Genomic DNA, 115,343 nt, shown 5'->3' with positions numbered 1-115,343 from the left:
TCTCGGAAAACAAGGACTTTGACCCATTCGAGATCGAGAAGGAGGACATCCTGCGCCTCTACCTGGTCAAGGGCGGCATTTCAAAAAATACACTCTAAACATCACCTTATGAAGAAACTCCTCCTCCTTTTCACCTTGATCCTTGCGGTTTCCTGCTCGGAGAACAAATTCGAACAGATCGAATATTTCAAGAGTTCCGACAGATTCCGCGTGTTTGTCTATGTCGCCCCGACTGCGACCATCGAAGAGATCAAAGCACACGCCAGTTCGCAGATGTGGACGGAGCGCAAAATAACCGAGGTGCTGTACTACCGTTCTAATCCTTTCGGACCAAGAACAACCGGAAGCGTGACCATGGCAAAGTCCTTCCAGGAAGCATACCAAAAAGCGGTTGTAGAAGGTTGCATCCTCCGATGCCAGATCGACAACTTCGGGAACAAATATTTCAGCGAAACACCATATGAGGACAAGCTGAAAGCTATTGAAGAATCTAACAAATAAATCCACAAATATGGACTTCAAAGATCAAATCAAGCAGTTGAGCGACCGCGTTGTCAAGCTCAAAGAAAATATTCTGACCGAAGAGGCTACCAAAACAGCGTTCATCATGCCGATGATTCAGACACTCGGCTATGATGTATTCGACCCTACCGAAGTCGTTCCCGAGTTCACCTGCGACCTCGGAATCAAAAAAGGCGAAAAGATAGACTATGCCATCCACAAGGACGGACAGCCCATTATCCTGATTGAATGCAAGCACTGGAAAGAGGATCTGAATTCCCACAACGGCCAACTGTTCCGCTATTTCCATGTATCGAACGCACGTTTTGGCATCCTGACAAATGGAATCGTCTATCGGTTCTACACCGATTTGGTAGAGAAGAACAAGATGGACGAGAAGCCCTTCTTCGAATTCAATCTGGAAAAATACAGGGAATCACAGGTCGAAAAGTTGCGCGAATTCCACAAGAGTTATTTCGATGTCGACACGATTCTCAATACGGCCAGCGAGCTGAAATATACGAACGAGATCCGGAACGCCATCGTCCAGGAGGTGAACAACCCCAGCGATGAATTTGTGAAGTATTTCGCACGTCCGGTTTATCCGGGACGTTTCAACGATGTAACATTGGAACAGTTCCGCGCTATTGTCAAGCAGGCATTCGCACAGTATGCGAACGACTATATGAACGAGCGCCTGAAATCCGCAATTGGATCAGATGCGGTCGTGGAGAATCGGGCCGAAGCAAAGGCAGAATCTCCGGTTCAGAGTCCGCGCGCGGAAGAGGTTCAGACCGATGAGCCCGAAAACAAGATAACAACAACAGACGAAGAGCTGCAAGGTTTCTACATTGTTCGAGCTATTCTATACCCCGAGATCGATGACATAACTCGGGTCGTTCAACGAGACACGCAATCATATTTCGGCATTCTGCTTGACGACAACAACCGCAAACCGATCTGCCGTCTGCACTTCAACAGTTCGAACAAATACATTGAAACCTTCGATGCTGATAAGAAGGGGACCAAGCACCTGCTCGAATCACTGAACGACATCTACAAATATCGGGACGAGATAATATCAGCCTATAAAATGTACTAATAACATGTCATGGCCTAACGATCATATATTTCCGGGAGCAGAGGAACATATCCGGAAACAAAAACAAGACCGATGCACGGAATTGACAATTGAGGACATCGAAGCAAACAGAAGATATCGAGCCTTCAGTCGAAAAATAACCACACGGTCATACTACATAGCAATTGCCACATTTATTGTGTCGGTGATATCGTTGGTCATATCCATTTGTAAATAAGCCATTGCGCTTGCAAAACACTTGCAAAAAAGAATATATAAATTATAAACATCTGATTACAATACACTTGGCTTTAATTCATAATCATGAGGTCGAGAGTTCAAGTCTCTCTCCCGCTACCAATTAAAAGCCAAGCACTTACAGCAATGTGAGTGCTTTTATTTTATCCTTTTGCCGCCCGACACGGATCAAACCTCGATATCTCGGTGCATCCCAGTCAGGTCTTTATTCGAAGTGGCGCTGCTTCTGATTCCGCCACCCGGCTGCGCGCTATCAGACACGCCCCGAGAACCGCGGCATCCGCTCCGCTCGGATGGGTGATGATCGATACATTCTGGCTCATCAGTTTGAGCGAATATTTCCGGACGGCAAGTTCGATCGGTTGCAGAAAATAGCACGGCTCGGCCTGCGCAAGATTGCCGCCGATGACTATAACCTCGGGATTGAAAATGTTGATCAGTCCCGCAATATGATGGCCCAGTTCACTCCCCGCCTGCATCACAAGCTCGATGCAGAGCGGATCCTCCCGCTCCACGGCATCGATGATATCGGCCGTGGTCACAACCTCCCCGCGGCAAACCTTCGACGCAAGAAGCGACGCCTCTCCCGACCGGATCCGTTCGAGAAGCTTGCGCTGGATCGCCCGACCCGAAACCTCCGTCTCGATACAGCCCGTCTTGCCGCAATGACACAGAATATTGTTGTTGTACATGTGGATGTGGCCGAATTCCCCCGAGTAGCCGTCCTTCCCGTGGCAAAGCTTCCCGTCGATAATGATGCCCAGCCCAAGACCCCAGCCGATATTGATGTAAAGCAGATCGTCGTACTGCTTGTTGAACCCCGACATGTAGGCTCCGTAGGCCATGGCCTTGGTATCGTTTTCGATGAAAACCCGCATCCCGAGCCGCTCGCTCAAAATATCGGTCAGAGGAGTGTCGACCGTCTCCTCGAAATTGAACGTCGTGGCACTCGTCCCCGTCCGGCTGTTCACCCGACCCGGAACATTGATATTGATCCCGGCAATACGCTCCGGAGCCATGCCGTCGAGGCCGGAGATGAATTGCTGGATACGATGGCACACCTCGTCGAGCGTCCCGCGCGTGTTTTCGAGCCGAAAGTCCGTATAGCGTTCGATACGCACGGGCTGGCCCACGAAATCCACCAGCCCGATGTTGAGCTCGAAGGCTCGCATGTCGACCCCCATGAAGCAGGGACAGGCCTCGGGCTGCACGCCGTAACGCACCGTACGGCGACCCTTCGCATGCAGGCAGATACGATCCATCTCGATGATCTGCCCCGCGGCAAGCATCTCCGAAACATACTTGGCAATGGTCGTCAGGCTGAATCCCGTCGCCGTGGCTATCTCGGGAACCATGAAGGTGCCGTTCTGCATGATGTGCTGCATGATGCTGCTGCGGACCGCTCCGCGGACGGTACGTTCCGATACTCCGGTGGTATATTCTCTTGCCATGTCTCCTTCCTTCTTTATTACAAATTTACGATTTATTCCGCAGAAATAAACCGGATATTTAAAATTTCGGCTCTTATACGGTAAATACGGTCACGGAAAGTACGGTTCCATCGCCATCCGGCAAAAACAGGGTCCTGCCGACAGACGGCAGGACCCTGTTCCCGGACGAAACCCGGAACGGATGTCACTCCATGTTGTCGGTCGTCGGTTTGAGCACGCAGAGCTGGATGAGCAGCGCCACGGCAATCACACCGCCCAGCAGTGCGAAACCCAGCCCGAGGTTGCCCCCGTCCGCCCAGCGGCCCAGGACCTCGGTACAGGCCGCACCGGCAAATACGCCGGTCATGTTCATGATTCCATATGCTGTCGCGCGCTGGCGGACCGGAACGAACTGGCACAGGATCGGCATGTTGTTCGTATCGAACATGCCGTAGCCCACGCCGAAGCAAAGGCCCGCACCCACCGCGGCAAACGTGCCGTGTCCGAGACCCAGCAGCACCAGTGCCGGAACCATCAGTCCGAGGCCGATGGCGCTCGTGTAGATGCGTCCCCGCAGGTTGCGTTTGACCCACCGGTCGGAAAGCGGCCCGCCGATCATCACGCCCAGGAACGACGAAAAGGCGATCGTGAACGTGGAGATCGGTCCGGCCGAGGACATCGGAACCCCGAGGCTCTCGGCAAAGAGCGTCGGAAGCCAGTTCTTGGTGGCCCAGCCGGGCAGCGACGACGAGGCGAAATAGAAAAGAACGACCCAGAAGGCGATGTTCGAAAGCAACAGCCCGAAACTGCGCCAAACCGAAAGATCGCTCTTCGGACGCTCGGCGGCAGGAACAGCCACAGGTCGGGATTCGCGGTTCTCATGCAGGAAGAAGATCAGCACGACGGCATAGGCGATGCCGATGATGCCGAACCAGTGGAAGGTCGCCTGCCAGGAGAACATCGAAGCAACCGTCGCTCCGAAACCGCCGACTGCCTGGCCGACGTAGAGTCCGGTCATGTGGATGCCGATGGCAAAACTCCGCGCCTTGCCCGTGTGGTAATCGGCAATCAGCGAAAGGCTCGCCGGAATATAGAGCGCTTCGCTGATGCCCATCAGGGCCCGCAGCCAGTAGATCTGCGAGAAGGTCGTCGAGTAGCCCATCAGCAGCGTCACCGCGGACCAGACGCCGAGCGATCCGACAATCAGCCATTTGCGGCTGATCCGGTCGGCAACGGCGCCGGCAACGGGACTCACAAGTCCGTAGATCCAGAGGAAAATGGCCATCAGACGCCCGAAATTGACGGCCGATTCCAGTTCGGAGATGTCGACCTGCATCGACTCGCGCATCGTCGAGAGCATCTGCCGATCCATGTAATTCAGCAGCGCCACAACCCACAGCAGGCAGACGACGATCCAGGGATAGTATTTCTGCAATTTTGCGTTTTTCATGATTCTCACTTTCGGTTATCGGTTCAAAGGTCGATCCGCCACACCCGGGACGTGCGGATCCCGGGACGGGTCTCGCCGCCCAACATCACTGCTCCGTCACACGTCGCGACAAGAGCCGCCCCGGCCCGTGCCGCACGACCCGAAATTCCCGCCTGGCTCCACGCTCCGGTCGTCGGGTCGAAGAGCCAGAGTACGTTCCGGAAACGGGTCGCCGCAGGCGGCTGCGACAGGTAGTCGCGCATCTGATCCGCTGGCAGGCCCAGCGCCGCCGAGAAGATCGCCCGGTCGACACCGCCCGCCACCAGCAGCCGGCCGTCGGCAAGCTTCACGCCGGCCGAGCCGGTCATCGTCCCGCCGTCGGGAAGCCCTGCAATACGTTCCCAGCGGCCCGTCGCCGGATCGCAGCAATAGCCATGATCGGCCACGCGGCGTTCCGCAGGATCGAAGCCGCCCCAGACATAGAGCCGACCCGCCGAGGCGAACGCCACCGGCTGAACGAACGGTTCGGGAAGCGGCGGAAGCGATTGCCAGGTCCGGGCGCCGGAGCCCATGTCGCAGGCGAGGACCTCGCACGAGGGTTTCCCGTCGACCAGCCCCCCGACCAGATAGAGCACGCCGCCATCGGAGGCCGCCGCACCCTGCTCGACGGCAAAAGGCAGGTCCGGAAGGCTCCGCACCACGACCTTGCCGCCCCGCGGACGGAGCGACAGCACCCGACGCAACGGTCCCGAGGCATTGGCCCCGCCGGCAACAATCAGCTCGTCGGGGAGCTGCCAGGTCATGCCGTAGGCCATCGGCTCGGGCAGATGCCCGGCCGACCGCCACACCGGTTTTCCTTCCCGCAAGCCGCGCAGCGTCCAGATACCGTCATAAAAACATTTGGCACCCCCTTCGGCAGCCGGCGTCTCCGCAAAATTGGCCCCGCCGGCGGCAATCAGCGTCCCGGAGACCTCACCGGCGCACAGCGCAGAAACACCCTGCGCAAAACCGGCATCGCACGGCCCGATCTCGGGCAGCGGCTCGAAAACGGCCCCCGATTCCGGGAGTTCGCGGATGATGTCGCGCAGCTTGACGGCCTGGAACAGCAGCTGCGCCGCACTCGACTCATAGAGAATGCCGACCGTCTCGGGGTCGATCATCGAAAGGCACGAGTATCCCCAGTTCTCCTCCTCGTCGAGCAGCAGCGCATGCTCCGCGAGCCAGGTGTCTCCGCCATCGAGGCTCGCCTTGATGGTCAGATGGTTGCGACCCTTTGTCGTATCCGGATTCGAGAAAAGGAGCAGGTCCCGCCCCAATGCGTTCTCCCAAGCCGGAACATGCAGCAGCGACGCCATGCAGACCGGCTCGCGCAGACAGCCCGACGAGGGGTGCTCGACCCACGTGCGGCCCATGTCGCGGGTCGTGCAGACGGCACGCCCCGTCCGGCGGTTGTCCCGCATGTTGAGCATCAGGACCCCGGGGGCCACCTCGGCTACCTGCGATTCGGTCGTGTTGCTCCGCGCATGGCCGTGCGTGTGCCACGTCTTGCCGTGGTCGCGGCTGTACATCACGCCCGCATTCGGGACCCGCGTCGAGTCGATATACTGGATCGGAAAGACCAGCGTACCGTCGCGCATCGTGATGCCGCGCCCCGGCCCCTGCAACGTGAAATACCAATGCGGCTGCTTGATCTGCCGCGTGAGATTCCGCGGTGCGGACCAGCTCCGCCCGTCGTCACGGCTGCTGGCAAGCATCAGCTGCGCCGTCTCGATCGGATCATATCCCTGACCTACGGACGTCCACGCCCGGTTGTTGCCCAGACCGTGGGTCCATGCCGCCACGACGAAAACCGCACCCGTGCGGTCATCCACCAGTATCGAGGGATCGCCGATGCCGTTCTGCGACTCCGGAAGACCGCCCCACTCCCCCATGTCCATGATGATCCGCATGGGTTCCCACGTGCGGCCGCCGTCCGTACTGCGGCTCAATCCGATGTCGATGTGCTCCTGCAAGTCGAGACTCGTGCGGTGCCGCACGTCGTAGACCCCCAGCAGCGTACCCGACGGGGTCGTGACCAGTCCCGGAATGCGGTAGGCATAGATCCCGTCGTCGCCGTGCTGGCGGACCGAAACGCCCCACCGGTGGGTCGTGCTGCCCGACGAGGCGAAAGCCACGGATTCGCCGTTCACCCGGATCCCCGTAACCTCCAACGTAAAGGGGCGGGAGAGATCCCCGAGCCGCTCGATGTCGGTTTCAACGCTCACATAGAAATAGTTGCGTCCCTTGACCAGCTGTCGGCCCGAAGTCAGCGACAGACGATCGCCGGTGCCCGGAGTCACGACATCCTGCTCGATCGCGTAGCCCGGATCCGCATAGAGACGCTGCCCGCCGCCCAGGCGTCGGAACGCGTCCCGCATGGCGTAGGAGGTCGAGCGCGACAGCAGGGCCGACATCGTCCCCGTGTAGAGCAGCCGAACGCTCCGGACCTCGCCCGACGACAGCCCCCCGAGGCGCACCTCGATCCCGTCGAGCCGCGCCGGAGAAACACCGTCGTGTTCGATACAGAACTCCGCCACAACGTTATGCGTGCGGTCCAGAACCACCGGGACGCAGGCATTGTACACCTCCGCACGCTTCACGTGAGCCCCTGCCGACAGGATGCCGAAGCACCCCGTCAGCAGCAGCATCACGCTTCGGATATGCTTGAACCCAACTTTCATTCCGTCACATATCCTTCATTCTGTTTGACCTTGTTGTCCTTCGACAGCACACCCGCGTCGATCGGCCAGACCAGCTTCAACTCGTTGCCGCCGACCAGTTCCAGGGCATATTTGCCGTCCAGCATGCGGCGGGCATCGTACCAACGCTTGCCTTCGGCCACGAATTCGGCATTCCGCTCGGCCAGAATCGCCTCCTCGGCCGCCTCCGCAGTCGTATAGGTGAACGCCGGAGCCTCGGAGCCGTAGGCCCGCGTACGAACCCGGCCAATCCACCGCTCAACCTCCGTGGGGTCGTTGAGCGCGTTCGCAATCTCGGCCAGCATCAGCGCCACGTCCATATAGCGGTAGACCGGAACATCGTTCGTATACTGCACGCGCCCGTTGCTCGTCTCGCCCAGGAACTTGCGCAGCACAAGGCCCGCCAGTTGCAGTTCACTCTCGCTATTCATCTCGTAGAACGGCAGGAACGTGGCGTCCCGGCGCGTGTCCGTCGCAGCCAGTTCGCCGTAGAAGTCCAGCTTGTACTCGTAACGCATCGCTCCGCTGCCGATGTCCAGCACGTTGCCCATCTTGTTGCCTTCGGCATCGTACCACTTCGTGAAGGTCGCCACGTTATAGGTGAAGTTCGAATAGTAGTTGGTCTTCTCTCCCAGCTTGAAGCGAAGGGCAAAGATCGTCTCGCGGTTCGCATCCTTGTTCGTCGGCGAAAAGGCGTCGATGAACTTCGCGTTATAGGAGTAGAGCGGCTCCACCGTCTGCAAGGCCGTGCGGGCGGCTTCCAGATCCGCTTCGGGCGTCGCCGAGAAAACCGTCGAACCCTTCAACGGACGGACCTTCGCACCCCACAGGTAAACCTCGGCTTTCAGGCAGTACGACGCCGCCTTGTTCCAATAGCAGTTGCGGCTCTTGAAGTTCCCGAAGTCCAGCTTGTCGTAGATCTCACACGAACGATCCACATCGTCGCGGATGAACTGCCACGTCGCCTGTTCCGTCGCCCGCTCCTTGCTCAACTGGGCTATGTCGCTGGTCATCAGCACGTCCGGCTTGTCGCAGAGCGGAACCCCGCCCCACGTGCGAAGCATGTGGAAATAGTAGAACGCACGCAGCCCGTAGAGCTGGCCCAGGTAGGTGTTGCGGGTCTCGTCGTCCAGAAACTCGCAGGCCGTCGTGAGCTTGTCGATCGCATGGTTGATCTGGTAGATGTCCATATAGAAGTTGCCCCAGTTGGTCAGCACCGGGTTCGCCTCCGAGAGGTTGTTGGTCACCGCCTCGATATTGTAGGCGCCTTCCCCCGTCGAGGTCACCGACGCCGTGTTGAGCAGTCCGCCGCGGCTCTCGCCCATCAGCCAGAACGTCTCGGCACGCTCCCGAACGCGGTAATGCAACCCGATCATGAAGCGCTCGCACTGTTCCTCGGAATTCCAATAGTTGTTGATCGAATAGAAGTCCTCCGGACCCAGTTCCAGCGCATTGCACGAAACTGTCAGCGCGCCGACCAGCAGGAGAATATGTAATTTGATCCGTTTCATCGTTCTTGTTTTTTTGTCTGATTAGAATGTCGCCTTCACACCGAAAAGAACCGTGCGCGGAATCGCATATCCGCCGTTCCCGTTCACTCCGTATTCCGGATTGTAAAGCGAGGAGCCCGTCCAGTAGAAGAGGTTCTGACCCGTCACCGAAACCGACAGGTTCTTCATCCGAACGACGCGGGCCCACTTCTCGGGCAGCGTGTAGGTCAGCGATATCTCTCGGGCGCAGAGATAGCTCGAATCATCGTAGAAAATGTTGCTCATGCGGTAGTTGTTCCGGAACTTCGTATCCGCATACATCAGAATCGGGTACGTGGCGTTCGGATTCGACTCCGACCACGTGTCCTTGCTCTCCTTCAACGTGTTGAACGTACCCTGCGACAGCGCCATGTAGTACTGTTTGCGGCTGTTCTGGGCCACGTAGCCCGTCGCGAAATCAAACCGCGCATAGAGCGAAAGACCCTTCCAGTCGACCGAAAGATTCATACCGCCGACCCATCGCGGAACCGTATTGCCCATCTTCACCTGGTCGTACTGGTCGATCTTGTTGTCGCCGTTGACATCGTAGAAGACCGCATCGCCGGGTTGGAGCAGCTGGCCCTTCGCCTGCTCGTCAGCCGTCAGCGTCGCCCATACGCCCGGACCGTAGATCGTGCCCGAAGCCGGCGTCGTATCCACATACCATGCATAATTCAACAGGTCGGCATCGCTGCGGACAATATCCACCATCCGGTAGGCATACGCCACGCCGTACTCCTGTCCCTCCTGCTTGCCGCCGACCCAAACCAGATCACCGGCCGCATTGTAGACCTGCTGGCCGCCCTGGCGGTTGTTCAGATTGCCGTTGTCCGGCAGCTGGATGATCTTCGACCGCATGTAGGTCGCATTACCGCCGAACTGTACCTTCCAGTCCTTGTTCTGGAAGAGCGTCGACTCGAACTCGAACTCCAAACCGCGGTTGCGGACGCTGCCGTTGTTCGTGTACTGGTTGCCCACACCCGCCGAGCTGGGGAAGGGAACCTCGGCCAACAGATCCGACGTGAGCTTGTTGTAAGCGCCGACAGAGACTCGCAGGCGGTTCCAGAAGCTCGCCTCAACGGCCACATCAACCGACGTGGTCTTCTCCCACAACAGGTCCGGATAGGGAAGTTTGTTGATCAGAATGCCGTACTCATCCTCGTAGTTGCCCGTCTTGCCGTAGTTGCCCTGCAAGTCATAGGGACCGGCCAGGATGTTCACATTACCGTTCTGTCCGTAACCGGCTCGCAGTTTCAGGCTCGACAGCCACCGCGACGTCCCCTCCATGAATTTCTCCTTGTGGAGGTTCCATGCGGCGCTCACGCCCGGGAAGAAGCCCCACTTGTTGTTCACCAGTTTCGAATAGCCGTCGTAGCGCGCCGAGAACGAGAAGAGGTATTTGCCCTTCCAGTCGTAGCTGGCGTTGCCGAAGAACGACATGCTGCGCTCGCGCGTATGCGTCGAGTTCATGCTGATCTTGGAGATGTTCTTATCCTCGGTCTTGTCGATATAGCCCAGGCTCGGGAAATCCTCGAAATCGGAGCCCTGGCCGCCGGCCGACAGCCCGAAGTTGTACTTGTCGTAGAACTCGTAACCGACGATCACGCTCAAATTGTGGTCGTTCCACGAATTCTCATATCCGGCAATCGCATTGTAGGTCTGCGACAACATCCGGGAGTAGCTGGCCGAAGCGGCATGGTCGCTGTTGTAGGTGCCGGGATTGACCAGATAGGTGCGGTTGAACTTCTCCTTCTCATACATGTTGAAGTACCACATACCGTTCAGTTTCAGCGTGATGTGATCCGTCAGCTTGAAGTTCAGCCCCTGATTCATCGTAAAGCGGTAGTTCGTGTTCCGACGGTAGAAGCTGTCCTGTGCGGCATCCCAGTTGCCGTTCTCCCAGTTGGTCGTCGGGATGATCTCGTCGCCGTCGGGGTTGTAGCGGCGCATCGTCGGGGGCGCCGAGAACATGATACCGAAAAAGTTGGCCTCGCCGCCGCCGATGTAGTCGCTCACCTGGCGGCTGTCCGAACGCGAGAAGTTCAGCGAACTGGTCGATTCGAGCCACGGCGTGATCTTGTAGGAGCCGTTGGTCACGAACGACAGACGGTTGTAGTACGAAATCACCGGGAAACCCGACTCGTCGTAGTAGCCCAGACTGGTGTAATAACGTCCCCGCTCGTTGCCGCCCGAGGCCGAGATGTTGTAGTCCTGGGTGAGCGCCAGATCCCGAACCGATGCGTCGCTCGCGGTAAATTCGCTGTAAATGATCGTCTTGCCCGTGATCGGGTCGACCATGCTCTTGTAGCCCTGTTTCAGCAGGTAGGCATTCTCATCGGACAGAAACATCGGACTGTATACGCCGGCGGCCGACTGGTTTCCATCAGCCGCCAGATCGTTGCCCGTTCCGAACGGACCCGCCGCCGAAAGAGCCGCGATATTCCCCGAACGATAGGAGGCCAGACGCAGGTAGTAGAGATAGTCGTCGGCTTCGAGGAATTCGTTCGTCTTGCGCAGGTAGTTCAGACCGACGTTCGCCTTGAACGAGATCTCGGAACGACCGACCCGGCCGCGCTTGGTGGTCACCAGAACCACACCCGCGTTGGCCCGGGCGCCGTAAAGCGCCGTGGCGGCGGCATCCTTCAGGATCTCGATCGACTCGATGTCGTTGGCGTTGATGTCGTTCATGTCATCCTTCTGAACGCCGTCGATCACGTAAAGCGGAGATCCCGTACCGTCGAGCGCAGCTCCTCCGCGGATGACGATCGACGGCGCCGCTCCGGGCTGGCCGGTCGTCGTAGCGACCCGGACACCGGTCACCGTTCCGGCCAGTGCCGTCAGGGCATTCGCCCGGACGCCCTTTTCAAGAACCTCGCCCGAGACTTTCGAGATGGCGGCCGTCAGTTTGTCCTTCGTCACCGTCCGTCCGTAACCCGTGACCACCACCTCACTCATGCTGATCGCATCCTCCTCCATAGAGACGTTGATCTCATTCTTGGCTCCCACGGCAATCGTCTGCGACGTATAGCCCAACGAGCTGAAAATAAGAGCACTCCTGCTGTCCTTGACGGTCAGCGAATAGGTCCCGTCCACGTTCGTGGTCGTGCCGTTGGTGGTTCCCTGTTCGATGATCGTCACGCCGGCCATCGGGGCGCCGGAAGCGTCGGAAACCTTACCTGTTACCGTAAACCGGGACTGCGCGCCCGCTACGGCGATCGAGAACAACGCCAGCAGCGCCAGCATCATTCGGATTGTATTGCGTCGGAATAGTTTTTCCATGATTTCTTGTTGTTTCAGGTTATTCAAACCAATAGCCGTAATCGGTCACCTCCTTGGGAAGTACCAGCACGTCGAGACGCATCCACCCCGCCGGACGATTCCCGCCCTGACGCGTGAATCCCTTCTCGGGCCCCGCCTCGAAGACGATCGCCACGCGACCGTCCGGAAGCTGCGTCATGTCCGAATAGCCGGCCGCCAGTTCATAAAGCAACTGACTGCGGGTCCAACCCTCGGCACTCGTCGCACTGCGGTAGAGCATCAGTTCGGAGCGGTTGTCGTTCGAGGAGGTCTGGGTGCCGCCCTTCGGACCGCAATAGAGGACCATGTTGCCGCCCACCCCGAGCACGCTGGCATGGCACCCGCTCGTGAAAGAGGGAAGGCCCGCATCCTTGAGGGCCGAAGACCAGGACTGCCCGCCGTCCTTCGACGTCGCGGAGTAACGGTCCGCACCCTTGCGGATGTTGATCGTCAGCCGGTTCTCGCCCGATTCGGCGATCTGGCACTCGCCGCCCAGCACCTCCGATCCGATCTTCCACGTAACACCGTGGTCGTCCGAATAAACGGCCACGCCCGTGCTCGACGAGCCGTCATACTGACGCGACGCGAAAACCAGACGACCCGCATACTTGCCCTGCGAGATCCGGATCCCCGAGCCCGGACCGAAACCCGAGCTGAAATAGCCCGTGCGGATCACCTGCTCGGTGACATCCTCGGGGGCGCCCCAGTTCTTGCCGTTGTCCGTCGACACGATCCGGAACGCCCGGTTCTTCGTCGCGTCGGCATCGGACTTCACCCACCGGCAGCAGAAAAGGAAGATCTTGCCCGTCCCGGAATCGACGACCGGCGTCGGGTCCATGAAGGCATAGCCGCCCCCATTGGCCGAAGCGGTCAGGTTCACGGCCTCCGACCAGGTCTGGCCGTTGTCCGTACTGCGGCGGACCACAATATCCGTATGGCTCTTGTCCATCCACGACTCGTGGCGGGCCTCACAGAAGACCAGCAGCGAACCGTCGCCGGCCGTCACGATCGAAGGAATACGATAGGAATTGGCTCCCGTACCCGCCGTAAAGGGGGTCGAGGTCTCGATCTGCGAGAGACTGATCGTTCCTTCGGTGGCCTCCGGACCCAGGTCGGGCATCAGCGGGGCCGTCACCGCGGGACGTTGGATCTCGTCGTCGCCACAGGCCGAAAGCGCGCAGGGAAGCATCAGCAAAAGGCCGGCCACCAGCGTCGCCCGGTACATACACTTGTTTTCAGTTTTCATCGTTCAGGTTGATTTTGGTATTTACTTGTTCAGAATTTCGTCGCACAGCCGCGTGGCGTTGATCATCATGCGCGGAATGTGGAACGGACCCTTGAAAAGATTGCCCTTGGCCGGCTGCGCTACCGTACCGTCCCGGTGCAGGTAACCATACCACTCGCCATATTCGGCATCGGGGAAGACCCGGAAGGCGTAATCATGCGCCTTGCGGTGCATGGCCAGATATTTCTCGTCACCCGTGGCTATGTAGGCGTAAAGTCCTGCCAGGATCGTCTCGCACTGCGGCCACCAGAACTTCATGTCCTGCGAATAGTCCTGCGGCGGGAAATTCCGGCAGTCCCGGAAGTTGATCATGCCTTCGAAGGTCTCGTCCCAGCCCCATTTCCAGGCCCAGTCGATGATCGTCGTGGCCATATCGACCAGCTGCCGGTCCCAGCCCCGCTGGCGGGCCACATCGAGCAGGAACCAGCCCGTCTCCATGCAGTGGCCCGGATTGATCGTCCGGCCGGCGCAGGTGTCGATGAAGCCGCCGTCGGGCGAAACCGTTTCCAGCACCGTCCCGAACTCCGGGTGCATGAAGCAGCGCCGCAGCAGGTCGACCGAGCGGTCGATCTGTTCGTCGAGCACCGCATCGTCAGAAACCTGCTTGACGACCAGCGCCACGTTGATCAGGATCATCGTGATCGAGTGTCCGATCGCTTCGGTGTAGGTCTTCGCAGGCAGGAAGCCCGGCGTGGAGAGCATGCGCAGGATATTGCGGAACATCGCCACGGCCTTCTCTCCCCAGCGCGAATCGCCCGAAGCCACGGCGTACTCGGCCATGGCGATGGCCGCGAAGCACTCCGAAAAGACATAGCGCCGCTTCTGAACCGGTGCCCCTTCGGCCGTTACCGAGAAGAACATGTGTCCGTCGGTATCGATGCAGTGGCGTTCGATGAACTCCAAGGCGCTCTTCGAGGCCGCCAGCCACTCGGGATTGGCTCCCGCATGGCGATAGGCCGAGGCGCATACATAGCCGAAACGGCCCTGGAACCACACCGATTTGGTCGTATCCATCAGCGTGCCGTCGCGATCGACGCAGGTATAGACCCCGCCGTGCTCGCGGTCGAGACCGTGCCGCATCCAGAAGGGCATGATATTGTCCGTAAGATCTGCCGCATAGCGAGCGCGGCAATCCTTCAAGTATTGTTCTTGTTGAATAGTCATTTTGTCGGGTTTTACGGAAGCAGTTTCCGTCCGACCCGGCGTGCCGCTGTCTCCGGGCACGCCGGGCGGAGGAACAGGTATCGGTTACTGGATCTTCATGCAACGGACGCTGCCGCCGATGTAACGGGCATTGCTGTCTCCGGGTTTAATATTTCCATAATCGAAATAGAACCGGTAGGATTTTGTCGTACCGGAAGTCGGCATGCTCACCTGATAATGGCCCACGTACTGTCCGGTCCGGAACGGGACGATCGATCCCGAATTCAGGAACAACATGCCGGCAAGCGGGAAGGAGCTCTGTCCGTTTCCGAACGAGAAGATATTGCCTCCGGCGGCTTTGATATCATCCGCAACCGTGTACTGCGCATTCCACTTATTCGAAGCGCTCGAACCTGCCGCCTGTCCATCCGTTGTAAACGGAGTTCCGAAATAGCGGTGCGGGACGCGGTAGCCCGGCGGGCACGGGTCGTAGATCGACTTTTGGCCGACATCTCCGACATCCGTACTGTACGGATTGCCCCACAGATCGTCATGCGCCTCGTCGAGCCAATTGTTGTTTGCACAGGTGAAGTTCATCGGATAGCGGGCAATCTGATCCACGGAGAGGGTCTTGCCGTTGATGTAGCGCCACGAGGCCGCCGAAAGGTCCGTCGACGTATTGTCGGGCGAGAGCACGTTCCCGGCCGCATCGTACGTCTTGCGCAGGCGCGTGATGGCCAAAGCTCCCCCACCGCCTATATTCTCATCGTCGATATTCGGGAACGGGTCCTTGCGGCCCCACTGGTACAGCAGACCGAGCGCCAGGTTGTCCTCGTTCATGCTCCACATGCCCGTTTTCAGTGCACCCAGGTTACGGTCCATCAGGATCGTCGTACCGGCAGCTGCAAAGGCCGGCAGCAGCTCATAGGTCTGAACCGAAGCGTCGAGATCGGCCGACGTGACCCAGATATGCCAGCTCCAAATGATATTGCCGGAGGCATCGAGCGCCGCAATCACCGCATTACCCTCCGTGAGGCTCTCCCCGGCGGCGCCATTGGTCGTGAAGTAGATCTCCGTGCCGCGCAGCTTGACATCCACCAGCAGGTTCGGTGCCGTCTGCCACAGCAGTTTGGCCGAGGCCGGCGTGAGCGGTGTCGGCGTGATGCCGTTGGCAAGGCCTGCACCTCCGTAATCCGACGTGGCGGGGATCGTCGCGCCGTTGCCCATGACATCGGCCGGGAAGCGGTAGGTCTGCCCCGCAACGCCCGCAATGTAGCAGTTGGCCGTCTCGTGCTGGCCGTCGCCGTCGGGATCGCTCAAATCCACCGAGTTGTCCTCAACCTCCTCCTCCTCGAACGTGTCGATCGGAAGCGTCAGCGCCGTCAGCGCCCCGGATACGATCCCGTCGGGCAGCGACAGCTCGCCCGTCAGGGTCATGCCCGATTCATCGGCCCGCGCCACCGTAACAACAACCTTCAAACGCTGCGAGGTGCCGGTCGTCGGAGCAACAATGGCATAGGCATGGAACGGTGTCGACGACAAAGCGGCCTCGGAAAGCCGAAGCAGCGCCGTCGCGGACGCATCCGCATCGAATGCGAGTTGTCCGGTCGTCAGATCGAACGTGTAGGAGCCGGCCATCGCCGTCCCGGAGAGGTTCTCCAACTGGATCGACTCCACGTTCCAGCCGGCCCACTTCGTCGTCTCGACCGACATGTCGAGGTAACCGAAGACGGACTTCATCGTCACCGGAAGCGGATCCTCCGACGGTGCGGATACCTCCAAATCGGCATAGGTCAGACCGAGTTGGGAGATGTGGGTCATGGTCGCACCGCTCTGCATCTGCGAGGCACTCAACGATCCCGTCAGGCGGGTCGTCGTGCTCGACTCGTTGTAGGGCGAATAGAGGTAGAAGCGATAGCTCCTGTCCTCCCACGGCTTCTGCGTATAGAACAGACCGGCCGTCTCGCCGGCCGATATGGCAGCCACACCGATCGGTTCGTTGACCGACCCCGTCTGCTCACAGAAGAGTCCGATCCGGCTCTCTTCCGTCCAAAGCGTAGCGTTGTCGCCGGCCCATACCGACGTACAACGGAAGGCAATGGTGTTCTCGGCCGGTTTCGAATAGTCGGGCGTCCCGAGACCGTCATCGCCGCACGACACGCCCCAGCATATCATGCCGAAAACACCGATCGCACAAAGGAGTTGTTTTTTCATAATATCAGTTTTAGGGTTTCGCAGTTTTCACATGTTCAGAACCGGTTGCAGCGCTCGAAGAAACCGATCTCCGTCAGTTCGCGTTTCATCGATGCCTCCTCCGCATCGGTCATGTTGCGGAACGGAACCCGGTTTTCACCCAGATCCAGTCCGATGAGTTTCATGATCCGCTTGCCGCCGACGATGTTGCCCCGGTAGTTGCAGATGACGTTGATGACCGCCTGCGAGAAATTCTGCTTCTCACGGGCCGTCTCCAAATCGCCGCGCTCCCAGGCCTCGATGATCCCCACCAGCTCACGTCCGTTGTAGTTCGTCGTGCCGCCGATGCCGCCCTGCGCGCCGCCCTGCGCCAGGCTCGGAAGAATCGTCTCGTCCTGACCGTGCAGCATGTCATACTTGCCATTGCCGTAAAGGCGGCACTGGTTATACTCGTAGAGGCTCTCGAACGTATATTTGATGCCGGCGAAATTGTCGATCCGGCCGTCCACGGCTTTCAGCAGCTCGACCATCGGAAGGTAGGCCCCGTTGAAGGCCGGAATATGGTAGTAGTAGAAAGGAAGCGCCGGCGCCGCATGGCAGATCGCCTCGCAATACTTGACCAACTCCTCGATCCGCCCGATCTTCGGGAACGGAGGTGCCATCGCACCGATCCCCCAGGCGCCGATCTCGGCGGCATGGACCGCCAGCTTCACACTCTCGCGCAGGCAGCAGCTGCCCACATGCACGATCACCTTGAACCCCTCGGGAACCGAAGCGACCCACTTCTCGGCCAGAGCCATCCGCTCTTCGGTCGTCAGCATGTAGCCCTCGCCCGAGGATCCGTTGATGAAGACGCCTTTCAGACCGTTCTTGTGCAGCATCGCGGCATAGGCCGGAATGGGATCGAAGTTTACATCCCCGTTCCGGTCGAACGGCGTGAACGGGGCATCGATCAGTCCTTTGATTTTTTCCATAATCGAATCAGGTTATTTGAATGTCATTTGGATGTCGTTCTATACAAAACTATGTAACGTTTTATATAACACAAAATATTTTTTAATTAAAGTGTAATAAAAATTTAAGTTTTTTAATTCAAAACCGAAAACGCACCCCGTACAATCAACACATTATACTGTTTTATTGCAGATTAGGATAAAAAAACAAATATCCGGACACATGCGATGTGTCCGGATATTTATCAAATAAAACAGCAATAAAGCCGCCTATATTATCAAATATTCCGCATAAATAGCGGGCAAAACATCAAGATACGAGATACAAAACCGATCCGCCGGATCAAAGAGACATCCCGAAAAGCTGAAACTTGATCCCGACCGAAAAGTATACGATGTCCGTGAAGGACAGCGTCCGGTTCCCGAACTTCGCCACAAGATCCAGATCGTTGGCCGAAAATTCGTAGTAGAGCGTGATGTGGCGAAGCAGCGACTCTCGCTTCGTCCGGAACGTGACGCGCTGACCCGCATAGAGGTGAAACCGGATCCGGGAGGTGAAATCGTAATATCGATCCCCCGGATAGCGGTCCGGCTCCCGGATCCAGAAATCCTCCCCCGAAATCAGATTCAGGTAAGCCCCGCACGAGAACGGCTCGACGGACAGCCAGTCCCGACAGCGGATGCTCCACGGGATGTAGTTCTGTTTGAGCGTGAAGGTCAGGTGCGTCCTGTCGGAGCACGACTTCGGAAGAACCCCGAACATCAGGTCCGTCTCCCAACGGCATTTGCGACCGTAATCCCATCCGTAACCGACGGAGAGAAAGCCCATGCCTCCGGCGTACTGCGCCTTGACGTGCGTCGGGAGCAACCGTTTCCACGAGGTATAACCCCGGTGTTCGCGGCTGTCGAGCGGCCGGCGCTCCGGAACGGAGGATAGCCGAACAGCGGTCGCCGGAGCGAAGAAATCCGAAACGGAAGACTCCTGAACCGAAGACGACGGGACGGAAGACTCCTGAACCGAAGACGACGGAACGACCGGATCCGGCAGGACACGGCTCTCCTGTGCCGCGGAGACTGCTGCGGAGAACATCCCGGCACAAAGCAGCGGCAAACGCCTAAAACGGAATACGTTCGCACTCATAACCCGTTTCATCGATCGTGAACAACAGATAACTCCGTTTGGCGATGTTGTCGCACTCGTAATACAACACGCCGTCGCCGAAAACATCCTCGACCTTGAAATTGTGGCCGTGGCCGTTGATGCAGCACTGCAAACCCGGGAATTGGGTGATCGCCAGCTGGAAAACCTTCGCAACGTTCGTCCCGAACTGCTCCGTACACGGCTTTGCGTGCATGGCCACGACGGTCTTCGGAATCCCGGCCGGACGCGTCGTCAGCTCGGATTCGATAAACCCGAAATCAGGAACCGGTTCCCGGAGATCGAATTCCAGCGCATTGGTGTTCAGGCACACGATCCGGACACATCCGGCCGTGAAAGCAAAGTTGAAGTCGCCGAAAATCCGATGGAAAATCTCCTCGCCCGTGGCCAGGCAATCGTGGTTCCCGAGCAGGACCACATAGGGAACCCGCAGGCGGTTCAGAATGTCGCGCTGCCGTTCGAATTCGGCCTTCATCCCGAAATCAGCCATATCCCCCGCATGGAGCACGAAATCGAGGTCCCCCCGGCCGTTGAGCACCGAAACCGCTGCCGCCGTCTCGTCGTACCAGCGCTGCGTGTCGGAAATCACCGCAAAACGGACGGACGTCCGACCCGCCGTCGCGGCCTCGATCCGCGCCATGTTCTTCGCATTGATCCCGCACTCGCCCCTGACCCGCGTATCGTAGGGATGATAGTCCACCTGGCACGAGGAGACGGCCAGCAGCGTCAGTAAAAATAATACAGGTCTTTTCATAGCTACAAGTTTCGCAACGTCGGGAGGAATCGTCCCCGGAAGAGGGTGCCGTCAACCGCACAAGGCCGATTTCACGCCCCGTTCCTGCCGCCGGCTCCCGCTCGGGAGGGGCCGCTCCGCGCAACATCCGACGACAGACACTCCGTCATCCTGCAAGCAAACAGGCGGAGCGTTCTGCAACCGGCAGATCGGATTACTCCGTACAAAATTGGACTTTTCGGACGATTCCGCAGTCATCCTTTTCAGCAGCAAATTGTCCGATTTCTCCGTTCCGCCCTTTTCAAACAATTTATCGTAAGAATCGAACAGCCGCACGGTTCCGAAAAGGCGGCAGCCCGGCCGGGGTCCGTCGTGGAGCATCGGAAAGGTGCAGAGCGGAGCGTCGGAGAAGCGCCGGAGAAGCGCCGGGCGTGTTGCAGGGAGGAATGCAGGGAGGAATGCAGGGAAAAGAGAAGTGCCGGGAGGAACGTCGGGAGGAGCGTCGGGAGGGATCGAGCGACTGGATCGAGCGGCTGGATCGGACGGCGAGATCGGACGGCGGGATCAGACGGCCGGATCAGACGGCCGGATCAGACGGCCGGATCGAGCGGCGGGATCGGACGGCGGGATCGGACGGCGGGATCGGACGGCGGGATCGGACGGCGGGATCGGACGGCGGGATCGGACGGCGGGATCGGACGGCGGGATCGGACGGCATCATGAAACCGGGGAAGAGGTCATCCGTGAGGAACCTTCCGACATGAAAAAACCGCCTGCAACATGCGTTGCAGGCGGTTTTCATAAAGGAGCAAAGAGAAGGCTCTTCGGACGTCCCGGAGTGCGACCCCGGCCCCGTCCGGGACGGAGCATCAGCCGATGTCGACCAGCGGAGCCTCCGTAGCGACATTCTGACCCTCCGTCACGAAGATCTGCTTCACCTCGCCGGCAAAATCCGTCGTGATGGAGTTCTCCATCTTCATCGCTTCCAGAACCATCACTTCGTCGCCGGCCTTCACCCGGTCGCCAACCTTCACCTTCACCTCGATTACGCGTCCCGGAAGCGGTGCCATGACGGCTTGGCCCGTAATGGTGATCGGCTTCTCCTCGGCAACGGACTCCGTCTCGGCGGCTGCGGCCGGTTTCGAAGCCTCGTATGCCTTCACCTTCTCGTTCGTCAGGAACGTCTTCGCTACCAGCGGGAAGAGTTCCAGCAGCAGCACCTCCTTCTCGTCGGCCGCCAGCTTCACGCCCCCGGCTTCGGGAAGTTCCGGATTCGGCTGCATCTTGTATTTCGACGTGTCGTACGGAGTCTCCTCGCGCACACCGCAGATCTTGAACCGGAACTCCGGATCGATCTTCACCGGCGTCTTGCCGTACTCGCCCTTCACCAGTCCCACGAACTGCGACGACTTGTTCGAGTACATCGGGCGTCCGGCCTTCTCGTCCAGCGCACAGTTCACGGCCTGCGCACCCACGATCTGCGACGTCGGAGTCACCAGCGGCGGAAGTCCCGCGGCCAGACGGACCGTCGGGATCAACTCCATGGCCCGCGGAAGAATCTCCTCGGCTTTCAGCTGTTTGAGCTGCGCCACCATGTTCGAGTACATGCCGCCCGGGATCTCTGCCTTCTGAACCAGTTCGTTCGGAGCCGGGAAGCCGAAATAGGCCTCGATCTTCCGGCAGGCGTCGAGCGTCCCGGCCTCGTCGTCGCGCTGCGCGGCGGCGATGGCTCGGTCGAACAGCGCATCGATCTCGGCCGGAAGCTGGTCCGTCAGCGGATTGAACGCCTTCGGCTCGGGTTTCTCCGTCCCGAAGACCGACTGGTTCAGCTCCTTGCGGATCTCACGCAGCTGCGTATTGATCCGCGCCACGGCCTCCATGTTGACGCCCGTGTCGATGCCCATCTTCTTGCAGAAAACGTGGATCAGCTCGATGGCCGGTGCACCCGTGCCCTCGGCGAAATACCAGCAGTTCGTGTCCACGATGTCCACCCCGGCCACGATCGCCGACAACACCGAAGCCAGTCCGTAGCCCGGCGTGCAGTGCGTGTGGAAATCGACCGGAATCGACAGGTGCTGCTTGAAGAGCTTGACCAGCGTGGCCACGCGCCGCGGCGGAATCAGTCCCGACATGTCCTTGATCGTGATCATGTCGGCACCCAGCGCCGCCATCTGCTTCGCCTTGTCCAGGAAGTAGGCGTCCGTGAAGACCGGAGCCGGATTCTTCTTCCCTTTGAGTTTGTCCCAGAAGCTCAACTCCGGGTATTTCGGATCCACCGTATAGCAGACCGCACAGTCGGCGATACCGCCGTACTGCTTGACATACTTCACCGTGGACTTCACGTTGTCGACATCGTTCAGCGCATCGAAAATCCGCATGATGCCCAGACCGCTCTCGATCGAATTCCGGCAGAATCCGTCGATGATCTCGTCCGTGTAGGGCGAATAGCCGAAAAGGTTCCGGCCCCGCGACAGCGCCGTGAGTTTCGATACCGACCCGACAGCCTTGTAGATCGTTTCCAGACGCGTCCACGGATTCTCGTTCAGATAGCGCATCACCGAGTCGGGAACGGCACCGCCCCAGACCTCCATCGCATAGAAATTCGCATCCTTGTAGAACGGCAGGCAGCGGTCGATCTGCTCCTGGTTCATGCGCGTTGCGAAGGACGACTGCTGGCCGTCGCGCAACGTCAGGTCTCTGATTTTGAGATTTCTCGCCATTTGTAATTCGGTTTTACTGTTATTGCAATAACAAAGGTAATAAAGCATTATGAATTTACAACTTTTTTGCGATCTTTTTTTAGGCAAAGATGCCGATTTGCTTACTTATCGTAAAATTTTTCGAATATAAGCCCCCCGACAAGGCGATTTCGGAGAAAAGAAAGGAGCAAAGTGCGGGATTTTTTGAAGCAAGACCGGAAGAAGAGGTCTGATCGAAAAAAGATGCGACGGACGGAGGCGGGGCTGACTCATGAACAGAGCCGGTTCCGGTCGAGGTACTTGCACTTGAACAGATCCACGAAATAGACGAACATCGCCAGCAGCAACGGACCGAAAATCACACCCATGAATCCGAACAGCGACAAACCGATGAAGACGCCGAAAACCGTGATGAGCGGATGGGTGTGCGCCATGCGCTTCTGCAAGATGAAACGCACCACATTGTCGACATGCGTCACGACCAGCGTCCCGTAGAGCGTCAGCCCGACGGCCGGCCCCCAGGCGCCCGTCAGCGCCATGTACCCCGCCAGCGGAACCCACACCAGCGCCGTCCCGACGATCGGAATCACCGTGGCGAAGCACGTCAGCACGCCCCAGAACAGCGGACTCGGAGCCCCGAAAATCAGATACCCCGCATAGGCCACGAAGCCCTGAATCACGGCCAGAAGCGGAATGCCGATGGCGTTCGACCGCACGATCAGATGGATCTCGTGCACGACGTTGCGCGAAACCCGCCGGTCGAAAGGCATCAGGTCGCTGCAATAGGACTCCATGCGTCGGCCGCCGATCAGCATGAAGTAGAGAACGAAGAGCAGAACCACCAGATTGACGGCAAAATCGACCATCCCCTCCACGAGCCACTGCCCCACACTCGGAATATACCCCAGCAGCCACCGCACGTTCGACTCCGACCAGAGTTCGTAACCGGTTTTCGCCTCGATCAAGCCGGCAAGGTGCTTCAACGGAACGATAAACTCACGGGGATTCGCCACAATGGACTGGATCTTGACGGCCACCATCCAGCCGATCAGCGTGATCGGGATCAGAAAGCAGCATACGGCCTCGGCCAGCAGCGCCGAAGCCGCCACACTGCGCCGCCACCGACGCCGCTCGGTCAGAAACCACATCTGACGCCGCAGCAGCACGTAGATCGTCACGGCCCCCAGCAGGCCGCCCAGAAACGGCACGACCTTCACGAAGATCGCAATGCCCAGCACGAAGATCAGCACGAAGAGCGAATAACGGCCGTATTTCTCCCGGATCGACAACATACGCCCCGCACTGCGCAAGGAGCGTGCCGCAACCCCATCGCCGGAACGCGGAACAGGCCGGGAAGAGGGGCGGCAGCTCCTCCGGCGCAAAAACAGAAGGTCCGGACCCGAGGCCCGGACCGCATTTCAAAATGCCTCCCGAAAGGGTAAGACCCTTACAGCAGCTGCGAGCGCAGCTCCGCACACGACGCTTCGGGATCCCGGTGGTCGAACAGAAAGCCGCGGATGCCCAGCCGCCCGGCCGCCTCGATGTTCGCCGCGCGGTCGTCGACGAAAAGCGTCTCCCCCGGGTCGAGCCCGTAACGTCCGAGCAGGATTTCGTAGATCCGCGGTTCGGGCTTCACCGTGAGCTCCTCGCACGAAATGACCTCGCCGTCGAAAAGCCCGTAGACCGGGAAGCGCCGCAGGTGCGCGATGAATTCGCGGGCCATGTTCGAAAGCACGTAGAGCCGGTAGCCCGCCGCCTTCAACTCGCCGACCAGACGCTCGGTCGCCGGGATGGGTTCCTGCAAGTCGATGGCCTGCTGCAACACCTCCGCACACCGTGCATACGGGCGGCCGGTCATCTCCACGAGGGTCTGCGTAACTTCGTCCAGCGTATTCGTACCCCGGTCATACTCCTCCCAGAAGCGCGGCATCTGCGGCGCACGCAGGAATCCGAAGAATTCCAGCAGCTCCGGGTCGCACTTCTTCCTGTCGCGGGCGAAAAGCACTCCGCCCAGATCGAAAACGATATTTTTCATGGTCTCACGCTTCACAGCCGCAAAGATACGCATCCCCGGGCGCAGAAGCAAATTTTCAGACCGCTTCCGCTCTCCGCACAAAGCAAAAAAAGCGGTTCCTCCGCACGGAGGAACCGCCCTTACGGAACGAAGCGGTATCAGAAGAGGTGCCACGCCACCGTCAGTCCGGCCATGACGATCGAAACCATCGACATCAGCTTGATGAGGATGTTCAGCGACGGGCCCGACGTATCCTTGAACGGATCGCCCACCGTATCGCCCACGACCGTGGCCTTGTGGCACTCGGAACCCTTGCCGCCGAAGTGCCCCTCCTCGATCATCTTCTTGGCGTTGTCCCACGCACCGCCCGCGTTGGCCATGAAGACCGCCAGCACGAAGCCCGAGCTCAATCCGCCGACCAGCAGGCCCATTACGCCCGCCACGCCGAAGATCAGACCCACGGCTACCGGAACGATAATCGCCAGCAGGCTCGGGAAGAGCATCTCGCGCTGCGCACCGCGCGTCGAGATGGCCACGCAGCGTGCATAGTCCGGCGTACCCTCGCCCGTGAGGATGCCCTTGATCTCGCGGAACTGACGGCGTACCTCCTGCACCATGCTCTCCGCGGCACGGCCCACGGCGTTCATCGTCAGTCCGCAGAACAGGAACGACATCATCGCACCGATGAACAGGCCGATCAATACCGTGGGGTTCATCAGCGAAATGTGGTAGTACTCCATGAAGTCCAGGATCGAGGCGTCCTGCACGAAGCGCATCGCACCGTCGGGCATTTCGAGCATCGTCATGCCGTTGTGCAGCATCCCGATGCGGATCTCCTCAATGTACGAGGCCAGCAAGGCCAAAGCCGTCAAAGCAGCAGAGCCAATCGCGAAACCCTTGCCCGTGGCGGCCGTCGTGTTGCCCAGCGCATCGAGCGCGTCGGTCCGCTTGCGCACCTCGGGACCCAGGCCGCTCATCTCGGCATTGCCGCCGGCGTTGTCCGCAATCGGCCCGTAGGCGTCCGTGGCCAGCGTGATGCCCAGCGTCGAGAGCATGCCCACGGCCGCAATGCCGATGCCGTAGAGCCCCAGCGAGAGGTTCTGCGGAGCCAGCATGTTCTTCACGTCGAAGCCGATGGCGCACAGGTAGGCCAGAATGATCGCCACGCCGATCGTCACCACCGGAACGGCCGTCGAAATCATCCCCGAACCGACGCCCGAGATGATCACCGTGGCGGGACCCGTCTGGGAACTCTCGGCGATCTTCTGCGTCGGTTTGTACGAATGCGAGGTGTAGTACTCCGTGACCTGTCCGATCACGATGCCCGCAACGAGACCCGTGATCACCGAGCACGAAAGCCCCAGCCAGTTCTGGATCCCAAGCACGTAGAGGATGCCGAACGTCGCCACGGCGATCAGCAGCGAACTGAAATTCACCCCCACGCCCAGCGAACGGAGCAGCTGGCGCATCGTCGCGCCCTCCTTCGTCCGGACGAGGTAGATGCCCAGAATCGACAGCAAGATACCCACCGCCGCGATCAGCATCGGAGCCAGCACGGCCTTCAATTGCAGGGCCTCGCTCCCGGCCGTGGCAAACGCCGCGGCTCCCAGGGCCGCCGTGGCCAGAATCGATCCGCAGTAGCTCTCGTAGAGGTCGGCGCCCATGCCGGCCACGTCGCCCACGTTGTCGCCCACGTTGTCGGCGATCGTCGCCGGGTTGCGCGGGTCATCCTCCGGAATACCGGCCTCGACCTTGCCCACCAGGTCGGCACCCACGTCCGCAGCCTTCGTGTAGATGCCGCCGCCCACGCGCGCGAAGAGGGCCTGCGTCGAGGCGCCCATGCCGAAGGTCAGCATCGTCGTCGTGATGACCACGAGTTTCTGCGGTCCCGCCACGTCGACGAAGGCGTTCAGAATCACGTACCAGAACGAAATGTCCAGAAGCCCCAGCCCCACGACCACCAGTCCCATGACGGCTCCGCTGCGGAAGGCCACCTTCAAGCCCCGGTCCAGCGACTGACGCGCCGCATTGGCCGTGCGTGCCGAAGCGTAGGTCGCCGTCTTCATGCCGAAGTAGCCGGCCAGGCCCGAGAAGAAGCCCCCCGAGAGGAAGGCAAACGGAACCCAGCCGTTCTGTACGCCCGCACCGTAGGCCAGGTAGGCGAAGAACAACGCCAGCACCACAAACACGAGGCCCACGACCTTGTACTGCTGACGCAGGTAGGCCATCGCCCCCTTGCGTACGTGCGCCGCGATCTCCCGCATGCGCTCCGTACCCTCGTCCTCGCGCTTCATCAGCCGGTAGAACGCCCACGCAAAGGCAAGCGCCACGATCGATGCCGCAGGTACGGCCCAGAAAATGGTTGGAATGTTCATAATTTCGCGTATTTTAGGTTGAATTTCTACAAAGATAACAAAAGGTGTGTGCAGCCCAAACAAAAAAACGATGTTTTTTTCAGTTTGATGCAGCCGGAACACCCCCGTCGCCCGCAAAACGGGCACAAAAAAACCGGGACCTCTCGGTCCCGATTTTCATAAGCCTCCGATCCGGATGCTACGATCCGAAGTTGTCGTAGAGGATGTTCTCCGGCGGTACGCCCAGCGAATCGAGCATCTTCACCACCGAAGAGATCATCATCGGGGGTCCGCACATCAGGTAGATGCAGTCCTCCGGCGCCTGATGGTGTTTCAGGTAGTTCTCGTAGAGCACGTTGTGCACGAAGCCCGGCGTATAGGGAACACCCGCCGCATCGGCCTCCGGATCCGGACGGTCCAGTGCCAGGTTGAACTTGAAGTTCGGGAACTCCTCCTCGATCTCGTGGAACTCGTGCAGGTAGGGGGCCTCCTTCATGGCGCGGGCACCGTACCAGAACGATACCGGACGCTTCGTCTTCTCGGTCTTAAACAGGTGCATGATGTGGCTCCGCATCGGCGCCATACCCGCACCGCCGCCGATGAAGATCAGCTCCTGCGTATCGGGCAGGTTGTCCGGAAGGAAGAACTCTCCGTAAGGGCCCGAAATCGTCACCTTGTCGCCCGGTTTGCGCGAGAAGATGTACGACGAGCAGATGCCCGGGTTCACCTTCATGAACGTACCCGTGGCGCGGTCGAACGGAGGCGTAGCGATACGGATGTTCAGCATGATGATGTTCCCTTCGGCCGGGTGGTTCGCCATCGAGTAGGCGCGGAACGTCGGCTCGGGGTTCGTCGTCACCAGATCCCACATCTTCATCTTGTCCCAGTCGGCGCGGAACTTCTCGTCCACGTCCATGTCCGAGAACTTGATCGCATCGTACTTCGGAATGTCGATCTGGATGTAGCCGCCGCTGCGGAATTTCAGGTTCTCACCCTCCGGAAGCTTCACCACGAACTCTTTGAGGAAGGTCGAAATGTTGCGGTTCGAAACCACCGTGCACTCCCACTTCTTCACGCCCAGAACAGCTTCCGGAACCTTGATTTTCAGGTCGTTCTTCACCTTCACCTGACAGCCCAGACGCCAGTGGTCCTTGGCCATCTTGCGCGTGATGAAGCCCGTCTCCGTGGGCAGGATGTCGCCGCCGCCTTCCAGAACCTGGCACTTGCACATCCCGCACGAACCGCCTCCGCCGCACGCCGACGGGAGGAATACCTTGTTGTTGGCCAGCGTCGACAGAAGCGTCGAGCCGCTCTCCGTCGTGATGACCTTCTCGCCGTTGTTGATGTCGATCGTCACGGCCCCCGACGTGGTCAGCTTCGCCTTCGCATACAGCAGCAGCGCCACCAGCACCAGCGTGATGACCAGAAAGGCCGCAATCGCTATGATAATCGTTGTAGTCATTGTTGCGAATCTCCTTTTTTAGGTTAGAACTGAATGCCCGAGAAGATCATGAAGGCGATGCCCATCAGACCCGTGATGATGAAGGCGATACCCGGGCCCTTCAACGCCGCGGGAATGTGCGAATAGGTCGTCTTCTCGCGGATCGCAGCCATCATCACGATGGCAAGCCACCAGCCCAGACCCGAACCCAGACCGTAGACGATCGACTGCCACAGCGTATCCAATTCCCCGGCGTCGACCTTCTGCTGCATGAACAGCGAGCCGCCCATGATCGCACAGTTCACCGCAATCAGCGGCAGGAAGATGCCCAGCTGGCTGTAAAGCGTCGGCGAGAACTTCTCGACGATCATCTCCACCAGCTGCACGAACGCCGCGATCGTCGCGATGAAGACGATGAACGACAGAAAGTTCAGATCCACGCTCTCCGGAACCGCCTTGATCCACTGGTGCAGAGCGCCCGGTTTCAGAATGTATTCATACAAGAGGTAGTTCAGCGGCACGGTCATCACCATCACGAACGTAACCGCCGCGCCCAGTCCCAGGGCCGTCTTCACGCTCTTCGATACGGCGATGTACGAACACATGCCGAAGAAGAAGGCGAAGACCATGTTGTCGATGAAGATCGACCGGATGAAGATATTCAATGATTCCATATGCTACCCTCCTATTTTTCCTGTAAGTCCTTGTTGCGCGAACGGTGCACCCAGATGATGCAGCCCACGATGATCAGCGCCATCGGCGGGAACAGCATCAGACCGCAGTTCGAATAGAATCCGCCCTCGGTCATGTACCAGCTCTCCGGGATGATCCGGAAGCCCAGCAGGCTCCCCGAGCCGAACAACTCCCGGAAGAAGGCCACGATCACCAGAATCATGCCGTAGCCCAGACCGTTGCCGATGCCGTCGAGGAACGACGCCCACGGCTTGTTGCCCAGCGCGAAGGCCTCCACTCGTCCCATCACGATGCAGTTCGTGATGATCAGACCCACGTAGACCGACAACTGTTTCGAAATCTCGTAGACATAGGCTTTCAGCACCTGGTCCACCAGAATCACCAGCGCCGCAATCACCACCAGCTGCACGATGATGCGGATACGCGCCGGAACGCCGTTGCGCAGCAGCGACATCACCAGGTTCGAAAAGGCCGTTACGACCGTTACGCTCAACGCCATCACGATGGCCGGTTTGAGCTGCACCGTAACCGCCAGCGCCGAGCAGATTCCCAGAATCTGCACGATGACCGGGTTGTTCGCGGAGAACGGACCCGTCAGATATTTCATGTTGTTACTCATGGCTTTCCGCATTTTCTTCGTTTGACTCCTCCTCCGTTGCCGCCGGCGCCGGTTCCGGCTCCGACTGACGTTTCGATTCCAGCAGCGGCAGGTAGTTCTTCAAGCTGTTGTAGAGCATCGCAGTCACGCCGTCCGAGGTCTTCGTACCGCCCGAAATGGCGTCAACCTCGTGGGCGGGATCCTTCGCCCCGCCCTTGCGCAGCGTCACCGACACGAACTGGTCTCCCTCGAAGATCGTCTTGCCGACGAACAGCGACTGATACTTCGGCGTGGCGATCTCGGCGCCCAGACCCGGCGTTTCGCCCTTGTGCGCCATGATGATGCCGGCCACGGTGTTCATGTCCTTTTCCAGCGCCACATAGCCCCAGACCGGACCCCACAGACCCATGCCCGTCACGGGGATTACCACGCGGCCGTCCTTGGACTCGAAGATCGGGAACTTCCCGGCGGCAAAGGCCCCCGGAAGGTCGTTCAGCAGCGCGAAGACGTCGCCGTCAACCCGATTGCCCTGCGCGTCGACCACATAGGCGTCGATGAACTGGTCGTACGACTCTCCCTCGGCCGACAGCGACGCAAGGATGTTGCGTTTCTTCTCGTTCAGGTCGTTGGCGTCCTGACGCGGTTTGAGCGCCAAAGCCGCCACGGCCAGCAGCACCGCCACGATCACCACCATCACCGTCGAATAGAGGACGATATAGGCGTTGCTGTTCGTATCGCCGAGCAGGCCCTTCTTCTTCGGCTCCGTCACCTCGGTGAATTCCGAAGCCGGAGCGGCGCAAACGGGACACGTTGCGGGTGCGGCGTCTCCCTCGTGGATGTAGCCGCAAACGTTGCATTTGAATTTTTTCGTTGCCATAGCTCCCCTATTTTGCGAGTTTCACACGTTTCTTGCGCCGCGAGATGTTCGCCTCGACCACGAAGTAGTCGACCAGCGGCGCCAGCGCGTTCATGAAGAGGATCGAGAGCATCATACCCTCCGGGTAGGCCGGGTTCACCACGCGGATCAGCACAGCCAGAGCACCCGTCATGAAGCCCACGATGTACTTGCCCTTGTTGGTCTGGGCCGAGGTCACGGGATCCGTGGCCATGAAGACCGCGCCGAAGGCAAAGCCGCCCACGATCAGATGCCACCATGCCGGAACATCCTTCATATAGGTCAGCATCGCGATCAGCGACTTGTTCTCCTCGGCCAACTCCTTCGTCGCACGGAGCGCTTCGATATCGGCCGTTCCGCCGATCCAGTTGAAGAGAAGGCCTATGGCCAGTCCGCCGACGAAGACCGAAATCATCGTCCGCCACGAGGCGATGCCCGTCCACAGCAGGATCGCGGCGCCGATCAGGATGGCCAGCGTCGAGGTCTCGCCGAACGAACCCGGGATCATGCCCAGGAAGGCATCCAGCGGCGAGTAGGTCATCGTGCCGGTCGAAGCCAGCTGCTCGAGGGCCGTGGCGCCGGTGACGCCGTCAACGTGGGCGCCCATCATCGTCCAGTTCGAATACCAGACCGCCTCACCCGACATCGAGGGCGTATAGGCGAAGAAGGCGAAGGCGCGCGCCAGCAGCGCCGGGTTGAAGACGTTCATGCCCGTACCGCCGAAGACCTCCTTGCCGAAGATCACGGCGAAGGCCGTCGACAGTGCCACCATCCACAGCGGCGTCGAGACGGGGAAGATCATCGGAATCAGAAGTCCCGTGACGAGGAAGCCCTCGTTGACCTCATGACCGCGCACCTGCGCGAAATAGAATTCGATGGCCAGACCCACGATGTACGACACGCACACCATCGGCAGCACCCGCACCAGTCCGTAGATGAAGGCCCGGAATCCTTCCAGACCCACCTGTGCGCCGGTCCACCAGCAACCGAACAGGAACGCCGGCATCAGGGCCAGAACAACCATGATCATCGTACGTTTCATGTCGTTGCAGTCCCGGATGTGCGCGCCCTTCACGGTCGTCGTGTTCGGCACGAAGAGGAACGTTTCGAACGCTTCGAACGTCGATTCCAGGAAGCCCAGTTTCCCGCCTTTCGAGAACGTGGGCTTGATTTTATCCATCAGTTTGCGAAGTCCCATCTTTAAGCCTCCTTGATCATTAAGTTAATACCGTCGCGGATGATCTGCTGGATCTCGGTCTTCGAGGGATCCACGAACTCGCACAGCGCGAAGTCCTCCTCCGTCACCTCGTAGATGCCCAGATTCTCCATCTTGTCGATGTCGCCCGCCAGACAAGCCTTCAACAGGTACATCGGGTAGATGTCCATCGGAAGATACTGCTCATAGAGACCCGTCACCACGAACGGACGCTCCCCGCCGTTCATATTCGTATCCAGGTCGTAGGCCTTGCGCGGACACAGCCACGAGAAGTAGGCCCGCGATACCGAAAACTTCTTGAAGCGCGGCATCGCCCAGCCCAGCAGCTCGTACTTGTCCCCTTCGGGAATGGCCGTCAGCTGGTTGGCATAGAAGCCCAGGAAGCCGTCCGGCGAGGTCTTCGTGCCGGTGAGCACGTTGCCCGAGATGAAGCGGACCGAGTCTCCCTCCTTCTGGGCCTTCACATTGCCGCCGACGATCGAGTCGACCTTCGCACCGCCGATCACGCGCACGTACTGCGGGTGTTCGATCTCCGAGCCGGCCACGGCGATGATTTTCGTCATGTCGACGCGCCCCTCGTTGAACAGGCGCCCGATGATCGCCAGATCCTGGATGTTCACCGTCCAGACGATGTCGCCCCGGTTGATCGGGTCGATGTGGTGGATCTGTACGCCCACGTTGCCCACGGGGTGTTTCCCGGCGAAGGTGTGCAACTCGACGCCTTGCAGCGACGGCATGCTGCCTTCGGCATGCGCACGAACCGAGAGGTGAACCTTGCCCGGGGTGAGACGGCGCAGCACCTCGATACCCTTTTGCAGGTTCCGCTGCTCGCCTTTCAGCACGAAATTGTAGTCCGGAGCCTGCGGCGCCGAATCGAACGCCGAAATGAAGACGGCCTTCGGCGTGTCCACAGGGTCTGCGATGATCCCGTAGGGACGCTGCACGAGCATCGGCCACAGGCCCGAACGAAGCAGGAGTTCGACGATCTCCTCCCGGGTGGCTTTCCCAAGGTCCGGCGCCGTGAACGACTCGTACTCCTGCGTGGAGTCCGGCGTCACCGTCACCGAGAGCACCTTGCGCTTCTCGCCGCGGTTGATGGCCGCCACCGTGCCGCTGACGGGAGACGTGAAGAGAACCCGTTCGTTGAACTTGTTGAAGAACAACGCCGTTCCGGCCTTCACCCGATCCCCGACCTTAACCAGCAACTTCGGTGTCACGCCTTCGAAATCCAGAGGCGAGAGGGCGTACTCCGAAGCCATCGGCGCTGCCGCCAACGTCTCCTGGGGTTTGCCCACCAGATTGATGTCTAAACCCTTGCGTAGTGTAATGATTTTCGACATGGTTAAAGATTTTGAGTTATTTGTGTGTTTGGTTTCCTCCCACTGCTCACTGCGCCCGCACACGAAAATAACCGCACCCTTCGTGTCCGGTTTCCGCACGCGGAGTTTCGGTTGTTAGCGGGCTAACAATTATTTCGCGTGCGAAAGTACAAATTTTTTCCGATAAATGCCATCCATCGGAGCATTATTTCTTAAATTTACTTAAAATTCCTACTTTTGTCTCGGTCATGCTTCCGTACGTAAACATACACACCCACCGTCCGACGGGTCGCGGAATCGAACTCCGCACGGCGGGCCTGCACCCCTGGGAAGCCGGGAACAACGCCGCCGAAGCGATCGGAAGGCTTGCCGAACGGCTCTGCGGCAGGGGCCCGGGCCCCTGCGAAACGCTCCGCTCCGAGGCCGTGCAGGCCATCGGCGAAACCGGGCTCGACTTCGCCTGTGCGGTCCCGCGCGAAGCCCAGTTCAACGCCCTGCGCGCCCAGCTCGCTCTGGCCCGGCAGGCGGGACTGCCCGTCGTGCTGCACTGCGTGCGGGCCTTCGAACCGCTGATGCGCGAACTGGCCGAATGCGAGCCCCGCGCTGTGATCTTCCACGGATTCATCGGATCGCCCGAGCAGGCCCGGCAGGCCCTGCGGCGAGGTTATTACCTCTCGTTCGGCGAGCGCGCCTTCGCCTCGCCCAAAACCCTGCGGGCCCTGCGCGAAGTGCCCCTCGGGCAGCTCTTCTTCGAGACCGACGACGACGAGGTGACCATCGGGGAGATCTACGACCGGGCGGCCGCGGTGCTGGGGCTGCCGGAGGAGGTGCTGCAACGCGCCACCCTCGAAAATTACGAACGCTTATTCGAAAAAAGAGATGGATAACTGGTTGGAGAGAACGGAACTGTTGTTGGGTCGGGAGAAGCTCGGCCGTTTGAGGAGTGCCCATGTGCTGGTCGTCGGACTGGGCGGCGTGGGGGCCTATGCCGCCGAGATGGTCGCCCGCGCCGGCGTGGGACGCATGACCATCGCCGACGCCGACACCGTGAACACGACGAACATCAACCGCCAGCTCGTCGCCCTGCACTCGACCGTCGGCCGGCAGAAGGCCGACGTGCTGGCCGAGCGCCTGCGCGACATCAACCCCGACATCGAACTCACGGTCGTCAACCGATACATCCGCGACGAGGAGACCTACCGCCTGCTCGACGCCGCGGCGTACGACTACGTGGTCGACGCCATCGACACCCTCTCGCCCAAACTCGCACTCATTGCCGCGGCGCTCGAACGCCGCCTGCCGCTCGTCAGCTCGATGGGCGCCGGGGCCAAGACCGACCCCACGCGCATGGAGATCGCCGACATCGCGAAAACCCACCACTGCCCGCTGGCCCACATGCTCCGCAAACGGCTCCACAAGATCGGCATCCGCAGCGGATTCCGCGCCGTCTTCTCGCCCGAGCCGATCCGCGAGGGGGCGATGATCCTCTGCGAGGAGCAGAACAAGAAGTCCAACGTCGGGACCATCTCCTACCTTCCGGCGCTGTTCGGCATCGGATGCGCCTCGGTCGTGATCCGCGGCCTGACCGGAGAACTCGACTGACATCCCCCGCATCCTCTTCCGATCCGCAAACCCCAAAATCACCGAAAATACCCCATGAAACCGAACATCGTCTTTCTGGATGAATACTCGCTCGGCGGCGCCGACCTCGCGTCGGTCCGCGCGTTGGGCAACTACACGGCCTACGAGACAACCCGCCCCGCGGAGGTCGTCGGCCGCTGCCGCGAGGCCGACATCGTCATCACCAACAAGGTGCCCTTCGATGCCGCGACGCTCCGCGCCCTGCCCCGCCTGCGGCTGATCTGCATCGCCGCAACGGGCATGAACCACATCGACCTCGCGGCGGCGGCCGAATGCGGCGTCACCGTGAAGAATGCCGTCGGATACTCGACCCATGCCGTGACCGAAACCACCATCGGAGCCGCCATCGCCCTGCTGCGGCAGATCGTCTACTACGACCGCTACACGAAGAAGCACTACGCCGGGGCCGAACGCCAGTTCCACTTCGGGCGCACGACCCGCCAGCTGCACGGTTCGCGCTGGGGCATCGTCGGCCTCGGCAACATCGGTCACAGCGTCGCACGCGTCGCCGAAGCCCTCGGCTGCGAGGTGGCCTACACCTCCACGTCGGGCGTCGCACGCAAGGAGTCCTACCCCATGCTGCCGCTCGACGAACTGCTGGCCTGGGCCGACATCGTGTCGGTGCACTGTCCGCTGACCGACCGCACCCGCGGGTTGATCGGAGCCCGCGAGTTGTCGCTCATGAAGCCCTCGGCCCTCGTGATCAACGTCGCACGCGGCGGGATTGTCGACGAGGCGGCTCTGGCCGCGGCGCTCGATGCCGGACAGATCGCGGGTGCCGCCCTCGACGTCTTCGTCCACGAACCGCTCGACGTGGGGAACCCCCTGCTCGCCGTCCGCGAGCCCGACCGGCTGCTGCTCTCGCCCCACAACGCCTGGTCGCCCGTCGAGGCGGTCGAAGTGCTGGTCGGGTGCATCGCCCGCAACATCCGCGAAAACTGGAAAAACAACTGATCATGGAGACTCCCGACACCGCCCCGCTCTCGCCCGACGAACGCCGCCAGCGGGTCTTCGACTGGCTCGATGCGCATGGCATCCGCTACACGTGGTACGAACATCCCGAAGCCCCGACCATCGAGATCGCACGCCAATACTGGCACGACGACGGCTCGAAACACTGCAAGAACCTCTTCTTCCGCAACCACAAGGGCGACCGCCACTACCTCGTATGCTTCGACTGCGAGCGGGCGATGGCCATCCACGACCTCGAACACCGCCTGCATCAGGGCAAGCTGTCGTTCGCCTCGGAGCAGCGCATGGAGCGCTGGTTGGGGCTGCGGCCGGGATCCGTATCGCCCTTCGGGCTGATCAACGACCCGGCGAACCATGTCCACCTCTTCCTCGACGCACGGCTCCGGGAGTGGCCCGCCCTCTCGTTCCACCCCAACGACAACCGCGCAACGGTGGTCATCACGCAGGAGGAGTTTGCGAGGTTCCTCGCCGCCGTCGGCAACTCCTGGGAATTTCTCGAACTCTATTGAACAGCGTGACGATTTTTTCGCTATCTTTGGACTTATTCAGACAACCCTTACAAACACAACCATGAAAAAAATCGTCATCGCACTGCTCCTGACTCTCGGTGCATTCGGCGCACTCCGGGCCCAGTCCATAGAATCGGAGATCATGTCCTACCTGCGAACCGAGGGATATGTCCCCACCTATGACTCGGATGGAGATATCCAGTTCAAGAAGGAGGGATGTCTCTATTACGTCATCATCAAAGACTCCGGCGAGGGGTACTCCTACGTCGAGGTCCGCGTCCCCTTCGACGCCTCGGACATGTCGCTCTCCGACCTGCGGAGCTTCGCCACCGAGCTCAATACCAGCAAATATCTCTGCAAATGCTCGGCATACCACGACGAGACAAACGGCAACATCTTCCAGATCAGCATGGAATTCATCGCCAACTCGGCCTCGCAGGCCCGTTACATGATGGGCCATGCCATGCGGCTGATGCCCAAATGGGTCACCGCCTTCGAGATATATCACTGACCATCGGAAGATCCAAGCACCTGGGAGGGGGCATTCGCTTTGGCGAATTGCCCCCTCTCTTTTTTCTCCTCTCCGGCGCCGCACATCCGGCCCATCGGACCGGCATCGTCCCCTCACATCCACGCTCACCTTCACCCTGTATTTCACAAGCCTCCGGAAACGGCTTGGCCGCCCGCCATGCTGCGTAACCGCGGCATGCGCCGGCCATGAGACCCGGCAAGGCGAAGCCCCTGCACCATCCGACCGTACCGCACAAAAAAAACGGAAGCCGGTCCTCTGACCGGCCTCCGTTCGTGCCATTCGGTTCCGCAGAACCATTGTTATTTCAATTCGTGTTATTTCAGCTCGACGAGCACCTTGCCGGTCATCTCCGCAGGCTGCGGAAGTCCCATCAGTTTCAAGACCGTCGGGGCAACGTCCGCCAGAATGCCGTTCTCAACCGACTTCACACGATCCGAAACCACCACAATGGGCACCGGATTCAGCGAGTGTGCCGTGTTGGGCGTGCCGTCGGGATTGATCGCGTTGTCGGCATTCCCGTGGTCGGCGATCATCACCACCTCGTAGCCGTTCGCCTTCGCAGCCTCAACGACCTTCTCCACGCACCCGTCTACGGCCTTCACGGCCTTCACGATCGCCTCGTAGACGCCCGTATGGCCTACCATGTCGCCGTTGGCGAAGTTCAGGCAGATGAAGTCGAACTTCCGCTCGTTCAGTGCGGCAACCAGCTTGTCGGCAACCTCCGGAGCCGACATCTCGGGTTGCAGGTCGTAGGTCGCCACCTTCGGCGAGGCGACCAGAATCCGCTCCTCACCCTCGAACTTATCCTCACGCCCGCCGTTCAGGAAGAACGTCACGTGCGCGTATTTCTCCGTCTCGGCGATGCGCAGCTGCTTCAAGCCCTGCTTCGAAACCCACTCGCCGATCGTGTCGGGCACGTCCGCCTTGTCGAAGAGGATGTGCAGGCCCGTGAACTTCGCGTCGTAGGGGGTCATGCAGCAGTAGTACAGCGGCAGGGTGTGCATCCCCGCTTCGGGCATGTCCTGCTGCGTGAGTACGATCGTCAGCTCCTTGGCGCGGTCGTTGCGGTAGTTGAAGAAGATCACCACGTCGTTCTCCCGGATCAGACCCATCGGCTGCCCGGCTGCGTCGACATGCACGATCGGCTTGATGAACTCGTCCGTCACGTCGGCGTCGTAGGACTTCTGAACGGCGGCGACCATGTCCGTATCGTGCTCGCCCACGCCCTCGACCAGCGCGTCGTAGGCTACCTTCACGCGCTCCCAACGCTTGTCGCGGTCCATCGCATAGTAGCGGCCGATCACCGTGGCGATCTTGCCGCCCGTCTTCGAGAGGTGCTCCTCCAGCTGCGCGATGAAGCCCTTGCCGCTGTGCGGGTCCGTGTCGCGGCCGTCCATGAAGCAGTGCACGTAGGTGCGCTCCGAAACGCCGTACTCGCTGGCGATGTCGCACAGCTTGAAGAGGTGCTCGAACGACGAGTGTACGCCGCCGTCCGACGTCAGGCCCATGAAGTGAACCCCCACGCCCTGCGCCTTCGCATATTCGAACGCCCTGACCACCTCGGGGTTTTTCAGAATCGAGTTGTCGCGGCACGCCCGGTTGATCTTCACCAGATCCTGGTAAACCACACGCCCCGCGCCGATATTGAGGTGACCCACCTCCGAATTGCCCATCTGTCCGTCCGGAAGTCCGACGTTCTCACCGTCGGTGCGCAGCTCGGCATGGGGATATTGTTCGGTCATCGCCGAAATATAGGCCGGGTGCACCGTCGAAATGACGTCCGCCTTGTCGTGATGGCCATTGCCCCAGCCGTCGAGAATCATCAATAATACCTTGTTGCTCATATCTCTCTCGTTTTTTGATTGTTACTTCACCTGTGCCGCGATCAGCTCCACGGCCTTGTCGATCGCCGCCTGCAAACCGTCGGCCTGCTTGCCGCCCGCCGTGGCGAAGAACGCCTGGCCGCCGCCGCCGCCCTGCATCAGCTTCGCCGCTTCGCGCACCACGGCTCCGGCATTCACGCCCTGCGCCGTGATCCCGTCGCCCAGCATCACCGTCAGCGTCGGCTTGCCCTCGCACAGCGAACCCACGACCAGCACCAGCCGCGGCATCCGCTGCCGCAAATTATAGGCCAGGTCCTTCACAAAGTCCGGACGACGATCCGTCTGCACGGAGAAAAGCTGCATGCCGTCCCGCTCGGGCGTCGACGCGGCGATCTTGTCCGCCCACTGCGAAACCTGCTCGCGCCGCATCGTCTCCACCTCCTTCGAGAGCTGCTCGTTGCTTTCCAGCATCTTCTTCACGGCCTGCACCACCTGCGGGTTGTTCAGGTAGTCGGCCACGTTGCGGATCGTATCCTCCGCCGCGTAGAGCATCTTCTCGGCATGTTCGCCCGTGACCGCCTCGATACGACGCACGCCCGCCGAAATGGCGCTCTCCGAGAGGATCTTGAAGAATCCGATCGTTCCCGTGGCCCGCGTGTGCGTGCCGCCGCACAGCTCCACCGACGTCCCGAAGCGAACCATGCGCACCCGGTCGCCGTACTTCTCGCCGAAGAGCATCATCGCCCCGGCGGCCGCAGCCTCCTCCTTCGTCGCCTCGCGGTTCTCGACGAGCGGGTAGTCGGCGCGCACGGCCCGGTTGACCAGCATCTCGACCTCGCGCAGCTGCTCCGGGGTCACCTTCTGGAAGTGCGAGAAGTCGAAACGAAGCATCTCCGGAGTCACCAGCGAACCCTTCTGCTCGACGTGCGGACCCAGCACCTTGCGCAGCGCCTCGTGCATGAGGTGCGTCGCCGTGTGGTTGTTCGCGGCGCTCTGGCGCTTCTCCGGGTCGACCTTCGCCGTGAATTCCGACGCAGGATTCTCCGGAAGCTGGTTCACGATATGGATGATCAGCCCGTTCTCCTTCTCGGTGGCCACGACCGGGATCCGCTCATTGGCGCTCTCGATCATGCCGATGTCGCCGATCTGACCGCCCGAATTGCCGTAGAACGGCGTGCGGTCGAAGACCAGCTGGTAGGAGGTCTTGCCCTTCGACGTCACGCGGCGGTAGCGCGCGATGTGCACCTGCTCGGTCAGCGTGTCGTAACCCGTGAAGATGCTCTCCTTGATGGGGATCAGCTCCACCCAGTCGTCCGTATCGACGGCCGCGGCGTTGCGCGAACGCTCCTTCTGGGCCTGCAACTCCTGCTCGAAGGCGTCGAGGTCCACCTCCACGCCCTGCTCGCGGGCGATCAGCTCCGTCAGGTCGATCGGGAAGCCGAACGTGTCGTACAGATCGAAGGCATCCTTGCCCGAAATGCGGCTGCCGCCCTCCCGCTTCGTGCGGGCGATCACGCCGTCCAGCAGGTTGATGCCCGTGGCCAGCGTCCGCAGAAATGCAGCCTCCTCCTCCTCGATCACCTTCTCGATCAGGGTCTGCTGCGCTTTCAGCTCGGGGAACTGGCCCCCCATCTGCTCCACCAGTCCCGGAACCAGGCGGCAGAGCGTCGGCTCCGTGAAGCCGAGGTAGGTGTAGCCGTAGCGAACCGCACGGCGCAGGATGCGGCGGATCACGTAGCCCGCCTTGACGTTCGACGGAAGCTGTCCGTCGGCGATCGAGAAGGCGATGGCGCGCAGGTGGTCGGCGATCACGCGCATGGCTACGTCCGATTTCTCATCCTCGCCGTAGCGCTTGCCCGAAAGGGCCGCGATGCGGCCGATCGTCGGCTGGAAAACATCCGTATCGTAGTTCGATTTCTTGCCTTGAAGGATCATGCACAGCCGCTCGAAGCCCATGCCCGTGTCGACGTTGCGCGCCGGAAGCTCCTCCAACGAGCCGTTCGCCTTGCGGTTGAACTGCATGAAGACCAGATTCCAGATCTCGATCACCTGCGGGTGGCCGGCGTTGACCATCTCCCGGCCCGGCTTCGCGGCGATCTCCGCCTCGTCGCGCAGGTCGAAGTGGATCTCCGAGCAGGGTCCGCACGGACCCGTCTCGCCCATCTCCCAGAAGTTGTCGTGCTTGTTGCCGCGGATGATGTGATCCTCCGGCAGGAAGCGTCTCCAATAGTCATAGGCCTCCTGGTCGAACGGAACGCCGTCCTCCTCCGAGCCCTCGAATACCGTCGCGTACATCCGCTCGGCCGGCAACTTGTAGACGTCGTGCAGCAGCTCCCACGCCCACTCGATCGCCTCCTTCTTGAAGTAATCGCCGTAGGACCAGTTGCCCAGCATCTCGAACATCGTATGGTGGTAGGTGTCGTGTCCGACCTCCTCCAGGTCGTTGTGCTTGCCCGACACCCGAAGGCATTTCTGCGTATCGGCCGCACGCGGATATTTCCGCGGCGCATTCCCCAGAAAAATGTCCTTGAACTGGTTCATGCCCGCATTGGTGAACATCAGCGTCGGGTCGCCCTTCACCACCATCGGCGCCGAAGGGACGATTGCATGACCCTTCGACTCGAAAAAGTCCAGAAAGGCCTGTCTGATTTTATTTGACTCCATCGTATATTGATTTATCCTATTTCCGCGTTCTTGATTCGGGTTGCAAAATTACACATTTTAAACTAAATTTGCACCTCACCGACAGAGTTTTTTCCGCAATGGGTCAAAAAGGTCACAGATTCCCCACCGAGGCGCTCCGGGCCGGAGCCGGCGAACTCTCGCACGAGGCACAGATCCTCACGCGCGATGTCGTCACGGCCCCTTTCCGGCTCAAAACCTACCGCCTGATCCGGAAAATCCTCATCGGATTCATCCTCGTGTCGATCGCCAACGTGCTCTTCTCCTACTTCTTCTACACCCCCAAAATGTACCGCATCCTGCGCGACAACCGAGAGACCGAAATCCGATACCGCATCCTGCAAGACCGCATCCGCGCCGCCCAACAGCGCGTCGACGAGATCCGCCATCGCGACAATTACGTCTACCGCTCGCTCTTCGCCACCGACACGCTCGCGATCCCCGGCGTCTGGAACCCATACCCCGATTCGAAATACGCCCCGATGGCCGACGACGAATACGCGCCCCTGATGGTCGGAACCTGGCGACAGATCGACGCCCTGGCCCGCACGCTCTACCTCGAATCGGTCTCGATGGACGAACTCCAACTCCTCTCCAAGAACAAGGAGCAGCTCTCCGCCGCCGTGCCCGCCATCTGGCCCATCGACCGCAAGGCCCTGCACAACAACCATATCGGCGCATTCAGCCCCCGGCGTTTCCACCCCGTGCTGCACCGCGTCATCGCACACACCGGCGTCGACTTCGGCTGCGACCGCGGGACCCCCGTCTACGCCACCGGCGACGCCACCGTCGAACTCGCCCAGTCCTCCGGATACAACGGCGGATACGGGCATCAGGTGCTCCTCGACCACGAATTCGGTTACAAGACCCGATACGCCCATTTGAGCGACATCCTCGTCAAACCCGGCGACCGCGTCGTCCGCGGGCAGATCATCGCCCACACCGGAAACACCGGACGCTCGACCGGTCCCCACCTCCATTACGAAGTGATCCACAAGGGCGTACCCGTCAACCCGATCAACTACTTCAACCGCGACATGTCGGCCGAAGAGTACGAACGGCTGATGGAGAACCTGCGCGAAACCAACTTCGAAAAGTATTGACGACATGGCCGGAAAAAAGGATCTCGAACGCCTCCGCAGACGCAAACGCCGCAAACAGCGCATCATCCGCGCAACCGTACACCTCTTCGTATGGTTCGGAGCCGCCGTGCTCTACTACATCGGGTTCTCGATCTTCTTCGACACCCCGTTCGAGTACCAGATGAAGCACTCCACCGACCTGCTCCGCAACGAGTACCGGCGTCTCGAACTGCGTTACGACTCCCTGGCCCGCGTCCTCGGCAACCTCGAAGAGCGCGACCGAAACGTCTTCCGGATCCTCTTCGAATCCGAACCCTACGACTTCAATACGGAGATCGAACGGCAGCAGGCTGCCACCTACGAGAAGATCGTCGGTCGCTCGACCCGCCAGCTCAAACGCGAACTCCGCGAAGGGGTCATCGAGATGGAACAGCGGCTCACCGAACTCGGGGATTCCTACCTCCAATTGCAGGCCCGCATCGACACCGTCGGCCGCGGATGCGACAACATCCCCTCGATCCAGCCCGTCATCAACAAGCAGCTCACCCTGCTGACCGCCTCCTACGGCATGCGCATACACCCCTTCTACAAGACCTTGCAGGCCCATCAGGGAGTCGATTACACCATCCCCGAAGGTTCGCGCGTCTTCGCTACGGCCGACGGCGTGGTCCGCGACGTCTCCTCGCGCAGCTCCACACAGGGCCGCACCGTCGTCATCGACCACGGAAACGGATACGAAACCTCATACAGCCACCTCTCGAAAATCAACGTCCGAAAGGGCCAGAGCGTCCGCCGCGGCGACATCATCGCCCTCTCCGGCGATACGGGGCTCTCGCTCTCGCCCCACCTCCACTACGAGGTCCGAAAGGACGGCATGCGCGTCGACCCGATCCACTACTTCTTCATGGAACTAACCCCCGGCGAATACCAGCGTCTGATGCGCATCGCGCAGGCCGGCATGCAATCCTTCGACTAAACATGCAACCTTCCGACAGTTCCCGCATCCGGCTCATCCTGCTCGACTTCGACGGCACGCTCGCCGACACCCGACGGGCCAATACCCTGGCCTACGTCGCGGCGCTCGGCGAGGCCGGATACACCCTCACCGAGGAGGAGTACACGACCAACTACTTCGGCATGCGATGCGAGGAGTTCCTGACTCGCTTCGGGATTGCCGATCCCGCCGAGCGCGAGCGCCTGCGCCGCCGCAAGATCGAACTCTACCCCACGTTTTTCGATACCGTGCGGCTGAACCGTCCGCTGTGGGAATTCTGCCGTCAGTTCCAGTCCCGGGGCGGGCGCGTATGGATCGTCTCGACCGGCAGCCGCGACAACATCGACAACGTCATGCGCCACCTCGGCATCGGAGGCCCCGCCGACGATCCGGCATCAAAAAACGCTGCCCCCGGCAGCGTCGGAACAACCCCTCCCGAAAACGGATGCCCGCTCGGACGGGTCGACGGCATTCTCGCAGGCCCCGACATCGAACGGCCGAAACCGGCTCCCGACTGTTTTCTGGAAGTCATGCGCCGCGAAGGCTGCTCGCCGCGCGAAACCCTCATCTTCGAAGACTCGGCCATCGGCATCGAAGCCGCACACCGGAGCGGAGCCTCCTACTTCGTCGTCAGGCTCTGAATCCCGTCCGGCGGCAGCGCCCGAAGGCCATGCCGGCAGTTTCCGTCATCGGCAAGTTCCGGATCCCGTCCGGGCCATGACCGGCCCCGGCGACCAGAATCCGAACGCCCGAAGTCCCGGACCGTTGCCCGTTGTTCTAACGGGGCTCCCGGGGACCGCGGGGCGGACGCTCGTCCGGAAGGGGCTTTCAACGGCAGATCCCGGCAGCGGGCACAATCATTCCGAGGGCTTCCGGCACGAAGAAGAGCCGGCAAAAGCGCACAGAAAAGGGCGCGTCCGAGCGCGCAGAGAGGGCGCCTTCCGAAAAGATCACCGCTTGCAGATGACGTTGAAATCGCAGAATTTGCAGGTGTCCGCATCGGCGCACTGCCGGAACGGCGTCGACGGATCATAGAGCTCCGCGAGCGTCTCGCGCACCAGCGTCTCGAAACGCTCCGCATAACAGGAGTAACGGCAGCCGCGGATGTCCAGCTCGCGGTCGACGAGTGTCGGATCGTAGTCCGGGCGGTTCATCGAACGCACGTAATAGAGCGTCGGAACGGCATCCGCCCCTCGCGTGCGGTAGAGCATCATCGCGTAGAGCAGCGTTTGCAGCACGTTCGAAAGGCGCTGTTTTCCCTCCCCGCGGAACAGGCTCCCGATCCCCGCAAAATCGAGGTGTGCGGCCCCGGTCTTGTAGTCCACCACGCGCAGCGTCCCGTCGTCCAGACGGTCGATGCGGTCGGCAATGCCCGCGAACTTCATGCGCAGCGTGCGTCCCGCACTCTCGAAATCGAATCCGTATTCGATGCGCTGTTCCAGCCCCTGCACTGCAAATCCGTCGTGCGACGCATCGTAGGGCATCACCCCGCCCCGCAGGTAGCGCGTCACGATATCCTTCACCAGCAGCAGGTTGCCCGTATAGTCGTCCGACGTGGCCTGCGGGTCGTTCAGGTAATTCTCGTTGATCGACGCCTCGACCGCCGCCTCAACCTCCCCCGTGCGGAGCATCGCACGCAGCGTGTCGCCCGGGTGGCTCTCGCCGACGATCCGCGCGTAGAGCTTCTGCACCGCGGCGTGGAGAATCGTGCCGAACATCGGCGCATCGACCTCCTCGGAGATCTCGTCGTCGCGCTCCAACCGCGCCACCGAATGGAAATAGAAGCGCAGCGGGCACGCCACATACCGGAAAAAGGCCGTCGGCGAGAGCGTCGCCTTCGACGCCGCATCGGTGAACGCCGCAAGGCGACGCAGCACCCCGGCGTCCTTCGCCACCTCGATCGGCGGCGTCTCCGCCAGATTCACGTCCACGCCCACCTCCTCCTTCGCCACGCGGAAGCCGCTCTCGTAGTCCAGCTGGTAGATGTAGCGGCTCGGCTCGCCCGTCGACTTGTCGTCGGCATGCGAGCAGTAGAGCATCCACACACGCCCGGCCCGTTGCAGCAGCCGGTAAAAGTAGTAGGCATAGACCCCTTCGTGGTGCTCGGGCGTCGGAAGCCCGTAGGCCGAACGCAGGTTGTAGGGGATGAACGACGCCTGCGCCATGTGGTTGCCCGGGAAGTTGTCGTCGTTCATCGAGAGCAGGATCACGTTCTCGAAATCCACGTTGCGCGTTTCGAGGATACCCATGATCTGGACCCCTTCGAGCGGCTCCCCCTCGAAGGGGATGCGCAGCGTTTGGAGATGCCGCCGCAGAAGCGACGCATAGACCTCCGGAGTCAGCTCCACGTCGCACTCGTCGAGCGAGTTGCGCAGTTTGGTGATCTCCTCGGCGATGACCGCCAGGAACTCCACGCGCTGACGGGCGTCGTCCCCCTCGTAGGGAATGCGGGCCACGGCCCCGACCACCCGCAGCAGCCAGTCCGACTGCTCGTGCCACGTCTCCGCCGGCGAGAAGATCGCCGACAGCAGTTCGTTGCGGCCCAGCCAGGCGGCATCCACGGAGATCCGCCGTTCGCGGACGATCTCCTCCTGCATCCGCCGCGTCGTCGCGGGGTCGCAGTCCGACACATAGGGGTGTGCGAGAAGCCCCGCGGCATCGGCGTGGTAGAAGGTCCAGCCGTCGCCCTTGCGGCGGCGGTGCGTCTGCAACTCCACGAGGCGTTCGACGAACGTATAGGCCAGGCTCGCACGAAGCGGGAAACCCATCGTGACGTTGACCTTCCCGATCTCCTTCGGCAGCGCATAGAGCAGCGGCAGCAGCAGGTTTTCGTCCGTCAGCACGACGGCCGTCCGCTTGTCGAGGGGACGCCCCCCGGAGAGCGCTTGCAGGATCTTCGCCGCATACTTGCACTGAACGGCGTTCGAGACCGCCGCAACCGATGTCAGCGCCTTCGGCGACGACATGTGGTCGTGCGACACCTCGCCCCGCGGCGGAAACTGCACGACGTTCTCACGCACGAACATCCCCGCCTCCTGCTCCGCGGAGTCCTTGTAATAGGTGTCGTAATCCCAGTAGAAATCGGTCTCCGCAGCGGTCGCGAGAAACCGGAACAGCCGCTTCTCGCACTCCGACAGGGCGTTGAAGCCCGCCACGACATAGCGCCGCGGCTCGGGAAACGAGAACGCCCCCTCGCGGATGCGGTCGGCGGCCGCTCGCTGGATCATCCCGCCGTAGGCGATGCCCAGCTCCGCGAGCCGCGCCCGGAAGCGGCGGTAAACCGGCCCGAGGGTCTTCCAGATCGCCAGAAAACGCCGCTTCTCGGCCGAAAGGTCCGCCTCGGGGCCCAGCGACGACCAGAATCGCACGATCTGCAACTGCGCCGGTGTGAGGTAGGAAATGTCGGCTTCGAGCTCCTTGATCTCCGTAATGTTGCGGAACAGCTGGTCGGCATCGACGGCGTATTTGTCGATCGTGTCGAAATCCGTCAGCAGCAGGTCGCCCCAGAAATAGAACTTGTCGAACGGTTCGTCGTGGTACTCCGAGTAGATCTTGTAGAGCTCCGTGATGAGGCGCACGCGGTCGCCCGCACGAAGCCCCGAGATTTCGCTCATCAGTTCGTCGATCGTCGTCCACGCGGGCTGCCACATCGGCCGGTCGGCAATCTGCGACAGCGCATCGACGAAAAACAGACGCGCACGCCGCGACGGAAACAGCACCGAGCGTTCCGAAAGCGACGACCCGTAACGGGCATACAGATCTGCGGCTACTTCGTAAAGAAAACTCTTCATGGTCGGATGTCCGGTCCGGAGAGAAGCTCCGAAAGGGAGGGTGGAATTAAGAATCGAGGCGAAAAGAGCGGACGAAAATACAGGCCGGATGCGGATCCGACGCCGGTTCTTACTCCCTGATCCGCGTAATGTCGCCGCCCATGAACTTCATGCTCCCGCGAATGATCGTCGGAGAGCCCTTGTAGGTGATCTTGCCGCCCGTCGAGGTCTTGCCCTCGAAGCGGTCCGTCACCCACAACGACGCCGTGCCCGAACTCGTCACGTTCGAAACCGCCGACATCACTTCCAGCGCCGCGGCTTCCAGCACGCCCGACGAGATGAAGAGCGTCAGATAACGCGCCGAGCCCGTCAGCGTCACACGGCTCTTGCCCGTGATGTCGAGTTTGAGGTCCTTGACCGCCATCGGAGCCTTCACTTCGGCCATGCCCCCCACGGTCAGGTCCAGAACGGTCGCCACAAGCGTGCTGTCGAACGTCGCCACGGCATCGGCGATGGCGATACGGTCCAGCGAATTATAGTAAACCGAAACCTGCGTGCGCTCCGGACGACGCGAATCGGGACGCTCCGAAATCCGCAGCACCTTGTCCTGCACGCCGAAACGGAATCGTGTCGTATAGGAGCCCTTCGTATCATAGATGATCTTCGGCGCCTCGGTGTCGGGGACCCGGTAAAAATGAAGATCGACCGGTGCCGTGACCTCCACGGCCGTGAACGAGGTGAGCCACTCGCGCTGCTCTCCGGAGTTCGCAGGCGACTCCGCCCGGGTCAGTCCGACGATGCACAGCATCAGGACGGTAAGAATCGTTTTTTTCATTGTTCGATGGTGTTTTGTCCGGCTAATTTACGAAATTCTTGCGAATTTCGGGTTTTGTTTCGTATTTTTACTTCCCCGAAACGAATTTCCGAACAGTGAGAGCGAAGATTCTGAATGCGAGCGCCGGGTCCGGCAAGACCTATCAGCTGGCCTACAAATATGTCCGCGACGTCATCCGACAGCCGGAACTATACCGCCACATCCTGGCCGTGACCTTCACCAACAAGGCCACCGAGGAGATGAAGTCCCGCATTCTGAAAGAGATACACACGCTCGCCGCCGGCGAGGAGAGCTCCTACCTGGAGGACCTCCGCAAGGAGCTCGACACCGACGAACGCTCCATCCGCAAACGCGCCGCCGAGGTCCGCGCCAGGATCCTCCACGACTACTCGCGATTCACGGTCCTGACCATCGACACCTTCTTCCAACGCATCCTGCGCGCCTTCATCAAGGAGCTCGGCATCGACCTCAACTACAACGTCGAGATCGAAACCGCCTCCGTGCTCTCCAAAGGCGCCGATGCGCTCATCGAGCAGATCACCGTCGACCGCGACCTCCAACGCTGGCTCACGGAGTTCGTCCAGGAGCGGATCGACGAGGGCCGCAAGTGGGACATCCGCGACGGCATCCTCTCGCTCGCCGGCGAGCTCTTCAAGGAGAAGAACAAGGCCGCACTCGGCCGCGCTCGCTCCCGCGAGGAGCTGCGCGGGATCGTCGCTCGCGCCTCGGCTGCGGCCGACGCCTCCCGGAATGCCTTCCGCGCGGCGGCCGTGCGCGCCGTGGAGATCATCGCCGGAGCCGGGCTCTCCGTCGAGGATTTCCCCAACAAGAGCCGGGGCTTCGCACCCTGGTTCTACGCCGTGGCCGACGGCGCCGTCGCGGGATACAAGAAGCGCGTGGCCGACGCCGTCGGCGACCCCGCCCAATGGGGAAAGATCGGGAGCCCGTCCCGCAACCTCGAACCGCAGCTGCGGCCCCTGATGCGCGAAATGTGCGACCTCTACGACACGAACCTCCGCCGCTGGAACACCTGCGACCTGCTGCGCGAGAACTACCGCAGCTTCGCTCTCCTCTCGGACCTCTACGCCCGCGTGCAGCAGCTCTGCGAGGAGCAGAACCTCATGCTGCTCTCCGAAACGAAATACGTCCTCGCGGAGTTCATCGACCACAACGACGCGCCGTTCATCTACGAAAAGGTCGGAAACCGCTTCGACCGCTTCATGATCGACGAATTCCAGGACACCTCGGTCAAGGAGTGGGAGAACTTCCTCCCGCTGCTGAAAAACGCCATGGCCCAGACCGACGAGCAGGAGACCTCGGTGCTCCTCGTCGGCGACATCAAGCAGTCGATCTACCGCTGGCGCGGCGGCGACTGGCGGATCCTCCACGACCAGGCCCGGCAGGCCCTCGGGCCCCGGGAGACACAGGTCGACGTCCTGCGCGAGAACTGGCGCAGTCTGCCGCAGGTCGTGGAGTTCAACAACCGCATCATCGAACGCATCGTCGAGGCCGACAACCGCTCCCTCAACGAGGCGCTCGACGCGGCGGTCCAGGCGGGCGGCATCCCCCGCGCCGAGGCCGAACCGCTGCACGACACCCTCACCGACGCCTACCGCGAACACGCCCAGATTCCGCGCCGCCGCACCTCGAATCCGGGATACGTCGCCGTCGAGACCTTCGACGAGCGCCCGCCCGTCGTGGAGCGCATCTGCGAACTGCTCGACCGCGGATTCCGCCCCTGCGACATCCTGATCCTCGTCCGCAGCGCCCGCGACGGCGCAAAAGTCGCCGCCGAGCTCCTCGACTTCAAGCAGCGGAACACCGATCCCCGCCACCGCTTCGACGTCATGACGCAGGAGGCCCTCATCATCGGTAACGCACCCGTCAGTTCGTTCATCGTCGCCTCGCTGCGGCTGGCGCTGAATCCCGACGACGCACTCCCCCGGGCCCTCTTCAACCAGGGGCTCGGGCATCCGTTCGACCGTCCGTTGAGCGAGTCGGAGCGGCTCTTCTTCCGCTCGATCCGCCTGCTCTCGCCCGAGGAGGCCTTCGAGCGCATCGTCATGGAGTTCGACTTGCAGGGCGACCGCCGCCAGACCGCCTATCTGCAAGCCATCCACGAGCAGATCATCGCCTTCTGCTCGTCGAAGATCGCCGACATCGAGCTCTTCCTCCGCTGGTGGGACGAGACGGGATGCAACCGTTCGCTGTGCGTCGACGAAAGCCTCACAACGGTTGAAATCACCACCATCCACAAGGCAAAGGGACTCGAAAAACCCGCCGTCGTGATCCCCTACTGCTCCTGGCAGCTGGACCCCAGGCCGAGCGGCACGATCCAGAACATCGTCTGGGCCGAGGCCGCCGGAGGCGATGTCGGGGAGATCGGTCGCTTCCCGGTGCGCTACCGCCGGGCGATGGCCGACTCGGAGTTCTCGCCGGAGTACTACCGCGAGCTGGTCTACACGCACGTCGACAACATCAACCTCCTCTACGTGGCACTCACACGCGCCGCCGACTCCCTGCACGTCTTCATCCCCCGCAGGAACGACCGCACGGTGGGCGCCCTGCTGCTGCAAAGCATCCGCGTCGAGGGGGACAGGGCCCTGCTCGACGGCATCGAAGGGCGTTACACGGCGGACGAAACGGGCGAGCGCTTTGCATTCGGGGAGTTCACGGGGCCCGAGCCCGACAGAAAAAAGGCGGCGGCGAAGCCCCGGCACGTCATTCTGGAAGATTATCCCACGGACAAGGCCGACCTGCGGCTGCGGCTCCCCTCGCAGCGCTATTTCGAGGAGGGAGACACGGAACTCTCGCCCCGGAACTTCGGAATCCTGATGCACCGCGCCTTCGAGCTGGCCGACGACGAGGAGCAGATCCACCGGGCCGTGGCGCAGATGCAGGACGACGGCATCCTCGCGAAGAGCGACGCCGCGGCGCTGCGGGTGCAGATCGACCGGGCGCTGGCGCATCCCGAGGTGCGCGAATGGTTCGGCGGAAAGTGGCGGCGCGTGCGCAACGAGTACGAAATCATCCGCCCGGGGAAAACCTCCACACGACGCCCCGACCGTGTGATGATCGGCGACGACGGGCGCGTCGTCGTCGTGGACTACAAGTTCGGGGAGCTCGACCCAGAAAGCCACCGCCGCCAGATCCGCGAATACATGCGCCTGCTGCGCGAAATGGGATATGCAAAAACGGAAGGATTTTTGTGGTATGTCCGTCTCGGTAAAATCGAGAAGGTGGACGATTGAGAAAAATCCTCGACATACTCCCGGCCGGGTTCCGACGTCGGAGCTTCGGCATTGTCGCCACGCTCTTTGCCCGGGCGGCGCTCGACTTCGCGGGGCTGGCGGCGCTGCTGCCCCTGCTGATGCTGGCGCTCGATCCCGCAGCGCTCTCCGGTGAGGGGGCGTCGCCCGGTGCATGGATCCGGAGCGGAAGCGCGTCGCTGCGGCTTCCGGCCGGGATGATCTGCATCGCCGTGCTGCTCTTCACGGCGCTGAAAGCCCGGATCTCGCTCCGGCTGTTCCGCATCGAGCGGAACTTCCTGTGCGATCTCTACCGCACGCTCTCTCGCCGTCTCTACACCGCCTACCACGACCGGGGAATGGCCTTCATCGACGCTTCCGATCCGGCGACGCTCGTGCGGAACATCCAGGTCGTCACGCAAACCTTCACGTGCGGCGTGCTGCGGCCCGCCGCCTCGATCCTCGCCGAAGGGATGCTGCTGTTGCTGCTCCTCACGGCGCTGGCCCTTCATGCCCCGCTCGCGGCGGCGTTCGTCACGGCGCTCTTCCTCACCGTCGGAGGGACCTACGGGAGGTTCGTCCGGCGGCGTTTCGACCGGATCGGGGCGGCGGAGCACCGCGCACAGCACGACAAGGCCCGCATCGTTGCCGAAACCTTCCGCGGATACGCCGACATGGAGGTGAACGGCGCCTTCCCGGAGATGCTCCGCGAATTCGACCGGGCGCTGGACGAGGTGGTCCGCGCCCGTGCGCAGGAGGCCGCCACGAACCGGATGCCGGCGCTCTTCATAGAGGGCGGATTGGCCGTCGGGCTGGTATTTCTGGTCATCGTCGGGTTCGGAAGCAAGGCTACGGCCCTGCAATTCGGGTTGTTCGCCGTGGCGGCCCTGCGGCTGATGCCCTCGATCCGGAGCCTGCTGACCGCATGGACCCTCCTCCGCCGCAACCGCTATACGATCGCCATTCTCCGGCGGGCAGCCTCCGGAATTGCCGAAGCGAGAGTCCGGAATTCCGGAAATTCGGAGTGCTCCGGAAAGGAGAATGGCCGCAGCGGGGAGGGAATCGACAACCGTGTCGGAACGAGCGGAGCCGGCGGAAAGGTCCGGGTCATCGCCCGTGGAACGCCCCGGGAGAAGATCGACGGAGACGGAGAAACCGGGGTCTTGCCGTTCGAGCACGAAATCACGCTCCGCGGACTTTCGTTCCGCTACCCGGGAGGCCCGGAGGTGATTCGCAAGCTGGACTTCACGATCCGCAAGGGCGAGCGCATCGGGATCCGCGGCGCTTCGGGGATCGGGAAGAGCACCCTTTTCCAGCTGTTGCTGGGGCTCTACGAACCGACGGAGGGTGAAATACGCATCGACGGGGTTCTGCTGACGCCGGCCACGCGCCGGCTCTGGCAGAACCGGATCGGGTATGTGCCGCAACGCCCCTTTCTCCGCAACGGAACGCTGGCCGAGAACGTCGCTCCGGGGCTGCCGTCCGAGGAGATCGACCGTCAGCGGGTACGGGAAGCGTTGGAGCGGGCGCAGGCCGGGGCATTCGTCGCGTCGCTGCCCCGCGGGATCGACACGCCGGTCGGAGCGTGCGGGTCCCGGATCTCGGGCGGGCAGCGGCAGCGCATCGCCATAGCCCGGGCCCTGTATCGGCAATCCGACGTGCTGTTTCTCGATGAAGCGACGGCGGCGCTCGACGACCGCACGGAGGAGGCCCTGCTCCGGTCGCTGGACGACCTCGCACGCGAGCATCCCGGATGGACTCTGCTGATGATCGCCCACCGTGCGCATTCGCTCATCCACTGCCGGCGGATTCTGGATCTCGGAAACGGAGACTGAACGATGGAATACGTCATTGCCGACATACGGATCTCGCTCCCGGAGGAGCTGATTCCGAGGCGTTTCGCCGAGGCATTACGACCGTTTGCCGTGGCGGAGCCGATCGGGCGGGCGAGGAGCGCAGGACCCGAGGTCGCCCCGCGGGAATGTAAAGGAGTCATGCCGGAGCTGATTCCGGGAGCCGTCACCCGCATCCATCCAGCCCCCGGCTGGCAGGAACTGCACCGGTTCGAGTTCCCCGATGCCGGAGCCGACTGTCGTTTCGGACGTGACAATGCCGGTTTCCTGCTCGAAATGGTTCCCCGCGACGGAACCCCTGCGGCCCGCTTCCGGACATCCGAAACCGGAGACCGTACCTCATGCGACTTCTCCATCCATCACCACCCCGCCCTGTTCCGGTTCGGCGTCTGGATGCTCTTCAATCTGGCGGCTCTGCGCCGCAATGCCATAGCGATCCATGCCTCCGCAATCCGGTACCGCGACGCCGGGCTTCTCTTTCTCGGAGAGTCCGGAACCGGGAAAAGCACCCACAGCCGACTTTGGTGCCGGCACATCCCCGGCACATCCCTGCTCAACGATGACAGCCCCATCCTCGGGCTTACGGAAGGTGCGGTCCGCGTCTGGGGATCTCCGTGGAGCGGGAAGGTCCCCTGCTACCGCAATGAATCCGCACCCGTGGCCGCCATCGTGCGGCTTGTGCAGGCCCCTGGGAACCGGATCCGGCAGCTTTCTCCAATCGAGGCGCTCGGAGCTCTCCTGCCTTCGGTCCCTCCGGCATTCATCCGTGACACGGAGCTGCGCGAAAGCATCTGCGAAACGCTCATGCAGATGATCGGACAGGTGCCGGTCTTCCGGCTGGAATGCCGCCCCGATGCCGATGCCGCCCGGTTGGTCTGCGACACCGTTTTCGGACGCCCAACGTCCGGAGAATGCCCGCAGGCTGCCAATCCGTCCGCAATTCACACCCCGCAGCCATGAAAACACTCCCCAACCGCCCCGCCTTCCGCATGATCCGGCAACTGCTGGCCGAAGGGCACGAAGTCTCAATCCGCATCGAAGGCCAGAGCATGCTCCCCTTCTTCCGCAGCGGCGAACGGATCCGTCTGCGGCCCCTGCGCAACGGCGACCTGCGGTGCGGGCACGTCGTGCTGGCCGAAACCGACTCCGGGCAGTTCGTCATCCACCGCATCGCGCAGGTCGGAAGCACAAGAATCCTCCTCCGCGGCGACGGAAACCCCTTCGGCCGGGAATCCGTGCCCCGCGAGCGGATCTGCGGAACCGTAGAATGCACACCCCTCCACCTGCTGCTGGCCCGGATCTGGATGCTTCTCGGCCCCCTCCGCTGCTATCCGCTGCGCCTGCTTCGGCGGATTCTCCGCTGACCGCCACGCACCCGAAAAACAAAAACAGACCGGAGGAGACTCCGGTCTGTTTTCTGACAGATGTTGCGGTCGCGATTACTCGCCCAGTGCAAAGCGCTTGTAGGCAACTACCGTGGCATCCTTGTCGGCCTTTCTGATGTACTCGGCGATCGTCTCCTTCTCGCCTACCACCAGCTGGTTCAGCAGCGTGTTCTCCTCGAAGAACTTGCGCATCTTGCCCTCGGCGATCTTTTCCAGAATGGCCTCCGGCTTGTTGGCGTTCTTCGGATCCTGCTTCATGGCCTCCACGGCGATCTTGCGCTCGTGCTCGACAACCTCGGCCGGGCAGTCGGCCTCCGAAATCGAGACCGGAGCCATTGCCGTAGCCTGCATCGCTACCACGTGAGCGACCTCCGCCGGAACCTCCTTGTTGAAGCCCAGCAGCGTGCCCAGCTTCTTGTTGAAGTGAACGTATGCGGCGCAGTAGGGAGCCTCGATCCGGGCATAGTAGGCCAGTTCGATCTTCTCGCCCGTCTGGCCCGACTTCTCGGTAACCATCTCCTCGACGGTATGGCCCTCGGCGTTCTTCGTGGCCAGCAGTGCGTCGCGGTCGGCGGCATCGGCGGCCACAGCAACCTCCAGCATGGCCTCGGCCGAAGCCGTATACTCGGCATTCTGGGCTACGAAGTCCGTCTCGCACGCCAGGCAGAGAATATAGGCCTTCTGACCCACGATCTTCGTTACGACAACGCCCTCCGACGCCGTGCGATCCGCACGCTTTGCCACGACAAGCTTGCCCTTCTCGCGGATAATGTCCTGGGCCCGCGCATAGTCGCCTTCTGCCTCGATCAGGGCCTTCTTGCAGTCCATCATGCCGGCACCGGTCATCTTGCGGAGCTTCATTACATCAGCAGCTTTGATTTCCATAGTCTTTGTACTTTTTCGATTGTTTCTACTTTGCAATTACTCGGCCTTGGCCTCTGCTGCCTCCTCGACAGGTGCGGCCTGCTCCGTTGCGGGCTCCTCATAGGGAGTCTCCACGGCGGCTACCACATCAGCTACGGCGGCCTCCTCGGCATCCAGCGTAGCCTTCACGGCCTTCTTGATGCGCGGTTTGCCCTCCTTCTTGGCGCCTTCGGCCTCGGCCTCCTGGGCCTCCTTCTCCTTTTCGAGCTTGCGCTCCTCGGTGCCCTCGGCGATGGCAGCGCACATGGCCTCTACGATCACCGCGATGGATTTGGCTGCATCGTCGTTTGCCGGGATCACGTAATCAATGTCGGTCGGATCACAACAAGTGTCTACCATGGCAAAAACGGGGATGCTCAATCGTTTGGCCTCCTTCACGGCGTTGGCCTCCTTCTGTACGTCCACGACGAACAGAGCGGCCGGAAGGCGCGTCAGGTCCGCAATCGAACCCAGGTTCTTTTCCAGCTTCGCACGCTGGCGGGCGATTTGGAGTTTCTCGCGCTTCGAGAAATTATCGAACGTGCCGTCGTTGGTCATCTTGTCGATGGTGGCCATCTTCTTGACGGCTTTACGTATGGTGGGGAAGTTGGTCAGCATACCGCCTGCCCAACGCTCCGTGACGTAGGGCATACCGACGGCTGCCACCTTTTCGGCAACAATCTCCTTGGCCTGTTTCTTCGTGGCTACGAACAGCACCCGGCGACCGCTCTTGGCGATCTGTTTCAGGGCCGACGCAGCCTCATCGACTTTCAGCACCGTCTTGTGCAGGTCGATGATGTGGATGCCGTTCTTCTCCATGAAGATGTAAGGAGCCATTTTCGGGTTCCATTTGCGCTTCAGGTGTCCGAAGTGCGCACCGGCTTCCAGTAATGTATTAAAATCTGTACGTGACATTTTAATTCGTTTCGTTAATTGATTCTAATTCTCTTTTCTTCAACTCCGGCGGGTAGCGGCATGTCCGATCCCGGGAGTTTTCCGCGGCGCGGCAACCGAAAGGTAATACATATATATAAATAATCCGTAGTCCTCCCGATTTGAAAACCGGCGCCGTGCGTTGCCGAAATTCCGGTCGTGCGTATTAACGCTTGCTGAACTGGAACTTGCGACGTGCTCCGGGCTGTCCGGGCTTCTTACGCTCAACCTCGCGGGGATCGCGCGTCAGGAAGCCGGCCTTTTTCAGCACGGGGCGCATCTCGGCGTCGATCTCGCACAGTGCGCGAGCGATACCCAGACGAGCGGCCTCGGCCTGTCCCTTGATGCCACCGCCATCGAGGTTGATGGTGATGTCGTAGCTCTCGGCAGTATTCGTGGCCAGCAGCGGCTGCTTGACCTGGAATTGGAGAATTTCGAGCGGGAAATAGACGGCGAGCTCCTTGTGGTTGATTGTAATCTGACCCTTACCCGGCTTCACGAATACGCGAGCCACAGCGGCCTTACGACGACCTACGGTGTTTACAACTTCCATAACTCTCTTACTTGATCTCGTTTAATTTAATGGTCTTCGGGTTCTGTGCGGCGTGCGGATGCTCCGCTCCGGCATAAACCTTCAGGTTCGTGAGCAGTTTCTCACCCAGGCGGGTTTTGGGAAGCATTCCCTTGACGGCCTTTTCGATGAGGAACGTCGGTTTTTTGGCCAGGTAGTCGGCCGGCGTGGCGTAGCGCTGGCCGCCCGGATACCCGGTGTGGCGTGTGTAGACCTTGTCGGTCATCTTGTTGCCCGTGAGCTTCACCTTCTCCGCGTTGATGACGATGACATAATCACCGCAATCCGCATGGGGCGTGTAGCAGGGCTTGTTCTTGCCTCGGAGGATCTTCGCGACCTGCGATGCAAGACGTCCCAGTACCTCGTTCGTCGCGTCGATCACCACCCATTCCTTGGTGACGGTCGAGGCGTTGGCCGAGATAGTCTTGTAGCTTAAAGAATCCATTACGTTTAATTTAACTTGTTGTAATCCGTTTCCCGCACTTTGCGGGTGCGCAAAGGTACGAAAAAGTTTTGGTTCTGCAAAACAGGTTGAAAATCATTTCGCAAATATTTTTCATCCCGGGGATTTTCCGACCCGAAAGGCCCCGCCCATACGAGGAAAGGAGGGGCAGAGAAACATCTGACACTGACAAAAAGATCCGGGGCCGACGTCCTTGACATCGGCCCCGGATTCATATTCAAGGCGGATCCCTATCCCAGGAACGAGAGCAGGATACCCGCAGCGACCGCCGAGCCGACCACGCCGGCCACGTTCGGACCCATGGCGTGCATCAGCAGGAAGTTCGAAGGATCGGCCTTCTGACCCTCGGTCTGCGATACGCGCGCAGCCATCGGGACGGCCGATACGCCGGCCGAACCGATCAGCGGGTTGATCTTGTTGCCGTCCTTGGCGAAGAGGTTCATAATCTTGGCCAACAGGACGCCGCCCGCCGTCCCGAAACTGAACGCAATCACGCCCAGCAGCAGAATGAACAGCGTCCGCGCGTTGATGAACGCCTCGGCCGTGGCCGTGGCCCCCACCGTGAGTCCCAGGAAGATCACCACGATGTTCATCATCTCGTTCTGAACGGTCTTCGACAAACGGTCCACAACCCCGCACTCCTTCATCAGGTTGCCCAGCATCAGGCTGCCCACCAGCGGCGCGGCCGACGGCAGCAGCAGGGCGATGATCACCGTGATGATCAGCGGGAAGAGGATCTTCTCGGTCTTCGAGACGGGACGCAGCTGGCGCATCTTGATCTTGCGCTCCTTCTCGGTGGTGAGCAGGCGCATGATCGGCGGCTGGATCACCGGCACGAGGGCCATGTACGAGTAGGCCGCCACGGCGATCGGACCCAGCAGGTCCGGAGCCAGAATGGCCGTCAGGTAGATCGACGTCGGACCGTCGGCTCCGCCGATGATGCCGATCGAAGCGGCCTCCGCGGGCGAGAAGCCCAGCGCGTAGGCCCCGATGAACGTCAGGAAGATGCCCAGCTGCGCGGCTGCGCCCAGCAGGAAACTCTTCGGGTTGGCGATCAGCGGCCCGAAGTCGGTCATCGCACCCACGCCCACGAAGATCAGACACGGATAGATGCCCAGCTTAACGCCCAGATAGAGGTAGTCGAGCAGTCCGGCAACATCGACGAATGACTTATCCGTCTGCACGTTATTCAAGACAACATTTGTCCAGTGGACGTGTCCTCCGGCAAAGAGCTCGGTATGGAACATGTTGGCACCCGGGAGGTTCGTCAGCAGCATGCCGAAGGCGATCGTCAGCAGCAGCAGCGGCTCGAACTTATGCTTGATGGCCAGGTAGAGCAGCACGAACGCCACGGCGATCATCGCCACGTTGCCCCAGCCCATGCCTTCGAACAGCGCCGCAACGCCCGTCGATTCGGCGAAGGTTTCCAGGCTCTCCAACACGAAATTGGTACTGGATGTCAGTGCGGTCCACATACGCCTATTCGATTACAAGTAACGTATCGCCTTCCATGACCGTACCGCCCTGCTGCACGAGAATCTGCTTCACAACGCCGCCGCGGTCCGCGTCGATATTGTTCTCCATCTTCATGGCTTCGAGCACCACGAGCGTCTGGCCCTGCGTGATCGTGTCGCCCACGGCAACCTTCACGCCCAGCACCGTACCCGGCAGCGGGCTCTTCACGCTGTAACCCGACGAGGGCGGAATCGCCGACAGCCGCGGCGAGGGAGTTGCCGTCGAGGGCATGATCATGCCGCTGTTGGCCGACTTCGGAGCCGGGGCAACCTGCGGCTTGGAGACCGATACCGACTTCGCGCCCTCGATCTCCACTTCGTAGTCCACACCGTTGACGTTCACGCGGGCTACCGTCGAGTCCTCGTTCACGTCGTCGATCTGGACGTTGTATTTGTGTCCGTTGATTTTCAGTGAGTAATCTTTCATTGTTGTTTCTGGATTGACTTGCTCCGACAAGGTCTGCTATTTCCGGTCGGGGAGCTGGGTTAAACCGTGAATTTTCGAATTCCAGGGCGAATAGGCCCGCTTGATGCTGAGGATCGTCACCACTTCCGACTCACGGTCGTGCAGCGCGCTCCGGTAGATTTTCAACGCCGTGGCGATCGCGGCGATCTCCTCCTGGCTGATCATCGGCTGCGGAGCAACCACCTGCTTCTTGCCGATGGTTGCCGTGCGCGTCCGGAAGCAGGCCCCGAAGGCCTTCATGATGAAGATCAGCGCGATCAGCAGGACGAAGACCAGTGCGAACCCGATGAGCGAAACCCACAGGATCTCGGACCACCCCCAACTTACTGCTTGCATTATCATGATTTCCGATTTTTACAACGTTACAGAGGAATGTTCGAGTGCTTCTTGGGCGGGTTCTGCAAACGCTTCGTGGCCAGCGACTGCAATGCGCGGATGATGCGGAAACGCGTGTTGCGCGGTTCGATCACGTCGTCGATGTAGCCGTAGCGGGCGGCGTTGTAGGGATTCGAGAACTTGTCGTTGTACTCCTTCTCCTTCTCGGCGATGAACGCGGCCTTCTCCTCGGGTTTGTCGGCCAGCTCTTTGAGCTCCTTGCCGTAGAGCACCTCGACGGCGCCGCTGGCTCCCATCACGGCGATCTCGGCCGTCGGCCAGGCGTAGTTGATGTCGCCGCGGATGTGCTTCGACGACATCACGATGTAGGCGCCTCCGTAGGCCTTGCGCAGCGTCACGGTGATCTTCGGAACCGTAGCCTCGCAGTAGGCGAACAGCAGCTTGGCGCCGTGCGTGATCACGCCGCCGTACTCCTGGGTCGTACCCGGCAGGAAGCCCGGAACGTCCACCAGCGTCACGATCGGAATGTTGAACGCGTCGCAGAAGCGCACGAAACGCGCCGCCTTGCGGCTGGCGTTGATGTCCAGCACGCCGGCCATGAACTTCGGCTGGTTGGCGATGATGCCCACCGACTGGCCGTTGAAGCGCGCGAAGCACGTGATGATGTTCTTGGCATAGCCGGCGGCCGATTCCAGATACTCGCCGTCGTCGACGATCGCGCGGATCACCTCGGCCATGTCATAGGGTTTGTTGGCGCTGTCGGGGATGATGTCGTTGAGCGAGTCTTCCAGACGGGTGATCTTGTCCGTGCAGACGGCCAGCGGAGCGTCCTCCATGTTGTTCTGCGGCATGTAGGAGATCAGCTTCTTGATCAGCTCGATACCCTCCTCCTCGGTATCGACGGCGAACTGCGCCACACCCGACTTGGTGGTGTGCATCGTGGCGCCGCCGAGCTGCTCCTGCGTCACGTCCTCGCCCGTGACGGTCTTCACGACCTTCGGACCCGTGAGGAACATGTTCGAGGTCTCCTTCTTCATGATGATGAAGTCGGTCAGCGCGGGCGAGTAGACCGCACCGCCGGCGCAGGGGCCGAAGATGGCCGAAATCTGCGGGATGACGCCCGACGACATCACGTTGCGCTGGAAGATGTTGGCATAGCCGGCCAGGGCGTTGACACCCTCCTGGATGCGGGCGCCGCCCGAGTCGTTCATGCCGATGCAGGGGGCACCGTTGCGCAGGGCCATGTCCATGACCTTGCAGATCTTGTCCGACATCGACAGCGAGAGCGATCCGGCCGTCACGGTGAAGTCCTGTGCGAAGACGTAGACCAGACGTCCGCCGATCGTACCGTAACCCGTCACCACGCCGTCGCCGAAGAAGTGTTTCTTCTCCATGCCGAAGTCGTAGCAGCGGTGCGTCACGAACATGTCGAACTCCTCGAACGAGCCCTCGTCGAGAAGCATCTGGATGCGTTCGCGGGCCGTGTACTTGCCCTTTTCGTGCTGTTTGTCGATCGCCTTCTGGCCGCCGCCCATGCGGGCCGTTTCGCGGTTGTCGATCAGCTGTTTGATCTTTTCCTGAATTTGGCTCATAGTGATGATATTGTCCGTCCGGAGAGCCCCCGGACCCGACGGGCGGGGGTGTTCCGCAACGGAATCGTTGTTGTTATTTGTTCTTGTTCTCGCAGAGTTCGGTCAGAATGCCCTGGGTCGACTTCGGGTGCAGGAAGGCGATCGTCAGTCCTTCGGCGCCCTTGCGCGGGGTCTTGTCGATCAGGCGGATGCCCTTCGATTCGGCATCGGCCAGCTGCTCCTCGATATTCTCGCAGGCCAGCGCCATGTGGTGGATGCCGACGCCGCGGTTCTCGATGTACTTGGCGATGGTCGAATCCTCCGAGGTGGGTTCCAGCAGCTCGATTTTGGTCTGGCCGAGCATGAAGAAGGCCGTGCGGACCTTCTGGTCGGCAACCTCCTCGATGGCATAGCATTTCAGGCCCAGTACGTTCTCCCAGTAGGGAATGGCTTCATCAAGGCTCTTCACGGCGACGCCAAGATGCTCGATATGAGAAACTTTCATAACAAAATGGAATTTGAATTTGGTTGATTGTTTTTGTGGTATTTCGGACGTTGTTATTTTGCGAACACAAAGATAGGCGAATCTTTGGGAATCCCCAAAATTCAACGGACTTTTTTTGGTCGAAAACGGCATTCGGGAGGGATGAAAAGTGTTCGGGAGGGGATTTTCCGGGGAAAAGATTGTCCGAATCCGTTTTTTTCCTATCTTTGCCGAAGATCCGCACGAGCGGATTTTATTGACCGATTGGAAAATCTGGGAAATTCTCTGAATCAGGTCAAACACATCCAGCCCTGCGGCGCTCGCGTCGTATGGCATGGACGTTGTTCCTTCGTCTATACGGCGCGGGCTATGTGTGTTTGTCAGATTCAGGGCCTCCCAGAGCCTTCCCAATTGGCAAATAACAGTAGTCCGCGTTCGTCTTTTGTCGGCGCACAAAACCTTGAAACCATGGACGACAGGAACGTATTTCCCTGCTACGGGCGAAGCCACAACTTCTACTACGACTACGAACGGCTCGATTTCGTCCTGCGCGCGTCGGGGCTCTCCCACCGGGATTTCATCCGGGAGGTCGGCTGCGATTTCAACACCTTCATGGAGGTCCGCCACCGCCGGCGACCCTTCGATGCCGACCTCGTGCGGAAGATCCACGCCCGCTATCCGCAGATCGACCTCGAATGGCTCCTCTGCGGGCCCGACGCGCGGCTCTGACGCCCCCGCAACACGCTTTTCTTCCGAAAATTTGCGCCTTCCGTCAAAAGGTGTTATCTTTGATCGGACAAACCAGCACTCTTTTATGAAAAAAGCGTTGCTTATCCTGCTGTCGGCATGGGTCTTGAAGCCCGCCGATGCGGAGGCCCAGAACATCGTCCTCGGCGAGAAGGTCCCCGAACTCAAAGCCGCCGGATGGATCGACGACCGGCATCCCGGTCCGGCACGCGTCACCTACGTCGAATTCTTCCATTCGTCGAACCCCGCATGCGTCCTGTCGCTCAAACGGCTGAAAACCCTCGCCGGGAAATCCGACGTGCCGATGCGCGTGATCGTCGTAACCCGGGAGGACACCGCACGCATCGCCCCGATCCTGCGCCCCTACCTCTCGGAGCGCGTCTCGGCCACGTACCACGCCGACCGGGGATTCACGGCGTTCGGCGTCACCTACGTGCCCTTCGGCGTGCTGATCGACGCCCGCAACCGCGCCCTCTGGATGGGAAACAGCCTGCAAGTCAACGAACAACTCATCGAACAAGCCACTTATTGATTGAGCATGACCTCCTTCACCAAGATAGACCACTACGAACGCGAATACGCGGACACGCATCACGATACGGCGCTGAACGTCACCGAAGGCGTTGAAGAGCAGCCCATCATCAGCCCCTATTTCAAGCGGCACAAGAAGCGCGCACTCTCGACCGACGAGTACGTCGAAGGCATTCTCGCCGGAAACATCACCACCCTCTCGCAGGCCATCACGCTCGTCGAGTCCTCGAACCCCGACCACTACGCCCAGGCGCAGGAGATCATCGAGCGTTGTCTGCCCCACGCCGGGCGGTCCGTGCGCATCGGCATCACGGGCGTCCCCGGGGCCGGGAAGTCCACCTTCATCGAGGCCATCGGCAACATGGTCACCTCGCTGCGCCACAAGCTCGCCGTGCTGGCCATCGACCCCTCGTCGGAGCGCAGCGGCGGCTCGATCCTCGGCGACAAGACCCGCATGGAGAGCATCTGCAACAACCCCGCGGTCTTCGTGCGCCCCTCGCCCTCGGCAGGGTCGCTCGGCGGCGTCGCCCGCAAGACCCGCGAGACCATCGTATTGTGCGAGGCCGCCGGGTTCGACGTCATCTTCATCGAGACCGTAGGTGTCGGGCAGTCCGAGACCGCCGTACACTCGATGGTCGACCTCTTCATGCTGTTGCAGATCTCGGGAGCCGGCGACGAGTTGCAGGGCATCAAGCGCGGCATCATGGAGATGGCCGACCTGATGGTCATCACCAAGGCCGACGGCGAAAATGTCCACAAGGCCGAACTTGCAAAAACGCAGTTCCAGGGGGCCCTGCGGCTCTTCCCCGTACCGGAGTCGGGCTGGCGGCCCAAAGTCTACACCTCGTCGGCCGTGACGAAGGCCGGGTTGGAGGAGGTCTGGAAGGGCGTCGAGGAGTACCTCGACCACATTCAGCGCAACGGCTATTTCCAGCACAACCGCAACCGCCAGAACAAATACTGGATGTACGAGACGATCAACGAGGCGCTGCGGAGCAGTTTCTACCGCGATCCGGCCGTCGAGGGCAAGATCGCCGACTACGAGCAGCGGGTCCTCGACGACAAGATCTCGTCGTTCGTCGCCGCCAAAGAACTCCTCGACCTCTATTTCAAAAAGGGGTTTTAAGGGCTGCGGAACCTTACGAGGTCCCGTAGTCCTGAATCCGCCCCGGTTAAGAACCGCCGGCTTAAAAAGCCGGTTTCAGGGGCTGCGGAACCTCACGGGGTTTCCGTAGTCCTGAATCCGCCCCGGTTAAGAACCGGGTTTCAGGGGCTGCGGAACCTTACGAGGTTTCCGTAGTCCTGAATCCGCCCCGGTTAAGAACCGCCGGCTTAAAAAGCCGGTTTCAGGGGCTGCGGAACCTCACGGGGTTTCCGTAGTCCTGAATCCGCGTCGACCGTTATTTGCGGGTTATCTGAAATAAAAGGGAGGTCCCGCACTCTCGCCGGATGCGGATCAAGAGATGGCGGGCGGGGGAGTGCCCGGAGCGGGAGGCTGTAAAGGCCTGATCTTACTGCGCCCGCTCAACTCACCCGGCCGGCATCTCCCGCAGCAGGCGACGTGCGGATGGTTTTGGTGGTACCTTTTGACACCAAAAGGTACCGGTTTAAGAAACCGGTTTTATGGGCGATGGTATCTGTGAAGGGTTTCCGGGCCGGTTCCGCGCATCTCTGGTGTCCGCCGCACTTTGCTTTTCGCGGAAAAAGGACGCAACGAAGGCGGAGCGAAAAGAAACGGGGCCGGTTTGCTTGCAAACCCGCGTCAGGCGCCCGTTTCCGTGATGCCGAGGTGCGGCCCCGCAAAAAGCAACTTGCGGCTGGTTTTGGGTACCTTTTGCCATCAAAAGGTACAAGAATCTGCAACCGGAACGGTTGCATAGTTTGGCGCTTTTTGGGTCGGCAAAAAGCGCCGCAAAAACCGCCCCTTTAAGAAAGGGGTTTTGTGGGCTGCGGAAACTCACGGGGTTTCCGTAGTCCTGAATCCGCGTCGACCGTTATTTGCGGGTTATCTGAAATAAAAGGGAGGTTCCGCACTCTCGCCGGATGCGGATCAAGAGATGGCGGGCGGGGGAGTGCCCGGAGCGGGAGGCTGTAAAGGCCTGATCTTACTGCGCCCGCTCAACTCACCCGGCCGGCATCTCCCGCAGCAGGCGACGTGCGGATGGTTTTGGTGGTACCTTTTGACACCAAAAGGTGCCCCTTTAAGAAAGGGGTTTCAGGGGCTGCGGAACCTTACGAGGTTTCCGACGGATGAATCCGCACCCAACGGTCGAAGCGCGGATTTGTTTCCGACCCTTTCGGCATACCACCGCCCCTAAAACCGGTCTTTCAGACCAGCGCACTTTGTTTTTGCGGAAAAAGAGACCTCGGAAGTCCGAGCGCCCGGGACGGAAGGCCTTTGTAGCCTCCCGTTGGGTATCACTTCAACGTCGGGAGTTTCAGTCCGAAGCGCACTGCCACGACCCGCGCGGCGATCACCGCCACGGCCGTCGTGATCTGCAACACCGCGCCATCCACGCCCGCCAGGCGGCACACCCAGAAGACAAAGCCCCCGAAGATGCACGCCAGCGCGTAGATCTCCTTGCGGAAAATAAGCGGCTCCTCGTTGATCAGGATGTCGCGCAGCACGCCGCCCGCCGCGCCGGTCATCGTGCCCATGATGACGGCCACCCACAGCGGAAAGCCCGCCGCAAGGGTCTTCTCGATGCCCACGACCGTGAACAGCCCCAGCCCCACGGCATCGAAGATGAAAAACGTGTTGTTCAGCCGGATCAGGTAGCGCCCGAAGAGGATGACGATCCCCAGAGCGATGGCCGTGACGATGAGGTAGACGCTGTCCAGCATCCAGAAGGGGGTCTGCGACAGCATCAGGTCGCGCAGCGTCCCGCCCCCGATGGCCGTCGTGAAGCCCACGACGTAGGCCCCGAACCAGTCGAAGCGCTTGGCCGAGGCCAGCCGGATGCCGCTGATCGCAAAGGCCAGCGTCCCGAGCATTTCCAATACGAAATAGACCGACATCGCGCTACTGGTCCAGATAGGTCCGACGCAACAGGTCCACCAGCTCCGGGACGCCCTCCGCGGCACGTTTCGAAATGACGGTCAGCGGGTTGCGGATGCCCGTCGTGTCGGGGTGGCCGGGGTCCACAAGGTAGATCGGAACCCCCGGCTGCGCGTAGCGCACCAGCGAGGCCGCCGGGTAGACCGCCAGCGACGTCCCCACCACGACCATGATCTCGGCCCGCGCGGCAATCTCCGCCGCACGCTCGAACATCGGCACCGACTCGCCGAAAAAGACGATATGCGGCCGCAGCAGCGAGCCGTCCGGCGCCGTGGCATCGAGTTTTTGCTCCCACCCCTCGATCGGGACCACGAGCTCCGGGTTGCGCGTCGAACGCAGCTTGCGCAGCTCGCCGTGCAGGTGCGTGACGTGCGTCGAGCCGGCCCGTTCGTGCAGGTCGTCGACGTTCTGCGTTACGACCTCCACCGCAAAGTCCCGTTCCAGCGCCGCAATGGCTTCGTGGCCCGCGTTCGGTCGCGCCGCGAGCATCTCCCGACGCCGTTTGTTGTAGAATTCGATGACCAGCGCCCGGTTCCGCGCCAAAGCCTCCGGCGTGCAGACATCCTCGATGCGGTAGTTGGCCCACAGTCCGTCCGAATCGCGGAACGTCGCCAGGCCGCTGTCGGCGCTCATCCCCGCGCCCGTAAATACGACGAGTCGTTTCATGGCATTCGTGTTTTTTCGTCGCCGAAAGATACGAAATTTATGGCACAGTTCGTGCAACCCTCCCGCTCCGTAAACCAATTTTTTTCGACTCATGAAACACCAGAACACCCCCGCCGGAGACACTTCGTCCGACATCTTCGGATCGAAGGAGATGCGATCCCCGGCCCCCGTCGAATTCATCCCAAAGGGCAAAACCGCGCCCGAAATCGCCTACCAGATGGTCAAGGACGAAACCTATCCCCAGACCCAGCCCCGGCTGAATCTGGCCACGTTCGTGACGACCTACATGGACGACTATGCCACGCGCCTGATGAACGAGGCCATCAACGTCAACTACATCGACGAAACCGAATATCCGCGCGTGGCCGTCATGTGCGGACGCTGCATCAACATCCTCGCCAACCTCTGGAACACCCCCGAAAAGGCCGAATGGAAGGCCGGAGCCGTCGGAATCGGATCGTCCGAGGCCTGCATGCTCGGAGGCGTCGCCGCCTGGCTCCGCTGGCGCAACCGCCGCAAGGCCGCCGGAAAGCCCTACGACAAGCCCAATCTGGTGATGAGCGCCGCCTATCAGGTCGTCTGGGAGAAGTTCTGCCAGCTGTGGCAGATCGAACTCCGCACCGTGCCCCTCACGGCCGACAAGAAAACCCTCGACATCGACGCCGCGCTGAAAATCTGCGACGAAAACACCATCTGCATCGTCCCCATCGCCGGCGTGACGTGGTCCGGGCTCAACGACGACGTCGAAGCCCTCGACAAGGCCCTCGACGCCTATAACCAAAAGACCGGATACGAGATCCCGATCCATGTCGACGCCGCGTCCGGAGGCTTCATCCTCCCGTTCCTCAACCCCGAGGTCAAGTGGGATTTCCGCCTCAAATGGGTGCTGTCGATCTCCACCTCCGGACACAAGTTCGGGCTCGTATATCCCGGGCTGGGGTGGGTCGTCTGGAAGGACAAAAAGTATCTCCCCGACGAGATGTCCTTCTCGGTCAACTACCTCGGGGCCAGCATCACACAGGTCGGGCTCAACTTCTCGCGCCCCGCAGCACAGATCCTCGGACAGTATTACAACTTCATCCGGCTCGGATTCGAGGGCTACCGCGAGATTCAGAACAACTCGATGGAGATCGCACGTTACTGCCACCGCGAAATCGGCCGGATGCCCTGTTTCAGGAATTTCGCCGCGGAGGTCGTCAACCCGCTCTTCATCTGGTCGCTCGATCCCGAATACGAAAAATCGGCCAAATGGACCCTCTTCGACCTGCAAGCCGCACTCCAACAGAGCGGTTGGATGGTCCCGGCCTACACCATGCCGAAGAACATCGAAAAGACGGTCGTCATGCGCATCGTCGTGCGTCAGGGCATGTCCCGCGACATGGCCGACATGCTGCTGGGCGACATCCGCAACGCCGTGGCCGAGTTCGAGAAACTCCGCTACCCCACCACCTCGCGGCTCAAATTCGAAGCCAACGAACATCAGAAAGGGAAAGTCTATACGCACTGACGGTCCATACGTTAACGACCGCAGGTCATGCGTACCGACCGCCGGACAGGCTCCGGCGGTCGTTTTTTCGCGCCCTCCGGCCGCCGCACAGAGAAGCCAACACCCGAAACCGGGAAAAATCGAACAACGCCGCACGCTTTTCGGCCTTGACCATCCCCGATTTTTTTCCTACCTTTATGCCGTTTTTACGAAATCCTGCCTCATGCGCGAAACGTTCGACATCTTCCTCATCGTCATGGCCTCGCTGGCCCTCGTGGTATTCATCGCCCTGCACTTCTTCGAAGCCGGGTACGGCTACCTCTTCAACCGCCGCTACGGGCTCCCGATCCCCAACAAAATCGGATGGGTGATGATGGAATCACCCGTCTTCATCCTCATGGCCGTGCTGTGGGCCACGTCCGACCGCATGGGACAGGCCGGGCCCCTCGCCCTCTTCCTGCTCTTCGAGGCTCACTACTTCCAACGCTCGTTCATCTTCCCGATGCTCCTGCGCGGAAACTCCCGCATGCCCCTCGGGATCGTCCTCATGGGAATGCTCTTCAACACCCTCAACGCCCTGATGCAGGGCGGGTGGATCTTCTACGTCTCGCCCGACGGCTACTACGACAACTGGTTCGCACAGCCCTACATCTACGTCGGCGGCGTCCTCTTCATCGCCGGAATGGCCGTCAACCTCCACTCCGACCGGATCATCCGCCACCTCCGCAAGCCCGGCGACACGCGACACTACATCCCCCGCGGCGGCATGTTCCGCTACGTCTCCTCGGCCAACTACTTCGGCGAACTGCTCGAATGGGTCGGATTCGCCGTGGCTTCGTGGTCGTGGGCCGGCGCCGTCTTCGCCTGGTGGACCTTCGCCAACCTCGCACCACGCGCCGCATCGCTCCGCCGCCGCTACGAACAGGAGTTCGGCGAGGAGTTTTCAAGACTTCGGCGGAAGCGGATCATACCCTTTATCTACTGATCCGCGAGAAGGCAGACAAACAGCAGGAGAAACGTCAAAACAACCGAATATAACATGGAATCCAAACTCTTCACGCCCTACAAGCTCGGCCCCGTGACGCTGCGCAACCGCACGATCCGCTCCGCGGCATTCGAGTCGATGGGCAAGGATTTCGGACCTACGCAGCAACTCAAAGAGTACCACGTGGCCGTAGCCCGCGGCGGCATCGGCATGACCACGCTCGCCTACGCCGCCGTCTGCCGCAGCGGTCTCTCGTTCAACAAGCAGCTCTGGCTCCGCCCCGCGATCGTCCCCGGGCTGCGCGACATCACCGACGCCATCCACCGCGAAGGAGCCGCCGCCGCCATTCAGATCGGACACTGCGGAAACATGACACACTGGACCACCGCCGGGCAGATGCCCATCGGCGCATCGTCGGGCGTGAACCTCTACGCCTACACCCCCGTGCGCGGCATGCGCCGCAGCGAGATCGAACAGGTCGCCAAAGACTTCGGACGCGCCGTCCGCACCGCCCACGACGCCGGATTCGACTCCGTGGAGGTCCATGCCGGGCACGGATACCTCATCTCGCAGTTCCTCTCGCCCTACACCAACCATCGGCGCGACGAATACGGAGGCTCGCTCGAAAACCGCATGCGCTTCATGCGGATGTGTCTCGAAGAGGCCGTCGGGGCCGCACGCGCCTGCGGCATGGCCGTCACCGTCAAACACAACATGTACGACGGTTTCAAGGGCGGCATCCAGATCCCCGAGAGCATCGAGATCGCCCGCGTGATCGAGTCGTTCGGCGTCGACGGGATCGTCCTCTCCGGCGGGTTCGTGTCGAAAGCCCCGATGGCCGTCATGCGCGGACTGATCCCCCTCTACACGATGAGCTACTACTCGCCGCTCTGGCTCCGATACTTCATCCGCTGGTTCGGACCCCTGATGATCAAGCAGTTCCCCTTCGAGGAGTGCTACTTCCTCGAAGATGCCAAAAAGTTCCGCGCAGCGTTGAAGGGTCCGCTGATCTACGTCGGCGGGTTGGTCAGCCGCGAAGGCATCGAGCGGGCCCTCGGCGCCGGTTTCGAACTCGTGCAGATGGCCCGCGCGCTGGTCAACGCCCCGGCATTCGTCAACAAGCTCCGCGAAGGCGACGCGGCGACCCGCAGCGAGTGCGACCACCGCAACTACTGCATCGCCCGGATGTACTCCGTCGACATGAAGTGCTGCAAGCACTGCCCCGACCTCCCGCGCAAGATCGTCGAGGAGCTCAAACGCCTGCCCTGATGGAACCGATGAACGACAGAAAGAAACGACACCGGATGCGGCGCGGCGAGGTCCCGCAAGGAACCGCCCGGGCGCTGGTCAGCGGTGCCGGGTCGGGTATCGGGCGCTGTTATGCCCGGCGGCTCGCCGCACTGGGGTACGACCTCGTGCTGGTCGGCGACAACCGACAGCACCTCGAAACGGTCCGCAGAGAACTTGCCGAAGGGTTCCCGCAATGCGACATCCGCATCGTGGTGTGCGACCTGGCCCGCGTCGGGGCCGCCCGCGAGTTGTTCGACCGCACGCAGGCCGACGGGCTTGCCATCGACGTCCTGATCAACAACGCCGGGATGTTCTCCTTCCGCGACATCCTCCAAACCCCCGAGGAGCGCATCGAACGCATCATCCTGCTGCACGACCTGACCAACACGCAGCTATGCCGCCTCTATGCCGCCGAAATGGCCCGCCGCGGACGCGGAGGGCACATCCTCAACATGTCCTCCTACTCGCAGTGGATGCCCTTCCCGGGACTGGCCCTGTACAGCGCCTCGAAAGCCTATCTGCGCGCCTTCTCCGTGGCTTTTGCCAAAGAGGTCCGCGAACAGGGAATCCGCGTCACGGCCGTATCGCCGGCCGGCGTGGCCACCGATCTCTACGGGTTGACCCCCTACTGGCAGCGGATCGGATTGCGTCTGGGCGTGCTGATCTCCGCCGACCGCTGCGCCCGAAAAGGGTTGCGGGCCCTCTGGCGCGGCCGCCGCTCGATCGTCCCCGACTGGTGGAACCGTGCGTGGATACCCCTCTGCAAGATCCTGCCGATGTGGGTGCTGCGTCCGGTACGCCGCTTTACAATGAAATTTCAGAAATAACACATCATACCGGACAACACCTCGAATTTGAATATGGAATCGATCGAAAATGTCGTCTTCGACCTCGGAGGCGTTCTTGTGGATCTCGACATCGAACGCTGTCGCGACGCATTCCGGCACCTCGGAATGGATGCCGTGGCCGAACTCATCGACCCCTGCTACCCCGCCGAGATGATCGGACAACTCGAACACGGACTCATCACGTTCCACGAAGCCTGCGACCGGATGCGGGCCATCGCCGGGACCCCGGCGGTATCCGACGATGAGATCGCCGGCGCATACGGAGCCTTCCTCGTCGGGATTCCGGTCGAAAAACTACGCCAGATCGACCGCCTGCGCGAGCGGGGAATCCGTACCTACGTCCTCTCGAACAACAACCCCTCGTCGATGCGCTTCATCCGCGCGATGTTCACGGCCGACGGCAAACGCATGGAGGATTACTTCGACGGGATCTACCTCTCCTACGAGATGCGCGAACTGAAACCCTCGGAGGCGATCTTCCGCAAGATGATCGCCGACAGCGGCATGGACCCCGAGCGGACGCTCTACATCGACGACGGACAGAAAAACGTCGATGCGGCACAGGCACTCGGGTTTGCGGTCTACAAACCCGCCCCGGGCGAGGATTTCGGACACCTGCTCGACAGCGTGGGGCGGCCGTAATCCAGGGGGTATTCACGCAAACCTGCACTTTTCACGTGCAAAAATTTGCCGGAGCGGGAAAAAGCCGCTATCTTTGCATAATCTGTTCCGAAACCGCGTCGGATCCGGGGAGGGGAAGAACGGAATCGGGGCCGGAGAAAGAAATCGGAGCCGGAGGGGAATCGGGTTCCGGGAGAGAAATCGGAGCCGAAAAAATTCGGGGTGTAGCGCAGTCCGGTTAGCGCACCTGCTTTGGGAGCAGGGGGTCACAGGTTCGAATCCTGTTACCCCGACTAAACGAAAATCAAGCACTTACAAATCATGTAAGTGCTTTTATCATTCGATCCCACTCCTTCTTGCAAACATTTTTTTTACATTTTGTTTTGCGGTTTCGGATTTTAGCGTTATCTTTGTGCGCTCTTCAAAAGATAAGAGCCCTTTGTTCGGGGTGTAGCGCAGTCCGGTTAGCGCGCCAGCTTCGGGAGTTGGAGGTCGCTGGTTCGAATCCAGTCTCCCCGACAAATTTTCAAGAATCCCTCTGCAACAGCAGGGGGATTTTTTTGTGGGGGGGGGCATACATTCCCGAAGCCGGGAGGCTCGGGAAAGGGAGAGTGAGAACGAGTCGGAAACGGATCGGAAACGGGTTGGGCGGAGCCGGACGTTTTTTAGAGTGTGGGGAGGGGCCGGCGGAATCCCAACATAGGAACAGCAAGTCCCCCGGACGGGCGGTTACAACCTTTTATAATGACAATAAAGCAGCGAGCCGTCGTCGTCGCGCAGGTGCATCCCCCCGCCCTGGCAGTAACGGAACATCCGGCAGTCGGCACACGCCCCCGTCCGCATCCATTCGCGGTCGCGGAACGGCGCGAAACGTCGTTCCCAGACCTCCCAGAAACGGTCCCGGTAGATATTCCCCTGATGAAAATTCGCACGGATCGACGTGCAGCCCGAAATGGCTCCGTCGACCCGGATCGACGCAACGGTCACACCTGCCGCACACTCGTAGAAATGGTCCCGGACCTCCGCCTCGTAACCGCCCAGAAAACCTTCGCACGCATAGCTTGCGTCGATGCGGCCCTCGCGGCGCGTCCGGCGGATGAACTCCATCAACGTGCGGAACTGTTCGTCGGTGATCCGCAGCGTCGGGTCGTGCTTCGCCCGCCCCATCGGAAAGATCGAGAACAGACGCCAATGCGACACCCCCTCCGCAAGGAGCATGTCGCGGAACGCTTCCAGCTGCGGAATCATCGCTCCCGTCACGCAGGTAACCACGTCACTGGCCAGCGACGGCTCGCGCACGATCATCCGGATCGCCTGCAACGCCCGGTCGTAGCTGTGCGGATTGCCGCGGATGTAATTGTGCTCGTCCTCGAAGCCGTCGAGACTCACCGAAATCGACCGCAGACCCGCATCCAGCAGACCTCGGAAGCGGCGTTCGGTCAGTGCCATCCCGTTGGTCACCATCCCCCACGGATAGCCCCGCCGCGTCACCTCGCGGCCCGCCTCTTCGAGATCATCCCGGACCAGCACCTCGCCGCCCGAAAAGATAATCAGCACCTGCGAAGGATCGACGTGCGGCGTGACCTCCTCGTCGAGGACTTTCAGAAAATCCGGCAGCGGCATGTCCGCAACCCCGGGGTCCACCCGGCAGTCGCTCCCGCAATGACGGCACGACAAATTGCACCGCAGGGTACACTCCCAGAAGAGCGTATCCAGGCGGTGTTCCTCAACCTTTGCGGCATGCAGATCGGAGAAGATCCCCAACGCAAGCCGTTTGCGAAGCCCCAACCGACGTCCCGACATGCCTCACTCCCCTGCGGGCTACTCGGCCGCCGGATCCTCCTCGACCGGCTGCTCCGCAACCGGCGGCAGAGAGTCCGGACGCTGCTGTTCCAGACGCTTCGTGCGCATGCTGTCCGACACCGGAGGTCGCACTCCGTACATGAGGACGATCCGCGGACGACCCGGCTGTTCCTGCACAACCGCCGTGTCGGCATCCCGCGGCTGCGGCGTCTCCTCCGCAGCCGGCTCTTTCGTCGCCTGCGGGGCCTGCTTCACCGTCGAACAGGCCGCCGAGAAGCCCAGAAGCGCCGCCAAGGCCAGTTTCACTTTTCTGTTCATCGTTGTCCGTACCGTTTGATGGCACTCCACAAATATACGATTTTTCCGGCCAAGTCAAAAAAATAGCCCAAAAAGTTTTGAATCCCACGCTTTTTTACGTTACTTTGTCAGCACATCTTTAACTCTTTTAATTTTTTCTTTTTATGACAGGCAAGGTAAAATGGTTCGATAGCAAAAAAGGCTACGGATTCATTACGACGGAAAGCGGCAAGGAGATCTTTGTTCACTTCTCCGGCATCGTGAAGGAGGGTTTCAAGTCCCTGAACGAGGGCCAGACCGTCGAATTCGAAATCGGAAACGGCGCGAAAGGCGAACAGGCCGTAAACGTTACGGTAGTCGAGTAAACAATATCCTCCGCATGCGCGACATGCGGGGAGAAGAGGGAGGGGGTGATCGAGCCAAAAACCTCCCGGATTTCAGGACGTTCTGCATGCAGGCGTCCTTTTTTCTTGCCCGTTTGAAAAATAAATCGTACTTTTGGGCGTTTTAAACGTTAATAAAGATTTTTCAAAATCATAAAACCGATCAAACCATGAAAGAAGCAATCGCAATTCTCACCGGCGGTGGTCCCGCCCCCGGCATGAACACCGTAGTAGGCAGCGTCGCCAAAACCTTCCTGCGCAAGGGATACCGCGTGATCGGACTCCACGAGGGTTACACCGGACTCTTCAACCCCTCGCCCCGCACCGTCGACATCGACTACCCCATGGCCGACGGAATCTTCAACCAGGGCGGATCGTTCCTCCAAATGAGCCGGTTCAAACCCACCGACGCCGATTTCGAGAACAACTTCAACCTCAAATTCTTCACCGACAACAACGTGAAGCTGCTCGTAACCGTCGGCGGCGATGACACCGCATCGACGGCCAACCGCATCGCCAAGTTCCTCGAAGCCAAGAAATACCCCATCGCCAACATCCACGTCCCGAAGACCATCGACAACGACCTCCCGCTGCCGAAGGGAACCCCGACGTTCGGCTACGAGTCCGCCAAGGACAAGGGTGCCGTCATCGCCCGCGCCGTCTATGTCGACGCCCGCACCAGCGGCAACTGGTTCGTACTGGCGGCCATGGGCCGTTCGGCCGGACACCTCGCATTCGGTATCGGCGAGGCCTGCCACTACCCGATGATCGTCATCCCCGAAATGTTCGACAAGACCGAAATCACCGTCGAGAAGATCGTCAACCTCGTGATCTCGTCGATCATCAAGCGCAAGATCATGGGAATGGACTACGGCGCCGCCGTCATCTCCGAGGGCGTCTTCCACGCCCTGTCGGACGAGGAGATCCGAAAGAGCGGCGTTCACTTCACCTACGACGAACACGGACACCCCGAGCTGGGCAAGGTTTCGAAGGCGCACATCTTCAACGAGATGATCGAGAAGAAACTCAAAGAGCTCGGCATCAAGGTCAAGAGCCGCCCCGTGGAGCTGGGCTACGAGATCCGCTGCCAGACCCCGATCGCCTACGACCTGACCTACTGCTCCGAGCTGGGTATCGGCGTGCACAAGCTCTTCGCCGAGGGAAAGACCGGCTGCATGGTATACGTGGACTCCGAGGGCAACGTCTCGCCGCTCTACCTGAAAGACCTGCAGGATCCCACCACGGGCAAGATTCCGCCCCGTCTGGTAGACATCACCTCGGACAAGTTCAAGTCGGTGGTCGAGAACATCCTCAACGCCATCACGCCCGAGGATTACGAGGCTGCCAGGAAATACGTCGCCAACCCCGAGGAGTACGATTTCCACAAGATCCTCAACTGGAAATAACAACTCCGGACACAGGAACAAGAAAAAACCCGAAGCCTTGCAAGGCTCCGGGTTTTTTCATATCCCGTTCCGGGCGCCGGATCAATTGCCGGCAATCAGATTCTTGATGAGTTTCGCCTGGTAGGGAAGCTCCTCGCCCGCCGCAGCCACGACATCCTTGGCATAGTTGAGCGACTTGGTAGCCGATTTCAGTTTCAGCGGGTTCTTGACACTGGTCAGGGCCGAAGCGGCTCCGCCCATGAGCGTACCCACATCGGTGAGCTCCTTGATCGTGGACTCGACCTTCGCCAGCAGCTCCTCGCCGTTGGGCAGCGACTTCTCGCCGGAAGCCACGGCCGTCGCATCCGCAATGGCGACCGTCGCATCCGCAATGGTCTTGCATTTGGCCACGACATCGTCGATCTCCTTCACGCCGCAATCCTTCGGGCGATCGGCTTTCAGCACTGCAATCCGTTCGTCGGAGGCCTGTTTCTCCTCGGGCGTCTGGGCCGTTGCCGCAACCGAACCCATAAAGAGCATGGCGACGGCGCACATCAGAAATTTCTTCATAAAAAGATGATTTTTGGGATTTTCCTACTCTTTTGCAGATTTTCGGACTCCTCTGTCGGACACAACAGGTTCCGACGCCTCCTCCGCCCCACGAAACACAAGCTCTCCTTCACGGAATACGCATATCGGGTTGCGGGACCGAAACCCCGTTGCCACAAATCGGAAAGTGCTGCTGTCTGAATACAAAAATAATAATTAATTGTCTTTTTCCAAATAAAAAACCGACGAACGATACGGCGGGATAAAATAAACGATATGCACGTCGAAAAACGAACCGGGAGGGAGGGAGAGGGAAGGGAGAAGAAAACCGGGGGTCGGACGGGGGCAAGGCATTTTTCAGCCGAAAAGTGCGGGGAGGGGAAGCCGGTTGAAGAGTGCGGGAACGGACGATCGAAGAGCGAGGGGCGGCCGGTCGAAAAGCGCGGAAACGGACGATCGAAGAGCGAGGGGCAGTCGGTCGAAAAGCGCGGGAACGGACGGTCGAAGAGCGAGGGGCGGCCGGTCGAAAAGCGCGGGAACGGACGTCGAAAAGCGCGAGGACGGACGATCGAGAAGCGCGGAGACGGGCGGTCGAAGAGCGAGGAACGGCCGGTCGAGAAGCGCGGGAACGGACGGTCGAAGAGCGCGGGGGGGGGCGGCCGGTCGAAGAGTGCGGGGGCAACCGGTCAAGAAGCGAGGGGACGGACGGTCAAAAAGCGCGGGGATTCAGAAGAGGGTCGGCGTCGGAGGTGGAAATACCGGGCCCTGCGGATGGAGGTTGACAACCTCACGGTCCCGGGTAAGGGCTCGCCCGACGGTGTAGCGCGTGCCGCCCGGAGAACCGTCGTACCACGCCACCAGAACCCGCGCATGGTCCACGAGGAAGTCATTGCGCACGGCGTAGCAACCCCGATGGTAGGCCGGAGCCAGCACCTCCGTTTCGTCGGCCGCCGCCAGCACCCGTTCGTAACGGGCCCGTTCCTTGTGCGGGAAATGCCGCGCCTGCCCCGGAAAGGGAACTGCGGCCACCAGACGCACCTCCGGACAACGCTCCCGGAGCGCCAGTACGGCTTCGGCGGCCGCCAGATCGAACCCGACGGCCATGCCGCTCACAAACGTCCGGAACCCCCGGGCACAAAGCTCCTCCAACGTGCGGGACAAGGCATCGCCCGTCTCGCCCCGATAGGTGCGGTGGCCGGTGAAGGCCACACAGGTCCGAGGATTGAGAATCATACGATCAAAGATAAACCTTTGGCGCGGACTTTGCAAGCTTTTCCGCTGAATTCAAAATTTCAGCGACCATGAAAAACACAGGTATTGCCATCGTATCCCTCGTGGGCGGACTCATCATCGGCTCGGCCCTCACCATGCTGTTCACTCCCCAGTCGGGGCCCGAACTGCGCCGCAAGATCAAGGAGTCGATCGACGACGAAATCGAGCGCGTGAAGAACAAGCTCAACGAAGTCGAAGAGCAGATCGAAGAGGCCCGCTGCCGATGCGAGGAGAAATAGAGACCCCGGGCGGCCGGCAGGCCGCGGGGTCGCGGGAGAGTTCCGGCGGGAGATTCGTCATTGCCTTTCTGCTGTTCGGAACGACGGTTGCCATTGCGCTGCTGCTGTTGCTGACGGCCCTGGTGGTGTGGCTCTCGGAACTCGTGGGATCGTTCATCGCCGCGGCGCTGATTCTGGGCGGATTCTTCGCCGTCGTGGCGGCGCTGATCTATCTGACGGCGATCCGCGAAGCCGTCGAACGGATCCGGGCCCGGGCCGAGACGGTCTACGAAGTGGCCCGGATCGCCCGATCCGGATACGAATGGATCACCGAAAAGATCGCACTGCTGGTCCGGTTGAACGACGCCCTGCGCAAGGAGTAATGAAAAAGCCGATACCTTTCCGAAGGTATCGGCTTTTTCATTCGCTGCAAGCGCCGACTATTTGCCGAAGTAACGCTTGTAGAGTCCCTCGAAGCCCTTGCCGTGACGGGCCTCGTCCTTCGCCATCTCGTGAACCGTGTCGTGTACGGCGTCGAGGTTCTCCTCCTTGGCCATGCGGGCCAGGCGCATCTTGTCCTCGCACGCGCCGCACTCGGCGTTCATGCGCTTTTCGAGGTTGGTCTTCGTATCCCAAACCACCTCGCCGATCAGCTCGGCGAACTTCGAAGCGTGCTCGGCCTCCTCCCAGGCGTAGCGCTTGTAGGCCTCGGCAATCTCCGGATAGCCCTCGCGGTCGGCCTGACGGCTCATCGCCAGGTACATGCCCACCTCGGTACACTCACCCATGAAGTGGTTTTGAAGCCCCTCCCAGAGCTCCTTGCTGGCGCCCTTTCCGTCGCCGATCTTGTGCTCCGTGACAAAATCCAGGTCTCCGGACGCCTCCACGAGTTCTACGAACTTATCCTTGCCGACTTTGCACATCGGGCACTGCTCGGGTGCCTCGGGACCTTCGTGAATGTACCCGCATACGGTACAACGCCATTTCTTTGCCATAATCTTGTTATTGTTAAAGTGTGTGTGTTGGTTCTTTTTGCCGTGCAAAGATAACAATCCGGAGCGAAAACACCATAAAAATCCGATTGTCTTTTCTGATCGTCCGATAAGCACCGCTTATACCCCGCCCCGGCAGCCGACAGGCGCGCGGAATCAGCCCCGGCGGCCGACAGAAGCACGGAATCAGCCCCGGCGGCCGACAGAAGCACGGAATCAGCCCCGGCGGTCGATCACCTCCTCGATCTGCGCCACATCCGTGCAATCCTTCAACAGCACCCGCTTGTCGCGGTCCAGCAGGTAGAGCGCCGGAATGGCATGCAGGTCGTAGAGACTCTCTTCGCGGATCACGCAACCCCGGTCGTAGGCGTTGATCCACGATGCCGGAATCTGATCCCGGTAGTTCCGCCACTCCGTGAGGTCCTCGTCGGGATAGATCGCCAGCACCTGCATCCGGCCCCGCTCGATCATCTCCGAAAGCATCGGCGACGAGGTGATCGCCTCGCGGATCTCGCGGCACATGGCGCATCCCGGGTTGTTGATGAAGACGAGCACGTACTCGGCCTGCAAGCCGTAGAGCGTGCCGCTGCGGCCCGACGCCAGCGTATAGCGGAAATCGTTCGCCGGGTGCCCCAGGCGGTTCTGGCTCGCCATGTGCAGGTCGTACTGCGGGGCGATGCGTTCGTACTCGTCGTACCACGGGGCACGCAGGAGCGCTTCCAGAACCGGAATGTAGAATTCGTCGTTGCGAAGCGGCGAGTTCGGGTCGTGAAGGACCATCCCGGCCAGTTTCGCGAAGTAGTCGAGCATCGGCCGCGACGCCGAAGCCCGCCGCATGAGCGTGTCCATCGCCGCACCGTCGGCCGGGCGGTCCGAGATCAGCGCGATGTAGCGCGCATAGGCCTCGAACATCTGCACCGTGTCGACCCGTTGCAGGAAGAGCGTGTCGGCGAAGTCGAAACGGTCCCAGTAGTGCCAGCGGAGCCATTCGCGCTGCTCGCCGGGCGTCAGGCGCGACGGCGCTATCGCCGGCAGGAAAACGGCCGGCTGCGAAGCCGGAGTATCGGTGGACGGCGCGCTCCGCCGGCGTCCGCACGACACCGCCGCCGACAGCAGGCACAGCAGAATAAAGAGACGTTTCATCGTCGAAAGAATTGGTCCTGAAAGCAAAGATACGAATTTTCGGCGACAATCGCACGCCGAAGGTCGCCAAAGAGGCTGAATCCCCCGTTTTGCACGGTAGTTGCTGTTTCCGCAGCGACAAAACACAAATCAAACCATTATGGATGTAAAGAAAACCACCTCTTCCACCGGCTTCAAGTTGAGCGTCATGACGCTGGCCATCATGAACGTGACGGCCGTCGTGAGTCTGCGCGGACTCCCCGCCGAAGCCGTCTACGGACCCTCGTCGGCATTCTACTACCTCTTCGCCGCCATCGTCTTCCTGATCCCCACGGCGATGGTCGCCGCGGAGCTCGCCGCCATGTTCGCCGACAAGCAGGGAGGCGTCTTCCGCTGGGTCGGCGAGGCCTTCGGCGCCCGGACCGGATTCCTGGCCATCTGGCTCCAATGGATCGAATCGACGATCTGGTACCCCACGGTCCTGACCTTCGGGGCCGTCTCGATCGCCTTCATCGGCGCGAACGAAGCCCACGACATGACCCTCGCCTCGAACAAGGTCTTCACCCTCTGCATGGTCCTGGCCATCTACTGGATTGCCACGTTCATCGCTCTGAAAGGCCTCGACTGGGTCGGCAAGATCAGCAAATGGGGCGGAATGATCGGAACGATCATCCCCGCCGGACTGCTCATCGTCCTCGGCATCGTCTACCTCGCAACCGGAGGCCACAACAACATGGACATGTCGCAGGGATTCTTCCCCGACCTCTCGAAGTTCGACAACCTCGTCCTCGCCAGCAGCATCTTCCTCTTCTACGCCGGCATGGAGATGATGGGCATCCACGTCATGGAGGTCAGAAACCCCTCGAAAAACTACCCCCGGGCGATCATCATCGGCTCGCTCGTCACCGTGGCGATCTTCGTCCTCGGGACCTTCTCGCTCGGCTTCGTCATCCCCGCCAAGGAGATCAGCCTCACGCAGTCGCTGCTGATCGGATTCGACAACTACTTCCGCTATCTGCACCTCTCGTGGGCCGGCCCCGTCATCGCCATCGCCCTGATGTTCGGCGTGCTGGCCGGCGTGCTCACCTGGGTCGCCGGCCCTTCGAAGGGTATCTTCGCCGTCGGGAAGGCCGGCTACCTGCCGCCCTTCTTCCAGCGCACGAACAAGATCGGCGTACAGCGCAACATCCTGCTCATCCAGGGCGGCGTCGTCACGCTCCTCGCGCTGCTCTTCGTCGTGATGCCCTCCGTACAGTCGTTCTACCAGATCCTCTCGCAGCTTACCGTGCTGCTCTACCTGATCATGTACATGCTCATGTTCGCCGCCGCCATCGTCCTGCGCTACAAGATGAAATCCACGCCGCGGCCCTTCCGGCTCGGAAAGGGAAACGGAATGATGTGGCTCATCGGACTGGTCGGCTTCTTCGGCTCGATGCTGGCCTTCGTGTTGAGCTTCGTGCCGCCCGGACAGATCGCCACCGGAAGCAACACCGTATGGTATTCGGTACTCGTCATCGGCTGCATCGTCGTCGTGGCCGCACCCTTCGTGATCTACGCCCTGCGCAAGCCCTCGTGGCGCGACCTGCAGGCTGCCGCCGAGTTCGCCCCCTTCCACTGGGAAAAGCCCGGACAGCCGGCCCCCGCAGCAGCCGCAACAAGCTCCCCGACGAATGCTGCTCCGAAACCCGCTCCGGCCAACCCGGCCAACCCGGCTCCGAAAGGCGGACACAAAGCGTTCCCGAAAACCGACAAAAACAACCGATAAGCGTATCCCATGATCCGAAAAATCGACAAAAACAGCATCGGCGAAGCCCTCCGGGCCGCCTACGACCACTGCAAGAACGATGCGGGCGGCAAGAATGCCGACTACATCCCCTATCTGAAAAACGTCCCGTCGAACCTCTTCGGCATCGCAGCCTGCCTGCCCGACGGCGAACTGCTGACCGTCGGCGACACCGACTTCCGCTTCGGCATCGAGTCCGTATCGAAGGTTCCTACGGCCCTGCTGGCCATGGAGCAATACGGCGCCCGCGAGGTCCTGCACAAGATCGGCGCCGACGCCACGGGGCTGCCCTTCAACTCGATCATGGCGATCCTGCTCGAAAACGACCACCCCTCGACGCCGCTGGTCAACGCCGGGGCCATCTCCGCCTGCTCGATGATCCGACCCACGGGCGACCCCGCGGCCAAATGGCAGGCAATCACCGGCTTTCTCGCCGAACTGGCCGGATCGTCCGTCGCGGTGATCGACGAACTCTACCGATCCGAAAGCGAGACGAACTTCAACAACCGCTCGATCGCCTGGCTGCTGAAAAACTACGGACGCATCTACGACGATCCGATGCAGGCGCTGGACCTCTACACGCGGCAATGCTCCATCGGCGTGACGGCGGCACAGCTGGCCGTCGCGGCGGCGACGATCGCTGCCGGAGGTGTGAACCCGCTGACGCACAAGCGGGTCTTCCGCAGCGAGCTCACGCCGCGGATCGTCGCGCTGATGGCCACCGTTGGCTTCTACGAGCACACCGGCGACTGGCTCTTCGAGACGGGTCTGCCCGCCAAATCGGGGGTAGGCGGCGGCATCATGGCCGTCGTGCCGGGCGTCATGGGCCTCGCGGCCTTCGCGCCGCCGCTCGACAGCGCCGGAAACTCCGTGAAGGCCCAGAAAGCCCTGTCGTTCATCGCCCGGGAACTCGACCTCAACCTCTTCGGCACCACCCGCTGCACGATGGCCGTCCCCGCTCCGGCCGAAGCGTAACCCCCGACCGTACAGACGAAGGGTTACAAACCCCGGAAACGGACGTTCCCTCAAAAAAGCGGCAGGTACAATACCCGGCAAGCCGCATCAATCCATCTGCGACAGCGGCTCCTTCGTTCCGGACGAGACCGGTCAAGGGTCGGGATGCGACGAATATCTACCTGCGGCGTGTGGCAGGCCCATCCGCATTGTCGCCCAACCGCAGGGTGTACGAAGGCTGGCAGGAAAGCGGCGAACATGGAGCAGACGGCGGCCTGTCACCGTCTCTCCACCGCTTCCAGCCCCCCGGCCGACAATTCCACGCTGTATTCCTGTCCGCCGGGCGTGCGCAGCGTGCAGCTCTTGTGCCGGCGGTTTACCTTGTAGATCAGGTCGCGGTTGAGCAGCAGGTTGCGCCCGGCACGGATGAAGTGCCTCTCCCCCAGTTTGCCTTCGATGACCCCGAGCCGTTCCAGCACGATCTCCTCGCCTTCGGCCAGCATCATGCTGGAATAGTTGCCGCAGGCGCGCACGTAGACCACTTCATCCTTGCCGGCATAGAGGGTGCCGTTGAGGGTGCGGAAGGGGGCCTTGCCCGACGGTGTCGGGGGTTGCGGGGAGGAGGCGGAAACCGCTGCGTCGCGCTCCTCGATGCGGCGGATGGCCTTTGCCAGGTCCGACACGTCCACGGGTTTCAACAGGTAGTCGGCAGCGGCGAAGCGGATGGCCTGCAACAGGTACTCCGAATTGCTGTATGCGGTGGTGAAGATGATGTGCGGCAGGGGGATGGCCTCCTTCAACTCGCGCAGCAGTTCCAGGGTGGTGTGTCCCTGCAACTGGATGTCGAGGAAGAGAAGGTCCGGCCTGTGGCGCAGAATGGCCGTCAGGGCCTCCTCGTAGGATGCGCAACACGCCACCACCTCGATGTCGGGGTGGTAGGTTTCCAGTTTCTGCAAGAGCGAGAGGCGGGGCAGCCGCTCGTCTTCGACGATGATGGCGCGGTAGTTCTTCATGGTCGGTGCGTTGGTCAGAAATAGTTGTAACGGCTCGGAACGAACAGCTCGAAACGGGTGCCGCAGGCCCGCCCCTCCGGGGTTTTGAGGTCGGTCACGGTCTGCACGATGTGTCGGTCGTTACGCTGGTTGTAGAGTTCGATCTGCTGCTCCATGATGCAAAGCCCCTGTCTGGTTGAGGACGGGGAGAAGGCTGCGGCGGCTTCGCGGCCCACGCCGTCATCGGTAACGGACAGGTTGATGCCGTCCTGCCGGGTCGTAACCTCGATCTCGATATGCCCGTTCCCCGGTTTGTTGCGCAGTCCGTGTTTCACGGCATTCTCGCAGTAGGTGTGCAGGATCATGTTGGGCACCTGCGTGTCGGTATCCACGTCGGGCGCCACGCGGATGTCGTAGGAGAGGCTTTCGCCGTAGCGCAGCTGTTCCAGCGAGAGGTAGAGGCTGACGTACCGGATCTCGTCGCCGATGGAACGGGAGGGCTTGTCCACGTCCAACAGCGTGGCGTTGGTGAAACGCGAGTACAGCGACAGGTAGTGGTTGGCCCGGGTGACCGAGTGGGTCTGGATGAAGTATTCGATCCCGGCCAGCACGTTGGCGTTGAAATGGGGAATGGATTTCAGGCGGATGGACTTTACCAGCAGGGTGTTCAGCTTGATTTCGCGTTGCAGTTCCTCCATCTTCCGGCGGTCGCGCCGCTTGTAGTAGGTGTAGGAGAGGGTCCAGATCCCGCTGCCCAGCCCCAGGGCGACCGCCAGCCAGAACCATCCGTGCTGCCAGAAGGCGGGCAGCAGCAGAATCTCCACCCCGATGGTGTCCGACGCGATATTGCCCAGCAGGGCCGATACCTCAAACCGGTAGCGTCCGGGCGGCAGGTTGTTGAATTGCACCTCTCGTCCGGTCTGCGGCTGCGACCACTCCTCCTGAAAGCCTTTCAGGCGGTAACGGTAGCGCATGTTCCCGGTGGCGGAATGGGAGATGGCAATGAAGGAGAAGCGCAGGTTGCGCAGATCGTGTTCCAGGCGGATGCGGCCGTCGGAACCGGTCGGGGCGGAGTGCCAGTGGACGTTGTCGCCCGAAGCCTGCGCGGAGAGGAGTTCCAGCCGGGGCGGGATGTACTGGTAGACCAGCTCGTGCGGATGGAAGGAGACGGTCTGGTCCACACAGGGGATCCAGACCGTACCGTCGCCGGTCTCGGCAATGCGGGCCGCCAGAGGCTCGATGCCCGTGAAACCGTTGTACTGGTTGAAGAACATGGTTTGCAGCAGACGGTTGTCGGTGATGTAGAGCCCGTCGGTGACGGCCACGATCAGGAAATTGTCGCAGGTCTGGCATACCGAGCGTATCGGATTCCCGTAACTCTGCACCAGCACGGCGGAGTCCTTGCGCACGGTGTAGAGGTTTTCGCCCGAGGCGAAGAGGACCTCGCCGTAAGGATTGACGGTCATGGCCGTACAGGCCATGCTGCTGTCCGGCAGGGCGATCTCCCGACGCTCCTCGCCGCGCAGGCGCACCACGCCGTAGGCGGTGCCCGCGTAGAGGTCGCCGTCCCCGTCGATGCAGGCGCAGAAGACGCCGCGCAGGCCTTCGTGGGTTTGGAGGATGCGTCCGTGCGCATCGGTAACGTAGAGTGCCTGGCGGGTGGCCACAAGCAGGCTGTCGGCGTGGCTGCCCAGGAACTGGTAGTTGAGCCGCGGCAGTCCCAGCCAGCGGCGCCCGCCGCCGTCGCAGGCCAGTACGTCGCCCATGCCCAGCAGGTAGGTGGTGCCGCCGATGCGGGCCGTGCGGGGCAGGAAGTAGTTGTCCCCCTCGCGGGGATAGGAGACGGGGCGCAGATCGGCGGCACTCCGTCCGCACAGCAGCCGCCCGTTCAGGGTCCCCGCCAGCAGGCGGCCCTGCGCGTCTTCGTCGATGGCGCGCAGGATGTCGTTGTGGTCGTTCAGGCGGTGGTTCACGAAATTCAGCTGGAAGAAGTTGTAGACGCCCTGGCAGGTGGCCAGCCAGAGGTTCCCCTCGCGGTCGATGCACATCTGGCGGATGAGGTTGATGCCGTCCACGATCTGTCGGACGCTGCCCTCCTTCGAGAGGCGGTACAGGTTGTGGGCATCGTGCATGAAGATGTTCCCCTTGCGGTCGGCGCAGGCCGCCACACCGTAGTCGGGAGCCAGGAAGCGGAAGGCCGCCACGAGGTGCGCACGGTCCCCCTCCACCTCATGGATGCCGTCGGCCGCAAAGAGGTAGAGCCGCGCCCCGTCCCGCAGGAGCGAGTAGGGCTCGGCCACCCGGATGGGCGCCAGTGCGGTGCCGTCGCTCCTGATCCGGCAGACGTGGCGGGCGGTGGGAATGTAGAAGGTCTGCGAAACGCTGTCCAGGTAGACCCTGCGGCGGATGTCCATGCTGTCCAGCGCGGGCGATTTCAGCACGGTCTCCGCCCCTTCGGCGGTCAGGCGGCAGATTTCGCGCCCGCGCTCCTGCTCGTCTTCCAGCAGCACCAGCCCCGGCGGCAGCGAGTAGGCATTGAGGTTGTTCAGCAGCAGCCCGCGGCCGTTCAGCGGCAGCGTCCGCATCGTCCCCTCCCGGTCCACCACATGCCGGCGCCTGAAACCGAGCGCCCACAGACTGCCGTCCGTTCCGCAACAGAAGGAGAGGATGTTTTCCTGTTTCCCTTTCAGATAGGGTGTGAACTCGAATCCGTCGTAGCGCACGAAGCCGCTCAATGTGCCGATCCAGATGCAGCCCTTCGCATCCTGCCAGACGTACTCGGTGAGCATCTGCGGCAGTCCGTCCTGCGTGGTGTAGTGGCGGCGGGCGTATTCCGAGGTGACGGCGGGTTCTGCGGCGGCCGCGGCACCGTCCGGCGTCAGGAGAGCCAGCGCGGCGAGCATGCAAAACAGAATATGGCGCTTCGGATTCATGCGGGATTCGGACGGCAATGACTTTACTGCAAATATATTCTTTCCCGCCGACAATTCCAATCTCCGGCAGGCCTCCGTCAAAAAAACAACCGTTCGTGTATGCCGTTCCGCTGTTCGTGTAAACAGCTGCCGCGTTTGTGTAAAACAGCCATTCAACCTCTTGTAAATTAAAAACTTATACCCTACCTTTAAAACAGCGGAACCGGGGAGCGCAGCATTCCGATCCCCTCCCCGCGGCGAAATCCGATGTCGAACGGTTTGCAAGAACGGGCAGCATGAAAGAACACATGTATACGACACTACTGTTGGCAGCCTGCCTCTCCGCCGGGTGCGGCGCGGGCAGCCGCGGAGGCGCCGCCTCCGACGGGTCCGCCACCGCGGCTACGCAGGACCGCAAGCCCACGGCCACCGTCTGTGACCGGGAGCGCTCCGTCACCCTGCGCGATCCCTACATGCAGAACGCCGAGGCACTCACCATCGACTGCCTTCCGGGCTGGCAGCTGGTGGGAAAGATGGACATCGAAGAGTTCCGGCAGAGCAACGGCAGCATCAGCTTCCAGATCAAGGGCAGCGACGGCGCTCGCCAACTGGGCTTCTACACGGAACTGTGCCGGCCCTATTATGACGAGAACGACGGCGTGCCCGCCGGACAGCGCCACCCGCTGCTGCGCAGCATGAAGCGGCCTTATACTACCGCCGAAGCCTATCTGCGGCATGTGGCCGAGTCGCAGTTCCCCGACGCCCGATCCGTCGAAGTCGTGGAGACGGCACCCTACGACCAGGTGCCCGAAGCGTTCCGCCGGCGTGCCGACCAGTTCGGGCAGATACGCCTCAACCAGTTCCGCCAGGGGCTGGCGCAGTCCGTCATGGGCAGCAGCTTCGCGCAGATACTGTCCGCCCGCCCGGATGCAGCCGTCGTGCTCTGCTCCATCACGCTCAAAAACGGGCAAAAGCTGCTTCACGCCCTGAACGCCTGCTTCTTCATCCTCGATGTCCGCATGCCGGCAGGCACCATGCGCACCATCGACCGCCGGATGTGGGAGGTGATCGGGCTCACCACCTACACGGCTCCCGACCGGGAGGGGCTGGATCTGGCCGCCCGGGAGACCGAACGCATGAAGGCATCGCTGAAAATGAACGACAGGTACGTGCAGCGCTATGCCACCATGCAGCAGGCGGCCATCAACCGGATCCAGCAGAACGTGCGGGCCGGCATCCTCCGCAACCGGCAGCAGGCCGCACGCCTCAACGAACAGATCCGGCAGACGACCGCCGAAATCAGCGACATCCAGATGTCCATGTACGAGAGCACCGGCGCCATGCAGGACCGCGTGGCGGCCCTGCGCAGCGAGGCCATCCGGGGCGTCAATCCCTATGTGAGCAGCGACGGCACGGTGGTGGATGTTCCGATCGGCAGCGGCACGCAGGTGTGGAGCACCTCCGACGCCGGGACGATCCTCTCGTCGGACAGCTATTTCTTCAACCCCAACATCGGGTCGACCATCGAATACCAGGAGATGCAGCTGCTGCGCTGATACCGCAGCACCGAAAAGAGAGACAGATACCAATTACTCACCTTTAATACGGCTTGATTATGGAAAACAGGATGAAAGGAAATTTTTATTTCGGTTTTTTGCTGCTGGCGGCATGGTCGATGACGATGACCTCCTGCAACAAGGACAAGGATGAGGCCTCTTCTTCCGGGGGCACCATAGAGATTACGAATGGCTGTGCAATGAGAATGGGCTCCATTGATCCATCGGTTAGCGAATTCAGTTTCCACGACCTGGTTCTTTTTGAGAAAGGGATCAACCCCGACAATTTTTATATCAACGGGACCGGTGAATTGGGCAGCGGATGGGTTCTCAACATGGATTGCTGCTGCCTGAATGAGGAGGTGGCGAAACTGGAAAGAGGAGAAAACAAGAAAACGTGCTACGACCTGCTTGTCCCCGGCACCTACACCTGGGACGGAAGCGAAGAGGAGAAGCACTTGCGCATTGTGGGTATTTCTTTCGATTTGTGGGAGAATGACAAATGGGCCGAGCGGTATTTCTCCGATAATGGGGATATAAAGTCCTGTACGGTCGAAATAAAGCGGGGGCACCTGGGCGAACGGTACGAGGTCGCCGGGGAGATCAGCCTCACGAACGGGAAGAAATTCGCGCTCTGCTGGAAAGGCGGTCCGATCCAGCACAGGTACAACGCACAGTAACACGCCCGGACTGTCATTCTGTTTTCCATCATTCAAAATAACAGATCATTCACCTCATTCATTTACCTTTTAATTGTTCGAGTCATGAAAAAGATTTCCCTGTTTCTTGTGATGATTTTCCTCGGGGTCGGTGTCCAGGCCCAGGATAACGGTTTCGGCGTGCGGGCCGGTGTGAACATCGCCAGCATGACCAATTACAACTCCAAAGTGGGGTTCCATGTGGGCGGCATGTACCGTTTGCAGCTCTTGTCCGATATGCCGCTCTTCTTCGAACCGGGGCTGGAATTGCAGTTCAAGGGCGGAAAACTCACTCAATCCGGAGCTTCAAACACGCTGAATCTGGTCTATGTCGAGGTGCCGGCCATGATTGCCTATCGCTTCCGCATCAATGACAAATGGGCCATTCAACCCGCTGTCGGACCTTTCTTCTCCTTCGGAGTCTCGGGAACGGTCAAACAGTCCTACATGGGGCAGAATCAGAGTGCCGATCTGTTCGGTTCGAACGGAGGTCTGAAACGCGGGGATGTGGGGTTGAAAATCGCTGCGGGCGCATTGCTCAAACGCATCTATTTTGGAGTCGGATATGATTTGAGCTTCATCAACCTGCCCAAAAATTACACGAAGGGCGACCCGAAACTCCGAAACGGATCCTTCTATATTTCGGCGGGGTACAATTTCTGACGCTCTTCGAACTGATGCAAACCGCATGGCGGTTCCAGCGAAGTGCTGATTCCGTCGATCAAGCAAAAGACGCTGCAAAACCCGAACAAAACAAACGATGCAACACCCTGCCAAAGAGACCTGTCCAGAGAGTCGGGGCGATCCCCGAAAACCCCGAATGCCCCGACTCCTTTCGAACAGGAATTGACCGTAGCCTTCAAAAAGGTGTCGGAAAGACCGGGAACATGTGACTTCCGACCGTTTTAACCCATCATAAAAAGAGATGCAACAGCCCGATTAATCGGGCTGTTGCATCTCTTTAAGCCTTCCGTCGAGAGTTGCGGCGCTTTCCATGCTTGAACTCACGGACGGAAGCGGCTCTCTTCCAGGTCCGGGGCCTTTCCACAGCGGCTTCCACTTCCGCCCCGGCGCCCCCGGAACAGAAGGTCTCCGCCCCGGCGCCCCGGATCAGAAGGTCTCCGCCCCGGCACCCCGGAGGTCTCCGCCCCGGCACCCCGGATCAGAGGGTTTCCGCCTCGACGCCCCGGAACAGGGCGACATCTTCCGGCGTGGAGTTCATCACGTAGGTGTAGGCCTCGGTGACCTTCCCTTCGGCCAGCTTCGCGAAGATCCGCGCCGAAGCCTCATACTCACCGGCCTGCCCGGCCTGGCGTGCCAGCAGGTAGCTGATGATGATGTGACCGGCGCTCTCCACCAGACGGCGGGCATGGAAGTCCTTGAACCCGGCGGCTTCCTTCTCCCCGGCCTCGACACGGGCCACCATCTCCGAGAACTTCACGGTCAGCTCTTTGAGCTTCGTGACGACCGGACACATCGAAGCGGCATACTCCTCGGCGGCATAGCGCTCGATCTGTTCCAGGAACGTGCCCTTCGTCACGGCGTTGATCGCCGCCACAACCTGCAACTGCGACGTACCCTCGTAGATGTTCATGATGCGGGCGTCGCGGTACAGCCGCTCGCAGGGGTAATCCTTCATGAAGCCCGAACCGCCGTGGATCTGGATGGCGTCGTAGGCCAGCTGGTTGGCGTACTCCGACGAGAAGAGCTTCACCAGCGGCGTGAAACCGTCGGCCAGGCGGTTGTAGAACTTCATCTCCTGGCGCTCCTCCGCTTCGAGCGAACGCTCGTGCGAGATGTGCGTGTACTGCTTGTAGACCTCCACGAAGCGCGCCGTCTCATAGAGCAGCGCACGAGCGCCCTGCAACTTGGCCTTCATGTTCGACAGCATCTCCGAAACGGCTGCGAACCGGATGATCGGCTTGCCGAACTGCGCACGCTCGTGGGCGTATTTCAGCGCCTCGCGGTAGGCAGCCTCGCAAAGGCCCACCGACTGTGCGCCGATACCCAGACGCGCGGCGTTCATCAGCGACATCACGTACTTGATCAGACCCATCTTACGGTCGCCGACCAGCTGCGCCGGGGCGTTCGTGAAGACCAGCTCGCACGTCGGCGAACCCTTGATACCGAGTTTGTTCTCGATGCGGCGCACCTTCACGCCGCCGTCGCGCTTGTCATAGACCAGCATCGACAGGCCGCGGGCATCGGTCGTGCCCTCCTCCGTACGGGCCAGGACGAGCGAAACCTCGCCGTCGCCGTTGGTGATGAAGCGCTTCACACCGTTCAGCAGCCACGTCTGCTTCTCTTCGGACCACGTGGCTTTCAGCATCACGGCGCCCAGGTCCGAACCGGCATCCGGCTCCGTGAGGTCCATGGCGCACGTCGCACCCGCCGAAACCCATTTCAGGAACTTCTCCTTCTGCTCCTCCGAGGCGAACTCGTTGAGCGTCTCGGCGCAGTCCTGCAAGCCCCAGATGTTCTCGAAGCTCGCATCCGCACGCGCCACCATCTCGTTGGCCATCACGAAGCAGATCAGCGGGAAGTTCAGACCGTCGTACTTGCGCGGAAGCGTCATGCCGCTCAACCCGGCATCGACCACCGCCTGCATGTTGCGCACCGTGCCCGAAGCATATTCCACGTGGTCGTTCACCACGCGCGGTCCCTCGTGGTCGACACCCTCGGCATTCGGCGCGATCACCTCGCCGCAAACCTCGCCGGCAATCTCCAATACGCGGCGGTAGTTGTCCATCGCATCGTCGTAATCCTGCGGCGCATAGTCGTAGAGATCCTTCTCGGCGAAACCGCGCTCTTTCAGCTCCACGATCTTCCGCATCAGCGGGTGGTCGAGGTGGAACTGCAAATCCTTGTTATCTGAAAAGAAATTAGCCATTACTTCGAGTTTTGCTTGTAGTATTTGATCATCTTGGGAATAATCTCGTTGACGTCGCCCGTGATGGCGTAGTCGGCGATCTTGTTGATCGGCGCATCGGGATCCGTGTTGATCGAGATGACCATCGACGACTGGTCCATGCCGGCCGTGTGCTGGATCTGTCCCGAAATACCGCACGCGATGTAGAGTTTCGGGCGCACCGTAACTCCGGTCTGCCCCACCTGGCGGGCATGCTCCGTGAACCCGGCGTCGACCGCCGCACGGCTCGCGCCCACCTCGGCGCCCAGCACGTCGGCCAGTTCATGCACCAGCTTGAAGTTCTCCTTCGAACCCATGCCGTAACCGCCCGCCACGATGATCGAGGCTCCCTTGATGTCGATCTTGCGCTCCTCGATCTGACGGTCCACGATCTTCACCACGAGGTCCGTGTCCTTGACGAATTTCTTCCAGTCGATCACCTTCACCTCTCCGGCTCCGGGCTGTGCGGCGTACTCCTTGCGCATGACGCCCTCACGTACCGTCGCCATCTGCGGACGGTGGTCCGGGTTGACGATCGTCGCGATGATGTTGCCGCCGAACGCCGGACGGATCTGGTAGAGCAGGTCCTTGTACTCCTTGCCCGTTTTGGCGTCCTTGTGGTCGCCGATTTCCAGCTGCGTGCAGTCGGCCGTCAGACCGCTGTGCAGCGCCGACGAGACACGCGGTGCGAAGTCACGCCCCACGGGCGTGGCGCCGAACAGCGCGATCTGGGGCTTCTCCTGCTCGATCAGCCCGCACAGCACCGCCGTATGGGGCAGCGTGCGGAACGGCTCGAAGAGCTCGTCGTCGGCAACCCACACCGTATCGGCCCCGTATTTGGCCAGTTCCTTTTCCAGACCCGCGAGGTTGTGTCCCAATGCCACGGCTTCGAGCTTCACGCCGAGCGTCGCGGCCAGTTCGCGGCCCTTGGTCAGCAGTTCGAGACTCACGTCGGCGACCTTGCCGCCCTCCATCTCGATATATACGAATACGTTGTTCATCTCTGTGCGCATTAACCGAGCGTGTGGCTCGCAATAAGTTCAACCATCAGTGAATTGATATCCCCGTCGGCAGCCGTGAGACGCTTGGCCTCCTTGGCGGCGAAGACCACGTTCTCGATCTTCTTGACCTTCGTGGGCGAGCCCTGCAATCCCAGCTGTGCGGGATCCGGATCGACATCCGCGGCGGCCCACTCCACGATTTGCAGGTAGGGTTTCGCGGCGGCACGCTGTGCGGCTGCCGACTCGGGCGCTGCGGCGATCTCCGAACCGGCCAGCGCACCCTTGTACTTCATCACGCGCTTGGCGTTGCGCGGGCGGCACTCGGCAGCCGATCCGTTGACCGTGATGACGGCCGGAATCGGGCACTCGACGGTCTCGACACCGTGTTCGAGGCGCCGTTTGATGACCAGCGCCTGCTCCTTGACGTCGACGATCTCCTCGGCGTAGGTCACCTGCGGAAGTCCGAGTTTCTCGGCCACCTGGGGTCCGACCTGCGCCGTATCGCCGTCGATGGCCTGACGTCCGGCAAAGATGACGTCGGGGCCGATCTTGCGCAGGGCGCACGAAAGGGCATAGGAGGTTGCCAGCGTATCGGAGCCGGCGAATTCACGTCCCGAAAGGAGGTAACCGCCGTCGGCACCGCGGAACATGGCGTCGCGGATGATGTCGGCGGCCCGCTGGGGACCCATCGTGAGAATGTGCACCGTGGATCCCTCGACACGGTCTTTGAGCCGCAGGGCGGCTTCCAGCGCATTGAGGTCCTCGGGATTGAAGATGGCCGGGAGTGCCGCACGATTGACCGTCCCTTCGGGGGTCATCGCGTCCTTGCCCACGTTGCGGGTATCGGGCACCTGCTTGGCCAGAACCAGAATTTTAAGGTTTTGCAGCATATTTCAAGTTATGTCGAAAATTTTTTCGTGTTTTTTGTTTTTCCCGGAGCGCTGCGGGAGCACAGAGGACGACCGGAAACCCTTCACCGTTCCGCGCTCCCGATCGTTGGACGCGGATGCATCCGTCAGAAACCCCACAAAGGTCCCGCAGCCCCTAAAACGGGCTTTTTAAGCCCGGGGGCGAACGATGGTCTCGCCGCGGTCGGGACCTACGGAGATGATCCGAACGGGAACCCCCGTTTCGTGCTCGATGAACTCCACGTAACGCTTGAACGCCTCGGGGAACTCCTCGTAGGTACGGCACTGACGGAGGTCGCACTTCCAACCCTCGAACTCCGTGTAGAGGGGTTTCAGGTCGTCGGTAATCGTATAGGGGAACTGCGTGGTGCGCTGCCCGCCGATCTCGTAGGCCGTGGCCACCCGGATCGTGTCGAAGTCGTTCATCACGTCGGACTTCATCATGATGAGCTGCGTCACGCCGTTGATCATGATCGAATATTTCAGGGCCACCATGTCGAGCCACCCGCAGCGGCGGCGGCGCCCCGTCACGGCACCGAACTCGTGTCCGAGCTCGCAGAGCTTCTCACCCGTGGCGTCGAAGAGCTCCGTGGGGAAGGGACCGCTTCCCACGCGCGTGCAGTAGGCCTTGAAGATGCCGTAGACCTCACCGATGCGGTTCGGCGCGACGCCCAGTCCGGTGCAGACGCCCGCACAGACGGTATTCGACGACGTGACGAAGGGATACGACCCGAAATCGACGTCGAGCAGCGTGCCCTGTGCCCCCTCGGCAAGGATCGACTTGCCGTGCGCCAGGCAGTCGTTGACGAAATACTCGCTGTCGATGATCCGGAAGCGGCGGAGGTACTCCACGGCTTCGAACCACTGGGCTTCGAGGTCGGTGATGTCGTACTGATAGTCCAGGCTGCGGAGGATCTTCTCGTGGCGGGCCTTCGCGGCGGCATAGATCCGTTCGAAATCGGGGCTCAACAGGTCGCCCACGCGCATGCCGTTGCGGCTGACCTTGTCCGTATAGGTAGGGCCGATGCCCTTGCCCGTGGTACCGATTTTGGCGCTGCCCTTCGCGGCCTCGTAGGCGGCGTCGAGAATGCGGTGCGTCGGCAGGATCAGGTGGGCCTTCTTCGAGATGCAGAGTTGCTTGGTGAGGTCGTGGCCGCTCCTGGCGAGTTCTTCGGCCTCGGCGCGGAACAGCACGGCATCCAACACGACACCGTTTCCGATGATGTTGGTCTTCCCGCCCTGGAAGATTCCCGAAGGAATCGAGCGGAGCACGTATTTCTCCCCGCCGAACTCCAACGTGTGACCGGCATTGGGACCGCCCTGGAAGCGGGCTACGACCTCATAGCGGGGCGTGAGCACATCCACAACCTTTCCCTTGCCCTCGTCACCCCATTGCAGGCCGAGGATAACATCCACTTTCTTCATGTATGCGATTTTTAAGTCTTTATCCGCAAAAAGAGGTTTTTTGCATCCAAAGGTACGAAATAATCCGGGAAAAGCGCAACCTCCGCGGAGGAGTTTTCAACAAAATGATAAAAAAACGCGGCTCTTCGCATCCGCATTCCGGTCCGGCCGGGGATTTCGGGACGCGCGACGGCCGCCGTCCGGCGCCATCACCGCTCGACGGGGGTCGTAATACCGTCGAAGTGAATGCCCTGCGATGTCCGGAAATAGAGCGTCGCCAGATCGGGATTCTCCCGCACGTCGGCCTGCAAAACGGACGAGCAGACCGACACGTCGAGTGTCCGGAAACGGTTGCCGCGGGCATCCAGCCACGCGAGCGAGACGTTCGCCGTGAGGTCGAGCTGCGTCAGCGCATTGTCGCGGCAGTCCAGCCAGGCGAGGCCCCGCAACCCGTCGAGATCGAGCGCCGTGAGGCCGTTCCCGCTGCAATCCACACGCGTCAGGAGCGTGCACACGGAGAGGTCCAGTTCCGTCAGCGCGTTGTCCGCACAGTCGAGCCGTTCCAGATTGGGGAATTCGCGCAGATCCGCCAGCGAGACGATCCCCTGCCCCGGACATGCGACCTCACGCACCCGCCGCGCCTCGTAGCGCGAGATGCGTCCGTCGCCGTCGAGGTCGAACGCCCTCCGGCAGTACGCTTCGAATGTCTTGTCGAAAAAGGTGGGATAAATGTACCGGTCGCGCTCGTCCTGCGGATCGTCGGCAAGGCCGCAGGCCGTCGCCAGCAGCAAGGTCAGCAGCAGCGGAATCCGGCGGAACATCTCCGGAAAGGATCAGATGTTCACGTCGTCGTCCGACGACTCCGACATCTCCGACGCATCGTCGTCGGCGCCCTGCAAATCGTCGGCGCCTTTCAGATCGTCGTCGTAGTAGTCCTTGTCGTCGTCGTCCTGCGCCGAGTCGTCGATCTTCACGTCGATCTTGATCATGTAGGCCACATCCTCCGTATCATACGGCACGGCATAAAAAAAATCGCCGTTGGGTTTGTCCACCCGAATCATCGAATCGGTGAACCCCAGCGGGTATTTTTCCTTCACGGCCTCCTGCATCTCCGGAGTCAGATTGTGAAAACTCGTTACGATATGTTTCTTCACGATATTCTGTTTAGCCATGGTAGTGCTTCGAAATTTTCTGCAATTATACGCAAAATTTGAATATCGCACCACATCTGCAATTTTTTTTTGCATTTTTTTTGTTTTTACCCGTTGTTACCACCAAAATATGTAACTTTACGCACGCTATTGTAATATTATGGTACGCGAACGAATCGAGGAGCTGCGCCGCCAGCTCGAACTGCATAATTTCAAATACTACGTCGAAAACGCACCCGAAATCTCGGACTTCGAGTTCGACACGATGATGCGCGAACTCCAGGACCTGGAACGCGCTCATCCCGAATATGCCGACCCCAACTCCCCGACGGTGCGCGTCGGCAGCGACCTCACCGCGGAATTCGCCACCGTGCGCCACCGCTACCCGATGCTCTCGCTCGGAAACACCTACTCGCCCGACGAACTCCACGAATTCATCGAACGCATCGAACGCGAGGTCGGAGCGACGGATTTCGTCTGCGAACTGAAATTCGACGGCACGGCCATCTCGCTCACCTACGACCACGGAACGCTGACACGCGCCGTGACGCGCGGCGACGGCGTCGCGGGCGACGACGTCACGGCAAACGTCCGCACGGTACGTTCCGTACCGCTGCGGCTGCGCGGCTCGGGGTGGCCCGAACACTTCGAGATCCGGGGCGAGATCCTCATGCCCTACGCCTCGTTCGACCGCCTGAACGCCGAACGAGAGGCCAACGGCGAACAACTCTTCGCCAATCCGCGCAATGCCGCCGCGGGAACGCTCAAACAACAGTCCTCGGCCGTCGTGGCGCGGCGAGGCCTCGACTGCACGCTCTACCAGCTGGCGGGCGACGACCTTCCCTTCACGAACCACTGGGAGAGCCTTCAACGGGCCCGCGAGTGGGGTTTCAAGATCTCCGACCGGATGCGCATCTGCCGCAACGCCGCCGAAATCGACGACTTCATCCGCTACTGGGATACGGCCCGCCACGAACTCCCCTTCCCGACCGACGGCGTGGTCATCAAGGTCAACGACTTCGCCGTGCGCCGGCAGCTGGGATTCACGGCCAAAGCCCCGAAATGGGCCGTGGCCTACAAGTTCAAGGCCGAGCAGGTGCTGACCCGCCTGGAAAGCATCTCGTTCCAGGTCGGACGCACCGGAGCCGTCACCCCCGTCGCGAACCTCGCGCCCGTGCTGCTGGCCGGGACCACCGTGCGGCGCGCCACGCTCCACAACGCCGAACAGATGGCCCTGCTGGACGTCCGCCCGGGCGACATGGTCTATGTCGAGAAGGGCGGCGAGATCATCCCCAAGATTACGGGCGTGGAGCTCTCGCAGCGTCCCGCCGACAGCCGTCCCTTCGAATACATTACGCACTGCCCCGAATGCGGCACCGAACTGGTGCGTTACGAGGGCGAAGCCAAGCACTACTGCCCGAACCAGAGCGGATGCCGTCCCCAGATCATCGGACGCATCATCCACTTCATCCGCCGCAAGGCCCTCGACATCGAGGGTCTGGGCGAGGAGACCGTCGAGCTGCTCTACGACAACTCTCTGGTGCGCACCGTCGCCGATCTCTACGACCTGCGGGCCGAACAGCTCTCGCCCCTGCCCCGGCTGGGCGAGAAGTCGGCCGAGAACATCATCCGCTCGATCGAGCGCTCGAAGGAGGTTCCCTTCCCGCGCGTGCTGTTCGGACTGGGCATCCGCTTCGTGGGCGAGACCACGGCGAAATACCTGGCCGAACACTTCCGCACGCTCGACGCCGTGATGCACGCCTCGCGCGAGGAGCTGGTCGAGGCCGACGAGGTCGGGGAACGCATCGCCGACGCCATCCTCGAATACTTCGCCGACGCGGCCAACCTCGACATCATCCGCCGTCTGCGGGAGGCCGGGTTGCAGTTCGAGACCGCAGCGCGCGAGTTGACCTCGGAGACGCTCGTCGGGAAGAGTTTCGTGGTCTCGGGACGCTTCTCGCGCAGCCGCGACGAGATGAAGGCGCTGATCGAGACCCACGGCGGGAAGAACCTCGCGGCCGTCTCGGGGAGCGTGGACTACATCGTCGCGGGCGAGAACATGGGCCCCGCAAAGCTCAAAAAGGCCGAGAAGCTGGGCATCCGGATCCTTTCGGAAGAGGAGTTCCTCCGGATGATCGGAGGTGACGGCAGCCCGGAAGCGGACGCGGCGGCCGAAGACGAAGGTCCCGCCACGGCGGACGGCGGCAAGACTGCGACGCCCGGACCGGAGCCGGCGGCCGGAGATGAAGGTCCCGCCACGGCGGACGGCGGCAAGACCGCGACGCCCGGACCGGAGCCGGCGGCCGGAGATGAAAGCCCCGCCACGGCGGACGGCGGCAAGGCCGCAGCGTCGGAGAGCGACAACTGCCCCCGACAGGGCGAACTCTTCTGAACCGCACGGGTACGACCGCTTACAACGGAAAAGCCAAAAAATACGAAAATCACAACAATACGGATAACAGCATGCTACAACACAAACTCGCCGGCGTAGGAGCCGCCATGATCACCCCCTTCACGCGGGACGGAAGAGTCGATTACGAAGCCCTGGCCCGCATGGTCGACTATGTGATCGAGGGCGGTGTGGATTACATCGTCACCCTGGGCACTACGGCCGAAACCCCCACGCTCTACATGCCCGAACGGGCCGTCATCGCCATGTTCATCACCAACCACATCGCCGGGCGCGTGCCGCTGGTGATGGGATGCGGCGGAAACTCCACGTCGGAGGTCCTCGACCAGCTGCGCGAATTCGACCTGCGCGGCGCCGACGCCATATTGAGCGTGGCCCCCTACTACAACAAACCGTCGCAGGAGGGGTTGTTCCAGCACTTCCGCACCGTCTCGGAGCACTCGCCCCTGCCGGTGATCCTCTACAACATCCCCGGACGAACGGGCGTCAACATGACGGCCGAGACCACGCTGCGCTGCGCCCGCGAACTGCCGAACGTCATCGGCATCAAGGAGGCCTCCGGAAACATCGAACAGATGCAGCAGATTCTGGACAACCGCCCCGAAGGATTCCTCGTCCTCTCGGGCGACGACGGCATCACCATCGAACTGATGCGGCGCGGCGGCGACGGCGTGATCTCCGTGGCCGCAAACGCCTTCCCAAAACGCTTCATGAGCTGCATCGCCCACGCCAAACACGGCGACTTCGCAGCGGCCGACCGCGAGTACGAAGCTCTCGACGAAGCGGTCAAGGCCCTCTTCGAGGAGGGGAATCCCGTCGGTGTGAAATGCGCTCTCGCGGTCATGGGCCTTATCGGCGACACGGTGCGCCTGCCCCTCGTCCCGGGATCCGAGCACCTGCGCGAACGCTTCAAAACGTTGATCGCGAAATACGATTTGCGCTGATTTTTGCGTTCGTATCCCAAAACGACCGAAATGAAACGATTCCTGCTCTTTGCCCTCCTCCTGCCGGCGCTGGCCGCAGCTCGGGTCCCCGACGAGGAGATGATCCTCGACCGCACGCTCGACGCCGAATCGCCCTTCTACTACCCGGGGCTGATGATGCGCTACAACGCCGGCGATGCGTCGCTCACCGACGAGGAGTACCATTACCTCTATTACGGATTCGCCTACCGCGACGAGTACAAGCCCCTGGCCACGAACCCCGATCTGGACAAGATGCTGATGCTCATCGCCGGAATCGACCCCGACCAGCCCGACGTCGCCACGCTCGAATCGCTCATCTCGCTGGGCAACGACGCCCTGGCCCGAGACCCGTTCAGCCCGAAGATCCTCAACATGATGTCGTTCGCCTACGGGGCGCTCGGAGACAAGGTGCGCGAAAAGGCATACGCCGACCGCATGAACGGCGTGATCCGTGCGATCCTCGACTCGGGCGACGGATTCACGGAGAAGACCCCGCGCCACGTGCTGATGTTCGACCATGCGCTCGACGTGCTGGCCGCCGAGGAGCTCTCCTGCGGAAAGGCCCGGATCATCAGCCGCACCGTGGAGTTCGTGCCGCTGCTGGTGCCCTATGTCGTCGACGGCAAAAAACGCAAGGGATTCTATTTCGACTTCGGGCGCGTCTACTGGAACAAGCCCGAAGGCTACACCTACAAACGCGACCGCACATGGCAGTTCAACAACCTCAAACCCCGTACCTACAAATAATCCGCAACACGGCCCTGCGCCTGCTGCTGGCGGTCGTAACGCTCCTTGCGGCGACGCTTCCGACCGCCTGTTCCAAGCAGGACCCGGATCCGCAGATCCGGATTTCGGTGCAGGAGATCCTCCTCCCGGGCGACGCCTCGGGTAACGCGACCTTCACGGTCACGGCCGATGCGGCGTGGGGACTGACATACAGCGGCGAGGGCTTCTCGGTCTCGCCGAGCAGCGGCACGGCGGGCGAAACGACGGTCACGGTTACTCCCACGGAGGCCAACACCGAAAAGGAGCGCCGGCAGTTGGGAACCATCACCGTCCATTTCTTCGCCGGCAGGCAGGATTACGGAATCACGGTCAGCCAGCGCCCCGCGACGGCCAGCCGTACCGTACTGCTCTACATGCCGGGGCGGGATCTGATCACCTTCTACAAGGAGAACATCGCAAAGATCCAGGAAGCAATCACGGCGGAGATTCCGGGCGACGGGCGCATGCTGGTCTGCTACCAGCCGCGGCAGCACGCCACGGCCGAGATGCTGGAACTCCGCTACGACCCCTCGACAGGGACGTGCGAGAGCATCCCCCTGACGACCTACGAGGATTTCAACGCCGGACGTCCGGAAGATGTGCAGCAGGTCTTCACCGATGCCGCGGCATACGCCCCGGCGGAGCGTTACGGACTCATCATCGGCTGCCACGGCAAGGCCTGGATCCCGGCCAGCAGCGGAGTCCTGCCCCGTTCGGTACGGCCCGGCACTGCGTCCGATGTCTGGACGCCGGTCCCCGGCGCCAAGCCGACCCGGTCGTTCGGAGACACGGGACATGAACTCGACATCGGGGAGCTGGCCGCCATCCTCGAAGCCCTTCCGCTGCGGTTCGACTATCTGGTCTTCGACGACTGCTTCATGGCCAGCATCGAGACGCTCTACGACCTGCGCACGGCGGTGGATTACGTCGTGGCGTCGCCCTGCGAGATCATGGCCGCCGGATTCCCCTACGACCGCATCGTCCCGCACCTCTTCGACGAGCAGGCGGACCTCCGCACCCAGTTGAACGAGATCTGCCGGGAGTTCTGGTATTTCTACCAGTACGACTGGGACACCATCTCCGGCAACGAGCAGTCGGGGTGCATCTCGCTCGCCGTGATGTCGGAGCTCGACGCCCTGGCCGCCGAAATGCGGCGGGTCAGCAGCGCCGCAAAGCAGGATTTCGAACGCGCGGAGCTCCAATACTACAAGGGCGGCAACACGAAGCTCTTCTACGACCTGGGACAGTTCGTCGCGTTGAGCTGCGGCGACGCCGGGGTTGCCGATGCCTTCACGGCACAGATGGAGCGTGCCTTCCCGACCGGGCAGCGCTACCACACGCCAAACTATTACTCGGCCTACAACGGGCGCCTCAACCCGATCAACTACTACACGGGCGTGACGACGAGCGAGCCCGAGACTGCGGAGCCTTATGCCACGGACTGCCGGCAGACGGCGTGGTACCGGGCAACGCACTGATTCCCGGCGGGAACGGGAGCCGGAGCGCGGGTCCGGCGGACACAAAAGACAAGCCCCGGAGAACCATCCTCACAGACGGTTTCCGGGGCGAATCGTTTCAGGGAGGGGGCAGCCCCGCCCCCGGGAGAGGGAGGCTCCACCCCTCAAAGGGAACGGGCTACTCGTAAAGTCCCGATTTGAGCCGTTCGACCTCCTCGCGGGTCAGGAAACGCCATGCCCCGCGTTTGAGGTTCTTCTTCGTCAGACCGGCGTAGTAGACGCGGTCGAGCTTCGTGACCGTGTAGCCCAGGAACTCGAAAATGCGGCGCACGATGCGGTTGCGGCCCGAGTGGATCTCGATGCCGATCTCCTGCTTGTTCTCCTTGACGTAGGAGATCTCGTCGGCGAAGATTTCTCCGTCTTCGAGCGTAATGCCCTCGGCGATGCGGTCCATGTCGGCCCGTGTCAGCGGCTTGTCCAGCGTCACCTGATAGATCTTCTTCTTCCGGTAGGAGGGGTGCGTGAGCTGCTTGGTCAGGTCGCCGTCGTTGGTGAAAAGCAGCAGCCCGAGGCTGTTCTTGTCCAGACGCCCCACGGGGTAGATCCGCTCCGTGCAGGCGCCCTTCACCAGATCCATCACCGTCTTCCCGGCATGCGGATCATCGAGCGACGTCACGTAACCCTTCGGCTTGTTGAGCACCAGGTAGACCTTCTTCTCGCCGCGCACCGGTTCGTCGTTGAAACGAACCTCGTCGGTGGGCTGCACCTTCGTGCCGAGTTCGGTCACGACCTTGCCGTTCACCGTCACCACGCCGGCCAGAATGAAATCGTCGGCCTCGCGCCGCGAGCAGATGCCCGACTGGGCGATGAAACGGTTCAAACGCATCTCGCCCGTCTGTGCCGCCGGTTCGTATTTCGGATAGGAGACCGGTTTGTCGGCTCCCTTGCGGGGGTGCTTCTCCGCAGGACGGCCCTCGGCGTTCTTTCCACCGAAGCGGCTGCCTTTGGTTCCCTTGCGGTCGTCGAATTTCCCGGTGCGTCTGTCACCATAGCCGGGTTTCGCCCCCTTCGGTCCGTAGGCGCGCTGCGGGCGGTCGCCCTCTTCGCGGCGGGGACGGTCCCCCTCGAAGCGCGGTTTGTCGCCGAACGCGCGGCGCGGACGCTCCTCGTCATAGCGGTTATCGTGGTCGCCGAACGTGCGGCGCGGGCGGTCGTTGTTGTCGAAGCGGGAGTGCTCGCCATAGCGGGGTTTTTCGCCATGGGTCCGCTGCGGACGCTCCTCTCCGTAGCGATTTTCACGGTCGCCGAACGCACGGCGCGGGCGCTCCTCGTCCTCCTGGCGGGAGCGGTCGAACAGCGGCCGGTTGTCGGCCGTGAAGTGCGGATTGTACGAGGCCCGGTGTTCGGGACGGTACGGATGGGACGGTTGCTCCGAATCGGCAGCGTCACGCTGCAAACGCGGGCGACGCTCGACACGCTCCGCCGTAGCGATCACGGTGCGTTTGCGCTTGTCGCGTGCGAAGCGTTCGAGCACCGGCGTCGAGTCGTTTTTCGAATCTTTCATGTTCGTATCTTCTATAAGATGAATTTGCGCGGCAAAGGTAATCCATTTTTCCGGATTCCATCACATTGCGTGCCCGAAATCGAGAAAAAGACGCCGCGGACCGAAAATTCGCCGCTTTTGCCTTATCTTTGCACCCGTCATGAAGCGAATGAACCGCGAAATACTGCGTCTGGCGCTCCCGAACATCGTCTCGAACATCACCGTCCCGCTCATGGGCATCGTCTCGACGGCCATCGCAGGGCACTGGGGCCAGGACTCCGCCGCAACGATCGGGGCACTGGCCATCGGCGTCTCGATCTTCAACTTCATCTACTGGAACTGCTCCTTCGTGCGCATGGGGACCAGCGGCCTCACCGCACAGGCCTTCGGCGCCGGGAATTTCCGCGAATGCACCAACATGCTCGCCCGAGCCCTCTCCGTAGCGGGCATCATGGGCGCGGCGATGCTCCTGCTCCAATACCCGCTGGGCGAACTGGCCCTCTGGGCCATGAACGGCGGCGAGATGACCCGCGCATACTTCTACACCCGCATCTGGGCCGTGCCGGCCGGCATCCTCCTCTTCGGATTCAACGGCTGGTTCACCGGCATGCAGAACGCCCTCTTCCCGATGATCACGGCCGTCACGGTCAACCTGATCCACCTTGCGTGCAGCCTCGCCTTCGCATTCGGGCTCGATCTGGGGATCGTCGGAATCGCCTGGGCATCGGTCGTGGCGCAGTGGTGCGGCGTGGGGCTGGCCACGGTGCTGCTCATCGCCAGATACCGGTCGCTGCTGACCGCGATCCACTGGTCGGAGGTGCTGGACGTGCAGCCCCTGCGGCGCTTCTTCGTGATCAACCGCGACATCATCCTGCGCACGCTCTGCATCGTGGCCGTCTATACCTTCTTCACCGGCGCCTCGGCCCGTATGGAGGACCGCACGCTGCTGGCCGTGAACGCCCTGCTGCTCGAACTCTTCACGCTCTTCTCCTACATGAACGACGGTTTCGCCTACGCCGCCGAAGCCCTCACCGGACGCTTTATCGGGGCCCGCGACCGGGCATCGCTCGGCGAATGCCTGCACCGCTGCCTGCTCTGGGGCACGCTCGTGTCGGTCGTGTTCGTGGGGATCTACCTCGTGTGGTGGCGCGATCTGGTGGGGCTCTTCGTCGACCGCGCAAATCCCGACACACCGCAGATCATCGAACTCGCCGGGCGTTACATCGTCTGGATCATCCTGATCCCCATCGCCTCGGCCATGCCCTTCATCATGGACGGAATCATGGTCGGCGCCACCGAGACGCGCGTCATGCGCAACTCGATGTTCGGGGCCACGGCCGCTTATTTCGCCATCTTCTACGCCCTGCGGCCGTGGATCGGCAACAACGCACTCTGGCTCGCCTTCACGCTCTACATGTTCCTGCGGGGCGTCCTGCAATACATCATGACCCGCGGCCTGCGGACCATCCGCGAAAAGGCGTAGAGCCCACCCTTGTACACAAGCGGCCGGACCCTCCGCAATTCGGAAGGTCCGGCCGCTCTTTCGATCGCCGGATGCCGGTCGTCCCCGCGTCCGAACGGTTACTCTTTGCCGGCAGACGCCGCAGGAAGCCAATCGTCGCGGAAGGCCTCCGAACCGGTTTTTTTAGCAAAAATCCGCTCCGGCGTATAAGCCGCAGCTTCGTCGCCGGTCAACTCCCGCGACCAGGCCACACGCCCCGAGCGGTCGGCCCCCGGGCCCGTACAACCGTATTCGCCGTAGTAGACATCGCCCTTGCGGGCCGCATCGTGCCAGTCGCGCCACCCCTCGGGGCGGATCGCCGCCGGCAGCTCGCAACGGATCCACACCGTGCGGGCGGTCGATTTCCACGGACGCCCGAGGTAAACACGCGTCACGCCGTCGGCCGCCGTCACGCGGCAATCGCGGAAGACATAGCCGTACAGGTTGCGCTCGGTGGTCGAAGCCGCCGTAATGAAGCTGTCGGATTTGGCGTGGATCCGGCAGCGGTCGAAAAGGACGATCGACGGACCGAAGATGAAATCGGTCGTCCCCTCGATCCGGGAATCCGTGACGTAAACGCGCGAGACATAGCCCTTCGTGAAGAAGGTGTCCTGATCGCCGACGAGACGGCAACGGTCGATGCGGATGCGGTCGCCGCGGGTTTCGAGGGCCACGGCCTGCCCGACCCTTCCGGCATCGTTCTCGACGGTGACGCCTTCCAGCACCACGTCGTCGGCCTGCAACGACATCGTCCACGTGTCGTAGGTCGTCATCTCGTGGCCGTCGACGACCTTACCCGTGTGATCATTCCAGACGATGCGGACCTTTTCGGCCCCGCCCACGCCGACGATCCGCACGCGGTCCTTGTAGACGTCGAGCGTCACCTTCTCGCGGTACGTGCCGGGCAGGATGCGCACGGTGCGCCACCCGTCGGGTTTCGGGGGCAGGGCGTCGAAGCATTCCTGCACGGTGCGGAAGTCGCCTCCGCCGTTGCAGTCGACCGTATAGACGGGCTCCCCGGCAAAGGCCCGGAGTGCGAAAAGAGAGCAGAGAATTCCCCAAACAAGATATTTCATAACATTTGAATGCAATTAGTTTGCCTTCGTTTAAATCCAAGCCCCCTCCGAAGAGGGGGTTTGGAGAGGGCAGATTTGCAGATGCCGCCGCAGACGGCGGGCTGTAACCGGGATGAACCCTGCAACGGCCCAATCCCGAGCTCCACAGACGCCTATAACGTCACACCCGTCTTGAAGATGGCAATCTCCTTGAAGCCCGTGCGCTCGTGTTTGAGGTGTTCGCCGTCGGCCGTCGCGAGGACCTTCCCGATCAGCCGTTCCAGCACGGTGTGCGGCTCCTCGTCCTCGACCAGCGTCCCGGCGTTGAAGTCGATCCAGTTGGCCTTGAACTGCGACAGCGGCGTGTTGGTCGCGATCTTCATCGTCGGAACGAACGACCCGAAAGGCGTGCCGCGCCCCGTGGTGAACAACACCAGCTGACACCCCGACAGGGCCAGCGCCGAGGCGGCCACCAGGTCGTTGCCCGGCGCCTGCAAGAGGTTCAGACCCGGCTTCACGATCGGATCCGCATAGCCCAGCACATCGACCACGGGTTGTGCCCCGCCCTTCTGCACGCAACCCAAAGACTTCTCTTCGAGGGTCGTGATGCCGCCCTTCTTGTTGCCGGGCGAGGGGTTTTCGTAGATCGGCTGGTCGTATTTGCGGAAGTAGCCCTTGAAGTCGTTGATCAGGTGCACCGTGCGGTCGAAGACCCCGCCGTCCGCGGCGCGGTCCATGAGGATCGTCTCGGCACCGAACATCTCCGGGACCTCCGTCAGCACGGTCGTGCCGCCCTGCGCCACCAACCAGTCGGAGAACAACCCCACCAGCGGGTTGGCCGTGATGCCCGAGAAGCCGTCCGAACCGCCGCACTTCAACCCCACTTTCAGATACGACAGCGGCAGCGGCTCGCGCCGATCGGCTTTCGTGCGTTCGACCAGTTCGCGGCAAATTTCGAAACCCGTCTCGATCTCGTCCTCGACCTCCTGCGCGATGAGGAACTTCACGCGCTCGTCGTCCCACTCGCCGATCTCCTCTTTGAGGGCCGCGACCTGATTGTTCTCACAGCCGAGCCCCAGCACCAGCACCGCACCCGCATTCGGATGCCGGACCAGTGCGGCCAGCGCCCGCCGCGTGTTGGCGTGGTCGTCGCCCAGCTGCGAACAGCCGTAGTTGTGCGTGTAGACGCGCACGTCGTCCAGATGCGAGCAGTCGCATTCGCGACGCACCCGCTCGGCAATGGCCTGCGCCTGTCCGTTGACGCACCCCACCGACGGCACGATCCACAACTCGTTGCGGATGCCCATCTGCCCGTTGCGGCGCAGGTAGCCCTGCACCGTGACGTCGCGTTTCGGAATGTCAAGCCGGCGCAGCTGCGGCGTATAGGTATAGGTGAGGTCGTCGTGCAGGTTGGTTTTCAGGTTGTGCGAATGGATCCACGCCCCCGCGGGAATCGCCTCCACGGCATGGCCGATCGGATAGCCGTACTTGACGACGTCCTCCCCCGCGGCGAGGTCGCGCAGCGCGAACTTGTGCCCCCGGGCCACCGCCTCGCGCAGTGTCACCGTCGTGCCGTCCGCCTCCACCCGCTCGCCGGCCGCCAGATCCGCCAGCGCCACGGCCACGTTGTCCGCGGCATTGATTTTCAGAAATCGTTTCATCGCTTCTTTTGCTAATAAAAAAGCGGAGCCGGACCCTCCGGACCTCCGTCATCCGGCTTCCGGCCCGTCCGCTCCGCCTTTTCGGGAAAATGCTATTTCGTCAAAAATTTGTCCAGCGCGCCCTTCATGCCCAGCGACTCGATGTCACCCACATAGCCCGCAACGGCCTCCACGAAGCCCGGAACCTCCGAGAAATCCACCGTGAAGATGCCGCTCTCGCGCACGATCTTCGCGATCGTCCCTTCGAGGTCCTCCGAATTCCAGTTCTGACGGATGTAGTCGACGAACTCCTTCGTGTCGTCGGGCTCGAAACCGCTCTTCGGGCTGTACAGCGACATCAGTGCCGCGAAGGTGAAGCACTCGCGCGCGGCCAGCTTCCCGGCCTTGAACCAGTTGTCCTTCACGGTCGGATAGTTGCGCGCCTCCCACTTCGACAGCGAATTGAGCGAGATCGAACGCAGCAGGTGCTTGATGAAGGGGTTGTAGAAGCGTTCGAGGATCCCCGCGGCGAACCGTTTCAGCTCCTCCTGGTCCTCCTCGATCATCGGGATCACCTCCTCGGCGACCATCTCGTTGATGAAGCGCTCGATGGCCGGCGTGTTGAAGGCGTCCATCACCGTCTCGCAACCCATTTGCAGCGCGATGGGCACCATGCCCGTGTGCGAACCATTCAGAATGCGCACCTTCTTGTCGCGGAACTGCTTGATCGACGGCATGAAGATCACGTGCAGACCCGCCTTGTCCAGCGGCAGCTCCTTCATCACCTCCTGATAGCCCGGGCCGCCGATCGCCCACAGGTGGTACAGCTCGGCCTTCACAACGAGGTTGTCATCGTAGCCCAGCTCCTCCTTGATCTCGTTGATGGTGTCGCGCGGGAACCCCGGCACAATGCGGTCGACCAGCGTATCGCAGAAGTGGCAGTTGCGCTCTACCCAGTCGATGAAGTCGGCCCCCAGGCCGTTGTACATCGCATGGCGGATCACATACTCGTGCAGCGTCGAGCCGTTGTTCTCGATCAGCTCGCAGCAGATGATGCACAGACCCTTCGTCGGGTCGCCGTTGAAGTGCTTGAAGCGCTTGTAGAGCAGGGCCGTCATCTTCGCCGGGTAGGACTTCGGCGGACGGGCTTCCAGATCGTCGCCCTCCTCGTAGCGGATTCCCGCCTCCGTGGTGTTCGAGATCGTGATTTTCAGCTCCGGCGACAGGAAATATCGCTCGTATTTCTCATACTCCACATAGGGGTTGAACGAGTCCATGACGCTCTTCACCAGCCGCACATCCTTCTTCGGCTGGCGGTTCTCGATGCCTTCCAGATAGACGTGGTAGAGGTTGTCCTGCCGGTGCATCAGGTCGATCATGCCGAGCACCTTGTGCTCGGGATCCAGAATCGGCTGGCAGATGGCCACGCCCGAATTCATGACGCCCTTCTCGTTGGCGATGTCGATCTGCCAGTCCACGAAGGCCCGCAGGAAGTTGCCCTCGCCGAATTGCAGGATACGAACGGGGCGGTCGACCGTTTCGACGGTCGACTTATTGAGTTGTTTCATCTTTGTAAGGACTTGGTTGTGAGTCCGGAGAGAACCGACGGCGGCCATTCTGCCGGCCGCCGTCGGTCCGGACCCGAAAAATTATTCGATGACGATAGGCTTGTACTTCGGAACCAGCGTCTTCATGATCGCCCATGCCACCAGATAGGCCACGGCGCAGATGCAGAAGATGATCATGTAGCCGGCTTCCTTGCCGTCGAAGCCCATGAAGCGGAACGCATCGCCCATCTGCTCCGAGTGTGTGAAGAGCGCACCGGCCCCCTTGTTGATCAGGAACGAACCCACACCCCCGGCCATGCCGCCGATACCCGTAATGGTCGCAATGGCCGATTTGGGGAACATGTCGCCGATCGTCGAGAAGAGGTTCGCCGACCACGCCTGGTGTCCGGCGCCGGCCAGACCGATGATGATCGCGGGCCACCATACCGAGTAGGTTCCGGCACCCTGCGCGAAGAGCGCGGGCAGCGGCAGGAACGCAAAGATCAGCATCGCCAGCATACGGCCCGCATAGGGGTTCATGCCCTTGCGGTCGACGAAGAGCTTCGGCAGGTAGCCGCCGAAGATCGACAGCACCGTCACAATGGCGTAAAGCGTGAAAATCAGCGCGATACCCATTCCCGAGCTGGACGAGTAGCCGTACTGGTCGGAGAAGTAGGCCGGAGCCCAGAAGAGGTAGAACCACCATACGCCGTCGGTGAAGAACTTGCCCGTGATGAACGACCAGGTCTGCCGGTAGGTGAAGCAGCGCCAGAACGGAATGACCTTTTCGGGTTTCTCCTCCTGTGCCTTGACCTCGGCAACCGGCATCTCGGCGTCATCCTGATGGATGTAGGCCAGCTCGGCCTCGTTCACGTGCTTCGACTTTTCGGGTTTGTCATACATGAAGACCCAGAAGCCCATCCAGAGGAAGCCCAGCGCTCCGATGATCAGGAAGGCCATCTCCCAGCCGCCGCCGACTCCCAGATCCTTGAAATACTGGGCCAGCAGCGGAATCGACGCCGGAGCCACCAGTGCACCCACCGACGCCCCGGCATTGAAGATCGAGGTGGCGAAGGCCCGGTCCTTCTTCGGGAAGTACTCGGCGGTCACCTTGATCGCTGCCGGGAAGTTGCCCGCCTCACCCAGTGCGAGGATACACCGCGCGGCCAGGAAGAGCCAGACGCTCGTCGATGCTATGGCGAACGCCACGGCCGTACCCGCCTCGACCGAGGTCATGGCCTTGACCGACTCGAAACCCTCGATGTGCATCGTGGCCCAGCCGCAAGCGGCGTGCAGGCAGGCGCCCAGCGACCATACGCCAATGGCCCACAGATAGCCCTTCTTGGTGCCCATCCAGTCGATGAAGCGGCCCGCGAAGAGCATGCAGAGCGCGTAAACGAGCGAGAAAACAGCCGTAATGGTTCCGTAATCGGCGTCGGTCCAGTGGAACTCGGGGGCGATGAAGTCCTTCCAGGTCAGCGACAGCACCTGACGGTCCAGGTAGTTCACCGTCGTGGCCACGAAGAGCAGCACACACATCCACCAACGCCAGTTGGTCATCAGTTTGGTTGAAGTTGATGCGGTTTTTGTCATGAGATAAGGTTTAGGTCGATGAGATTATACTTACTTGTTCTTCACACCGGCAATGACGTCGAGTGCAAAGCGGCATTTTTCCGTAATGGCCTTCCAGTCCTTGGCGGCGATCACCTCCTTGGGGAAGAGCTGCGAGCCCATGCCCACGCAGTAGACCCCGGCCTTGAACCACGCCGTGAGGTTCTCCTCCGTAGGTTCTACGGCGCCCGTAGCCATGATGTTCGACCACGGCAGCGGCGCCTTGACGTTCTTGACGAACGACGGACCGCCGACGTTGCCCGCCGGGAAGACCTTCGTCAGGTCGCAGCCCAGTTCCTGGGCGATGCCGATCTCCGTCACCGAACCGCAGCCCGGCGTATAGGGCACCAGGTGACGGTTGCAGACCTTCGCAACCTCGGGGTTCAGGTAGGGACCCACGACGAAGTTCGCGCCGTACTGGATGTACATGGCGGCCGTCGGGGCATCGACGATCGTACCCACGCCCAGCACCATCTCGGGGCACTCCCGGGCGGCGAACTTGATCACCTCGATGAAGACCTCCGAAGCGAAATCGCCGCGGTTCGTGAACTCGAAAGCGCGCACACCGCCCTCATAGCAGGCCTTGACGACCTGTTTGGCGATCTCGGCGTCCGAGTGGTAGAAGACGGGGACCATACCGGTCTTGCCGATGGCCTCCATGACTTGCATTTTTGAAAAACGTGCCATTTTCAGAATTTGTTTTTACCTATATCGAAACCTGCGGAGGAGAGACGCGGCTCTTGCCGCCGCCCCCGCTCCGTCCATTATGCATCAGCGCTGTACGCGGCCGCTGGCGTTGCCCCCGGCCAACGACTCGACCTCCTCGGCCGAAACGAGGTTGAAGTCGCCGTTGATCGTGTGCTTCAAGGCCGAAGCTGCCACGGCGAATTCGAGCGCCTCGCCCTGCGTCGGCTTGGTCAGCAGGCCGTGGATGATGCCGCCCGAGAAGGAGTCGCCGCCGCCCACGCGGTCGATGATCGGGTTGATGTCGTAACGCTTCGACTCGTAGAACTCCTTGCCGTTGTAGATCATCGCCTTCCAGCCGTTGTGCGTCGCCGAGAACGACTCGCGCAGCGTCGAGATCACATACTTGAACCCGAACGTCTCGGCCATCTGGCGGAAGATGCCCTTGTAGCCCTCGGCATTGGTCTCGCCGCCCTCGACGTCGGCGTCGGGCTTGAAGCCCAGGCACAGCTCGGCATCCTCCTCGTTGCCGATGCAGACGTCGACGTACTGCATCAGCGGCTTCATGATCGACTGCGCCTTCTCCTTGGTCCAGAGCTTCTTGCGGAAGTTCAGGTCCACCGATACCGTAACGCCGTGACGCTTGGCGGCCTCGCAGGCCAGTTTCGTCAACTCGGCAGCCTTGTCCGAGATGGCCGGCGTGATGCCCGACCAGTGGAACCAGTCGGCACCCTCCATGATGGCGTCGAAGTCGAAATCCGCGGCGTCGGCCTCGGCGATGGCCGAGTGCGCACGGTCGTAGATCACCTTCGAAGGACGCATCGAAGCTCCGGTTTCGAGGTAGTAGATGCCGACACGGTCCCCGCCCCGGGCGATGAAGTCGGTCTTCACGCCGTATTTGCGCAGCGCATTGACGGCCGACTGTCCGATCTCATGCTTCGGGAGTTTCGTCACGAAGTAGGCGTCGTGGCCGTAGTTGGCACACGAGACGGCCACGTTGGCCTCGCCGCCGCCATAGACGACGTCGAACGAATCGGATTGTACGAAACGGGTGTTCCCCGGCGTCGAAAGACGCAGCATGATCTCTCCTAATGTTACGATTTTCATGATTGGTTATCCTGAATTAGAATTTGAAGAAATTTTTCGCATTGCGGTAGCAGATGCCCTCGATGATCTCGCGGCCGATGAAGTCGAGCTCCGAGGCGGGCAGCAGCCCCTGTTCGATGTCGTTGCCCACCAGGTTGCACAGCGTGCGCCGGAAATACTCGTGCCGCGGGTACGAAAGGAACGAGCGCGAGTCGGTCAGCATCCCCACGAAGCGGCTCAACAGTCCCAGCGTCGAGAGGGCGTTCATCTGCTTCTCCATGCCGTCCTTCTGGTCGAGGAACCACCACCCCGACCCGAACTGGATCTTCCCGGCACCGTAGCGGCCGTCCTGGAAGTTCCCGAGCATCGTGGCCACGAGCTCGTTGTCGCGCGGATTGAGGTTGTAGATGATCGTGCGCGTGAGCTTGTCCCCGCGGTCGAGCAGGTCGAAGAATTTCGACATCGCCTTGCCCACTGTGAAGTCCCCGATCGAGTCGAAGCCCGTGTCGGGTCCCAGCTGCTTGAACATCCGCGAGTTGTTGTTGCGGATCGCGCCGTAGTGGAACTGCTGCGTCCAGCCCGTCTTGTGGTCCATGACGGCGAATTCGACCATCATCGCCGTCTTGTACTTGCGGATCTCCTCCGGCGTGAGCTCCCGCCCGCCGTACACCTTATTAAAGATGGCGTCGATCTCCGGCTGCGTGTAATCCTCGGCGTAGAACTCCTCGATGCCGTGGTCCGAGAGGCGGCAGCCCACCGACTCGAAGAACTTGTGACGCACGCGCAGGGCGTCGATCACGTCGGCGAACTGCGAGATCGAGACCCCCGACACCTCCGACAGCCGCTCGATGTAGGCGCGGAAATCGGCGGCCGATTCGACAGCCATCGCCTTGTCGGGGCGCCACGTCGGGAGCATCTTCACCGCAAAGCCGTCCTCGCGCACCTTGATGTGGTGTTCGAGCGAGTCGACCGGGTCGTCCGTCGTGCAGACCACCTCGACGTTGTAGTGCCGCATCAGACCGCGGGCATGGTATTCGGGCTGTTGCAGCAGCGCCGTACAGCGGTCGTAGATCTCGCGCGCCGTCGAGGGGTTCAGGAGCTTCGTCACCCCGAAGGCGGTTTTCAGTTCCAGGTGCGTCCAGTGGTAGAGCGGGTTGCGCATCGTATAGGGAACCGTCTCGGCCCACTTCTCGAACTTCTCCCAGTCGGTCGTATCCTTGCCCGTGCAGTAACGCTCCTCGACGCCGTTCGTGCGCATGGCACGCCACTTGTAGTGGTCGCCTTCGAGCCAGATCTTCGACAGGTTCTCGAAACGGTGGTCCGAAGCCACGTACTCCGGGATCAGATGGCAATGGTAGTCGATGATCGGCTGTTTGGCCGCGTGTTCGTGATAAAGCCGCTGCGCCGTTTCGGTCTGCAACAGGAAATTCTCGTCGTTGAACTCTTTCATTTTATTGCTGTATTCCGTTGATATTCCTTGCGTGGAAGGGGGTCCGCACATGGCAAGGCCTCCTTTTCAGCATGTAAAATTAGCAACTTTCCGCGATACACACTACGAAAAATCACCAAATTAAATAGAATATTTACCGTTCTGGTTGACCAATGTACGGAAAAATCGTAAATTTGCCAAATCAAACTTCGAAAAACTTCTGTTATCATGATGATGAAGAACTCCATTCTGGGAGTCGCTGCCCTGCTCGCAGCCTCCTGCACGCCGGCGCTGAAAGTCGACGTGACGAACCCTTCGCAGATCGAACGCGACGACGAAACGGTCGAAATCGCATGGTCCGAAATCGCGGCGCTGAAAGGCGTGACGCCCGAAAACGTCGTCGTCCTCGACGACGACAAGGAGCAGGTCCCCTCGCAGGTCCTCTACCGCGGCGGCGCCGAACCGCAGGCGCTGATCTTCCAGACCGACGCCGATGCGCTGGAAACCAAACGCTTCCGGATCGTCACGGGCGTGCGTGAGGCCTACCGCGCCGAAGCCTTCGGACGCCAGGTGCCCGAGCGCTACGACGACTACGCCTGGGAGAACAACAAGGTCGCCTACCGCCTCTACGGCCCGGCGCTGGAAACCTCGCCCGAAAAGCTCGTTACGCCGGGAATCGACGTCTGGGTGAAGTGCACCGACAAGCTCGTCATCGACGAGTGGTATGCCAAAGGCGACTACCACCACAACTACGGTGACGGCATGGACTGCTATAAGGTGGGCGTAACGCTCGGATCGGGGGCTTCGGTACCCTTCGTCGACGGCAAGTTCTGGTTCATGGACCACAACTACGCCACGGCCCGCACGCTCGACAACGGCCCGATCCGCACGAGCGTCGAGCTGACCTACGCTCCGTTCGACGTCAACGGCACGCCGGTGTCGCTCGTGAAGACCATCTCGCTCGACGCCAACCAGCGTTTCAACCGCATGGACAACGTCTACACGGGAGAATTTGCCGAGATGCCCGTCGCCGCAGGCTTCGTGCGCCACGACGTGAAGCGTGTGATGAACGGCGACAACTGGATGGGTATGGAGGAGGCCGCATCGGATACGAAGGATCCGGTCCGCGACGGCGACATCTTCCTGGGTGTGATCCTGCCGGGCGCCGAAATGCTGGCCGACACGCTGGGGCATGCCGTAGCGGTCAAGAGCGTGAAGTCCGGCGAGACGCTCACCTACTACGCAGGCTCGGGATGGAGCCAGGGCGGCGTGGAGAACATGGGCGAGTGGGTCGAGGAGATCGGCGCCGCGCAGGCCGCAGCCACGCAGCCGCTGACGGTCACCGTCCGCAAATAGGTCCGGAACACGCCCGGGAGTGAACCGGGGCTGTCCCGGAACACGCCCACAAAAGGCCCGGAGCACATCCGAAAAAGACCCGGAGCACACCGCGGAGATCCCCGAAGCGGGCTCCCGGAGACCAAAACCCCTGACACCACCGGTGTCAGGGGTTTTCCTTGTTGAACCGGACCCTTCCGCGAAAAATTCAGCCTCCAAGAGCCCGTCCTGCAACCGCCCCATACCCCCGGAATTCTTCCCGCACCGAGC

General features: G+C 61.2%; 95 protein-coding genes, 2 tRNA genes and 2 pseudogenes (1 of these 99 running past the window's edge). 40 read left to right on the top strand and 59 right to left on the bottom strand.

The features are described 5' to 3' along the window. The 3 genes in view from B5G16_RS04480 to B5G16_RS04470 are tightly spaced (at most 10 nt apart) and all read left to right on the top strand, a layout consistent with a single transcriptional unit that may run on beyond the window. On the top strand, nt 1-98 hold the final stretch of the coding sequence (locus tag B5G16_RS04480; RefSeq protein ID WP_087261619.1) for a S24 family peptidase. It extends 337 nt beyond the left edge of the window; only the last 98 of its 435 coding nucleotides appear in the window; its start codon lies beyond the left edge, outside the window; its stop codon occupies nt 96-98. A gap of 10 nt (nt 99-108) precedes the next feature. Continuing rightward, nucleotides 109-501 carry a hypothetical protein gene (locus B5G16_RS04475; RefSeq protein WP_087261617.1) on the top strand — a complete coding sequence of 131 codons (393 nt, stop codon included), beginning with the start codon at nt 109-111 and terminating at the stop codon, nt 499-501. Nucleotides 502-511: 10 nt separating this feature from the next. Next, nucleotides 512-1,603 (top strand): type I restriction endonuclease, encoded by a 1,092-nt coding sequence (locus B5G16_RS04470; RefSeq protein WP_087261615.1) that lies wholly within the window; start codon nt 512-514, stop codon nt 1,601-1,603. A 434-nt stretch (nt 1,604-2,037) separates the two neighbouring features. On the opposite strand, the gene B5G16_RS04465 is transcribed toward B5G16_RS04470, so the two are convergent. From B5G16_RS04465 to B5G16_RS04360, 22 genes and pseudogenes are all read right to left on the bottom strand, one after another. Further along, nucleotides 2,038-3,291 (bottom strand): ROK family protein, encoded by a 1,254-nt coding sequence (locus B5G16_RS04465; protein ID WP_087261613.1) that lies wholly within the window; start codon nt 3,289-3,291, stop codon nt 2,038-2,040. Between the two features lie 184 nt (nt 3,292-3,475). Continuing rightward, nucleotides 3,476-4,720: an MFS transporter gene (locus B5G16_RS04460; protein WP_087261611.1), complete on the bottom strand. Its 1,245-nt coding sequence runs from the start codon at nt 4,718-4,720 to the stop codon at nt 3,476-3,478. 23 nt (nt 4,721-4,743) lie between these two features. Then, nucleotides 4,744-5,373, bottom strand: a pseudogene (locus B5G16_RS13000) (hypothetical protein); the annotation flags it as partial. A 396-nt stretch (nt 5,374-5,769) separates the two neighbouring features. After that, a pseudogene (locus B5G16_RS12845) lies at nt 5,770-7,419 on the bottom strand (exo-alpha-sialidase); the annotation flags it as partial. Further along, a complete protein-coding gene (locus B5G16_RS04450) occupies nt 7,416-8,948 on the bottom strand; it encodes a RagB/SusD family nutrient uptake outer membrane protein (RefSeq protein ID WP_087261607.1) in 1,533 nt (510 codons plus the stop codon). The gene B5G16_RS04450 and the pseudogene B5G16_RS12845, both read right to left, overlap by 4 nt. A gap of 21 nt (nt 8,949-8,969) precedes the next feature. Continuing rightward, entirely contained in the window at nt 8,970-12,245 is a 3,276-nt protein-coding gene (locus B5G16_RS04445; RefSeq protein ID WP_087261605.1) for a SusC/RagA family TonB-linked outer membrane protein, read from the bottom strand. A gap of 19 nt (nt 12,246-12,264) precedes the next feature. Beyond that, entirely contained in the window at nt 12,265-13,509 is a 1,245-nt protein-coding gene (locus tag B5G16_RS04440; RefSeq protein ID WP_087261603.1) for a sialidase family protein, read from the bottom strand. Nucleotides 13,510-13,530: 21 nt separating this feature from the next. Then, nucleotides 13,531-14,712 carry an AGE family epimerase/isomerase gene (locus B5G16_RS04435; protein ID WP_239405963.1) on the bottom strand — a complete coding sequence of 394 codons (1,182 nt, stop codon included), beginning with the start codon at nt 14,710-14,712 and terminating at the stop codon, nt 13,531-13,533. An 84-nt stretch (nt 14,713-14,796) separates the two neighbouring features. Continuing rightward, nucleotides 14,797-16,905 carry a fimbrillin family protein gene (locus B5G16_RS04430; protein ID WP_087261601.1) on the bottom strand — a complete coding sequence of 703 codons (2,109 nt, stop codon included), beginning with the start codon at nt 16,903-16,905 and terminating at the stop codon, nt 14,797-14,799. A 35-nt stretch (nt 16,906-16,940) separates the two neighbouring features. After that, nucleotides 16,941-17,858, bottom strand: coding sequence for a dihydrodipicolinate synthase family protein (locus tag B5G16_RS04425; RefSeq protein WP_087261598.1), 918 nt, complete (start codon nt 17,856-17,858; stop codon nt 16,941-16,943). Between the two features lie 322 nt (nt 17,859-18,180). After that, entirely contained in the window at nt 18,181-18,978 is a 798-nt protein-coding gene (locus B5G16_RS04420) for a hypothetical protein (protein ID WP_204228013.1), read from the bottom strand. After that, nucleotides 18,953-19,750, bottom strand: a complete 798-nt coding sequence (locus B5G16_RS04415) for a metallophosphoesterase family protein (protein ID WP_087261596.1) — start codon at nt 19,748-19,750, stop codon at nt 18,953-18,955. The genes B5G16_RS04420 and B5G16_RS04415 overlap by 26 nt, the downstream gene beginning before the upstream one ends. 848 nt (nt 19,751-20,598) lie before the next feature. Then, nucleotides 20,599-22,449 carry a biotin/lipoyl-containing protein gene (locus tag B5G16_RS04405; protein ID WP_087261592.1) on the bottom strand — a complete coding sequence of 617 codons (1,851 nt, stop codon included), beginning with the start codon at nt 22,447-22,449 and terminating at the stop codon, nt 20,599-20,601. Nucleotides 22,450-22,697: 248 nt separating this feature from the next. Next, entirely contained in the window at nt 22,698-23,720 is a 1,023-nt protein-coding gene (locus B5G16_RS04400) for an AI-2E family transporter (RefSeq protein ID WP_087261590.1), read from the bottom strand. 155 nt (nt 23,721-23,875) lie between these two features. Further along, nucleotides 23,876-24,463, bottom strand: a complete 588-nt coding sequence (locus tag B5G16_RS04395) for an HAD family hydrolase (protein WP_087261817.1) — start codon at nt 24,461-24,463, stop codon at nt 23,876-23,878. A gap of 137 nt (nt 24,464-24,600) precedes the next feature. Further along, nucleotides 24,601-26,817, bottom strand: a complete 2,217-nt coding sequence (locus B5G16_RS04390) for a sodium-translocating pyrophosphatase (RefSeq protein WP_087261588.1) — start codon at nt 26,815-26,817, stop codon at nt 24,601-24,603. Between the two features lie 178 nt (nt 26,818-26,995). After that, complete coding sequence (nqrF, locus tag B5G16_RS04385) at nt 26,996-28,258, bottom strand: NADH:ubiquinone reductase (Na(+)-transporting) subunit F (RefSeq protein WP_087261586.1); 1,263 nt, start codon at nt 28,256-28,258, stop codon at nt 26,996-26,998. Nucleotides 28,259-28,281: 23 nt separating this feature from the next. Beyond that, nucleotides 28,282-28,911, bottom strand: coding sequence for an NADH:ubiquinone reductase (Na(+)-transporting) subunit E (gene nqrE, locus B5G16_RS04380; RefSeq protein WP_087261584.1), 630 nt, complete (start codon nt 28,909-28,911; stop codon nt 28,282-28,284). A gap of 11 nt (nt 28,912-28,922) precedes the next feature. Continuing rightward, on the bottom strand, nt 28,923-29,549 hold the full coding sequence (locus B5G16_RS04375; protein WP_239405961.1) for an NADH:ubiquinone reductase (Na(+)-transporting) subunit D: 627 nt from the start codon (nt 29,547-29,549) through the stop codon (nt 28,923-28,925). After that, nucleotides 29,542-30,405, bottom strand: a complete 864-nt coding sequence (nqrC, locus tag B5G16_RS04370; protein WP_087261580.1) for an NADH:ubiquinone reductase (Na(+)-transporting) subunit C — start codon at nt 30,403-30,405, stop codon at nt 29,542-29,544. Before nqrC ends, B5G16_RS04375 begins: the two co-directional genes overlap by 8 nt. Nucleotides 30,406-30,412: 7 nt before the next feature. Beyond that, nucleotides 30,413-31,603, bottom strand: a complete 1,191-nt coding sequence (gene nqrB / locus B5G16_RS04365) for an NADH:ubiquinone reductase (Na(+)-transporting) subunit B (protein WP_087261577.1) — start codon at nt 31,601-31,603, stop codon at nt 30,413-30,415. 20 nt (nt 31,604-31,623) lie between these two features. Next, complete coding sequence (locus B5G16_RS04360) at nt 31,624-32,979, bottom strand: Na(+)-translocating NADH-quinone reductase subunit A (RefSeq protein ID WP_087261575.1); 1,356 nt, start codon at nt 32,977-32,979, stop codon at nt 31,624-31,626. 227 nt (nt 32,980-33,206) lie between these two features. Between B5G16_RS04360 and B5G16_RS04355 the strand changes: the two genes are divergently transcribed. The 5 genes from B5G16_RS04355 (at nt 33,207) to B5G16_RS04335 (ending at nt 36,591) form a co-directional block, all read left to right on the top strand. After that, nucleotides 33,207-33,845: a TatD family hydrolase gene (locus B5G16_RS04355; RefSeq protein ID WP_087261573.1), complete on the top strand. Its 639-nt coding sequence runs from the start codon at nt 33,207-33,209 to the stop codon at nt 33,843-33,845. Further along, nucleotides 33,838-34,560: a tRNA threonylcarbamoyladenosine dehydratase gene (locus B5G16_RS04350; RefSeq protein WP_087261571.1), complete on the top strand. Its 723-nt coding sequence runs from the start codon at nt 33,838-33,840 to the stop codon at nt 34,558-34,560. The genes B5G16_RS04355 and B5G16_RS04350 overlap by 8 nt, the downstream gene beginning before the upstream one ends. Nucleotides 34,561-34,614: 54 nt before the next feature. Continuing rightward, complete coding sequence (locus B5G16_RS04345) at nt 34,615-35,553, top strand: NAD(P)-dependent oxidoreductase (protein WP_087261569.1); 939 nt, start codon at nt 34,615-34,617, stop codon at nt 35,551-35,553. Nucleotides 35,554-35,555: 2 nt separating this feature from the next. Next, a complete protein-coding gene (locus B5G16_RS04340; RefSeq protein ID WP_087261567.1) occupies nt 35,556-36,080 on the top strand; it encodes a prolyl-tRNA synthetase associated domain-containing protein in 525 nt (174 codons plus the stop codon). A gap of 61 nt (nt 36,081-36,141) precedes the next feature. Further along, nucleotides 36,142-36,591, top strand: a complete 450-nt coding sequence (locus tag B5G16_RS04335; RefSeq protein ID WP_087261565.1) for a hypothetical protein — start codon at nt 36,142-36,144, stop codon at nt 36,589-36,591. Nucleotides 36,592-36,926: 335 nt separating this feature from the next. On the opposite strand, the gene gpmI is transcribed toward B5G16_RS04335, so the two are convergent. Together gpmI and alaS are read right to left on the bottom strand one after the other, a co-directional pair. After that, nucleotides 36,927-38,456 carry a 2,3-bisphosphoglycerate-independent phosphoglycerate mutase gene (gene gpmI, locus B5G16_RS04330; protein ID WP_087261563.1) on the bottom strand — a complete coding sequence of 510 codons (1,530 nt, stop codon included), beginning with the start codon at nt 38,454-38,456 and terminating at the stop codon, nt 36,927-36,929. Nucleotides 38,457-38,477: 21 nt separating this feature from the next. After that, nucleotides 38,478-41,099, bottom strand: a complete 2,622-nt coding sequence (gene alaS, locus B5G16_RS04325; RefSeq protein ID WP_087261561.1) for an alanine--tRNA ligase — start codon at nt 41,097-41,099, stop codon at nt 38,478-38,480. Nucleotides 41,100-41,197: 98 nt separating this feature from the next. Here alaS and B5G16_RS04320 point away from each other — a divergent pair, with 98 nt between their 5' ends. Genes B5G16_RS04320 through B5G16_RS04310 form a run of 3 tightly spaced genes read left to right on the top strand, consistent with a single transcriptional unit; the run spans nt 41,198 to nt 43,834 of the window. Next, nucleotides 41,198-42,220 carry a M23 family metallopeptidase gene (locus B5G16_RS04320; RefSeq protein ID WP_087261559.1) on the top strand — a complete coding sequence of 341 codons (1,023 nt, stop codon included), beginning with the start codon at nt 41,198-41,200 and terminating at the stop codon, nt 42,218-42,220. Nucleotides 42,221-42,224: 4 nt separating this feature from the next. Continuing rightward, a complete protein-coding gene (locus B5G16_RS04315; protein WP_087261557.1) occupies nt 42,225-43,175 on the top strand; it encodes a M23 family metallopeptidase in 951 nt (316 codons plus the stop codon). 2 nt (nt 43,176-43,177) lie between these two features. Next, nucleotides 43,178-43,834, top strand: coding sequence for an HAD family hydrolase (locus B5G16_RS04310; protein ID WP_087261555.1), 657 nt, complete (start codon nt 43,178-43,180; stop codon nt 43,832-43,834). Nucleotides 43,835-44,143: 309 nt separating this feature from the next. Here the strand turns inward: B5G16_RS04310 and B5G16_RS04305 are convergent, their stop codons facing one another. After that, on the bottom strand, nt 44,144-46,984 hold the full coding sequence (locus tag B5G16_RS04305) for a PD-(D/E)XK nuclease family protein (RefSeq protein WP_087261553.1): 2,841 nt from the start codon (nt 46,982-46,984) through the stop codon (nt 44,144-44,146). 109 nt (nt 46,985-47,093) lie between these two features. Further along, nucleotides 47,094-47,798: a GIN domain-containing protein gene (locus B5G16_RS04300; protein ID WP_087261551.1), complete on the bottom strand. Its 705-nt coding sequence runs from the start codon at nt 47,796-47,798 to the stop codon at nt 47,094-47,096. Between the two features lie 95 nt (nt 47,799-47,893). On the opposite strand from B5G16_RS04300, the gene B5G16_RS04295 reads away from it, so the two are divergent. From B5G16_RS04295 to B5G16_RS04280, 4 genes are read left to right on the top strand one after another with little or no spacing between them, the layout of a single operon-like run. Next, nucleotides 47,894-51,049 carry a UvrD-helicase domain-containing protein gene (locus B5G16_RS04295; protein ID WP_087261549.1) on the top strand — a complete coding sequence of 1,052 codons (3,156 nt, stop codon included), beginning with the start codon at nt 47,894-47,896 and terminating at the stop codon, nt 51,047-51,049. Further along, nucleotides 51,046-52,881 (top strand): ABC transporter ATP-binding protein, encoded by a 1,836-nt coding sequence (locus tag B5G16_RS04290; RefSeq protein ID WP_087261547.1) that lies wholly within the window; start codon nt 51,046-51,048, stop codon nt 52,879-52,881. The genes B5G16_RS04295 and B5G16_RS04290 overlap by 4 nt, the downstream gene beginning before the upstream one ends. Nucleotides 52,882-52,884: 3 nt before the next feature. Beyond that, complete coding sequence (locus tag B5G16_RS04285; RefSeq protein ID WP_239405959.1) at nt 52,885-53,859, top strand: hypothetical protein; 975 nt, start codon at nt 52,885-52,887, stop codon at nt 53,857-53,859. After that, nucleotides 53,856-54,263, top strand: coding sequence for a S24 family peptidase (locus B5G16_RS04280; protein WP_087261545.1), 408 nt, complete (start codon nt 53,856-53,858; stop codon nt 54,261-54,263). The genes B5G16_RS04285 and B5G16_RS04280 overlap by 4 nt, the downstream gene beginning before the upstream one ends. A 75-nt stretch (nt 54,264-54,338) precedes the next feature. Here the strand turns inward: B5G16_RS04280 and tsf are convergent, their stop codons facing one another. The 9 genes from tsf to mce form a co-directional block, all read right to left on the bottom strand. Continuing rightward, nucleotides 54,339-55,169, bottom strand: coding sequence for a translation elongation factor Ts (gene tsf, locus B5G16_RS04275; protein WP_087261543.1), 831 nt, complete (start codon nt 55,167-55,169; stop codon nt 54,339-54,341). Nucleotides 55,170-55,205: 36 nt separating this feature from the next. Further along, nucleotides 55,206-56,102: a 30S ribosomal protein S2 gene (gene rpsB, locus B5G16_RS04270; protein WP_087261541.1), complete on the bottom strand. Its 897-nt coding sequence runs from the start codon at nt 56,100-56,102 to the stop codon at nt 55,206-55,208. A gap of 184 nt (nt 56,103-56,286) precedes the next feature. Further along, entirely contained in the window at nt 56,287-56,673 is a 387-nt protein-coding gene (gene rpsI, locus B5G16_RS04265; protein WP_087261539.1) for a 30S ribosomal protein S9, read from the bottom strand. Between the two features lie 7 nt (nt 56,674-56,680). Continuing rightward, complete coding sequence (gene rplM / locus B5G16_RS04260) at nt 56,681-57,136, bottom strand: 50S ribosomal protein L13 (RefSeq protein ID WP_087261537.1); 456 nt, start codon at nt 57,134-57,136, stop codon at nt 56,681-56,683. 248 nt (nt 57,137-57,384) lie between these two features. Next, the gene (locus B5G16_RS04255) at nt 57,385-58,629 is read right to left on the bottom strand and encodes a sodium ion-translocating decarboxylase subunit beta (protein WP_143260823.1); all 1,245 of its coding nucleotides are present in this window, start codon (nt 58,627-58,629) and stop codon (nt 57,385-57,387) included. A gap of 4 nt (nt 58,630-58,633) precedes the next feature. Continuing rightward, entirely contained in the window at nt 58,634-59,095 is a 462-nt protein-coding gene (locus tag B5G16_RS04250) for an acetyl-CoA carboxylase biotin carboxyl carrier protein (protein ID WP_087261535.1), read from the bottom strand. 36 nt (nt 59,096-59,131) lie between these two features. Beyond that, the gene (locus B5G16_RS04245; protein WP_239405957.1) at nt 59,132-59,476 is read right to left on the bottom strand and encodes an OadG family protein; all 345 of its coding nucleotides are present in this window, start codon (nt 59,474-59,476) and stop codon (nt 59,132-59,134) included. A gap of 20 nt (nt 59,477-59,496) precedes the next feature. Beyond that, nucleotides 59,497-61,062: an acyl-CoA carboxylase subunit beta gene (locus B5G16_RS04240; protein WP_087261531.1), complete on the bottom strand. Its 1,566-nt coding sequence runs from the start codon at nt 61,060-61,062 to the stop codon at nt 59,497-59,499. 73 nt (nt 61,063-61,135) lie between these two features. Beyond that, complete coding sequence (gene mce / locus B5G16_RS04235; protein ID WP_087261529.1) at nt 61,136-61,546, bottom strand: methylmalonyl-CoA epimerase; 411 nt, start codon at nt 61,544-61,546, stop codon at nt 61,136-61,138. Between the two features lie 447 nt (nt 61,547-61,993). Between mce and B5G16_RS04230 the strand changes: the two genes are divergently transcribed. From B5G16_RS04230 to meaB, 3 genes are all read left to right on the top strand, one after another. After that, entirely contained in the window at nt 61,994-62,254 is a 261-nt protein-coding gene (locus B5G16_RS04230; RefSeq protein ID WP_087261526.1) for a hypothetical protein, read from the top strand. Between the two features lie 85 nt (nt 62,255-62,339). Continuing rightward, entirely contained in the window at nt 62,340-62,804 is a 465-nt protein-coding gene (locus tag B5G16_RS04225) for a hypothetical protein (protein ID WP_087261524.1), read from the top strand. A 6-nt stretch (nt 62,805-62,810) separates the two neighbouring features. Further along, complete coding sequence (gene meaB / locus B5G16_RS04220) at nt 62,811-63,929, top strand: methylmalonyl Co-A mutase-associated GTPase MeaB (protein WP_087261521.1); 1,119 nt, start codon at nt 62,811-62,813, stop codon at nt 63,927-63,929. Between the two features lie 1,292 nt (nt 63,930-65,221). Here meaB and B5G16_RS04215 read toward each other — a convergent pair. Next, on the bottom strand, nt 65,222-65,821 hold the full coding sequence (locus B5G16_RS04215) for a trimeric intracellular cation channel family protein (RefSeq protein ID WP_087261519.1): 600 nt from the start codon (nt 65,819-65,821) through the stop codon (nt 65,222-65,224). Nucleotides 65,822-65,825: 4 nt separating this feature from the next. Further along, nucleotides 65,826-66,527, bottom strand: a complete 702-nt coding sequence (locus B5G16_RS04210) for an SIR2 family NAD-dependent protein deacylase (RefSeq protein ID WP_087261517.1) — start codon at nt 66,525-66,527, stop codon at nt 65,826-65,828. 91 nt (nt 66,528-66,618) lie between these two features. On the opposite strand from B5G16_RS04210, the gene B5G16_RS04205 reads away from it, so the two are divergent. The 7 genes from B5G16_RS04205 (at nt 66,619) to B5G16_RS04175 (ending at nt 72,276) form a co-directional block, all read left to right on the top strand. Further along, a complete protein-coding gene (locus B5G16_RS04205; protein ID WP_087261515.1) occupies nt 66,619-68,034 on the top strand; it encodes a glutamate decarboxylase in 1,416 nt (471 codons plus the stop codon). A gap of 202 nt (nt 68,035-68,236) precedes the next feature. Further along, a complete protein-coding gene (locus B5G16_RS04200) occupies nt 68,237-68,998 on the top strand; it encodes a DUF1295 domain-containing protein (RefSeq protein ID WP_087261513.1) in 762 nt (253 codons plus the stop codon). Nucleotides 68,999-69,052: 54 nt separating this feature from the next. Further along, a complete protein-coding gene (locus B5G16_RS04195; protein ID WP_087261511.1) occupies nt 69,053-70,267 on the top strand; it encodes an NADH:flavin oxidoreductase in 1,215 nt (404 codons plus the stop codon). Next, nucleotides 70,267-71,115: an SDR family NAD(P)-dependent oxidoreductase gene (locus B5G16_RS04190; RefSeq protein ID WP_239405955.1), complete on the top strand. Its 849-nt coding sequence runs from the start codon at nt 70,267-70,269 to the stop codon at nt 71,113-71,115. The genes B5G16_RS04195 and B5G16_RS04190 overlap by 1 nt, the downstream gene beginning before the upstream one ends. A 33-nt stretch (nt 71,116-71,148) precedes the next feature. Further along, entirely contained in the window at nt 71,149-71,778 is a 630-nt protein-coding gene (locus B5G16_RS04185; RefSeq protein WP_087261509.1) for an HAD family hydrolase, read from the top strand. 197 nt (nt 71,779-71,975) lie between these two features. After that, nucleotides 71,976-72,050, top strand: a tRNA-Pro gene (locus tag B5G16_RS04180). 151 nt (nt 72,051-72,201) lie between these two features. Further along, nucleotides 72,202-72,276: transfer RNA gene (locus B5G16_RS04175), tRNA-Pro, on the top strand. Nucleotides 72,277-72,486: 210 nt separating this feature from the next. On the opposite strand, the gene B5G16_RS04170 is transcribed toward B5G16_RS04175, so the two are convergent. Next, nucleotides 72,487-73,560 carry a TIGR04133 family radical SAM/SPASM protein gene (locus B5G16_RS04170; protein ID WP_087261507.1) on the bottom strand — a complete coding sequence of 358 codons (1,074 nt, stop codon included), beginning with the start codon at nt 73,558-73,560 and terminating at the stop codon, nt 72,487-72,489. A gap of 18 nt (nt 73,561-73,578) precedes the next feature. Further along, entirely contained in the window at nt 73,579-73,878 is a 300-nt protein-coding gene (locus B5G16_RS04165; protein ID WP_087261506.1) for a hypothetical protein, read from the bottom strand. A gap of 143 nt (nt 73,879-74,021) precedes the next feature. On the opposite strand from B5G16_RS04165, the gene B5G16_RS04160 reads away from it, so the two are divergent. Next, on the top strand, nt 74,022-74,222 hold the full coding sequence (locus B5G16_RS04160) for a cold-shock protein (RefSeq protein WP_087261503.1): 201 nt from the start codon (nt 74,022-74,024) through the stop codon (nt 74,220-74,222). Nucleotides 74,223-74,410: 188 nt separating this feature from the next. Next, the gene (locus tag B5G16_RS04155) at nt 74,411-75,646 is read left to right on the top strand and encodes a 6-phosphofructokinase (protein WP_087261500.1); all 1,236 of its coding nucleotides are present in this window, start codon (nt 74,411-74,413) and stop codon (nt 75,644-75,646) included. Between the two features lie 81 nt (nt 75,647-75,727). On the opposite strand, the gene B5G16_RS04150 is transcribed toward B5G16_RS04155, so the two are convergent. Then, complete coding sequence (locus B5G16_RS04150; protein WP_087261499.1) at nt 75,728-76,195, bottom strand: hypothetical protein; 468 nt, start codon at nt 76,193-76,195, stop codon at nt 75,728-75,730. A 705-nt stretch (nt 76,196-76,900) separates the two neighbouring features. Next, on the bottom strand, nt 76,901-77,407 hold the full coding sequence (locus B5G16_RS04145) for an SLOG family protein (protein WP_087261497.1): 507 nt from the start codon (nt 77,405-77,407) through the stop codon (nt 76,901-76,903). A gap of 68 nt (nt 77,408-77,475) precedes the next feature. On the opposite strand from B5G16_RS04145, the gene B5G16_RS04140 reads away from it, so the two are divergent. Both B5G16_RS04140 and B5G16_RS04135 read left to right on the top strand, forming a co-directional pair. Beyond that, on the top strand, nt 77,476-77,685 hold the full coding sequence (locus tag B5G16_RS04140; RefSeq protein ID WP_087261495.1) for a YtxH domain-containing protein: 210 nt from the start codon (nt 77,476-77,478) through the stop codon (nt 77,683-77,685). After that, nucleotides 77,670-78,047: a phage holin family protein gene (locus B5G16_RS04135; RefSeq protein ID WP_204228011.1), complete on the top strand. Its 378-nt coding sequence runs from the start codon at nt 77,670-77,672 to the stop codon at nt 78,045-78,047. Before B5G16_RS04140 ends, B5G16_RS04135 begins: the two co-directional genes overlap by 16 nt. Before the next feature lie 57 nt (nt 78,048-78,104). Here the strand turns inward: B5G16_RS04135 and B5G16_RS04130 are convergent, their stop codons facing one another. Both B5G16_RS04130 and B5G16_RS04125 read right to left on the bottom strand, forming a co-directional pair. Then, entirely contained in the window at nt 78,105-78,659 is a 555-nt protein-coding gene (locus B5G16_RS04130) for an NADH peroxidase (RefSeq protein ID WP_087261493.1), read from the bottom strand. A 213-nt stretch (nt 78,660-78,872) separates the two neighbouring features. Then, nucleotides 78,873-79,799 (bottom strand): DUF5106 domain-containing protein, encoded by a 927-nt coding sequence (locus B5G16_RS04125; protein ID WP_087261809.1) that lies wholly within the window; start codon nt 79,797-79,799, stop codon nt 78,873-78,875. 139 nt (nt 79,800-79,938) lie between these two features. On the opposite strand from B5G16_RS04125, the gene gadC reads away from it, so the two are divergent. After that, nucleotides 79,939-81,543, top strand: coding sequence for a putative glutamine/gamma-aminobutyrate antiporter GadC (gene gadC / locus B5G16_RS04120; protein ID WP_087261491.1), 1,605 nt, complete (start codon nt 79,939-79,941; stop codon nt 81,541-81,543). A gap of 9 nt (nt 81,544-81,552) precedes the next feature. Further along, nucleotides 81,553-82,536 (top strand): glutaminase A, encoded by a 984-nt coding sequence (glsA, locus tag B5G16_RS04115; protein WP_087261490.1) that lies wholly within the window; start codon nt 81,553-81,555, stop codon nt 82,534-82,536. 257 nt (nt 82,537-82,793) lie between these two features. On the opposite strand, the gene B5G16_RS04110 is transcribed toward glsA, so the two are convergent. Together B5G16_RS04110 and B5G16_RS04105 are read right to left on the bottom strand one after the other, a co-directional pair. Continuing rightward, complete coding sequence (locus tag B5G16_RS04110; RefSeq protein WP_087261488.1) at nt 82,794-83,528, bottom strand: LytR/AlgR family response regulator transcription factor; 735 nt, start codon at nt 83,526-83,528, stop codon at nt 82,794-82,796. A gap of 14 nt (nt 83,529-83,542) precedes the next feature. Next, a complete protein-coding gene (locus B5G16_RS04105) occupies nt 83,543-86,440 on the bottom strand; it encodes a sensor histidine kinase (protein ID WP_087261487.1) in 2,898 nt (965 codons plus the stop codon). 275 nt (nt 86,441-86,715) lie between these two features. Here B5G16_RS04105 and B5G16_RS04100 point away from each other — a divergent pair, with 275 nt between their 5' ends. The 3 genes from B5G16_RS04100 (at nt 86,716) to B5G16_RS04090 (ending at nt 89,336) form a co-directional block, all read left to right on the top strand. Beyond that, complete coding sequence (locus B5G16_RS04100) at nt 86,716-87,975, top strand: hypothetical protein (RefSeq protein WP_087261485.1); 1,260 nt, start codon at nt 86,716-86,718, stop codon at nt 87,973-87,975. Nucleotides 87,976-88,034: 59 nt separating this feature from the next. Next, complete coding sequence (locus B5G16_RS04095) at nt 88,035-88,655, top strand: hypothetical protein (protein WP_143260822.1); 621 nt, start codon at nt 88,035-88,037, stop codon at nt 88,653-88,655. A gap of 84 nt (nt 88,656-88,739) precedes the next feature. After that, nucleotides 88,740-89,336, top strand: coding sequence for a porin family protein (locus tag B5G16_RS04090; protein ID WP_087261481.1), 597 nt, complete (start codon nt 88,740-88,742; stop codon nt 89,334-89,336). A gap of 499 nt (nt 89,337-89,835) precedes the next feature. Here the strand turns inward: B5G16_RS04090 and B5G16_RS04085 are convergent, their stop codons facing one another. From B5G16_RS04085 to B5G16_RS04060, 6 genes are all read right to left on the bottom strand, one after another. Next, nucleotides 89,836-91,563, bottom strand: coding sequence for an acyl-CoA dehydrogenase family protein (locus B5G16_RS04085; protein ID WP_087261479.1), 1,728 nt, complete (start codon nt 91,561-91,563; stop codon nt 89,836-89,838). After that, on the bottom strand, nt 91,563-92,582 hold the full coding sequence (locus tag B5G16_RS04080; protein ID WP_087261807.1) for an electron transfer flavoprotein subunit alpha/FixB family protein: 1,020 nt from the start codon (nt 92,580-92,582) through the stop codon (nt 91,563-91,565). Before B5G16_RS04080 ends, B5G16_RS04085 begins: the two co-directional genes overlap by 1 nt. Before the next feature lie 11 nt (nt 92,583-92,593). Continuing rightward, a complete protein-coding gene (locus B5G16_RS04075) occupies nt 92,594-93,472 on the bottom strand; it encodes an electron transfer flavoprotein subunit beta/FixA family protein (RefSeq protein ID WP_087261477.1) in 879 nt (292 codons plus the stop codon). 168 nt (nt 93,473-93,640) lie between these two features. Next, entirely contained in the window at nt 93,641-94,915 is a 1,275-nt protein-coding gene (locus B5G16_RS04070) for an adenylosuccinate synthase (protein ID WP_087261475.1), read from the bottom strand. A gap of 188 nt (nt 94,916-95,103) precedes the next feature. After that, on the bottom strand, nt 95,104-95,715 hold the full coding sequence (locus B5G16_RS04065) for a leucine-rich repeat domain-containing protein (RefSeq protein WP_087261473.1): 612 nt from the start codon (nt 95,713-95,715) through the stop codon (nt 95,104-95,106). A gap of 12 nt (nt 95,716-95,727) precedes the next feature. Further along, the gene (locus tag B5G16_RS04060; RefSeq protein ID WP_087261471.1) at nt 95,728-96,066 is read right to left on the bottom strand and encodes a hypothetical protein; all 339 of its coding nucleotides are present in this window, start codon (nt 96,064-96,066) and stop codon (nt 95,728-95,730) included. 139 nt (nt 96,067-96,205) lie between these two features. Here B5G16_RS04060 and ligA point away from each other — a divergent pair, with 139 nt between their 5' ends. The 4 genes from ligA (at nt 96,206) to B5G16_RS04040 (ending at nt 101,663) form a co-directional block, all read left to right on the top strand. Continuing rightward, nucleotides 96,206-98,437: an NAD-dependent DNA ligase LigA gene (gene ligA, locus B5G16_RS04055; protein WP_087261470.1), complete on the top strand. Its 2,232-nt coding sequence runs from the start codon at nt 96,206-96,208 to the stop codon at nt 98,435-98,437. Between the two features lie 71 nt (nt 98,438-98,508). Then, entirely contained in the window at nt 98,509-99,399 is an 891-nt protein-coding gene (gene dapA, locus B5G16_RS04050) for a 4-hydroxy-tetrahydrodipicolinate synthase (protein WP_087261468.1), read from the top strand. A gap of 30 nt (nt 99,400-99,429) precedes the next feature. After that, nucleotides 99,430-100,167 carry a DUF4919 domain-containing protein gene (locus tag B5G16_RS04045; protein ID WP_087261805.1) on the top strand — a complete coding sequence of 246 codons (738 nt, stop codon included), beginning with the start codon at nt 99,430-99,432 and terminating at the stop codon, nt 100,165-100,167. Then, complete coding sequence (locus tag B5G16_RS04040) at nt 100,128-101,663, top strand: clostripain-related cysteine peptidase (RefSeq protein ID WP_087261466.1); 1,536 nt, start codon at nt 100,128-100,130, stop codon at nt 101,661-101,663. The genes B5G16_RS04045 and B5G16_RS04040 overlap by 40 nt, the downstream gene beginning before the upstream one ends. A 157-nt stretch (nt 101,664-101,820) precedes the next feature. On the opposite strand, the gene B5G16_RS04035 is transcribed toward B5G16_RS04040, so the two are convergent. Continuing rightward, the gene (locus tag B5G16_RS04035; protein WP_087261463.1) at nt 101,821-103,206 is read right to left on the bottom strand and encodes a pseudouridine synthase; all 1,386 of its coding nucleotides are present in this window, start codon (nt 103,204-103,206) and stop codon (nt 101,821-101,823) included. Nucleotides 103,207-103,354: 148 nt separating this feature from the next. Here B5G16_RS04035 and B5G16_RS04030 point away from each other — a divergent pair, with 148 nt between their 5' ends. Next, nucleotides 103,355-104,668: an MATE family efflux transporter gene (locus tag B5G16_RS04030; RefSeq protein WP_087261803.1), complete on the top strand. Its 1,314-nt coding sequence runs from the start codon at nt 103,355-103,357 to the stop codon at nt 104,666-104,668. Between the two features lie 98 nt (nt 104,669-104,766). Here the strand turns inward: B5G16_RS04030 and B5G16_RS04025 are convergent, their stop codons facing one another. The 7 genes from B5G16_RS04025 to uxaC form a co-directional block, all read right to left on the bottom strand. After that, nucleotides 104,767-105,762, bottom strand: a complete 996-nt coding sequence (locus B5G16_RS04025; protein ID WP_087261462.1) for a pectinesterase family protein — start codon at nt 105,760-105,762, stop codon at nt 104,767-104,769. Between the two features lie 152 nt (nt 105,763-105,914). Continuing rightward, a complete protein-coding gene (locus B5G16_RS04020) occupies nt 105,915-107,402 on the bottom strand; it encodes a UxaA family hydrolase (RefSeq protein ID WP_087261459.1) in 1,488 nt (495 codons plus the stop codon). A gap of 92 nt (nt 107,403-107,494) precedes the next feature. After that, nucleotides 107,495-108,949 (bottom strand): tagaturonate reductase, encoded by a 1,455-nt coding sequence (locus tag B5G16_RS04015; RefSeq protein ID WP_087261455.1) that lies wholly within the window; start codon nt 108,947-108,949, stop codon nt 107,495-107,497. A gap of 81 nt (nt 108,950-109,030) precedes the next feature. Further along, nucleotides 109,031-110,521, bottom strand: coding sequence for an MFS transporter (locus tag B5G16_RS04010; RefSeq protein ID WP_239405953.1), 1,491 nt, complete (start codon nt 110,519-110,521; stop codon nt 109,031-109,033). A gap of 30 nt (nt 110,522-110,551) precedes the next feature. Continuing rightward, nucleotides 110,552-111,226 carry a bifunctional 4-hydroxy-2-oxoglutarate aldolase/2-dehydro-3-deoxy-phosphogluconate aldolase gene (locus B5G16_RS04005; RefSeq protein WP_087261449.1) on the bottom strand — a complete coding sequence of 225 codons (675 nt, stop codon included), beginning with the start codon at nt 111,224-111,226 and terminating at the stop codon, nt 110,552-110,554. Between the two features lie 84 nt (nt 111,227-111,310). Continuing rightward, nucleotides 111,311-112,330, bottom strand: coding sequence for a sugar kinase (locus B5G16_RS04000; RefSeq protein WP_087261446.1), 1,020 nt, complete (start codon nt 112,328-112,330; stop codon nt 111,311-111,313). Between the two features lie 16 nt (nt 112,331-112,346). After that, nucleotides 112,347-113,759: a glucuronate isomerase gene (uxaC, locus tag B5G16_RS03995; protein WP_087261443.1), complete on the bottom strand. Its 1,413-nt coding sequence runs from the start codon at nt 113,757-113,759 to the stop codon at nt 112,347-112,349. A gap of 207 nt (nt 113,760-113,966) precedes the next feature. Here uxaC and B5G16_RS03990 point away from each other — a divergent pair, with 207 nt between their 5' ends. Next, nucleotides 113,967-115,094 carry a DUF4861 family protein gene (locus B5G16_RS03990; protein WP_239405952.1) on the top strand — a complete coding sequence of 376 codons (1,128 nt, stop codon included), beginning with the start codon at nt 113,967-113,969 and terminating at the stop codon, nt 115,092-115,094. The last annotated feature ends 249 nt before the right edge of the window (nt 115,095-115,343 follow it).

Origin of the sequence: Alistipes sp. An66 (assembly GCF_002161445.1) — a bacterium.
GTDB classification, from domain to species: Bacteria; Bacteroidota; Bacteroidia; order Bacteroidales; family Rikenellaceae; genus Alistipes; species Alistipes cottocaccae.
This window is presented reverse-complemented; position numbering and strand designations above follow the sequence as displayed.

Excerpts from the sequence above, each read along its gene's own strand:
- B5G16_RS04475 (WP_087261617.1), top strand. The coding sequence starts at position 109 with ATGAAGAAACTCCTCCTCCTTTTCACCTTGATCCTTGCGGTTTCCTGC.
- B5G16_RS04470 (WP_087261615.1), top strand. The coding sequence starts at position 512 with ATGGACTTCAAAGATCAAATCAAGCAGTTGAGCGACCGCGTTGTCAAG.
- B5G16_RS04465 (WP_087261613.1), bottom strand. The coding sequence starts at position 3,291 with ATGGCAAGAGAATATACCACCGGAGTATCGGAACGTACCGTCCGCGGA.
- B5G16_RS04460 (WP_087261611.1), bottom strand. The coding sequence starts at position 4,720 with ATGAAAAACGCAAAATTGCAGAAATACTATCCCTGGATCGTCGTCTGC.
- B5G16_RS04450 (WP_087261607.1), bottom strand. The coding sequence starts at position 8,948 with ATGAAACGGATCAAATTACATATTCTCCTGCTGGTCGGCGCGCTGACA.
- B5G16_RS04445 (WP_087261605.1), bottom strand. The coding sequence starts at position 12,245 with ATGGAAAAACTATTCCGACGCAATACAATCCGAATGATGCTGGCGCTG.
- B5G16_RS04440 (WP_087261603.1), bottom strand. The coding sequence starts at position 13,509 with ATGAAAACTGAAAACAAGTGTATGTACCGGGCGACGCTGGTGGCCGGC.
- B5G16_RS04435 (WP_239405963.1), bottom strand. The coding sequence starts at position 14,712 with ATGACTATTCAACAAGAACAATACTTGAAGGATTGCCGCGCTCGCTAT.
- B5G16_RS04430 (WP_087261601.1), bottom strand. The coding sequence starts at position 16,905 with ATGAAAAAACAACTCCTTTGTGCGATCGGTGTTTTCGGCATGATATGC.
- B5G16_RS04425 (WP_087261598.1), bottom strand. The coding sequence starts at position 17,858 with ATGGAAAAAATCAAAGGACTGATCGATGCCCCGTTCACGCCGTTCGAC.
- B5G16_RS04420 (WP_204228013.1), bottom strand. The coding sequence starts at position 18,978 with ATGAGTGCGAACGTATTCCGTTTTAGGCGTTTGCCGCTGCTTTGTGCC.
- B5G16_RS04415 (WP_087261596.1), bottom strand. The coding sequence starts at position 19,750 with ATGAAAAGACCTGTATTATTTTTACTGACGCTGCTGGCCGTCTCCTCG.
- B5G16_RS04405 (WP_087261592.1), bottom strand. The coding sequence starts at position 22,449 with ATGGCGAGAAATCTCAAAATCAGAGACCTGACGTTGCGCGACGGCCAG.
- B5G16_RS04400 (WP_087261590.1), bottom strand. The coding sequence starts at position 23,720 with ATGTTGTCGATCCGGGAGAAATACGGCCGTTATTCGCTCTTCGTGCTG.
- B5G16_RS04395 (WP_087261817.1), bottom strand. The coding sequence starts at position 24,463 with ATGAAAAATATCGTTTTCGATCTGGGCGGAGTGCTTTTCGCCCGCGAC.
- B5G16_RS04390 (WP_087261588.1), bottom strand. The coding sequence starts at position 26,817 with ATGAACATTCCAACCATTTTCTGGGCCGTACCTGCGGCATCGATCGTG.
- nqrF (WP_087261586.1), bottom strand. The coding sequence starts at position 28,258 with ATGACTACAACGATTATCATAGCGATTGCGGCCTTTCTGGTCATCACG.
- nqrE (WP_087261584.1), bottom strand. The coding sequence starts at position 28,911 with ATGGAATCATTGAATATCTTCATCCGGTCGATCTTCATCGACAACATG.
- B5G16_RS04375 (WP_239405961.1), bottom strand. The coding sequence starts at position 29,549 with ATGAGTAACAACATGAAATATCTGACGGGTCCGTTCTCCGCGAACAAC.
- nqrC (WP_087261580.1), bottom strand. The coding sequence starts at position 30,405 with ATGGCAACGAAAAAATTCAAATGCAACGTTTGCGGCTACATCCACGAG.
- nqrB (WP_087261577.1), bottom strand. The coding sequence starts at position 31,603 with ATGGATAAAATCAAGCCCACGTTCTCGAAAGGCGGGAAACTGGGCTTC.
- B5G16_RS04360 (WP_087261575.1), bottom strand. The coding sequence starts at position 32,979 with ATGTCGAAAATCATTACACTACGCAAGGGTTTAGACATCAATCTGGTG.
- B5G16_RS04355 (WP_087261573.1), top strand. The coding sequence starts at position 33,207 with ATGCTTCCGTACGTAAACATACACACCCACCGTCCGACGGGTCGCGGA.
- B5G16_RS04350 (WP_087261571.1), top strand. The coding sequence starts at position 33,838 with ATGGATAACTGGTTGGAGAGAACGGAACTGTTGTTGGGTCGGGAGAAG.
- B5G16_RS04345 (WP_087261569.1), top strand. The coding sequence starts at position 34,615 with ATGAAACCGAACATCGTCTTTCTGGATGAATACTCGCTCGGCGGCGCC.
- B5G16_RS04340 (WP_087261567.1), top strand. The coding sequence starts at position 35,556 with ATGGAGACTCCCGACACCGCCCCGCTCTCGCCCGACGAACGCCGCCAG.
- B5G16_RS04335 (WP_087261565.1), top strand. The coding sequence starts at position 36,142 with ATGAAAAAAATCGTCATCGCACTGCTCCTGACTCTCGGTGCATTCGGC.
- gpmI (WP_087261563.1), bottom strand. The coding sequence starts at position 38,456 with ATGAGCAACAAGGTATTATTGATGATTCTCGACGGCTGGGGCAATGGC.
- alaS (WP_087261561.1), bottom strand. The coding sequence starts at position 41,099 with ATGGAGTCAAATAAAATCAGACAGGCCTTTCTGGACTTTTTCGAGTCG.
- B5G16_RS04320 (WP_087261559.1), top strand. The coding sequence starts at position 41,198 with ATGGGTCAAAAAGGTCACAGATTCCCCACCGAGGCGCTCCGGGCCGGA.
- B5G16_RS04315 (WP_087261557.1), top strand. The coding sequence starts at position 42,225 with ATGGCCGGAAAAAAGGATCTCGAACGCCTCCGCAGACGCAAACGCCGC.
- B5G16_RS04310 (WP_087261555.1), top strand. The coding sequence starts at position 43,178 with ATGCAACCTTCCGACAGTTCCCGCATCCGGCTCATCCTGCTCGACTTC.
- B5G16_RS04305 (WP_087261553.1), bottom strand. The coding sequence starts at position 46,984 with ATGAAGAGTTTTCTTTACGAAGTAGCCGCAGATCTGTATGCCCGTTAC.
- B5G16_RS04300 (WP_087261551.1), bottom strand. The coding sequence starts at position 47,798 with ATGAAAAAAACGATTCTTACCGTCCTGATGCTGTGCATCGTCGGACTG.
- B5G16_RS04285 (WP_239405959.1), top strand. The coding sequence starts at position 52,885 with ATGGAATACGTCATTGCCGACATACGGATCTCGCTCCCGGAGGAGCTG.
- B5G16_RS04280 (WP_087261545.1), top strand. The coding sequence starts at position 53,856 with ATGAAAACACTCCCCAACCGCCCCGCCTTCCGCATGATCCGGCAACTG.
- tsf (WP_087261543.1), bottom strand. The coding sequence starts at position 55,169 with ATGGAAATCAAAGCTGCTGATGTAATGAAGCTCCGCAAGATGACCGGT.
- rpsB (WP_087261541.1), bottom strand. The coding sequence starts at position 56,102 with ATGTCACGTACAGATTTTAATACATTACTGGAAGCCGGTGCGCACTTC.
- rpsI (WP_087261539.1), bottom strand. The coding sequence starts at position 56,673 with ATGGAAGTTGTAAACACCGTAGGTCGTCGTAAGGCCGCTGTGGCTCGC.
- rplM (WP_087261537.1), bottom strand. The coding sequence starts at position 57,136 with ATGGATTCTTTAAGCTACAAGACTATCTCGGCCAACGCCTCGACCGTC.
- B5G16_RS04255 (WP_143260823.1), bottom strand. The coding sequence starts at position 58,629 with ATGTGGACCGCACTGACATCCAGTACCAATTTCGTGTTGGAGAGCCTG.
- B5G16_RS04250 (WP_087261535.1), bottom strand. The coding sequence starts at position 59,095 with ATGAAAGATTACTCACTGAAAATCAACGGACACAAATACAACGTCCAG.
- B5G16_RS04245 (WP_239405957.1), bottom strand. The coding sequence starts at position 59,476 with ATGATAATGCAAGCAGTAAGTTGGGGGTGGTCCGAGATCCTGTGGGTT.
- B5G16_RS04240 (WP_087261531.1), bottom strand. The coding sequence starts at position 61,062 with ATGAGCCAAATTCAGGAAAAGATCAAACAGCTGATCGACAACCGCGAA.
- mce (WP_087261529.1), bottom strand. The coding sequence starts at position 61,546 with ATGAAAGTTTCTCATATCGAGCATCTTGGCGTCGCCGTGAAGAGCCTT.
- B5G16_RS04230 (WP_087261526.1), top strand. The coding sequence starts at position 61,994 with ATGGACGACAGGAACGTATTTCCCTGCTACGGGCGAAGCCACAACTTC.
- B5G16_RS04225 (WP_087261524.1), top strand. The coding sequence starts at position 62,340 with ATGAAAAAAGCGTTGCTTATCCTGCTGTCGGCATGGGTCTTGAAGCCC.
- meaB (WP_087261521.1), top strand. The coding sequence starts at position 62,811 with ATGACCTCCTTCACCAAGATAGACCACTACGAACGCGAATACGCGGAC.
- B5G16_RS04215 (WP_087261519.1), bottom strand. The coding sequence starts at position 65,821 with ATGTCGGTCTATTTCGTATTGGAAATGCTCGGGACGCTGGCCTTTGCG.
- B5G16_RS04210 (WP_087261517.1), bottom strand. The coding sequence starts at position 66,527 with ATGAAACGACTCGTCGTATTTACGGGCGCGGGGATGAGCGCCGACAGC.
- B5G16_RS04205 (WP_087261515.1), top strand. The coding sequence starts at position 66,619 with ATGAAACACCAGAACACCCCCGCCGGAGACACTTCGTCCGACATCTTC.
- B5G16_RS04200 (WP_087261513.1), top strand. The coding sequence starts at position 68,237 with ATGCGCGAAACGTTCGACATCTTCCTCATCGTCATGGCCTCGCTGGCC.
- B5G16_RS04195 (WP_087261511.1), top strand. The coding sequence starts at position 69,053 with ATGGAATCCAAACTCTTCACGCCCTACAAGCTCGGCCCCGTGACGCTG.
- B5G16_RS04190 (WP_239405955.1), top strand. The coding sequence starts at position 70,267 with ATGGAACCGATGAACGACAGAAAGAAACGACACCGGATGCGGCGCGGC.
- B5G16_RS04185 (WP_087261509.1), top strand. The coding sequence starts at position 71,149 with ATGGAATCGATCGAAAATGTCGTCTTCGACCTCGGAGGCGTTCTTGTG.
- B5G16_RS04170 (WP_087261507.1), bottom strand. The coding sequence starts at position 73,560 with ATGTCGGGACGTCGGTTGGGGCTTCGCAAACGGCTTGCGTTGGGGATC.
- B5G16_RS04165 (WP_087261506.1), bottom strand. The coding sequence starts at position 73,878 with ATGAACAGAAAAGTGAAACTGGCCTTGGCGGCGCTTCTGGGCTTCTCG.
- B5G16_RS04160 (WP_087261503.1), top strand. The coding sequence starts at position 74,022 with ATGACAGGCAAGGTAAAATGGTTCGATAGCAAAAAAGGCTACGGATTC.
- B5G16_RS04155 (WP_087261500.1), top strand. The coding sequence starts at position 74,411 with ATGAAAGAAGCAATCGCAATTCTCACCGGCGGTGGTCCCGCCCCCGGC.
- B5G16_RS04150 (WP_087261499.1), bottom strand. The coding sequence starts at position 76,195 with ATGAAGAAATTTCTGATGTGCGCCGTCGCCATGCTCTTTATGGGTTCG.
- B5G16_RS04145 (WP_087261497.1), bottom strand. The coding sequence starts at position 77,407 with ATGATTCTCAATCCTCGGACCTGTGTGGCCTTCACCGGCCACCGCACC.
- B5G16_RS04140 (WP_087261495.1), top strand. The coding sequence starts at position 77,476 with ATGAAAAACACAGGTATTGCCATCGTATCCCTCGTGGGCGGACTCATC.
- B5G16_RS04135 (WP_204228011.1), top strand. The coding sequence starts at position 77,670 with ATGCGAGGAGAAATAGAGACCCCGGGCGGCCGGCAGGCCGCGGGGTCG.
- B5G16_RS04130 (WP_087261493.1), bottom strand. The coding sequence starts at position 78,659 with ATGGCAAAGAAATGGCGTTGTACCGTATGCGGGTACATTCACGAAGGT.
- B5G16_RS04125 (WP_087261809.1), bottom strand. The coding sequence starts at position 79,799 with ATGAAACGTCTCTTTATTCTGCTGTGCCTGCTGTCGGCGGCGGTGTCG.
- gadC (WP_087261491.1), top strand. The coding sequence starts at position 79,939 with ATGGATGTAAAGAAAACCACCTCTTCCACCGGCTTCAAGTTGAGCGTC.
- glsA (WP_087261490.1), top strand. The coding sequence starts at position 81,553 with ATGATCCGAAAAATCGACAAAAACAGCATCGGCGAAGCCCTCCGGGCC.
- B5G16_RS04110 (WP_087261488.1), bottom strand. The coding sequence starts at position 83,528 with ATGAAGAACTACCGCGCCATCATCGTCGAAGACGAGCGGCTGCCCCGC.
- B5G16_RS04105 (WP_087261487.1), bottom strand. The coding sequence starts at position 86,440 with ATGAATCCGAAGCGCCATATTCTGTTTTGCATGCTCGCCGCGCTGGCT.
- B5G16_RS04100 (WP_087261485.1), top strand. The coding sequence starts at position 86,716 with ATGAAAGAACACATGTATACGACACTACTGTTGGCAGCCTGCCTCTCC.
- B5G16_RS04095 (WP_143260822.1), top strand. The coding sequence starts at position 88,035 with ATGGAAAACAGGATGAAAGGAAATTTTTATTTCGGTTTTTTGCTGCTG.
- B5G16_RS04090 (WP_087261481.1), top strand. The coding sequence starts at position 88,740 with ATGAAAAAGATTTCCCTGTTTCTTGTGATGATTTTCCTCGGGGTCGGT.
- B5G16_RS04085 (WP_087261479.1), bottom strand. The coding sequence starts at position 91,563 with ATGGCTAATTTCTTTTCAGATAACAAGGATTTGCAGTTCCACCTCGAC.
- B5G16_RS04080 (WP_087261807.1), bottom strand. The coding sequence starts at position 92,582 with ATGAACAACGTATTCGTATATATCGAGATGGAGGGCGGCAAGGTCGCC.
- B5G16_RS04075 (WP_087261477.1), bottom strand. The coding sequence starts at position 93,472 with ATGCTGCAAAACCTTAAAATTCTGGTTCTGGCCAAGCAGGTGCCCGAT.
- B5G16_RS04070 (WP_087261475.1), bottom strand. The coding sequence starts at position 94,915 with ATGAAGAAAGTGGATGTTATCCTCGGCCTGCAATGGGGTGACGAGGGC.
- B5G16_RS04065 (WP_087261473.1), bottom strand. The coding sequence starts at position 95,715 with ATGTTCCGCCGGATTCCGCTGCTGCTGACCTTGCTGCTGGCGACGGCC.
- B5G16_RS04060 (WP_087261471.1), bottom strand. The coding sequence starts at position 96,066 with ATGGCTAAACAGAATATCGTGAAGAAACATATCGTAACGAGTTTTCAC.
- ligA (WP_087261470.1), top strand. The coding sequence starts at position 96,206 with ATGGTACGCGAACGAATCGAGGAGCTGCGCCGCCAGCTCGAACTGCAT.
- dapA (WP_087261468.1), top strand. The coding sequence starts at position 98,509 with ATGCTACAACACAAACTCGCCGGCGTAGGAGCCGCCATGATCACCCCC.
- B5G16_RS04045 (WP_087261805.1), top strand. The coding sequence starts at position 99,430 with ATGAAACGATTCCTGCTCTTTGCCCTCCTCCTGCCGGCGCTGGCCGCA.
- B5G16_RS04040 (WP_087261466.1), top strand. The coding sequence starts at position 100,128 with ATGGCAGTTCAACAACCTCAAACCCCGTACCTACAAATAATCCGCAAC.
- B5G16_RS04035 (WP_087261463.1), bottom strand. The coding sequence starts at position 103,206 with ATGAAAGATTCGAAAAACGACTCGACGCCGGTGCTCGAACGCTTCGCA.
- B5G16_RS04030 (WP_087261803.1), top strand. The coding sequence starts at position 103,355 with ATGAACCGCGAAATACTGCGTCTGGCGCTCCCGAACATCGTCTCGAAC.
- B5G16_RS04025 (WP_087261462.1), bottom strand. The coding sequence starts at position 105,762 with ATGAAATATCTTGTTTGGGGAATTCTCTGCTCTCTTTTCGCACTCCGG.
- B5G16_RS04020 (WP_087261459.1), bottom strand. The coding sequence starts at position 107,402 with ATGAAACGATTTCTGAAAATCAATGCCGCGGACAACGTGGCCGTGGCG.
- B5G16_RS04015 (WP_087261455.1), bottom strand. The coding sequence starts at position 108,949 with ATGAAACAACTCAATAAGTCGACCGTCGAAACGGTCGACCGCCCCGTT.
- B5G16_RS04010 (WP_239405953.1), bottom strand. The coding sequence starts at position 110,521 with ATGACAAAAACCGCATCAACTTCAACCAAACTGATGACCAACTGGCGT.
- B5G16_RS04005 (WP_087261449.1), bottom strand. The coding sequence starts at position 111,226 with ATGGCACGTTTTTCAAAAATGCAAGTCATGGAGGCCATCGGCAAGACC.
- B5G16_RS04000 (WP_087261446.1), bottom strand. The coding sequence starts at position 112,330 with ATGAAAATCGTAACATTAGGAGAGATCATGCTGCGTCTTTCGACGCCG.
- uxaC (WP_087261443.1), bottom strand. The coding sequence starts at position 113,759 with ATGAAAGAGTTCAACGACGAGAATTTCCTGTTGCAGACCGAAACGGCG.
- B5G16_RS03990 (WP_239405952.1), top strand. The coding sequence starts at position 113,967 with ATGATGATGAAGAACTCCATTCTGGGAGTCGCTGCCCTGCTCGCAGCC.